A 115,343-nucleotide genomic window follows, 5' to 3' on the forward strand; every position below is an offset into this window, starting at 1 on the left:
CGACCCCCGATGTGGAGGCCCTGGCCGCCAAGGTGCTGCACCTCGGCGATTCCCCCGGCCCGTACGACGACGTGCGCCACGCGGAACTGGTGTGGCTGATCGCGGCCGCGTCGGCAGCGGGACGAAACGTCCACAACCCGATCGCCCTCGCAGCGTTCCACATGGAACTCAACGGCATGCTCTCCCCGGACACGCTGATCAAGACGCCCGGCAGCGCGGCTCGGGGACGTGACTGGACCCGCAAGCGATCCACGATGCCCCTGGAAACGGCGTATTACCTGCGTTCCCCCGACGGCACTCTTGAGGCGGCATCCGGCGCGGACGCCTCGCAGTACACGCCATGGAACCCCGAGAAAGCCGACCAGGTGCCGGGAGGGGCCGTCCCGTACTTCGTGCTGGCGGACGGCGGCCCCGACCACATCGACATGCCCTGGCCGGACGGCTCGACCCGCCGGATACCCCCCGAGGAGATCGCCGAACTGCTCACCCGGGATTCGTGGTTGAACGTCCGTGACGCCGACAACCCGATCGCGATGGTCGTGTCGAACGCGGCCACCGGCAGCCGGGGCATGTCGAAGGCCCCCGCACGCCGCGAGGCGACCGCGCGAATCGTCTTCTCGCCGACCGTTCCTGCGGGCCTGCACGACGACCCCGTGAACGGTAAGCGCGTCATCGTGGTGACCGCCGGCCCGGGCCAGCATCTCGACTGGCTTCGCAATCGGCCCCCGCGCCTGAGGCCCAGTGCCACCACTCCTCAGACGTCCGACGCCGCATCGGCCGGGCTGATCACCAACGAACCGGCCGTCACCGACGCCGCGGTCAACGGACCGGCCGTCACCGACGCTCCGGCCGCGGTCAACGGACCGGCCGTCACCGACGCTCCGACCGCCCACGTACGGTCGGATAGTTCGTCCGACAGCATCGACGCCGTTTCCACGACTGACGACTCGGGCCCCGCCGATCTCGTGACGAACGGCACGCCCGGTCGGCTTCCCGATCCAAGCGCCGATCTCGTCATGAACGCGGGTCCGGGCCAGCACGCGCCGTCGGGTTCCACGTCGCAGGCCGGCACCGGGCCGTGGGCCGGCCCCTCGGGAACAGCGAGTCTCACGCCTGGCACAACGCCGCTGGAGATCCTGCCGAGTCGGTCGGCTGTCATCTTCGCGGAGGGCTCCTCGGGACTCGACCCGGCGGAGAGCGCCCACGTCGTCGATCTGGGACGCCGGATGGCGAACGCCGGGCTGCGGGACGTGTTGGCCGGTCTCTCGCTGTTCAGAGCGAAGGTCATCGTGCGTGGCGGCGGGGCCGAGGCGCGTGCGAACGCCGTCATCGGCGCGCTCCAGGGCACCATGCGTACGTTCCTGACGCGGGCCCAACGAGACGTGCGCCTCGGAGGCAGAACCGTCGACGCGCGTGACTTCGCGATCACCGCGGACGTACGGGACGGGCGGAGCGATGGCGCGGACCAGCGGAATCAGGTGACGGTCGAGGTCACCCGGCCGGGCTTCTCGGAAGCGGTGGAGCGGCTGGACGTCCTGCGCCGGGCGGACTCCGACCCGGCGGTGCGCGAGGGTCTGTTCGACCCGGATCTCCTCGTCCGCCGCATCCTGCACCTGTCGGCGAATGATCCGGTAGGGAGTGGGCAGCGCCGAGAGCTGTACGCGATCGTGAATGAGGCGATGGCGGCCGGCCGGGCGAACAGCCTGACGGAGCTGGGGCTCTACTACCTGGTCAAGCGCGGCGCGTTCACGTCCGCGACCAGGATTCTCTCGAAGGACGGAAAGCCCACGGGCGTCAACTGGACGGGCAGCCCGGTGAAGGACGTGGAGACACGGGCGTACCACGTCAGGGAGGAGCCGGATCCGGCGCAGCCGCAGCGGAAGCTCCAGCAGCAGCCCAACGCGGCGCCCTGGCGGCCGAAGCCCAGCCTCCCCAGCCCTTACGTGGTGGTGGCCGAAGGAGGACACGACCACGTCATGATGGCCCTGCCGGGCTTCTCCTCACCACGGCGGGTCCCGATGGACGAGTTCATCGCGCTCATGGCCATGGACCGGTCCCTGACGGGCCTTCCGGCCAACGTCCCCCTGCTGCTGGTGATACCGGGCGCGGGTGCCCAGGGCCTGGAACTGCCCCGCAAGGCCGCCATGAAGTTGGGCAGGACGGTGTGGGCGCACACCCGTGTCGTGAAGGCGCTCCCCACCTCGGGCCTTCACAGCGAGATCGTGGTGGCCGACCGAAGGAGGGCCAAACAGCCGGTCGGCCACTGGATCGGCGCCCGGCCCGGTGATCTGCGGGAGGAAGACCTGGAAGCCGCCAAGGGCGGCTCCGTCCGCACCATCACCGGCGAGGTCATCCCGGACAGCGAGATCGAAACCACCACTCTCGCGCTCGACGGAAACACCCACGGCCGTGTCGCCTTCGACGACGCCGACCTGACGATGCGGGAAAGCTACAGACACCTTCCCCAGATCACGAAGTTCGTTACCGCGGATCCCCTCACGATGACGCCGGTGAGCGCGCCGGAGGATGTGCCATGGCTCGGCCGGAAGGCGTACTTCGACTCGACGCACGGCATAGCCAACGCGATCAGCGCACGAGTCCGCGGTGGCCGGAAGGTGCTCCTGGACGGAACGCAGCACGGAGCCTTCCTGAAACGACGCCCGAGCATACGGCGGCTGACCCCCGAAGACGTGATCGTGACCATGGTGTGCTGGGCAGACGCCCAGGCGGACGGCTTCCCGTATGTGGACTCCGGCAAGCCCGATCCCTTCGTTTACGATCCGCTGGGGACCGTCTCCCCTGCCCAGCTGACCGCGAACGAGACGGCGCATACCGTCTTCGCCGTTGACCGGCCTTCCGGCCTCAACTCGCATAAGATGTTCCACGTCATCGAAACCGATCCGACGCTCCGGCCGCGTAAGTGGCGTGAACTGCGCCCGGAGCCGTACGGCGCGGAGCTGGACAAGCTGGCCGAAATCGCCGGTCTGCACACTTCGGGGGGTGCCGCCTCGCCCGAGGTCAGGGCGACGACTCTGCGGCTGGTCCGGGCCCTGCGCCTGACGTTCGAGGTGTCCGTCGAGAACGACAAGGACGACCCCGCCGGTCAGTACCAGTCGCTCTTGCGCGGTATCGGCGCCCTGGAGAAGCTGCGCCGGGCCGAACCCGGGCACTTCGGCCGCTTGGGCATGTTCCGGCTGGACCTGCTGAACCGTGCCGCTCTGAGCCACGCGAGCCTGCCACCGGTTGTCAACGGCAAGCCCAACAAGCCGACGCCGGACGCGGTCAAGGCTCTGCTCCTCGCGGCGGCCGTCGCGCCCTCCGGCACCAAAATAACCACGTCCCTCCCCTCGCTGGTAGGGGCCGTGCAGTTGCTGCGACAGCAGCAGCAGCAAGACCCTCTCGGTGCGGACCAGCGGGTGGCGAAGCTCCTGAGCCTGCCCGCCAATTCCGTGGTGACCAACGCGCACCGGGAACGGGTGCTGTGGGCGTTGGTCGAGGCGTACGAGGCCCTGTCCGTCAACCCCGACCTGAACTCCCTGAACGCCCTGGCCAACAAGGTGCTGCACGTGAGCGCATCCGCCGGTCCGTTCAACGCGGCACGGCGCGCGGAACTGGTGTGGCTGATGGTGTCGGCGGCGGTCGCGGGACGGGACGTCCACAACCCTGCCGCCCTCGGCGCGTACCACCTCGCGTTCAAGGGCGCGCTCTCCGCGGGCACCCTGCTCCTTGGATCCCGCGGAGAGGTCATCGGCCGCGACTGGACCGGGGAGGGCCCTCAGCCCGCCATGGAAACCGGCTCTTTCGTGGTGTCCTTGGACGGTGGCCTCGACGCGTCGGTCAGCGGCCGCTCACAGCACAGCTTCCCCGGGAAGGCGGCGGGAGCCGGTACGGACCCCGCGAAGCCCGACCCGTTCCTCATCCTGGGCAACGGAGAGCACGACTACCTCGACATGCCCTGGCCGGACGGCTCGACCACCCGCGTACCCGCTGACGAGCTCGCCGAACTGCTCATCCTCGACCCGTACCTGTCGAGGCGCCCGCCGAACTCACAGGTCACCCTGCTCACATCGAGCGACGGAGGCAGCAGCCTCGACCTGGCGACGGCCATGAGCAGCCGTACGGCGCTCGCGCGGCCCGTGGCATCGCCCAAGGGCTCCGTGGACCGGTACGCCGATCCCGCTACCGGTAAGAGTGTCATCGTCATGACAGCCGACCCCGCCCCGGGCACGCAGTACTGGGACTTCGCACGTCCCGCACCGCCGCCGTCCACCGTCGCGGCTTCCGCGGCCGCGCCGGTCACCAACGAACTCTTCGACGACCCCGCCGGCGAAGACGTCGCCGATTCCGTCACCAACAGCGATCTCGACACCGACACCCTTGTCGATGTCGCGTCCGACACCGCAGCTGTCACTGACACCGCATCTGTCACCGACACCGATTCCGTCACCGACAGTGTTTTCGACACCGACACCGACACCGACACCGACAGTGTTTTCGACACCGACACCGACACCGACGTCACGTTCGACAGCGACACAGAGTCCCTGAGCTCTGAGCAGGATCTCTCCGGAAGCCGCTACGCAGAGGAAGCCACCCTTTTCGAGGAGCGACCGGGGGCGTACCCGAGCAAGGACGCGGGCACTGACGCCGCCCCGGTCGTGGACCAGGCCGCCGTCAAGCACCCGGCCTCTGCCACGAACCCGGTCACGAACCCTGCCACCGTCACGGACCCGCTCACGGACGTGGACCCGCTCACGGGTCCGGACACGCGACTGGGTGAAGGCAAGAGCCCGGACGAGGCGGGTTCGAGCGCGCTACGGACGCCCGCTCACGACGCTCTGGCGGCTGCCCGCGGGCCTCTTCGGGTGCTCGGCCGTGCGGAGTTGACGGGGTTGGTGGGCCGGGTGGCGGGCCGGGGGCAGGCGGTAGGCCTGTCCGTCGAGCGTTGTCTGGTGCTGTTGGGGGCGTTGCGGGACGAGTTGTATACGCGAGGAGTGCGTCCGGCGATCGCACTGGACGATTCGGTGGTGGGCCGGGACTCGGCGGCGGCGTCGCTGGTGGTGGGTCCAGGGTGGCGTGGGGTGCGGTCGTGGGGTGCGGTGTCGGACGCGGTCGCGGCGGCGGGGCCGGGTGCCGCGGCGTTCGTTCTGGCGCGGCGTCAGGGCGACGCGCTGGGGCATGCGTGGGCGGCGTACAACCTCGGCGGGCCGGACGGCGTGGTGTGGGTGGACGTGTCGGCGGGTGCCGACGGCCAGGTGTCGGCTCTCCCGCCGGCGGTCGCGGCGTCCGATGCGCGGGCGGTGGTGATCGATCCCGCCGGGCAGGCCATCGACCCCGCCGGGCCTGTGGCGGCGGGCGCGTTGCCGGTGTTCGCTCAGTCGGATTCCGCGGTGCACACGGTGCTCGACGCGGCGACCGGGCGCCGTTACGGCGCCCTCGGCCTCGAAGTCGAGAAGCGTCAGAGGTTCGTCATCAGCGGGGTCGGCGACGTTCCCCCCAAGCAGGTGCTGGCCACCGCCCCCGGTTTCAAGATCGTTACTGATCATGCCAGGTTCTGGCTGACCGCCGACGGACGGCTGCACCTCGCGGCCCCCCAGCTGGCACCGGGAGAGCCCATGCCCCAATGGCGCGGCTACCTCATCGGAGAGATCGTCATCGAGCCGATGCGGGTGCTTCCGGGAGAGCGGAGGCAGGACCCGGAGGAGACGATGGCGCGGTTTGCGAGGGTGGAGCGGGCGTTTGACAGCAGGGACGATCCCCGTACCGCCGTACCGATGGCTCTCGCCGATCTTCTCCCCGCTCAGGACGGCTGGAAGACCACCGACTTGGGTGACAAGGCCGTGGTCGGCCCGACTCCGGTCCGAACGAACCTCGCCTATGTCCAGCCCACCCCGGGTATGCCCGCTCTGGGCCTGAGTGTTCTCCAGGACGCGGCGGTGGACCGGCTGTGGCCGGGCCCCCTCGAGAAGCTGGAGGCGGCGAGCAGGCTATTCGGGATGCGGGCCACCGCGGAGTTCCTGCGCCGCTTCACCGGCCGGAGCGACATACCCGAGATTGTCGTTCCTTTCTTCTCGTCCATCCCGGACGTCGATGACATCTGGGGCTACCTGCGGTTCGCGTACGCGCACACCGTTGCCAGGCCGGTCGGCGCCATGCTCGTCCAGCTCCCGTCGTCGGCGTTCATGGCCAAGAACGCCCTGGCGGTGGCGTCCCGCCATCCGATGGACCGCATCTGGCGGGCTCTGCGGCCCCGCTCCCGGGACTTCTTCAACACCCGCCACGACAGCATCAGCGGGCATCTCGCCATGACCCTCGCGAAACTGCTGGAGCACTATCGCCAGGACATCACGCCGGACAAGCCGTTCTTCCCGGGGTTCTTCGACGCCACCATCGGTGATGTGCCGTCAGCCCGCGAGCACACGACCTCCGTACTGACGGGACGCACCTCCCAGGGCAAGGTCGTCACGCAGAAGCAGATGGTCGACATGGACGACTATCCGACCCTGGACACCGATGACGGTCGGCTGGAGATTCCGCTGGTCCTCACGGAACTGCGGCACTTCGCGTACGACAGTCAGTTGATGACCCCCGAGGACATCCGGCGTGCCGTCGCCGAGTTGTCGAAGCTCAGCCGGGAGGTGTACCAGCGGGCACTTACGTACCGTGCCCCTCTGGCCGATGACGTCCTGAACGAATCCATCGTGCGGATTCTGGACAACCCGGTGGTGCGGGGACTCGCCCACTTCGTGCACCTGGCCTTGATGGCGGGTCTGCCGCAGGCCGAAGGCGAGCCCTGGAAGCTGATGTCCACGGGGGACAGTCAGCGGATCGCCCGTGCACTGGGCGCCTACGCCCTGGGTACCCCGCTGCCCGATCCCGTGCACCAGGCACTTCGGACAGCCGTCGACGAGGCCGCCGGCCTTCTCGATACCGTTCCCCCGCAGCTCCAGCCGCAGTACCGCACACTTGTCGAGCGGGCATGGGCCGCTCTGGACGTTCTGGCCGATCCCGCGCTGACGCCGCCGGTGTTGCCGTGGGTGTCGGAGCTGGTGGCGCTGGACGGGTCGCGTGTCCTGGTGGACCGGGTGATGGTGGTCAAGCACCGGGATGCGGACAGGAAGCCGGTGGGGGTGTCCTCGCGTCCGGTCCAGGACTGGCAGGACGCTCGTCGGCATGCCTACGGGTTGTTGCCCGAGGCGGAGGGGTTCACCTGGGTGCGGCAGGGACCGGTGCCGTTGGAGAGTCCGGTGCAGCCGTTGCCGTTCGACAAGGCGTATCTGGTCGGGCTTCGTGGTGATGCTGGGGGTGCCGCGCTGGCGTTGTCGGATGGCACCGACGCGGTATTCGACTATGCGCGGATCGTGGATTTCCTCTTCGCGGTGGACGGTGATCTGACGGCGTTGCCGCCGGAGTCCCCGGTGCTGGTGACGGGGGTGGATCTGGCGGGTCCGCCGGTGGATGATCCGCTGGAGGTTCCGTCGGCGGGTCAGGTGCTGGTCAACGGTCTGGCCCGGTGGGGGTGGGCGACGGAGAGTGGGCTGGAGCCGGTTCTCGTCCCGGGGGACGGTGATCTGGGGCCGCGGTTGCAACTGGTGGAGGGTGACCGGTGGGTGGGTTTCCGTCCTGAGCCGTCAACCGCTGAGCTGGGCCGGCTGGCGGAGCGGGTGACGGGCGAGCGGGGCCGCGCTCCGGATGTGCTGCGGTGGGTGCGGGCGATCCGGCTGGTCTACGGACCGATGCTGGAGAACGACACGGCGGCGTTCGAGGCGCTGTTGCAGGGTTTCTGGGCGCTGGAGCGGACCCGGGCGGCCCATGGCATCCAGTCCCCGCTGACGTGGCGCGATCTGCGGATCGCGATCGGCTCGCACTTCGCCTCCAACGGGCAGCTCGTCCCCCCGCTGCCGGTGGCTCTGCAGTTCCTGTTCCTTTCGGCGGCGGGCACGATGGGCGTCGATCTGGAGCTGTCCCGGTTCTCGCTGGTCCCGCGGTATCAGAGTGCCCGGGCCTGGGGCCGGTCCGCCGCGGGGGAGGCCTTCGGCGGCGGTACCGCGCAGGGCGAGGAATCCGCCCAGGACCCGGCCGACACCATCGACCCGTTCACGGTCGACACCGCGATCGCCGACGCGCGCGGTGAGCACGATGACGCGCTCGCCGCCTTCAACGAGGCCGCCCGTACCCTCGCGCTCCTTGATCAGCGCATGGCATCGGGCGAGGGAAACAGCGACGACGACACGAGGCTCCACAACGCCTGGGAAGAGGCGACCGCCGCGCGGCGGCGGCGGCTCGATGACGCCGTGGAGCGACTGCTGAGCCTCGGCGCCGATACGGCCCACGACGCGGCGGTGGCGCCGATCGTCCCGCCCGTCAGCCGTACGGACGACGAACGCCGGCTCATCGCCGCCCTGGTCACCGCCGAGGACCTGCCCGAAGACCCCCCGCACCTCGCACCCGACGACGTCGTCACGATGGCGGAACTGAACGCTCTGGGCATCACGTTGGAGGGGGGAGCCGCTCTCCAGATGGTCCTCAACGGGTCCGTGCCGGTCCAGGGCAGCGGGCTGAAGCCCGTCGACCACGTACGGCTGCTGATGAACCGGCCGGGGCCGTGGAGTGAGGCGCTGGACGATGTGGCGGCGAGCGCCTCACGCCGTACCTGATTCCCCTGCGGTACTCCGGGGTGATCTCCTGTCCGTAGGAGACGCCGGGCTGAAACGCATGCAGCAGTTCCGCTTGCTGCTCGCGCGAGGGAACGCGGAAGTGGCGCACAGCGTCTTCCTCGAAGCACTGGCGTCTCTCGTGGCGTACGAACTGGAGCTCAGGATCGCGCTGCTGGACCCGGCCGGGAACAATGTCGTCCTCGGACCGGGCCATGGACCTGTCGTGCCATGCGACGTTCATGCTCTCCACCCCGTCAAGTCGTCTTAGCGGGCCCCCGGTTAGTGCTCTGCGCCATCAGACTGTTAACTGATGAGGGTGAGTTTGAAAAGGATGAACCGTGTCTTCTGGTTCTGGAGTGGCTGCCGGTGACTGAATACGACGACGGGCCCGTCCCGGAGATGCCCCCTCCGCCCGAGCCGTTCCCCGCCGCTGACGACGCCGGGGCGATACCGGTGTACGAACCGTTCGCCACCACGCGCGCCGTCGCGGGGGAAGCCGACGATGATACGGAGGGCGGGGCAGAACCGATGCCCGAACCGCCCCCGGAAGTGGTCGAGGCCGCCCGGCGGCTGCCCGACCAGTGGGTGAGCGTGCCCGACCCGGCCTGGTCCGGCGACGGCGTGCCGCCGGATTGGGCGATTCCCGGCCGATGGCGCGCGGACTCCACGGGCGAGATCGTGGCGTGGGAGGACAGCGAGGAGTACCGCCCCTCCCCGGAGGCTCTCGGCTGGCCGACACCCACCGACCCCGTCGAATCCGCCATCCAGCTCGCTGTCACGGGATACGGCCCCGCCGAGGACGTCCTCCGTACGCTGGCCGCCGCCAAGGTCGCGGTGCTCACCAGCCCCGACGGCGAGCCGCTGCCCGTGCGGTCGTCGGAGGGCGGGCCGGTGATCCCCGTCTTCACCTCGGCCGCGTATCACCGCGTCGTCGGGGCGTTCGCGGCCCGGCTCATCCCGGTCCCCGACCTGGTCGAACAGCTTCCTGACGGACATGCCCTCTACGTCAACCCGACCGGCCCCGCCGGCATGATCATGGAGACCGAGGCGCTGATCGAGGAGATCGCGGCCCAGAAGCGCGGTGAGCCGCGGCCGACGAGCGTGAGCGAGTCGGGCGAGGAGAGGGCGCCGTACATCCAGGCCGTACGGGTGGGGGACACGACGGAGGATGGGTCGCCGGCGGGCCTGTCCGACCTTCCGGAACCGTCCGACCTTCCGGAACCGTCTGATCTACCGGAGACCGTTGATCTACCGGAGCCGATCGAATTTCAGGAGCCGTCCGATTCTCCGGAACCGGCTGAAACCGCGGAGGCTCCGGCCGACAGGGGGAGTCAGGGGTGAGCCGCTGGGGGGTGCCTTCGTCAGGCGTCGTGGCGACCGGTCCTCGGCAGCAGGGGCGCCCGCCGGCCCTGCGGAGCCCGCCACGCCCGCGCCCGGTCGACCGGCCGCTCCCGTCAGCGTCCCCGGCCCGGAATCCGCTTCTGCTCCCGCCGCGCGTCCGGCGCCGCAGCGCCGTTCGGTCACCGGCAGGCGCGTCCGGCAGCTGTCCGGGGACGGTGGCGCCCCGAGGAAGTGGTGTTCGTGCCCGGGACCCTCTTCCGGGTCCTGGACGTACGCCGGGGTGACTCGGCCCCACAGATCTTCTTGTGTGAACTGACCGCTCCTCACACGGCGAACAGGCCCGATCCCGAAGCGGACCGTGTCGCGCTCGCCAGATGGGACGACGTCGTGCGCGGGCGTTCTGCCCCGGAGGGCACCGGCCGGTGGCCGGACCGCTGCGCCGGGGGCACCGGCGCCGGGCCGTGACACGACACCGCACCGCAGACATGAGTAAGGGAGTCGCATGACACGTCAGCATGATCCTTCCAACCGCGCACGCCCGACGCCGCCCAGTACGTCCGACTCGTCCCCGGTGGCGATCCGCCGGGCGGTGTCGATGCCGGGAGCGGCCGAGGATCCGGGTGACGCCCTGGCCCCGGGCGGCGGGGAACCCAGGGTGCCCGCACCGGGTGCTCTGAAGGGGGACGCCGAGTCCAAGAGAGGCCGGGCCGGGAGCCCGGAGAACGAGAGCATGGCGGCCGCGGACCATCAGCTTCAGGGCAAGGTCGCCGCGGACACGGCGGCCGCGAGCGACGAGTCCCAGGGCAAGGAGGCCGAGAACGAGGGTACCGTCGGCCGGAGCACCGACAGCGACGGCGCCCGGGAGGAGACCTCGGAGAGAGACAGCGCGAGCCGGCAGAGCGCCCAAGGCGCGGACGCCGGTTCGGGCGCCCGGACCGCCACCGGGCAGCCGGTCGCGGCGGCGGCCGGGGAGGAGACCTCGGGTGCCGGGACCGCCGCCGTGGCGACCGTGTCCACCGTCGGCGCGTCGGCCGGGGCCGGCACCGCGGAGGCGGCGCAGGGCAGCGGCGGCGCGGGCGCGGGCACCCGGGAGGGTACGCACCACAACGGTCCCAAGAAGCCGATGCTGGCCGCGGCGGCGATAGTCGGCGCGCTACTGATCGCGGTTCCGTTCCTCGTGTCGGCGCAGGACGACGACAGAAAACGCCCGACCCGGTCCGAGAACGCGGCCGGCACGGTCCTGGACTCCGAGCGGTCCGCCGTGCCCGGCTCCTACAAGTCCAAGTCGCCGTCCCCTTCCACCAAGCCGGGCAAGGACAAGCCTGCCGCGCCGGTGGTCCGGCCGCCGCTCACGCCGTCGCCGAGCGCGTCAAATAAGCGTGCCGTGGACAAGCCCAAGCCCAAGCCCGAGGTCAAGCCCGAGGTCAAGCCCGAGGTCAAGCAGTTGACCCCGGCCGAGAAGCTCCGACAGTGGGCCAACGGCCGCTCCAGCGCGCAGACCATCGTGCTCAAGAACGCGGGAACCGGCCTCTGCGGGGACGTCCCCGGCTTCGGCAAGGGCGAGATCGGCAAGGCGGTCAACCAGTACCCGTGCGACAACTCGGCCAATGACAACCAGCTGTGGACCCTGGACGTCGTGGCCAAGGAAGGCGGACCCCAGAACGCGCCCCTCTTCCTGATCCGCAACGTCAAGGACGGGCTGTGCATGGACCTGCCCAACTCCGGTCCGGGGGTGCTGGGCTCGCAGATCGCCGAGTCCCCCTGCGCGGCGACCGGTGACAACCAGCGATGGTGGCTCGACCCGCGAGGGGACGGGACGAACTGGATCCGTAACGTCGTCAGCAACGACATGTGTCTGCACCCGCTCGGCGGGCCCGGAGCGGGCAACGACGCACGGCTCGAGATCGCCCTGTGCGGTGACGGCACGTCCGATCACTGGATCGTCTGAGCCCGCCCGGCCGGCCCGCCGCCGGCCGCGTGACGCGAGTCCGCCCGGGCGAGCCCTGCCGTCGACGGCGACCGCGCGGTGGTGTTCGCTCCCTTGCACGTTCGTTATCCAGTGACTGTTGTTGCTGGGTGTCGCTGAAGCTCGTGTGCACCGCCTTCCGGCAGACCCTGGACACGCTCGCCGCGCGGCTGGAGCGCGAGGGCGTCCAGGCGGCGGTCGGTCTACCACGGCAGCCTCTCGCGCCGGGGCAAGGAAGCGGCGGTGGCGTCCTTCCGGGATCAGGCGCCGGTGCTGCTGTCCACCGAGTCCGCCGGAGAGGGCCGCAACCTGCAGTTCTGCCATGGAACCCCACGGGACTGGCTGTATCGGAAGGACTCCACAGTTCGGGGGAATTGACAGCGACAAGCTCACCTGGCACCTGCGCTGGACGACAGAGCCTGGGTTCCTGATGTATCTCCGGGGGTGACTGACCGTCCGCCGGGCGGTCAGGAGGGTGTCCGGTTCATCGGTTGTCGCACGCCGATGCCGGACACCCTCCTCTCATCCACCGCCGGACGTCACCACCTCTCGGCCGGCGCGCCGTGCGGTCAGCGCGTCAGGAGATACGCGTCGATGATCGTCACCGTGTGCGTGTTCCCGCCCTTGTCCGTCAGACGGGCTCGGAAGGAGACGGACCCGGCGTCCGAGGGGTGGGCCAGAGTCACCTGCCGCGTGCTCCCGGAGGAACGGACGTCCGTCTTCCGCCAGGTGGTCCCCGCGTCGTACGAGACCTCGACCGCGAGCGCCTTCACTCCCCGCGTGGCCGCCGCGCCCTCGACGACGAGCGGCACCGTCAGGCGGGTGCCTGCCTTCGCGGTGCCGGTGGACGTCAGTTCGGGAGCGAAGCGGACCGAGGACAGCGGCAGCATGGCTTCCCGCGTACCGGACACCCGGCCGGAGACGAACGTCCAGGAGGCGCTGACCCGGCTGCTGAGCCCGGAGACCTCCGCCGGCCGGGAGAAGTCCGTGGTGAGGCGGTAGGACTGCCGTGCCGCGGGGAGCGTGGTGACGGACCGGCAGCGCAGGTACTTCCGCGCCAGGGCGGTCGCTGTGCTGTACACGTAGGGGACACCGCCCGAGGTGAGGGTGACCTTGCCTGTCCCGGTCACGGAGTCGCCGAGGTGGCCGGAGCCGTCCGCGAACTGCGGCAGGCATATCGCGATGTCGTCACCGAGACGCGACACACCTCCGCCGCCCGGCCCCTCGCCGAGGCTGGGCCCGAAGACACCGGTGTTGAAGGTCTCCGAGTAGCTCCGTCCGGCCCGGTACGTCCGGTCCGCACTGCTCTGGAACGTCTCGTGGCCGCCGTCCGCGCCCTTCTGTACGAAGTCGAAGCCCCAGGTGTAGCCCTTGGGCACGGTGACGTAGTGCCGCTGGCTGCCCGGGAGGGCGAAGTCGGCGGCGGGGACGCTGTAGCTCTCGCCGACCGGCGAGTACCAGACGGCCCCGACGCTGCCCGTCTTGCCCGCCGCGGGAGCGCCCACGGCGATGTCCGCGCGCGCGAGTTCGCTCGTACTCGTCGTGTGCGAGAAGCCGTCGAAGAACGAGCCGGACCTCGTGTACAACAGGTCGTACGCGGTGCCGGTGCCCTTGCTGAAGGTGGCGCCGACCTGGGCCTCGAAACCGGCGGCGGGTGAGGCCGCGCCGCCGGACTGGGCGATCCTGAGCCGCGAGACGTCACTGCCGTTCAGGACGCCCACGGCGAGACTCGACCCGGCCGCGCGCATCACGTACGAGGCGTAGGCGCCGTTGGACGTAGCGTCAGGATCCGGTGGGGTGAGCGACACCGGCTTGGCCTCACGGGCGTCCAGGACCGTGCGGGTGTCCTTGGTCACCGACAGCCGCGGCTGCACCAGTTCCACCGACCCCGCGCCCGCACCGCTCCAGGTGCTGACATTGGCGAAGACGTTGTACGCCCCCTTCGGCGCGCGGAACCGCGCGACGCCGTCGGTGATCCCCTGGCTCCACAGCAAGACCGGGCCGTCCAGGCCGTAGAGGATGATGAACGGGAAGAACGCCGGGTCGCCGTTGCCGTCGAGGACGTTCATCGTCAGGTCGTACGACTCCACCTCGGCGTCGGCCGCCACGGCGGTGCGTACGCTCTGGCCGCCGCCGGTGGCGAGCAGCGCGCCCGAGTAGGCGCCCCCCGCCGGCACGGTGCGGGTGTCGGCGGTCACGTCCACGGAGGCGGTGCCGCCCGCGGGCACGGTGACGCGCTTCGACGATACGGTGAACAGCCCCCGGGGAGCGGACTTTCCGTCGGCGTCGGTCGCCCGGACGGACAGGCCGAGGGTGACCGCCGAGGTGCCGGTGTTGCGGTAGGTGATCCGCTTGGTCAGCGGAGTGTCGTCGGTGTGCGGCCACTGCTGGGTGCCGAAGCCGACAGACGACACCTCACTGCTCACCGTCTGTGCGACGGCCCTCGCGACGTCCACCCGCCCGGTGCCCTGCTGCTGCGCGGTCAGCCCGGCCGTGGGTTTCGCGGAGGAGACGAGGGCCTGCTTGAGCTGCTGCCCGGTCCAGTCGGGGTGCCGCTGGGCCAGGATGGCCGCGGCGCCCGCGACATGCGGGGTGGCCATCGAGGTGCCGTTGAGGGAGACGTAGCCGTCGCCGGCGGGGGTGCCTATCACACCCTCGGCCGCCTTGGCGGCGACGATGAACCGGCCAGGCGCGGTGAGGTCGGGCTTCAGGGAGCCGTCCTGGGTGGGGCCCACGCTGGAGAAGGTGGCGATCCGGTTCTGCTTGTCCACCGCGCCGACGGTGAGCGCGGCGGCCGCGCTGCCGGGGGAGCCGATGGTGCCGGCGAGGGGTCCCGAGTTGCCGGCGGCGATCACGAACAGTGTTCCGGACTTGGCGGACAGTGTGTTGACGGCCTCTTCCAGCGGGTCGATGCCCGCGGTGTCGGTGCCGCCCAGGGAGAGATTGACAACGTTGGCATGCTGGTCCACCGCCCACTGCATGCCGGCGATGATGCCCGACTCGGAGCCCGATCCGCTGTCGTCGAGGACCTTGCCGTCGAGGATCTTCGCCCCGGGGGCGACACCCTTGTAGCGGCCGCCGGACTTGGCGCCCGAACCGGCCGCGATGGAGGCGACATGGGTGCCGTGGCCCACCCGGTCCACGTTGTCCGGCGAGGAGCCGAAGTTCTTCTCGGCGATCTCCCGGTCGGCCAGATCCGGGTGGGTCTGGTCCACACCCGTGTCCAGTACGGCGATGGTGACGCCCTTGCCGTCGTAGCCGGAGGCCCACGCCGTGGGAGCGCCGATCTGCGGCACGCTCTGGTCCAGGCTCGCCGTCCGGGCGGCGTCCAGCCATACCTTCTCGATGCCGGAGGCGACGCGGGTGGCGCCCGCCCTGGCACCCGTACCGGCGTCCGTCAGCGCGTTCCACACCCGCGCGGTGCCGGACCTGGGCGCCTCGACCGCCTGACCGTTGATCACCGACAGGTCCCGCCCGGCGTCCGCGTCGGCGGCGGCGAGTTCCCGTTTCGCCGAGGCCTCACCGCTCGTGCGGTAGGTCACGATCAGCGGCGTCGAATCCCGCCGCGCGTCGTCGTAGCCCGAGGCGAGCAGCTCCGTCACGTCGAACAGCCGTCGGTCCACGGTGCCCTCGGTCAGCGGCCGCATCGCGTCCTCGGGGATCACGTAACTGCGGCCCTGGTAGCGGTGGACGGAGATCGTGACGTCCTCGCGTCCCGCACCCGCCCGGACCCCGGTGACCCGCCCGGCGCCGTCGGTCGTCACCGTGTCCCCGGTGATCAGGGTGACGGTACGGCCGCCACTCTGCGCCGTACCTCCCGCCGGTGCGGTCTCCGCCGCGGCCGACGGGCCGGGTCTGATCCCGGGCGCCATGCCCAGGGCCAGCGCGGCGGTAATCGCCACAGCCCCCGAGCGCGTCCATGAGCTCATGCAAACTCCCTTGTTGTCAGGTGAGTTGAGTGGTATTCAGGTGCTGCCATCGTGGCGGCGGCCTCATGATCCCCATTGCGGTACCTCCGCACAAGGCCGTCCCTGTCCGGCCCCCCGAACTCCCGTTCGCCCGAGCCGACCGCGTACTCCGCCTCGGTGGCCGTGGAGCGGATCAGGCTCGCGCCCTTACGGGGACGAGCGGCGCTGGTTCCGTACCCAGGTCGTCGTGAACAACCTCCGTCCAGAGGCCCGGCAGCGCCTGAAGAAGGACCCCGCCTACCGGGTGGCGCACGGCCGTTGGGTCCGCTGCGCCGAACCCGCCGCGGGGGCGGGACCCGACCGGCCCGACCCCGGGGTGGCCGCACGGTGCGCCCACGAGAGCGGCGTCGACGAGGTACGCGCCCGGCTCGACCCGGTCCTGCTGGCCCGGGGCCGTACCGAGCGACTACGTCTTCCTGGACGCCACGCGGCCGATCCAGCGTTCCCGAGGTCCTCGACCAGCGTGGTGATCAGCGCGTCGGCCCGGTGCCGGACCTCGTGCTGGTTGCGCAGGGATCGTCGGCAGCCCCGAAGCCGGGCCAGGGCGGGCAGTTAGCCGTCCACGGCGGCCCTGAGGCGCGTGCGCATGCGGTTCGCTCGTCGAGGTCTGCGTGCTGTGCCCGTCTCCGTCAGCTCGTGCCGCCCCACACTGCTTCCAGGTCCTGGCAGCGGACCGTGATGCTCGCGTCGGTCAGCGCGATTTCGTGCGTGCAATCGCCGTCCTCGTCGGGGAGGATTTCGTCGAGGAGGACGGTGTCGACGAGCATACGGCCCTCGGGCAGCGGATCGCCCCCGGCTTCGAGCTCGAATACGCCCTTGCGGACGGTCGTCTCGCTGACCCCGGCCGCCCGCGCGACCAGGCGCACGCCCCCGTGGCCAAGCAGTCGAGCCTCGGTCGCCAGCGCCAGCCGCTGCTGACGCTCATTCAAATGCGGGAGCAGGACCTCGAACCGTCGTGCCAGCTGGCCGCGCACAGCGTCGGATATTCGCACACCACATCAACGAGATCGTTCCTGCGAAGCAACGTGTTGTTCTTTGACGGCTTCATCTGCTGCGAACAGTTTCCGGCACGCGGACAGGACTGGGACAAGATCGCCAAGGGTTTGAAGCCCGTCTGCACGGCGCCGAACCAGTGCGCCGCGACCGAGCGGTTCAGCGAGTTCCAGGAAGCCTGGGGGAAGAAGTACCCGGCGGTGATCAGGCTCCGGGAGAACGCCTGGGCCGAGTTCGTGCCCTTCCTCTCCTTCGACGTCGAGATCCGCAAGGTCGTCTGCTCGACGAACGCCATCGAGTCCGTCAACGCCCGCATCCGCAAAGCTGTTCGCGCTCGCGGACACTTTCCCTACGAGGCCGCGGCCATGAAGTGCGTCTACATGGCCCTCATGTCGCTGGACCCGACCGGCAAGGGCCGCAAGCGGTGGACCATGCGCTGGAAAGCACCCCTGAACGCCTTCCAGATCGCTTTCGAAGGCCGGCTCCGGCCGTCAACTGACCCCTACAAAAACTGGATCAGCCGTTTACTGGACACACCGTCAACGGTTCTTTGTTGTGGGTGGGAGATCGCCGTCTTTCCGTCCAATCGTTGGTTTAACGGACTGCCGGAGTAATCGCCATACTCTACCGGCGGGAACGGTTGCGTTCCATGCTGGCGGCGTGGAACGCAGGGGGCGGGTAGTTCGCCGGCGACCGTGGTCCCGGGGTCCGCACGTGGCCGGTGTTTGTCGGTCGTCGGGTGCGGCCGGGGTGCCTTGACGGTGTCGAGGCGGGCGGCCGTTTCCGAGTCGTGCTCGTCCCGTGCTCGGTGGCGAGGCTCGGCATGTACGTCGTTTTCGTGATCTTTCGTGGTGCCGGCGTCCGCCGTGCCTGTCGTGTGCGGCCGTGGGGGCACGGCAGGGCACGACCTGTGCATGGCCTGTAGCAGACCTATCCATACCCCGCCGAACCGGAGGAACCCATGGACGGCGACACCCAGTCCTACGTGGTCGTACTCAACGACGAGGAGCAGTACTCGATCTGGCCCGCAGACCGTGACCTCCCACTGGGCTGGCGCAGCGGCGATGTCAGCGGTTCCAAGACGGAATGCCTGACCCATATCGGTGAGGTCTGGACGGACATGCGCCCGTTGAGCCTGCGCCGGGCCTCGGAGTAAGCCAATTCAGCCACCCGCTCCCAGCAGTGAAGGATGACGTGCGAGATGGTGCTCAACGAATTCCATGCCCGGGTGGCCGAGGCACCGGATGCGGTCGCGGTGCAGGACGGTGACCTGAGGCTGACCTACCACGGCCTTGCCGCGCACGCGTCCGCTTTGGCGGTCGAGCTCACCGAGCGAGGGGTGGGCCCAGACAGTGTCGTGGCCGTGTACGCCGACCGGTCGGCGGAACTGGTGGTCGCGGAGGTGGCTGTTCTGCTGGCGGGCGCGGCCTACCTGCCGCTGGACCCGGCCCACCCGGCCGCGCGGATCCGCCAACTGTTGGAGGTCTCCGGTGCCGCCGCGGTCCTCAGCACCGGGCCGCTGGTGTCCGGCGGGGCGCCGCTGGGCGATGACGTCCTGCTGGTCGATCTGGCCGAGGAACCATCGGACGCGACGGTCCTGGCGCCGCCCCGGCTGCACGGTGCCGCGCTGGCGTACGTGATCTACACGTCGGGTTCCACCGGCCGGCCCAAGGGTGTCGCGGTGAGCCACGCGAGCCTGGCCAACCTGATGCGCTGGCATCACAAGACGTACGGGACGCGGCGGGAGGACCGTTCGACCCTGCTGGCCAGTCCCGGGTTCGACGTGTCCGTCCAGGACATCTGGTTCACCCTGACCGCCGGCGCCACGCTGGTGGTGCCGCCCGCCGAGGTGCGTACCTCGCCGCCGGCGCTCGCCGGGTGGCTGGCCGATGAGCAGATCACCGTGACCTTCCTGCCCACGCCGTTGGCCGAGGCCGTCCTCGACGAGACCTGGCCGCCGCACACGGCGCTGCGGACCCTGCACACCGGTGGCTCGGCGATGCAGCGCGGTGCACCGGACGGGCTGCCGTTCACCGTGGTCAACCTCTACGGGCCGACCGAGGCCACGGTGAAGGTGACAGCGGGCGAGGTGCTGCCGGCAGGGCCCGTGCCGCCGCCGATCGGGGTGCCCGTCGACGGTGTGCGCTGCTATGTCCTGGACGGGCTCGATCAGGTACCCGATGGCGAGGCCGGTGAGCTGTGCCTGGCGGGCGCATGTGTGGCGCGCGGGTACCTGCACGACCCGGCGGGTACAGCGGCGGCGTTCGTACCGGACATCGCCGTTCCCGGGCAGCGGATGTACCGCACCGGCGACAAGGTCCGCCGCCGCCCGGACGGGGCCTTCGAGTACATCGGCCGCTACGACGACCAGGCCAAGATCCGCGGGTTTCGGATCGAGCCCGGCGAGGTGGCCACGGTCCTCAAGCAGCACCCCGGTGTCCGGGACGCCTTCGTGGCGGTCGAGCACTCGGGCCGGCCGGACGCGCGCCTGGTGGGCTACGTGGTCACCGGTGTCCCCACAGCCGAGTTGGTCGAGTTCGTCGCGGCCCGGCTGCCCGGCTACATGGTGCCGGCGGCCGTAGTCGTCCTGCCTGTGCTGCCGCTGACGCCCAACGGCAAGGTCGACCGTGCCGCGCTGCCCGCTCCCGACCGGGCGGCGGCAGGCCTGGCCGATGTGGCGGTGGCGCCGAGCACCCCGACCCAGACGGCGCTGACACGGATCGTGTCCGCGCTGCTGGGCGGCGTGCAGGTCGGCGTGCACGACGACTTCTTCGCGCTCGGCGGGAACTCGCTGCTCGTCGCGGGGCTGGCGGGCCGTATCGCGGCGGAGCTGCACACCGCAGTGAGCATGCCCGAACTGTTCGGTGCACCCACCATCGCCACTCTCGCGGCGATCATCGACCAGCGCTCTGCCCTGACGGAAACGCAGGACGCCGGGCGTGAAGCCACCACCCGCGCGATCGCGCCCGTCGCGCCGCCGGTGCGCCGAGCCGCCCGGAGCCGCCCGATCCCGCTGTCCCTGCCGCAGGAACGAGTCTGGTTCTTCGAGCAGCTTTCGCCCGGCAACCTGGCCTACAACTTCCAGGCCACGGTGTCCCTGCAGGGCGAGGTGGACGTCGATGCGCTGCACGCGGCGCTGAATGAGATCGTGCGCCGGCACGAGATCCTGCGGACCGCTTTCGTCTCCGTCGACGGGGTGGGCCACCAGCGTCCGCTGGCCCAGGCCCAGGCGTCGCTGACCGTGCTCGACATCCTTGCCGAGCAGGCCGACGAGGTGGTCGCCGCGCAACTGCGCGAGCCCTTCGACCTGACCGAGCCGCCGCTGGCCCGCTGGGTGCTGCTGCGGCACGGCAACGGGCAGAACACCTTCCTCCACGTGGAGCACCACTTCGTCCACGACGGCTGGTCGCTGTCGGTGTTCCTGTCCGAGCTGCGCGCCCTCTACCCGGCCTTCGCCGCCGGCCGGCCCTCGCCGCTGCCCCAACTGGCCATCCAGTACGCGGACTACGCGATCTGGCAGCGGGACTGGATGCGCGGGGAGGTGCTGCGCGCGCACGTCGACCACTGGACCGCCCGGCTGGCCGGCGCCCCGGACACCCTGGAGCTGCCCGCTGACCGGCCCAGGCCGCCGGTGATGACCTTCCGCGGCAGGGCTCCGCGGATCCTGATCCCCGCCGAGCTGGCCCGAAAGCTGCGGGCTTTCAGCCGCGAGAACCGGGTGTCACTGTTCTCCACGATGTACGCGGGCTTCACGGCGCTGCTGCACCGCTACACCGGGCAGCAGGACATGCTGGTCGGGACCGGCGCGGCGAACCGGAACGTGCCCGAGCTGGAGCCGCTGCTCGGCATGCTCGTCAACACGCTGGTCATGCGCACGAAGGTGTCGGCCGACCAGCCGTTCAGCGACCTGCTGGCGCAGGTGAGGCAGGGCGTCGCCGAGACGCTGGCCTGGTCGGACACCCCGGTGGACGCGGTGATCGACGCGATCGACCCGGCCCGCGAACCCTCGCGCACCCCGCTGTTCCAGGTCATGTTCAGCTTCCACGACTCCGCAGTGCCCGACATCGACTTCGGCGGGCTCACCGGCAGGGTCACCGAACGCTCGAACAACTCGGCCAAGGCCGACCTCAACGTGATCGTGATCCCGCGGGCCGAGCAGCGCCTGGGCCGGGAGCCCCGGCCCGAGGACGACGACCTCGCCATGATCTGGGAGCACTCGGCCGACCTGTTCGACGAGGCCACCATGGAGCGGATGGTCACGCACTACCTGACCCTGCTCACCGACGCGGTGGCCCGGCCGCAGACCCCGGTGGGGACGCTCCGCCTGCTCCCGGACGCGGAGGCCGAGCAGCTCGAGCGCTGGGCTCGCGGCCCCGGCGCGGCCGAGGCCGAGGCGGCCGGTGCCCAGCCGGTGACCGAACTGATCGGACAGCAGGTCCAGAGGCAGCCGGACGCCGTCGCGGTGCGCTGGCCCAAGGGGCAGCTCAGCTACCGACAGTTGTGGCAGCGCGCCGGCGCCCTGGCCCACCGGCTCCGCGAGTCCGGCATCACCGCCGAGGAACCGGTGGCGGTCTACGCCGACCGTTCCCCCGAGCTCGTGGTCGGCGAACTCGCGGTGCTCATGGCCGGCGGATGCTACCTGCCCGTGGACCCGAGCTACCCGGCCGAGCGCGTCGCCTTCATCCTGCAGGACGCCGACGCGCAAATGGTCCTTGCCACGTCCCACACGCGCCTGCAGCTGCCCGCGTCCACGCAGAGCATGCACGTGTTCGACCTGGACTCCCACACCACCGACGAGCCCGTCCACGCGGACCAGGTCACCCCGGACCGGCTCGCGTACCTCATCTACACCTCGGGTTCCACAGGCCGGCCCAAGGGCGTCGCCCTGGAGCACCGGGGCCTGGCGAACCTGGTCGCCTGGCACCAGGCCCAGTACGCGCTCGAACCGGCGGACCGCACCACGCTGTTCGCCAGCCCCGGCTTCGACGCCTCGACGTGGGAGATCTGGCCCACCCTCGCCGCAGGCGCCACCTTGAGCGTCGTCCCGCCCGAGCTGCGGGCCGCACCGGCGGAGCTGGTGCGCTGGATGGGCGAGGAGAAGATCACCACGGCATTCCTGCCCACCCCCGTCGCCGCGGCCGCACTGACCGAGCCGTGGCCGGCCGACACCGCGCTGCGCGCACTGCTGACCGGCGGCGACGTGCTGCCGGCCGCACCCGTCGACGACCTGCCGTTCCGGCTGTTCAACCACTACGGGCCCACCGAGAACACCGTGGTGGCCACGGCGGGCCTCGTCCCGCCGGATTCGGCAGGACCGCGCCCGCCCATCGGCAGGCCGATCAGCGGGATCGACGCCCGCGTGCTGGACGCTCAAGGACAGCCGGTGCCCACCGGTGTCCGCGGTGAGCTGTACCTCGGCGGCACGGCGGTGGCCCGCGGCTACGTCAAGCGTCCGGAGCTCACCGCGCTGAGCTTCCTCGCCGACCCGTTCGCCGACCGGCCCGGCGCCCGCCTGTACCGCACCGGCGACCTGGTCCGCTGGCGTCCCGACGGGCAGCTGGAATTCCTCGGCCGCGCCGACGAGCAGGTCAAGATCCGGGGCTTTCGGATCGAACCCGGAGAGATCGCGGCAACACTCAGGGACCACCCGGACCTGCGGGACGCCGTGGTCCTCGCCCGCCCCTTCGCACCGGGCGCGGAAGCCTCGCTCGTGGCGTACGCCTGCGCCGACGGCCGAAGCGACACCGTCCTCGAGGAGAAGCTGCTGGCGTTCCTGCGAGACCGCCTGCCCGTGTACATGGTCCCGGACAGGGTCGTGCTGCTCGACGCCCTGCCGCTCACCGAACACGGCAAGGTCGACCACGACGCGCTGGCCGCCCTCGCGCCGAGCACCCCGGCCGAACCCCAGGCGCACCAGGCACCGCGCACCCCCGCGGAAGAGCGCATCGCGCAGCTCGCCTCGGCGCTGCTCCACGACCAGCCGGTGGGGCGCGCGGACGACTTCTTCCGCGCCGGCGGCCACTCCCTGCTGGCGGCCCGCCTGGTGGCCCAGGTGAACGAGGCCTTCGGCGTCCAGGTGCCCATCTCCACGTTCCTCCAGCAGCCCACCGTGGCGGGTCTGGCGGACGCTGTGACCGCCGCGACGGCGGGGGCGGCATCAGGCCGCCCCGCCCCGATCATCGCGCGCGCCCGCCGCACGGCCGTGCGGCCGGGCGAGCCCGGCCGGCCCAGTGACGACAAAGCCGCGTCGCTCCCACGCGACACGCAGGAAACCGAGGTGCAGCAGTGAGCGGACCCATCGAAGCGGAGGCCGCCGAAGAGGACGGTCCGGCACCGCTGTCCTACGCGCAACAGCGACTGTGGTTCCTTGACCAGCTGCAGCCGGGCAGCGCGGTCTACAACGTTCCGCTCGGCTACGACATCACCGGCCCACTGCACCGCACCGCGCTCGAACAGGCGCTGACCGAAGTCGTGCGCCGGCACGAGATCCTGCGCACCGCCTTCCGCTCGACCGGCGGGACACCCCACCAGGTGGTCCTGCCGCCCGCCCCCGTGTCGATACCCGTCGTCGACCTGACCGCACCCGGCCGCAGCGCGGACGAGGCGGCGCGCCTCGCGGACGAGGAAGCCGGCACCCCGTTCGACCTCGTCGCCGGCCACGTCATCCGGGCCCGCCTGCTGCGCCTGGGTGAGCAGCAGCACCGGCTGCTGCTCACCGTGCACCACCTCGCCTGCGACGGCGCCTCGGTCACAACGCTGGGCCGGGAACTCGAAGTCCAGTACCTGGCCGCCCTGACCGGCCGGCAACGGCACGAGCCCGACCTGCCCATGCAGTACGCCGACTTCGCCCAGTGGCAGCAGAGCACGCTGGCCGGGCCCGAACTCGACCGGCTGCTGGCGTACTGGAGGAACCGGCTGACCGACATGCCCGCCCGGCACCTGCCCACCGACCACCCGCGCCCGCCCGTGCAGAGCTACCGCGGTTCCGCGCTCACCTTCGAGCTGCCGCCGCAACCGCTCCAGCGGCTCGAGGAACTGGGCAGGACGGAAGGCGTCACGCTCTACAGTGTCCTGCTCGCCGCCTTCGCAGTGCTGCTGCGGGCGCACGTCGGCGAGGACGAAGTCGTGGTCGGCACCCCGGTCTCCGGACGGGAACGCCCCGAACTGGCCGGCCTCATCGGGTTCTTCACCAACACCCTCGTCCTCCGCTGCGACCTCGCCCGCCACCCGACGTTCCGCGAGCTGATCCAACGGCTGTGGACGGAAGTCAAGGGAGCACTGGCCCACCAGGACCTGCCGTTCGAGAAACTCGTCGAAGAACTGCACCCCGACCGCGACCTCGCCCAGAACCCGCTGTTCCAGGTCCTGTTCAGCTACCGCTACGAAGAGGAAGGCGCCGGGCTGCGCCTGGACGGCTGCCAGGTGCAGCCGGTGCTGGGCGACACCGGCGCAGCCAGGTTCGACCTCACACTGAGCCTCACACGGACCCTGACCGGCGTGCGCGGCCGCCTGGAGTACAGCACCGATCTGTTCGAGGCCACGACCGCAGAGCGCATCGCCCAGCGGTACGTCAACGTCATCACCGCCGCCGCGAACGCCCCCGACCGACCCGTCGACGAACTGGCAGTACTGCCGACGGGCGAACTCGCCACCCTGGCCGACTGGCAGACCGGCACCCCGGCCGAGATCGCCGACGCCCCGGTGCACCGGCTGCTGGCGGAGCGGGTGGCCGCAACCCCCGACGCCGTCGCCGTGATCGCCGCCGACGCCACCTTGACCTTCCGCGAACTCGACCGCCTCGTCGACCGCTTCGCCGCCCAGCTGCGCCGACTCGGCGTGGCACCCGACGAGCCGGTCGGCGTCCACCTCGGCCGCACGTCCCTGCTGATGGTCACCCTGCTGGGAATCCTCAGAGCGGGCGCGGCCTACCTCCCACTGGATCCCGACTACCCACGCGACCGACTCGCGTTCATGGTCGCCGACGCCGGCGTGCGCCTGGTCGTCGCAGACCCCCACTCCGCCGCGGCCGCCGGGCGCCTGGGCGCCGCCCACGTCGTGATACCCGACCTGACCGCAGCACCCGACACCACCCCCGACAGTCCGCCGCCCCCGGTCATCACCCCCGACAACCTGGCGTACGTGATCTACACCTCCGGGTCCACCGGACAGCCCAAGGGCGTCATGGTCACCCACCGCAACGTGGCCAACCTCTTCGCCGGAATGAACGACGTCTTCGGCGCCGACGAACCCAGCACCTGGCTCGCGGTCACCAGCGTCTCCTTCGACATCTCCGTCGTCGAACTGCTGTGGGCGCTGACGCACGGACACCGCATCGTGCTGCGCCGTGAACCGCCCCTGGCGTCCGCCCCCGCCGCCGAGTCGGCTGCGATCACCCAGGCCCGCACCCGCCCCATCGACTTCAGCCTGCTCTACTTCGGCAGCGACTCCGAAGCCAGTTCCGAGGACCGCTACCGTCTGCTGCTCGAAGGCGCGAAGTTCGCCGACCGCAACGGCTTCACGGCCGTGTGGACGCCGGAGCGCCACTTCCACCAGTTCGGCGGGCTGTACCCCAACCCCTCGGTGACGGCGGCGGCCGTCGCCGCGATCACCGAGCGGGTCCAGATCCGCGCGGGCAGCGTGGTGCTGCCCCTGCACGACCCGTTGCGAGTGGCCGAGGAATGGTCCGTCGTGGACAACATCTCGGCCGGCCGGGCCGGCATCTCCTTTGCCTCCGGCTGGCACGCCAACGACTTCACACTCGCACCGGACCGGTACGGCAAGCGCAAGCAGCTGATGATGGACGGCCTCGCGGAGGTCCGCAGGCTGTGGCGCGGCCAGAAGGTGACGCGGAGCAACGGCGTCGGCGCCGAGGTCGAAGTCGGCGTGTTCCCCAAGCCCGTCCAGCCGGAGCTGCCGGTGTGGCTGACCAGCGCCAAACACCCGGAAACCTTCCGGATGGCAGGCGAGGCCGGCGCCGGGGTCCTCACCCACCTCCTCGGGCACAGCCTGGAGGAACTGGCCGAAAAGATCGCACTGTACCGCAAGGCCTGGCACGAGCACGGCCACGGACCCGGGGACGGCCACGTGGCGGTCATGGTCCACACCTTCGTCGGCCCCGACCTCGACGAGGTCCGCGAGCTGGTCCGGGAGCCGATGAACCGCTACCTGGAGACCTCCTTCGACCTGATCGCCTCCCTCGGCGCCACCACCGGAAGCGCCGAGGACTTCAAGGCACTGCCCCCCCGGGAACTACGGGAACTCGTCAACCGGGCGTTCGACCGGTTCTTCGCCACCGCCAGCCTGCTCGGTACACCCCAGGTCTGCGCCGACATGGTCGACCGGATGAAGGCCGCCGGCGTCGACGAGGTCGCCTGCCTGATCGACTTCGGCGTCGAGGAGAAAGCCGCACTCGACGCCCTGACCCACCTGACGACCGTCCGGGACATCAGCGAGGAGCGCAAGAACGCCGCGCTGGCCAAGGCCGAGGAACCGATCGCCGAACAACTGCGCGAACACGCGGTGACGCACCTGCAGTGCACGCCCTCCCTGGCCCGCGCCCTGCTGGCCGACCAGGACACGCGCACCGAACTGCCCCGGCTCAGCCGGCTGCTGGTGGGCGGCGAAGCCCTCCCCGCAGACCTGGCCCGCGCCCTCGCCGACGCCGTCGCCGGCACGGTCCACAACATGTACGGGCCGACCGAAGCCGCGGTCTGGGCCACCACGTCCCAGGTCCCGCCCGACGGCGGCCCCGTGCCCATCGGACGCCCGCTGGCGAACGTACGGGCCTACGTGGTCGACCGCGACACGCGGCCGTGCCCCACGGGCGTACCCGGAGAACTGCTCCTCGGCGGGTACGGCGTGGTCCGCGGCTACCTCAACCGCACCGAGGCGACCGCCGAACGCTTCCAACCCGACCCGTTCACCGACCGGCCCGGCGCACGGGTCTACCGAACGGGTGACCTGGCCCGCTGGACACCCGACGGCACACTCGAATTCCTCGGCCGAATCGACGACCAGGTCAAGCTGCACGGCCACCGGATCGAACTCGGTGAGATCGAGACGACACTGGCCGAACACGCAGGAGTCCGCTCGGCGGTCGCCGTCATCCGGGGCACCGGCGCGGAACAACGCATCATCGGCTACTACGTCCCGGCAACCGACCGGCCCGCGACCGGCACCGAACTGCGCGCCTTCCTCGCCACGCGGCTGCCCGGCTACATGGTGCCCAGCGCCCTCCACCCCATCGACGCGATGCCGCTGACCCCGAACAAGAAGGTCGACCGCAGGGCACTGCCCGACCTGTCGGACACCCGGCCCCAGGGCACCAGGGCGTACACGCCGCCGACGAACGCGACGGAACAGCTGGTCACCGACGTATGGCGGGAGGTACTCGGCGTGGACCGGGTGGGCCTGGACGACAGCTTCTTCGACCTCGGCGGGAACTCACTGCTCGTGGTGGTGGCCCGGGCCCGACTGCTCGAACACAGGGACAGCGGGCTCTCCCTGGTGGACATGTTCCGCTACCCCTCCGCACGGGCACTCGCCGAGGCCATCGACCGCAAACCGGACGAAGGACCCGACGAGGCGGTCAGCGCGGGCGCCGCACGGGCAGCCGCCCGCCGCAGCGCCAAACAGGCCGCCGCGCGGCGCGCGGGCAGGGCAGGGGCATGACGGTGCCAGCGAACTTTCCGACACGGCAGCGAGCCGATGGGGGCCTTGGGTGAGTACCGCAACGGAAGACGGAACGGAGCCGATCGCGGTCGTCGGCCTTGCCGGACGACTCCCGGGATCCCCCACCATGGAGGCGTTCTGGCGCAACCAGCGCGACGGCGTCGAATCGGTCTCCAGGTTCAGCACCCAGCAGTTGGCCGACGCCGGATGGCCCACCGCCATGGTGAACCATCCCGACTACGTGCCCGCCGCCGCGGTCATCGAGAACGCCGACCACTTCGACGCCGAGTTCTTCGGATACACCCGGGAACAGGCGGAGATCAGCGACCCGCAACAGCGGATCTTCGCCGAGTGCGCCTGGCACGCACTGGAAGACACCGGCCACGACCCCTCGCGGTTCGACGGCGCCGTCGGCGTCTACGCCGGCTGCTTCGCCAACAAGTACCTGCCACTGAACCTCCTCGCCAACGCGCGCTTCCGGGGATCGATGGCGGCCTTCTCCGCGCGCCCCTACAACGACAAGGACTTCCTCGCGACCAGGGCGGCCTACCTGTGCGACCTGCGCGGCCCCGCGATGACCGTGCAGGCGGCATGCTCCACCTCACTCGTCGCCATCCACCTCGCCTGCCAATCCCTGCTGGGCCACGAATGCGACATGGCCCTGGCCGGGGGAGTCGCACTGCCCATCCCGCTGATCGGCGGCTACCCGGTGGTCGCGGGCGGCATCTTCGCCCGCGACGGCCACTGCCGCCCCTTCGACGCCGCCGCCAACGGAACCGTCCCCGGATACGGCGTCACCGTCGTGGCACTGCGCAGACTGAGCGACGCACTCGCGGACAACGACAACATCCGCGCAGTCATCCTCGGCAGCGCCCTCAACAACGACGGCTCGGCGAAATTCGGCTTCAGCGCCCCGAGCATGCAGGCACAGGCCGAAGTGATCGCCACCGCCCAGGCAGTCGCCGACGTGCCTTCGGAGAGCATCGGCTACATCGAAGCCCACGGCACAGGCACCCCCCTCGGCGACCCGATCGAACTGGCCGGACTCACCAAGGCCTTCAACACCAGCGAACGCGGCTTCTGCGCGATCGGCTCGACGAAGGCCAACATCGGCCACCTGGACGCCGCCGCAGGAGCGGCCGGCTTCGCCAGGGCGGTACTGGCACTCGAACACGGCGAGATCCCGCCGAGCATCAACTTCGACACACCCAACCCCGCACTGCTGCTGGACCGCACACCGTTCTACGTACCGACCACGGCCCGCCCCTGGCCACGAGGCGCCACACCGCGACGAGCCGGCGTCAGCGCCTTCGCGGTCGGCGGCACCAACGCCCACATAGTGCTCCAGGAAGCGCCGACACCCCCACCCAGCCCGCCGAACCCACGCGACCAGCACGTGCTCGTTCTGTCCGCACGCAGCGAAAAAGCCCTGGCGGACGCGGCAACCAACCTCGCCGACCGCCTGGACGGGCCGGACGACCTCGACCTCGCCGACGTCGCTTACACCCTGCAGGTCGGCCGACGCGCATTCCCGCTCCGCCGACACCTGGTGTGCCACGACCGTGCCGAGGCGACAGCCGCCCTCCGGGCACTGGCACAACCCGGAGCCGTGAACACCGCCGACGACCTGAACGCCCGCCAGGTGGCCTTCATGTTCCCGGGCAGCACCTCCCACCGGCCCGACGCCGCCGCAGCGATCTGTCGCAGCGAACCGGCCTTCGCCCGGGAAGTGGACCGCTGCGCCGAACTGGCACAGCCACTACTCGGCTACGACCTGCGCGGACTGCTCTTCCCCTCCACCTGGGACGGCCCGCAGACGGGGCACGACGACCCGCGCGGCCTGCCCGCCGCAGCCTTCACCCTGCAATGGGCCCTCGCACGGCTCTGGCAAGCCTGGGGGGTACAACCCACCGCGATGATCGGCGAAGGTGACGGCGAGTACGTGGCAGCCTGCCTGGCCGGCGTGATCGACCTGGCCGACGCCATCGCCGCCACGGCCACCGACGCCGAGATCCGCTCCCACGCCGGGGCCACCGGGCCGCTCGACGCCCACGCCACCGAGTTCGCAGCCCAGGTGGCACGCTACGAACTCAAACCGCCTCAAATCCCCTACATCTCCCAAACAACGGGAACCTGGACCACCCCGCAGGACGCCGCCGACCCGGCCCACTGGGCCCGCCACCTGAACGAGCCGACCCGCTTCGCCAAAGGCCTGCGCACACTGGCCGACGAACCCGGCCGGATCCTGCTGGAGGTAGGGCCGGACAGCACACTGACCGACACCCTCGCCCAGCAGCAGACAGCCGAACAACCGGTGGCACTGCCCTCACTGACACCCACGCACGGCAGCCGATCCGACCTCGCCACCCTGCTCGACACCGTCGGCAAACTGTGGCAGGCCACCGCGGACATCGACTGGGACGCCTTCCGCGGCCCGTCACGACCGCGCCGCCTGTCCCTGCCGGGCTACCCGTTCCAGCGCACCCGCTACTGGATCGGACCCGACTCCGGCAGTTACCAACCACTGGGCCTGGAGGAGACATCATGGACGAGCCGCTCATTGCCATCGTAGGCGCCGGCGTCATGGGCACCGGAATCTCGACGCTCGTCGTCGGACACGGACTGCCCGTCGTACTGGTGGACATCGACGAGGACGTGCTCGAGCGCGCCACCGCCGCATCCGCCAACGGCCTTCGACACGCACAACTCACCGGCGCACTCCCGCCCGGACGCACCCCGGCGAAACTGCGCACCACACTCTCGCTGAACGACATCGCGGACGCCGCCGTGGTCATCGAGGCGGTCACCGAACTGCCCGAGAAGAAAGCGGAAGTCCTCGCCGCCGTATCGGCACTGGTCCGCCCCGGAACCCCCCTGATCTCCAACACCTCCGGCATACCCATCGACGAAATGGCCGCATGGGTGAAAAACCCGGGCGACCTCATCGGAACCCACTTCATGAACCCCGCCTACCTGATCTCGCTGGTCGAGGTGATCCGCGGCCCCCAGACCGCCGACACCACCGTCGAATCGGTGCTCTCGCTGCTGACCCGAATCGGCCGGCACGCGGTGGTGGTCCGTGACGCACCCGGCTTCGTGACCAGCCGGCTCCTGCATCCGATGATCAACGACGCCGCACAGGTGGTCCGCGCCGGCACCGCCACCGTCGAGGATGTGGACACCCTCATGCAGGGCTGCCTCGGCCACCCGACAGGCCCGCTGCGCACCGCGGACCTGATCGGCATCGACAACCTCGTCGACGCTCTGGAGGCGCTCTACGCCCGGACCGGAGACGAGCGGTGCCGCCCCAGCGAGCTTCTCCTCGAAAAGGTCCGGCGCGGCGAACTCGGCCGAAAGAGCGGCCGCGGCTTCTACAACTACAGTGAGGCACAGTCATGACTTCGGAACAGCAGACCGAAAATGCGCCCTTCTTCGACGCGGACGCCGTCATCGACGAGATCACCAGGTTCGTGGCCGAGCAGACCCGCACCAGCCCCGACGCGGACCAGGACCTCTTCACCACCGGGCTCGCCAACTCCATGTTCGCCATGCAGCTGGTCGTGTTCCTGGAACAGGCCTACGCCGTGACGGTCGCCGGACCGGACCTGCAGTTGTCCAACTTCCGCACCGTCAAGAGCATGGCCGCACTCGTCGGCCGACTCCAGGCAGAGTCTGCCGCAGACAGCGATGTCTGACGGACCCTCCTCAGGACACCAGGACATCTGGCATCTCGTCGAGGACAACGCCGGCGCATGGGACATCGCCGGCGAAATCCCGCGAACCGTCCTGAGTGAACTCGGCGCCGCCGGCCTGCTCTGCGCCGAAGTGCGCAAACAGTACGGCGGACTCGGCCTGGGCAGCCAGGAGAACGGGCAGCTCACCGCCCACGCCGGCAGCCTGTGCAGTTCCCTGCGCAGCGTGATGACCTCCCAGGGCATGGCCGCGTGGACGATACAACGCCTCGGCACCCGCGACCAGCGCGCCGTGTTCCTGCCGCAGCTGACCGGCGGCCGGCTGGCCGCCGTCGCCTTCAGCGAGCCGGACGCCGGCAGCGACCTAGGCGCGATGACCACCCGAGTGCGCTTCGACGGCGACACGGTGATCGTGGACGGCAGCAAGACGTGGATCACCGCGGCGGCCTACGCCGACCTGATCGTCGTCATCGCGAAAGCGGGCGACAACGCCGCGGCGGTCGTCGTGCCCACAAACGCCGAGGGCGTCCGGATCGAGAAGATCCCGCACCCGATGGGCTGCCGCGCGGCAGGCCACGCACAGGTGCACCTGGACGGCGTACGCCTGCCGGCCGCGAACGTGCTCGGCGGCACCGGCCTGTCGCTGCCCTTCCTGGTGACCACCGCCCTGGCCTACGGCCGGATGTCGGTGGCCTGGGGCTGCGTCGGCATCCTGCGCGGCTGCCTCGACGCGGTGACCGAACACGCCAGAACACGGCAGCAGTTCGGCAAACCCATCGCGGAGCACCAACTCATCTCCCGCAGGATCGCCGAACTCTACACCGCCGAACAGGTCGCCACCGCGGTGTGCCGGCACGCCGGCGAGTGCTGGGAGTCAAGCTCACCGGACCTCGTGATCGCCACCGTCCTCGCCAAACACGTCAGCGCGACCGAAGCCGTGCGCGCAACCGCGTCGGCCATGCAGATCATGGCCTCGGCGGGCGCCTCGGACGGCCACGTGGTCGCCCGGGCCTACCGGGACGCGAAACTGATGGAGATCATCGAGGGCAGCAGCGAGATATGCCAGCTCGAACTCGCCAGACACGCCCTGGCGACCGGGAACCGCCCACTCCGGAAAAAGGAGGCGCAGTGAGTGGACCGCTGTCACCCGACGAACCGATCACCACCGTCAAATGCGTCGTCTGGGACCTGGACAACACGCTGTGGAAAGGCACCCTCCTCGAAGGCGACGCCGTGGCCATCGACGCCCGGGTCTACGAGACCATCGTGGGCCTCGACTCCCGCGGCATCCTCCAGGCAGTGGCCAGCAAGAACGACCACGGCCCCGCCTGGCAGCGCCTTGAGGACCTCGGCGTCGCCGAGTACTTCGTGAACGCCAGGATCGGATGGGGCCCCAAGTCGTCGTCGGTACGGGAGATCGCCGACGAACTGAACTTCGCCCACCACACGATCGCCTTCATCGACGACCAGCCGACAGAACGCGCGGAAGTCGTGTTCCACCTCCCGCAGGTGCGCTGCTACCCCGCCGAGTCGGCGACCGAGCTGCTGGCACTGCCTGAGTTCACCCCGGCAACGGTGACGGTCGACTCACGCCACCGCCGCCAGATGTACCAGGCCAACGTGCGCCGCCAAGCCGAGCAGGAATCGTTCAGCGGGCCCTCCGAGGAGTTCCTGCGCTCGCTGGACCTCGCGATGGAGATCAGCCGAGCCACCGCCGACGACCTGTCCCGGCTGGAAGAGCTGACACTGCGCACGAGCCAGATGAACGCCACCGGCGTCCACTACGGCGACGCCGACCTGCGCGCACTCCTGGACGACACACACCACGAGGTCCTCACGGTGGTGATGAGCGACCGCTTCGGCTCGCACGGCGCCGTCGGCGTCGCACTCGTGGAGACCGGCCCAGCGGTGTGGCACCTGAAGCTCCTGGCCACCTCCTGCCGGGTCGTCTCGTTCGGCGCCGGCGCCACCGTGCTGAACTGGCTGGTCAACGAGGCGGCCACAGCCGGCGCCCACCTGGTCGCGGACTTCCGGCCCACCGCACGCAACCGGGTCATGGAAGTCGCCTACCGGTTCGCCGGATTCACCGACGAGCTCTGCGCATGCTTTGCCGAACTACCGCCTTCGCACGACGGACAGACACAACGACTGCACATCACACCGACACCCAGGCCGGCACCCGACACGCTGCGCCTCACCACCGTCCCACTGGCAACGACCTGACACGCCGTCCCTTCAGGCGCTTCGGTGCCGACGTACACGAGGCTCACACCACGCTCGCCGCCCCGTTCACCAGCGAGGGCGGCGAGCGTTTCCACGCGTTCGGAGCGCCGCCAGCCGTACCCGGCCCTGCTTCCCGACCTCCACGCCACCGCCCGGACGCACCGGACGAACGTGCGGGTCCAGAGCGGGCAAGGAGTCCTCCGACAGCCAGTCGGAGGACTCCTTGCCCGCCAGTGCAGCGACGGAGGCCGGCCGAGCCGCCGGCCACGACCCGCTACGTCATCGCTTCCGGGCGAGTGTGATCCCGTCGGCCATCGTGAGCATCGAGACGTCCACGCGCGGATCGTCGCGCAGCGCCGCGTTGAGCGCCCGGATCGCGGTGGTGTCCGGGTCATGGCTGTCCGGGTCGACCACCCGGCCGAAGAAGAGCGTGTTGTCTATGACGATCAGCCCTTGCGGCCGCGTGAGGCTGAGCGCGGCCTCGTAGTACGCCCCGTAGTTGGCCTTGTCCGCGTCGATGAACACGAGGTCGAAACTCTCCCCGCCCCGCTCCTCGGCGAGGGCGGCGAGCGTCTGCGTCGCGTCACCGAGGCGAACGTCTATGCGGTCGGCGACTCCGGCGCGCCGCCAGTAGTCGACGCCGATCGCCGGCCACCGCCCGTTGAGGTCAAGGGTGATGACCGTGCCGTCCGGCGGTAGCGCACGCGCCATGCACAACGTGCTGTAGCCGGTGAAGGTGCCGATCTCCAGCACCGATCCGCCACCGGACAGGCCGACGAGAAGCGCCAGCAGCTGGCCCTCCTCGGCCATGACCTGCATGGCCGAGCCGCCCGGCAACCCTGCGGTCTGCGCCCTCAGTTCGGCCAGGATCGGGTCCTCCCGCAGGGACACGGCGCGGACGTACTCGCGGATTTCCGGCGTTGCCACGATCTGATCTGCCATGCCGCAGCTCACCGCCGCCTGGCGGTGCACGAGAACGACAGCGGGATCGGGTCGCCCGGGATCCGCCAGTTGTGGTCTCCGTCGGGCACCATCAACGGGAGCCGCTGCCGTGCGTCGTAGGGAACCTCGCGGATCCGCTCGATGGTCAGGCCGACGCCGATGAGCGCGTTCACCACCTCATCCACGCTCCACCGCCAGCCGTACAGGCTGTGCGTCTCCACCTCCACCTCGTCGGCGATCCGGTCGGCGTAGCTCTTGGACATCTCGTGGTGCACGTCCCGGGACTGGAACAGCGAGCGGGTCACCCGCAGTTCCCCACCGACGTCGCTGAAGAGGGTGAGCATCGGGTGGATCTCCACGACCGTGAGGGTGCCGCCCGGCTTGACGTACCGCGCCGCCACCTCGGCCCAGCCGTTGATGTCGGGCAGGAACGAGAGGGTGCCGTAGCCGGTGAACACCATGTCGAACTGGCCGTCGAGCACCTTCGGCAGGTCGTAGAGGTTCGCCTGGACGAAACTCGCGTCGAGGTCGAGCTCTTCGGCGAGCTCACGGGCGATGTCGATCGCCTCGTCCGAGATGTCGGTGCCGGTCACCTGCGCGCCCATGCGGGCCAGCGAGAGCGAGTTGACGCCGATGTGGCACTGCAGTTCCAGCAGGGACCGGCCGCGGACGTCGCCCAGCTCCTCCTGCTCCAGCTTGCGCAGCATGTTGTGGCCCTGCTTGAACCTTTCGACGTCGTAGTACGAGGACTGCATGTGCGCGCGCGCTCGCAGGTTGAAGCCTTCTCGGTTGGCCGATATCTTCTCGAGGTCGCTGATGGAAGTCATCGCTGTTTCCCTTCGGCGTGGATGGGTGGCTGCGGGCGGTCGCCGACGACCAGCGGGGCCAGATTGCGGCGGCTGGTCACCCCGAGTTTCTGGTAGGCGCGGCCCAGGGAGTTGTCGACGGTGCGGGCGGACAGCCCGAGCCGGTGCCCGATGGCGGGGCTGGTGAATCCGTTGGCGGCCAGCAGTGCGACGTCCCGCTCGCGGCTGGTGAGTTCGACCAGCGGGGCGGTGAGCTGCAACAGCGGGGTCGTCGTGGTCGGACACGCGATGGCGCTTGGGGGCGTGGAGGTGTGCCGTAGTGCGGCCGCGGCGGTGGCGGTCTCCGCAGCGAGCAGGTCCATCCCCAGTTCGGTGAACTTCGCCGTGGCGACGTCCAGGGCTGCGGGATCGGAGCGGGCCAGCGCGGCCGCGGCGCCGGCCATGGTCGGCACGACCGGCCCCGGCACCAGGTCGGTGAGCGCGGCGAGGCGGTGTCGTACGGCGTTGGGATTGCCGAGACGGGCCACGTCGTAGCTTGCCGTGGCTTCGACGGCGTGCTGGCCCAGGGCCATGGCGATGTCGGCCGCGGAGAGTGCCTGCCTGGCGGCGAGAGTGGTGTTTCCGCCCGCCGCTGTGGTCCACGCCTGGCTCAGGGTCGACCACTGGAGGAACAGGCGGCTCTCGGGTGCCCGGTCGGGGTGCTGCCGGGTGTGTCGGATGCCGGCCCGGTCGCCGAACACGGCGAGCTCGGCCAGACGCGGCGCCGGCATGAGGTGCGAGGTGCCGCCGTCGAACAGGCGCGAAGCGGCCTTCGCGTCGGCGATGGCGATGGCCGCGTCGGCGACCTGGCCGCGCAGCGCCAACCAGCCGTGGGCCACCGCGATGTTTCCGGCGGCCACCTCGTGGCGGTACCCGTTCTCGGCTGTCCGGCACGCGTACCGCACCTGGCCGGCCATCAGCAACGCGAAGCAGTGCGCGTAGCCGATCTCGGCGAACCAGGGCTGGCCCGGGTCGGGTGGGTCGATGCCCGCCGACGCCCGGTCGAACCGGCCGGCCGGGCCGGCCGCGACGACCAGGGTGGTCACCGCCGGCCGGATCGCCCCGTCGGGCACGTGCCGGTCGTGCAGCACGTTCTCGCGTGCGGCCGGTGCCGAGCAGGTACAGTCGTCCAGCAGCAGGCTGGCCCAGTGCGCCTCGGCCGCCGGGCTGCCGGCGTCGCCCGGGCTCCGGTGCGCGGCCCCGGCCTCGCCCGCTCCCCAGGAGGGGATGGCCGCCGCGGTCACCGCCCAGTGGGCGCAGCGCGCGGTCGGGGCGCTGCCCGGCGGCTGGTGGGGCGGCGGGTCGGCCACCGCGACGGCTAATCGGGGTTCGGCCGGTTCGTTCGCCGGAGCCGTGCCGGCGGTGCTGTTGCTGACGATCACGACGCCGGCTGGAGCCGCCGGCCTTGTCTTGGCAATTGACTGCACAACAATTACCCCCCTGTGTCGTGAAAGAAGACCCTTCGTACTGAGTCCACTGTCCGGAATCGGACCGTGCCTGAGCAAAACAACATTCCGCCCGTCCGGTTTTCCGAGCGGAGCGAAGTGGCGCCACTATGAGTGGCGGTGTCCCGAACCGGTCTCCCCAGATCCGCATCCGGCTCGGGACGCCCGAACTGCCATCAGTATTCGCGAAGTTCCTGCGGTGCCGCCGGGAATCCCCGCCGTTCCCGGGGCACGCGACCGCGATCCACGGGACGTGTTCTAGACGTCGATCGCCTTTTCGACGGGGGTCCTGCCGCCGACCACCACGTAGATGCGGCCGGCGGTGTCGGGCCGGTCGATGAGCGCCGCGAGCACGGCGGCGACGTCTTCCCGGGCGACTTGGTCGAACCTGGCGTGCTTGGGCGCGACCCTGTTCCCGGCGGTGAGTTCGACAGTGCCGTCGCCGCCTGCGTCGGTGAGCACACCGGGTCGCAGGACCGTCCAGTCGAGCTTGGTCCGGGCGAAGATGTGCTGTTCGGCGGCGTGCTTGGCCCGCAGGTAGGCGGAGTACCCCTCACCGATGCCGCGCTCGTCGGCGCAGCCCACGTTGATGGAGCTGACGTGCAGGAATCGTCGCACACCGGCCTGTTCCGCTGCGTCCATGACAAGCGCGACGGCGGCCCGGTCCATCGTGTCCCGGCGTGCGGCGGTGGCGCTGTTGCCCGAGCCGGCCGAGAAGACGACGGCGTCCGCGCCGGCCAGGGCCGCGGCCACCTCGTCCACCGTCGCGTACTCGAGATCGAGCACGACGGCCTCCCCGCCCACCCTCCTGATGTCGTCGACGTGGCGGGGGTTGCGCACGATGCCCACGACGGAGTCGCCGCGTTCGGCGAGGCGCCGGGTTAATCGCAGGGCGATTTTTCCGTGACCACCGGCGATGACGATCTTCATTCGATACCCTTTTCCGGATTCGATGCCTCGGGTTTCCCCGGATTGGTGCTGCGGGCGGGTAGAGCCACCCCGTCAAGCCTGCGCTGTGCCGAATAATCCGTGCCGACGACCTGCCCGGCCGGAAATTGACGTACAGGTTCGGACAAGCAAGTTATGCAATCGCCCTGTCGGCCGCCATGGCGGCCCCGGGTGCGTCATCCGAATGATGAATGAGTGAAGCATCGGTGACCCTATTGGTCAATCGGGTCTGCCCCGATTTCTCCGGGGTGGGGATCGAGTGGGGGTCGGGCGGCCAGTGACCACAGGTAGCTCAGCGGCTCGCCGTCGGGTTCGTCGCGGTACTCGGCGATCAGGTCCTGGATCCGGCGGTGGAGCGACTCCACGGACTCGGGCCGCAACCGCAGGACGCCGCGCTTGGCGCCGCGGCCGGAGTCCTTGCCCGCAGCTATCAGTTCGGTGCGGTGGGCGCCGAGCACGGCCAGGTCCACCTGCTGGGCCAGGCCGGAGTCGTCGGGCGGGATGATCAGGCCCCGGGTGCGTGTGGTGGCGAGATAGGGCCGTTGCAGTGCGCCGTTCTCGCCGGTGCAGACCGGTTCGGCGACCAGGAAGTTTGTCTTCAGCAGGGCGCGGACGTGGCGCAGGGTGGTCGCGGGAGCGAGGTCGAGTTCGACCGACAGCTCCTTGTTGGTGAAGGCGCGGTCCAGGCACAGCCGAAGGATGCGCCAGCGGACCGGGTGCCCGAGTGCTTTGAGGTCTTCGATCGTCGCTTCCACGTCCAGGACTGTACCTTGCCAAGCCGTCACCGGTTTGCTTGACTGCTATCGATTTCATTCTATGCAATCGGTTGGAGGTTTTGTGATCACGCAGCTCCGCGACTGGGTAGACGCCCGGGACCTGGACGGTGAGCTGGCGGACTGGATCTCCCGGCCGAGCGTGAGCCGGACCGGCGAAGGCATGGCCGAGGCCGCGGCCCACGGTCTTCGGCTGTTACGCGCCTCGGGCCTGCAGGCCCGCGAAATCGACACCGGTGGCTGGCCCGCGCTGGTGGGGACGGCGGACGGGCCCGGGCCGCACGTGCTGATCTACGGCCACTACGACGTGCAGCCGGCCGGGCCGCTCGAACTGTGGACGACGCCGCCGTTCGTGCCGTCGATCCGCGATGGCCGGATGTACGGGCGCGGCGCGGGCGACAACAAGGGACAGCATCTCGCGCAGCTGCTGGGGCTGCGTGCCCTGCGGGATCTGACCGGCGGATTCCCCTGCCGTGTCACGGTGTTGCTCGACGGCGAGGAGGAGATCGGCAGCCCCAACCTGGCGGTGGCCGTACGCCAGGTCGGGCAGCCTGATCTGGTGATCTGGAGCGACGGGCCCGTGCACGACTCGGGCCGGGCGTGCGTGGTTCTCGGCGTGCGCGGGATCCTGATGTTCGAACTGCGTGCGCGAGGTGCCGACCGGCCGCTGCACTCGGGGAACTGGGGTGGGGTCGCGCCGAATCCGGCGTGGACGCTGGTGCAGCTGCTGGCCACCATGCGGTCGGCGGACGGGACCGTGACGGTGCCCGGCTTCGCCGACGACGTCGCGCCGTTGACCGGTGGTCAGCGTGCCGCGCTGGCGGATCTCCCGGTGGACGTGGTCGGGACGCTCGAAGCGATCGGGGCGGCCGGCATGGAGCCGCCGACGGGGCTGGGATTCCATGAACGCCTGGCCAGGCCTACGCTGACCGTGAACTCGCTGAGCTGCGAGGATTCCGGCGACCACCGCGCGGTGATCCCCGACGTCGCCGTCGCCCGGTGCGAGACGCGGTTGGTCGGCGGCCAGACACCGGACCGGGTCGCCGACGCCATCCGGCGGCACGTCGCGAAGTACGCCCCCGATGTCGAGTTCGTGCCCGGCGCAGCCATGGCACCCTCCACCACACTGCCCGAGACCCCTTATACGGCAACGATCCTCCAAGCGGTCGAGGACGTCCTCGGGCAGCGGCCGCTGCTGATCCCTTCGCTCGGCGGAAGTCTGCCGATGGCCGTGCTCAGCGACGGGCTCTCCTGCCCCTGCTACGGCGTGCCGTTGGCCAACGCCGACGAGGCCAACCACGCACCCGACGAGAATCTCGACCTCGACCGGTTCCGCCACGGGATCGTCGCCGCGGCGACGATCCAGCTCGCATTGGCGGCGCGCTCATGACCGTCTGGGGCGCCTGGCCGGCGAAGGAGGGCTTCGCGTACGTCGGCGACGAGTCCGGCCGGCCGCAGCCGTGGTTCCAGACCTGGGCGGGGGAGCGGCGGATGTTCCCGATCGACGGCGCGGTCACCCGGCTGGCATGGCGGCCCGACGAGACACGCCTGCTTGCCGTGGTGGACGTGACCGGCGGCCAGGACTACCGGCTGGCCGAACTCGATCCGGCCACTGGCGAGGTGGAGTGGATAGCGGAAGAGCCCGGTGTCAGGCGCGAGATAGGCGTGCCATATTCGAGCGGGAGCCAGCCGTACAGCCCGGACGGCCGCCTGCTCGCGTACGCGACCAGCGCGCGCGACGTCACCTGCCTCGACGTCTACGTGCGGGACCTGACCACCGGCGTGTCCAGGATGGTCCTGGAGGGCGACGACCGGTACGTGCCGATATGTTTCTCCCCCGACTCCAGGTACCTGCTCGTTCTGAAATTCCATCAGAACACCGACCAGGACCTGTTCGCCTGTGACCTCGCGACCGGCCTGACCCAGCACCTCACCCCGCACGAGGGCCCGGCGAAGTACCAGCCAGGCGGGTGGAACGAGGACGGGATCTACGTCTGCACCACCGAGGGCCGTGACTTCCTCGGTGTCGCTCTGCTCGTACCCGGCCGGCCGCTGAAGTGGATCGCCACGTCGGACGCCGACGTGGAGAACGTGATCGTGGGCCCGCAGGTCGTCTGGGCCCTGCCCCGGGGCCGGCACACGGTGCTGTGCACGCCGCAGAACGCGGTCGAACTGCCCGGATTCGCCTCCCAGCCCTTCGGCTACGACGGCTTCGTGCCGCGGTTCGCCGGAGACCGCCTGCTCGCACAGGTCGGCGCCGCCGACCGGGCCACCGAGTTCTTCTCGGTGGACCTGGAATCCGGCGAGTCGCACCGGCTCACCGACTTCAGCGACGGGCTGCCGAACGACCTCGTCGTGCCGGAAACGGTCTGGTTCACCGCAGCGGACGGGCTGGAGATATCCGGGCTGCTGTACCGCCCGCGTTCGACGGCCGGTCCCGTCCCCGCGGTGCTGACCGTCCACGGCGGTCCGGAGTGGGCCGCGCTGCCGGTCCACGACCCGTTGATCCAGCGGTTGGTGCGAGCCGGAATCGCCGTGCTGGCGCCGAACGTGCGCGGGTCGACCGGACGGGGGCTGGCCTACCAGCGGCTGATCTACCGGGACTGGGGCGGCGGCGACCTGGCCGACTTCGAAGCCGCCGCACGGTTCCTGCGAAGCCTGGACTGGGTGGACGGCGATCGCCTCGGCGTCCACGGGATGTCCTACGGCGGGTTCGCGGCGCTCAGTTGCCTGACAAGGCTGCCGCACCACTGGCGGGCCGGTGCCGCGATCTGCGGGCCGGCGGACCTCGAAATGGACGTCCGGGCCCTGCCGCCGACGTGGAGCCGGCGGGTCGTGGAGTGGATCGGGGACGTCGATGACCCGCAGGACCTGGCGAGACTGAAGGCGGCGAGCCCGCTGACCCACGCGGCCGACATCCAGGCGCCGCTGCTGCTGGCACACGCGGAAGGCGACACAACCGTCGCCATCAACAGCACCGAGCAACTGCACAGGACGCTCACCGAACTGGGCAAGACCGTGCGGTTCATCCGCCTCTCCCGTGGTCATCTCCCGGACGACCGAGATGAAAGGGAAGAACTCGACGCCGCTTTCGTGCAGTGGTTCCACGATCATCTCAAGCCGTGATGAAACAAACCGCGCATTACCGCCGGACGGACCGGAATATCGGACCCAGCGGTTTTCGAATCCGTCATGAGCGCGGGCACGGCACCCGGCACCGACAACTGATCAGGTTCCCCGACCCCCACTACTGAAGGCATACCCATGACACACGGAACAAGCACCGAACCAGTCACCTCCGACGTCTGATCGGCCGACAGGAGCATGACCGCCGCGGCGCTTTCGACCGCCACCGGCCCGTCTTATGCCCTGCGTTACTGACCAGCACCCGAAAAACCCGGAAGGGACAGGCACAGAAAATGCCTTCTGCAGTAGCCGGCGCCGTGGCGCCACCCCGCCGACGTCTCGGCTTGATCTTGGCGCTTCTCGCTTTCGCCCAGTGCATCTACGCTGTTGACTACAGCATCGTATTCGTGGCATTACCCGAGATCAGTACGGGTATCGGCTTCTCCGCACAGACCCTCCAGTGGGTCGTCAGCGCCTACGCCGTCGCCTTCGGCGGCTTCCTCCTGCTCGGCGGCCGTGCGGCAGACCTGTTCGGACGCCGCCGGATGTTCACCTTCGGCCTGTTCCTGTACGCGGTCTCCTCGCTTGCCGGAGGGCTCGCGGGCGACCCGACGACCTTGATCATTGCCCGTGCGGTGCAGGGCATCGGCGGCGCTTTCCTCGCCCCCGCAACGCTCTCCCTGGTCACCACCACCTTCGCCGAAGGCCCTGAGCGCAACCGCGCACTGGCCATCTGGGGCGGCGCCGGCGGTAGCGGCATGATCCTCGGCTCGCTGCTCGGCGGCGTGCTGACGGGCGCGTTCGGCTGGGCATCGATCTTCTTCGCCAACGTCCCGCTCGCCGGCGGAGCCATGCTGCTCGCGTTCGCCATCATCCCGAAGGACACCGACCAGGGAGCCTCCGGGCGCAAGTTCGACCTGCCCGGCGCGCTGACCGCGACCGTCGGTCTGACGCTGCTGGTGTTCACCCTCGTCCAGGGACCGGAGTCGGGCTGGGCTTCGCCGACGATCCTGATCACCGCGGCCATCGCGGTGGCCGTGCTCGCCGTGTTCTTCACCATCGAGAGCCGCGGCCGCGACCCGCTGCTGCCGCTCGGCCTGTTCCGCAACCGCAATCTGAGCACCGGCACCGTCGTCACCTTCATCTTCATGGGGACTTTCGGTGCACTGCCCTACTTCTTCACCCTCTACTTCCAGACCGTGCACGGCTACTCCGCGACGAAGAGCGGCATCGCCTTCCTCCTGCCGTGCGTAGGGGTGCTCATCGGTAACCTGTCCGGCGGGAAGCTGGCCACCCGCTTCGGAGTGCGCGCCACGCTGATCGGCGCGCTCTTCCTGGGGCTCGTCGGCACCGTGGCCTTCGCCTTCTCCGTTTCGCCAAGCGGCTCCTACCTGCAACTGGTGCCGGGCGTGTTCATCCTCAGCCTCGGCCAGGGCACCGTGTTCACCGCGATGTACGCGGCGGCGACCACCGGCGTCGAGGCAGAGGACCAGGGCATCGCCTCGGGCGTCGCGGCGACCGGCCAGCAGGTCGGTGCCGCGGTCGGCCTCGCCGTCCTGGTGGCGGTCGCCAACTCCGGTCACGAAGGACTGACCGGCGAGGCGCTGCGCGTCGCCACCTCCGACGGTGTGCGCTCAGCCATGTGGGCGACCGTGGCCGGCATCATCCTGATCATGCTCACCGCCCTGAACTTCAGGCGAACCCCGGTGGTTCCGGCCGCCGAGGAGCCCGGGAGGCAGGAGGACGTGGTTCCGCCGTCCGACCTTCTGGCCTGAACGAGTAAAAGATGATTCCACTCGTGTTCACCACGCACGAGTGGAATCACCATTTGTTCATGCGGATCCGCCAGTCCCCGTGAACGCTCGGCGAAAAGGCCGACGGATACACGTCACCACCGAGGTCTTCGCACAACCCCGACGCCTACGGCACCGTCCACCACCCCCGTCCCGCAGCGTCCACCGACAGCCCGTCCGGCACCCGAACCCGACCACCGCGCGGGCCACCGGCCGGGCCGCACACCCCTGACCGAGTACAGGCCGCACCACCCCGAAGCCCGCACCGCAAACACCCTCAGGTACCCGTATGAGAAGGAGGCGCAACCCAGTGCACCGGATCGTGAACGTGGTCGGTGTCGGCGGTTCGAGCCGGCCCGGATCAACCGCCGAGCAGGCCCTGCGGATCGTATTGGACGCGGCACAACGACGCGGCGCATCAGTCCAACTGATCGCCGGCCCCGCACTGGCCATGCCGCTGTACGACCCCCACGGCACCACCGCACCACAGGCCCGACGGCTCCTGTCCGCCATAGCCGGCGCCGACGCCCTCGTCCTGGCCAGCCCCGCCTACCACGGCGGAATCTCCGGCCTGGTCAAGAACGCCCTGGACCACGTCGAGGAACTACGCGAGGACACACGGCCCTACTTCAGCGAACGGGCCGTCGGATGCGTAGCGGTCGCCCACGGCTGGCAGGGCGCCGTCTCCACACTGGCCGCCCTGCGCGACGTCACCCACGCGCTGCGCGGCTGGCCCACACCGCTGGGCGCCGCGATCAACACGTCAACGGCATGCTTCTCACCCGCCGGAGACTGCAAGGACACCCACGTCCAAGAGCAACTGGAGGAAATAGCGTCCCAAGTCGTCGAGTTCGCCACCATCCGCGCCCTCGCGACCTCCACCACCTGATCTGCCCGGTGGCCCAGGCCGGAACGACCGGCTGCGGCCACCGCGCACCGTTCGCACCGACTCCGGACTGCCCAGGAACGGCGAGCCGCTGCCCGAGGGCTGCTTCGTCCTGCAGCCGCTGCGGACCGCCGCCCAGCCGCTGGTCGCCGCGCTGCGTGCCTTCCGTCCGCATGTCGTCACGTACGACGAGAACGGCGCGGGTGTGGAACCGGTGCGGCAGCAGTACCTGCCGGCCGTCGTGCCGTCAGCTCCCGTGCAAGCGATACAAATACTCGTGCGCGGTGGGCAGGGTCTCCAGGAGGGTGCGTTGCTGGCGTTGGACCGTGTCGAAGAGGGGCTGGGCGGCCGCGACCGATTCCGGGCTGTGGGCCAGGAGCGGAAGGGGGGCGTTCGGGAGGACGCCCAGGCCAGTGAGGATGCTGTAGTAGCCGGCGTCGGTGCACAGGCCGTCGCTGTCCGTGCCCGGTGGTCCGTAGTACGCCGGCTCCTCCGTGAGCGGTGAACCGGTGCCGAGTCCGGCACGGTAGGACGCGAGTTGCTCTTGCAGGCGGGGGGAGAGCGGCAGTTGGCCGGTGGACTGCCAGAACGGGGTGTCCGATCGCGGTGCGCAGACCACGTGCGCCTGTACGAAGTCGCGGACCCCGTGGTACACGTCTTCGGTCTCCCGGTTGAAGCGGTCGCTGTGCGCCGGGTTGAACGTACGGTCCGGGAAGTACGCGGCCAGCCGGTGCAGCGCCGTGATGACCAAGTGGACGCCTGCGGGTTCCAGGGGCGGCAGAAAGCACGCCGACGCCCCGATGGCGACCACGTTCTTCACCCATGAACGGCGTGTGTGGCCGGCCCGGAACCGGGCGGTGGTCACCTGTGTGTTCGCCGGGTCGAGGCCCCACAGGGCGCACAGGTCGTCCATGGCCTGCTGCCGGGTCGTGAATTCGCCGCTGTACACATGGCCGGTCACGAAACGGCCGCGCAGCGGGATCTTCCAGGCCCAGCCGGCGGGCATGGCGAGGACCGAGGTGTACGGTTCGACGCCGTTCGCGCTGTCGTCATGGGGGACGACGGTGGTGATGGAGCTGTCGCACGGCAGTTGGTCGCCGACGCCGATGAACGGCTCTCCCATGACCTCGTTGATCAGTGCCCCGCGGAATCCCGAGCAGTCCACGAAGAGGTCGCCCTCCAGCATGTGCCCGGCCGGGGTGCGCAGCGCCGTCACATGGCCGCGTTCGTCCCGGACGGCCTCGACACCGGCCAGGTCGCTCTCGACCAGGGCGGCCCCCTGTTTCTCGATGGCGTGGCGCCGCAGAAAGGCGCTGGCCAGCCCGGTGTCGAACTGCCAGGCGTACCGGGTCGCCGGGCGCCCGTCGAGCCACCTCGGGGATTTCTTGGCGTCCATCAGGGGAGGCTCGCGGAAGCACGCGTAGTCGAAGGGTTCGGTGCTCGTTCCTTCGTGGCGGCGCTTGAACCAGTAGTGCGACAGGGGGACCCGGTCGTAGTGGGGCAGCAAGCCGAACGGATGGCTGAAGTGGTCCCGCCCGCCGTCCGGCAGTGTCCTGGCCGTCGCTTCCGCGCCGCCGCCCGTACGCCAGTTGACGAACCGTACGGCCATGCCGAAGGTGGCGTGGCACTCGCGCATCCACTCGTCCTCGTTGATGCCGAGGTAGTCGAAGAACAGCTCCCGGAAGGGGGGCAGACTGGTCTGGCCCGCCGCGTTCGTGATGTCCCGCGACGGGTCCGCCGCCGGATCCTCCAGGACGGTGATGCTCACCGTCCTCTGCAGGGCCTTCCCGAGGAAGGCGGCAGTCATCCAGCCCGCCAGGCCTCCGCCGAGGACGACGACCTTGCGAACGAGTAACTCCTTGTCAGCCATGGGCAGGGCTCTCTTCCAGGACGGGTGAGCGGAGCGGGGAGCCTGTCCAGGGTTCCGGACGCGGCTATACGGAATCTTTAACCGTGTTCCGCGCGAGGCGGCTATGGGGCCCGTATAGATGATTCGGGCAGCCTGCCGTAGCTGAGAGCGACCGGTGACCGGTGACCGGTCACTGGTCACTGGTCACTGGTCACTGGCGACTGGTGACCGGGGACGGCGATCGCAGAACCGATCACAACGCTGCACCGACAAGGAGACCGTACTGTGCTGATCATCGGCCATGGCGAGGTGCGTGGCGTCCTCGACGGCAAGGAGCAGGAGATCCTGGCCCTCGTGGCGGACGCCTACCGGCTTCACGACGAGGGGCGCACCGCCCTGCCCCACTCCGTTTTCCTCCGTTTCCCCGGAGATGACCGCAACCGCGTCATCGGCCTGCCGGCCTATCTGGGCGGCGACCACCAGGTCGCTGGCATGAAGTGGATCGCGAGCTTTCCCGGCAATCTGGAGCAGGGCAAGGAGCGAGCCAGCGCCGGCATCGTCCTCAACTCGATGACGGACGGCCGCCCTGAGGCCTTCATCGAGGCCTCGCTGATCTCCGCCCGGCGCACCGGTGCCTCCGCCGCGCTCGCCGCCGGACTGCTCGGAACCGAGAGGGAGCCGCGTGGGATGTCCTTCATCGGGCTGGGCCCGATCAACCTGGAGGTGCTCCGCTTCAGCAAGGCGCGGTTGCCCTCACTGACCGACCTCTGCCTGTACGACCTCGACCCGGCGCGGGTCGCCTCGTTCGCCGAAGAGGCCCGCAGCATCGTGCCCGGCGTGACGGTCACCACGGCGGCGGCCCCCGAGGAGGCGCTGTCCGCCCACCGGCTGGTGTCCCTTGCCACCACCGCGTCCAGCCCGCACCTCGGCCTTGCCGCCACCCGTCCGGGCACCACGGTGCTGCATGTGTCGCTGCGCGACCTGACCGTCGAGGCGGTACTCGGCGCGCAGAACGTCGTGGACGACGCCGACCACGTGTGCCGTGAGCGCACCTCGCTCCATCTCGCCGAACAGGCCACCGGTGGGCGGGAGTTCGTCGACGCGCCGATCGGGGCGCTGCTGCGCGGCTCCACCGATTTCGTACGCGATCCCGAACGGGTCCTGGTCTACTCGCCGTTCGGGCTGGGGGTGCTCGATCTGGCGCTGGCGCACTGGGTGCGGCGGCGGGCCGAGGAAACGGGAACGGGCACCCGGATCGAGGGATTCCTGCCCGGATCCGCCCGGCTGTCCTCCTCCGCCCCGGCCACGTCGGCCGCGGCCGTGGCCGACGCGAGCGTCTGACTTCCGCATCCATCTGAAGTCCGCGAGTGTCCGGTTTCCGGAGGCCCCTGGTTTCCGCGGGCCCGTGACGTCCAGTGAGCGTCTGCCGTCCGCAAGCCTCTGACGTCCGCGAGCCTCGGACCTCCGTAGGCCTCTGAGGTCCGCGAGCCTCGGACCTCCGCAGGCCCCTGACGTCCGCGGATCGCTGACATCCGCCCACCGCTTTGATCACGCGGCGACCCTGGTTCCCGGCCAGGGCCGCCGCTTTGTCGTGGCGGCTGGGGGCGGCTCTGCCGGATGAAATCAATTCAAAACCGCACCCCCGTACTTTCGTGGAGGGTGAGAGGGAGCCCGCGTGGTTCCACCTGTCCCCACCTCCCCCTACGAAAGACAGAGGCGTATGAGCAACGACGCAGTCCAGCTCAGGTCGGTGACAAAGACCTATGGGACGGGCGACCGGGCCGTCACCGCCCTCCAGGAGGTCTCGCTCACCCTGCCCCGAGGGTCGTTCACCGCCGTGATGGGCCCCTCCGGATCCGGCAAGTCCACCCTCCTGCAGTGCGCGGCGGGCCTCGACCGGGCCGACTCCGGCAGTGTGCTGCTGGGTGACACCGAGCTGACGGGACTCTCCGAAAAGGCGCTGACCCTGCTCCGCCGGAACCGGATCGGCTTTGTGTTCCAGGCATTCAATCTGTTACCGATGCTCACGGCCGAGCAGAACGTGATGCTGCCGCTCCGGCTCGCGCGGCGCCGGCCCGGCCGGAACGAGGTGCGCGAGGCGCTGGACCGGGTCGGGCTCGGTGACCGCGCCGGGCACCGGCCCTCGGAGCTGTCCGGCGGGCAGCAGCAGCGGGTCGCGCTGGCCCGGGCCCTGATCACCCGCCCCGAGGTGCTCTTCGGCGACGAACCCACCGGTGCCCTGGACTCCACGACGGGCCGTCAGGTGCTGACTCTGTTGAGAGAGCTGACCGACCGTGAGCAGCAGACCGTGGTCATGGTCACCCACGATCCGGTCGCCGCCTCGTACGCGGACCGTGCGGTCTTCCTCGCCGACGGCCGTATCTGCGGCGAACTGCTCCGCCCGACCGCCCAGGACATCGCCGAGCGGATGACGAAGCTGGAGGAGGCTCCGTGCTGAGCATCGGTCTGAGCGGGTTGCGCAACCGCTGGACGCACTTCGTCGGCGCGTTCCTGGCCGTGGCGCTCGGTGCGGGGCTCACAGTCTCCATGGGGCTCGCGCTCGCCGCGACCTCCGGCGCGCCGCAGAGCCTGAAGGACCAGGACCCGGACGCCGTGTTCCGGGTGAACGCCATGCTCGCCACGGCGGCCACCGTCACCACCTTCACCTCCGTCTTCGTCGTCGCCTCCACGTTCGCCTTCTCGGTGGCGCAGCGGCGGCGTGAGTTCGGGCTGCTGCGCACCGCCGGGGCGACGCCCGGTCAGGTCCGGGCCGCCGTGGTGACCGAGGCAGGGCTGGTCGGTGCGTCGGCCGCGCTGGTCGGTTGTCTGCTGGGGCGGCTGGGCGGTTCCGAGCTGGTGGGCTGGATGGTCGACGAGCGTCTCGCGCCCGCCTGGCTGACCGTGGGCGACCAGTGGTGGCCGTATCAACTGGGCTTCTGGTCAGGGCTGTTGGTCGCGGTCGTCGGGGCGCTCGCCGCCTCCCGCCGGGCCTCGCACACCAGTGCCGTCGAGGTGTTGCGCGAGTCCGATGTGGACCGGCGCGTCATGACCGGCGGGCGGTGGGCGTTCGGTGGGCTGCTGCTCGCGATCGGTTTGGCGCTGCTGGCCGGCAAGGTCGCCGCGGACCCCGCCGACCTGCTCAAACGCAAGACCTACACCACCCAGCCGCTGCTTCTGATCGGTGCGTTCGCGCTGCTAGCGCCTGTCGCGGTACGGCCGCTGGTGCGGCTGGCCGGCTGGCTGCCCTCCCGGCTCCCGGGCGCCTCCGGGATGCTCGTACGGGAGAGCGCGACGGGCAGCGTACGGCGTACCGCTGCCGTGGCCGCGCCCGTACTGGTCTCCGTGGCGCTCGTCGGCTCGCTGCTCGGCGCGACCGCCACGGTCGGAGCCGGACGCGCGGACGAGATCCGCGACCGTACGAACGCCGATTTCGTCGTCACCGCGGACAGCGGCGGGCGGGGGCTTTCGGGTGCGGCACTGGACGCGGTCCGTGCGGTGCCCGGCACCCGGTCGGCGGTCTCCGCCCCGACCGTGGTCGAGTACCTGGTGGAAGGTGTCGCGCGGGTCCCCGACCCCGGACGCGCGGTCGACCCGGCCACTTTCGCGGGCCTCGCGAGGCTGCCGTTGGTCGAGGGTTCCCTGGACAAGCTGGACGACCGGTCCATCGTGGTCAACGAGGAGTGGGGCGCGTCGGTCGGCGGACCGGTCGACATCTGGCGGGAGGACGGTTCGAAGGTCCGGCTGACCGTCGCCGCCGTGCTGCGTACCGGAACCGGCTCCAACGGCGTGTATGTCACGGCCGCCAACGCGCCCGGGGCCACGCCGGACCGTGTCGAGGTGAGGCTCAAGGGCGGTGCCGACCGGGCCGCCGTCGCCGCGGGGTTGCGCGAGGCGGTACGGGGGGCCGGCGCCACCGTCGCCACGACCGAGCAGTGGATCGCGGCCTCGCAGCCCGACACCAAGCGGGAGAACCGGCTCGCCGTGATCATGGTGATCGGCCTGGTGGTCCTCTACGCGCTGATCGCTCTGGCCGGGACGATGGTGATGGCCACGTCCGACCGGATGCGTGACCTGGCCGTACTGCGTCTCACCGGCGCCACCCGGGGCCAGGTCCTCAGGGTGGTGGCGCTGGAGGCCGTGACCGTGGTCGCCGTGGGCTCCGTGCTCGGCGTCCTGGTCAGCGGCGTCAACGTACTCGGCGTCTGGTCCGCCGTCTCCGTCCTGGTGGGCGGAGCCGCACCCCTGTCGGTGCCCTGGGCGGCCATCGCGATCGCCGCGGCGGCGTGCCTGGTGGTCGCGGTGCCGGCGGCGGTGGGGGCGGCCGCGGTGCTGGTTCGGCGGGGGACGGGTGCACGGCCTTCGGTGTGACGGGTCGGTTCGTACGGCGCCGCGGCCGGGTCGGGTTCTCCCGGTCGCGGCGCTGTACAGGGTCTCGTGCCGGCGCGTATCTGGGCCTCCGTGGTGCCTGCCCCGAGGTGGGGCGCCACCACGAGGTCGGGGCAGTTCGAAGAGAGGGGAGAGGGGAGAGGGGAGAGGGGAGTCGACGCAGGGCTCGGCCGGGAACACATCGAGCCCTGCGCCGGCCACCCGACCCGGCCCTCTTTCCGTGCCGCGTACAGCTCGTTCTCGTCGATGACGCCGCCGCGGGCGGCGTCGACGATCCGCACTCCGGGCTTTGCGCGGGGTCAGGAGGCGCAGGCCGCGTCCAGCCGCTCGCCGGCCTGCTCCAGCTTGCTCATCGTTTTCAGCAGGCCGCCGTCCTGCCCCGTGCTCGGCCGGGAGTGGCGTGCCCCGGCGGCGTACTCGTCGTAGACGTCGGCGAACTCAGCCAGTGCTGTGCGGACTTGGTTGTCGGTGGCGCGTTTTCCCGCCTCGCGCAGTTCCGCGGCGAGATCCTCGGCGTCGCGGGCGACCGACTCCGGATCCTTCTCCAGATCGTCCTGGCTGTCGGCGAACCTGTCCGCGGAGGCGATGGTGCGCCCGCAGGGGTACGGCTGCCCCGTGGTCCCCGCCGACTCGGTGGTGCTCTTGCAGCCGACGGCGGCGAGTGCCGCCAGTGGAACGAGCAGGACGGCGGCCATGGCACGGAGCGACCGGTGCGACCGGTGCGACCGGTGCGGCGGGTGGGACGGCGATGACGACGGCGACGACGGCGATGACGGCGATGACGGCGATGACGGCGATGACGGCGATGACGGCGATGACGAGGTACGCATGCGGAAGCCTTTCCTCGGGAGGGGCGGGTGGAGCACGAGAGGAATCACGGGTGCCAGGTGGTTCCCGGCCCGGGCCGGCCCGGGCCGGAGACCACCTGACAAGGGATCAGTAGCCGCCCCACTGGACGAGCATCCGGTCGCGCTCCGCCTGAGACACCAGTTCCACGGAGCCGACGGGCCGCTCGGGGTCCTCGGCCATCGTGCGCAGCGCCCGGACCAGCCGCACCAGGAAGGACTGCGCTTCCGCCTCCCCGTACACGTCCGGCCGGTAGCCCAGCCGCAGCTCCAGCCTGGTTCCGGCCGGGACCGCGATAAGCCGCAGCGGGTAGTGGGTGGCGTCGTCGACGGAGAGATGTACGAGGCGGGGCCCGTGCAGCGCGTCGGCCATGGCTTGGGTGTCCAGTGGGTAGTTGACCAGCATCGTGGTGGTGTCGAAGAGCTGGCGGGCGCCCGCCAGCCGCTGTACCCGCGACAGCCCGAGGTGGTGGTGCGGCATCAGGGCGACCTGTTCCCCCTGGAGGCGGGTGAGCAGTGAGTGCAGCGGTTCGGCACCGTCCAGACGTACCCGTACCGGCAGGGTGTTGCAGAGCATGCCGATCATCCGCTCGACGCCCGGCACCTCCGGCGGACGGCCGGAGACCGTCTGCCCGAAGATGACGTCCTCCCGGCCGGCCGCCTGGGCCAGGACCAGCCCCCAGGCCGCCTGGTACTGGGTGTTGAGTGTGACGCCGTAGCGGCGGCCCTGTTCGCTCAGGCCGGCGACGACGTCGGCCGGTACGTCGAGCGTTGTCTGCCGCTGTGGCACCGGGGGCCGGTCGGCTGCCGCCGGGGCGATCAGCGTGGGGCCCTGGCAGTCGGCCAGCAGAGTCGCCCAGGCCTCCTCCGCGGCCTGCTGGTCCTGAGCCCGCAGCCACGCCAGGAACGCGGTGTAGGGAGCGACCGGCGGCAGCGCGGCCGGGTCCCCGGTCCACAGCGTGAACAGTTCATGCGCCGCGACCGGCAACGACCAGCCGTCCCACGCGATGTGATGGGTGTTCAACAGCAGCCGGTGCCGGTCCGGAGCCAGCCGGATCAGCGTGAAGCGCAGCAGCGGCGGCCGCTCCAGAGCGAAGCCGCGGGCACGCTCCCGCCGGGCCAGTTCCAGGGCGGCGTCCTCCCGCTCCGCCTCGGGCAGCCCGCTGAGATCGGCCTCCTGCCAGGGGAGCACCACCTTCTCGTGCAGCACCTGTACCGGGGCGGTGAGACCCTCGTGGCGGAAGCCGGCCCGCAGGTTGGGGTGGCGGTCCAGGAAGGCCTGTCCGGCGGTCCGCAGCGCGGCAGCATCCACCGGGCCCTCGAAGTCGAAGGCGACCTGGGTGTTGTACGTGTCGCCGTCGGCCGAAGCCTCCTGGAGCGAGTGGAAGAGGAAACCCTCCTGGAGCGAGGTCAGCGGCAGTACGTCGGCCAGGCCGGGATCGGTGGCCTCCAGCAGCTCGATCTCCTCCTGGGTGAGGTCGGCCAGCGGCAGGTCGGACGGGGTGCGTCCGGCGTTCTGGGGACTGGTGGCGGACCGGGCGAGGCCCCGCAGCGCCTCCACCCACAGCCCGGACAGCCCGGTCAGCTCCGCCTCGCTCAGCACTCCTGTGGGGGCAGCCCACTCCGCGTGGAGCTCATGGCCCTCGGCGGTGTCCCGCGCGACCACGTTGATCTCCAGGGCGTAGACCGCGGGCATGTCGGGATCGGCGCCGCCGGGGAGCGTGTCCAGCGGCAGCGGCTGCCACGGGCCCGCGTCGGTGCCGCCCAGCCGTCCCAGGTAGTTGAAGAGGATGCCGGGACTCGGCAGTGCGGCCAGGCGTTCCCTGGCCTCGGGGTCGAAGTGGCGCAGCGGGCCATGCCCGAGACCGTCGCCGGGGACGGCGCGCAACTGCTCCTTGACGGCCTTGACCGCCGTGGCGGCGCCGCGTCCCCCGCCGGTGATCTGCGGCCACTGGGCGGTGCCGGGCGCGAGACGCACCGGGTGGACGGCGGTGAACCAGCCGACCGTACGGGTCAGATCGGTACCGTCGTCGGTGTCGCCGCTGCCGCGCCCGTGCCGCTCCAGGTCGATCAGGACCGGGGTGTCGGGGGCCGCTTCCGAGCGACGCCGCCGCCACTCGGTCACGGCAAGCGCCAGCCCGGTCAGCAGGAGGTCGTCCACCTGGCCGTGGAAGGCCGCGGGGGCCGGGCCCAGCAGCGCCGCTGTGACCGCCGCCGGTACGGTCGCCCGGATCCGGTGCGTGGTCGCCGCGGTGTCGGTCGCCGGGTCGGGCGGGCGGCTGCCGAGGACGGGCTGCGGCAGATCGGACAGCGCTTGCCAGGCGGGCAGTTCGGCCCGCCAGTGTCCCTGCTCCGCCCGGCGCACCAGCCGGTTCGCCCAGCTGCGGTACGAGGTCCCCACCGGAGGCAGCTGCGGGGTGCGGCCCGCGGCCAGGGCCTCGTACGCCGCCTGGAGATCGGGCAGCAGGATCCGCCAGGACACGCCGTCGACCACCAGGTGGTGGATGGCCAGCAGCAGGCGGCTCGCGCGGTCCGGACCGGCGTCGAACCAGACCGCACGCACCATGGTCCCGGCCTCCGGGTCGAGCCCGTCCCGGGCGCGCTCGGCGGCGTCGTGCACCAGGGCGTCCAGCGCGTCCCCGTGGAGTCCGGCGGCATCCACCCGTACGAGCAGCTCCGGGTCCCGGGCCGTGGCAGCGGCCGGGGGGACCAGCAGGCGGCCGGTGTCCGTCTCCAGCCGTGCCCGCAGGGCGTCGTGGTGGTCCATGAGGGCGTGCAGAGCCGACCGCAGCAGTGCGCCGTCCACACCCTCCGGCAGCGCGACGGGCACCGCCTGGTGGAAGCGCCGCCAGGCGCCGCGGCCGAGGAAGTCCCTGGCCACGGGAGGCAGTGCCACCGGCCCGAGCGCGGCACGGTCGGGTTCCGTCGGGCCCTCGCCGGGACGGCTCTCCGTCCGCGCGGCGGCGGCCAGTGCCGCGACCGTACGCAGCCGGAACACATCCGCCGGGGTGAAGCGCAGCCCACGCTCGCGGGCCCGGGCCACCAGCTGGATCGCCATGATGCTGTCGCCGCCGTGGTCGAAGAACGACCCTTCGGCGGGCATCCGTCCGACGCCCAGGATCTCCTGGAACAGGCCGGCCAGGATCTCCTCCCGCTCTCCGGCCGGGATACGGCCGCCGGTGTCCTCCGCCGCGAAGTCGGGTGCGGGCAGCGCGGCCCGGTCGACCTTCCCGTTCGGGGTGAGGGGCAGCGCCTCCATGATCATGACGATGGCGGGGACCATGTACGCGGGCAGCGTCCGCGCCACATGGGCGCGCAGGTCCGCCGCGTTCAGCCGGCCGGCCGGCACGTCCGCCGCGGGGGCGGCGTACGCGACGAGGCGGCGGCTGCCCGGCCGGTCCTCGCGGGCGACCACCACGGCCTGCGCCACGTCCAGGTGGCCGGCGAGGACGCTTTCGATCTCACCGGGTTCGACGCGGTGACCGCGGATCTTCACCTGGTGGTCGGTGCGGCCGTGATAGGCGAGCGTTCCGTCCGGCAGCCACCGCACCAGGTCGCCGGTGCGGTACATCCGCTCCCCGGGCGGGCCGAAGGGACACGGCAGGAAGCGGTCGGCGGTCAGAGCGGGCCGGTCCTTGTAGCCGCGTGCCAGGCCGGCGCCCGCCGCGTACAGCTCCCCGGGGACGCCGGGCGGCACCGGCCGCAGCTCCTCGTCGAGCACGTACACCCGGGTGTTGACGATGGGCCGGCCGATAGGAGGGGTGATCGTCCCGCTCAGGGGTTCGCTCATCGTTGTGCACACGGTGGTTTCGGTGGGCCCGTAGCCGTTGAGCATCCGGTGGGTGCCCGACCAGCGGCCGACCAGTGAGGGCGGGCAGGCCTCACCCGCCACCAGCAGTGTCTCGACGCCGGGCAGGCAGCCTTCGGGGAGTACGGAGAGCGCGGCGGGCGGCAGGGTGAGATGGGTGACGCCGTGCCGTGCGACGACATCGATCAGTCCGTCGCCGGGAAGCAGTTGTCCGGCGTCGGCGAAGACCAGACGGCAGCCGTTGAGCACCGACGCGCACACCTCGAAGGTCGCGGCGTCGAAGCTCGGTGAGGCGAACTGGAGCACCCGGCTGTCCGGCCGCAGCGCCATGTTCTCCCGCTCGGTCGTGACCAGGCTGGCCAGGCCCTGGTGGGTGACGAGGACTCCCTTGGGCCGCCCGGTGCTGCCGGAGGTGTAGATGAGGTACGCGGAATGCTCCAGGCGAAGCGGGGCGAGCCGGTCCGCGTCCGTCAGGTCGGCGTCTCCGTGACTCGCGAGCGCGGCACGGGTCCGCGGGTCGTCCAGGACGAGCCGGCTGACATCTCCGGGCACGACGGCCGTGGTGGCCGTGGTGGTCACCGCGCACACGGGACGCGCGTCCTCGAACATGTAGGCGATGCGCTCGGCCGGATAGCCGGCGTCCACGGAGAGATAGGCGCCCCCTGCCTTGGTGACACCCAGCAGCGCGATCAGCCAGTCCACCGAGCGGGGCAGCACCAGCGCGACGGTCTTCTCCGGACCGACCCCGGCCGCGATCAGCCGGCGGGCGAGCCGGTTGGCCTCCGCGTTCAGGTCGGCGAACGTCAGGGTGCGGCCGTCCTCCGCGGCGGCGATCCGGTCGGGGCTCTCGGCGGCCCGCGCCTCGAAGAGCGCGGCCATGGTGGCCGGTCCGACCTCGCGGGCCGTGTCGTTCCACACGGTGAGCAGCGTCCGCCGTTCCTCGGCCGACACCAGCGGAAGGGCCCCGACCGGTTGCCCGGGGTCGTCCTGCAGCGCCTGGAGGAAGGCGAGGAAGCGGTCCTGGTACGACGCCACATCGGCGTCCGAGTACTGCTCGGGGTCCGCGTCCACGTCGATGCGCAGCCCCTGGCCGTCTCCACGCTCGTACACGCCGAAGGCGAGTCCGTCGACCGGGCCGAGCGACAGGTTGTGCGCGGACGCCCGGTGCCCGGCGAACGACAACCGGTAGTCGAAGGACATGATGTTGAGGACCGGTCCGATCAGTCCCATGTCGGTACCGGTCACGCCGAGTTCGCGGCGCAGTTCCTCGTACCGGCACATCTGGTGCCGCACCAGGGTCCGCACCTGCCGGGAGGTGTGCCGCACCAGCGCTCTGAGGTCATGTTCCGGGTCGACCTCGATGTGCAGCGGGAGCACCGTGGAGGCGAAGCACGGGGTGCGGCGGGCCGCGGCTCCGGTGCGGCCGGTGACCGGCAGGCCGAGGACGACATCGCGCTGCCCGGTCATCCGGGACAGGAAGGCGGCGGTGGCGGCGATCAGCAGGACCGGCCAGGGGCTGCGGGCCGTGCGCGCCGTCTCGGCGAGCCGGTCGGTCTGCTCCTGTGTCAGCCGCCGGGTCGTGCGGATGAAGGCGGGTGCGCCGGCGGCCAGTTCCGCCGGGCCGGGGGTGCCCTGCGGTGTGCCGGGCAGCGGTACCGGCGACGGCATGGACGCGAGTTGCTCCGCCCAGTGCGCGCGGTCCTGCTCGCCCTGGGCGGAGGTCCGGTACTCCGCGTCCTCCGCCAGCACCTCGGCCAGCGGCCGGAAGTCGCAGGGCTCCGGTTCGCGGCCCTCCGCCAGGCTCGTGTAGAGCTCGGCCACCCGCCGGGAGATGAGCCAGGACGACACCCCGTCGATGACCAGGTGGTGGAAGCGCTGGGAGTAGAGGAACCGGTCCTCGGCGAGCTTCATCAGGGCGAAGGTGGTCAGCCCGCCCTCGTCCAGCCGTACGGGGCGGTTCAGATCGGCCCGCATCCAGGCGAGCGCGGCGGCCTCCGGATCGGCCTCGCCGGTGAGATCGACGTAGGGAAGCGGCGGCAGCTCGTCGTCGAGGTACTGCCAGAGCCCGTCGGCCTCCTCGGCGATGGTCCGCACCCGCAGTGTCTCGGTCTCCCGCAGCAGAAGGTGCCAGGCCTGCTCCATGAGGGCCCGGTCCACCGGTCCGTCTATGACGAGGTACTCGCCCACGTTGTAACGGCGGCCGGTCTCGTCGAGCTGGTGGGCGAACCACAGCGCGGTCTGGGCCGCGGACAGCGGCAGCCGCGACGGACGTACGGAGGGCGGCGTGTCAGGCATGAGTGTCTCCAACGGGGTCGATGCCGAGCCGCCTCGCCAGGAACTCCATCAGCCGGCGGGGCTGCGATTCGAGGTAGAAGTGGCCGCCGGGGAAGGTGTGCGTCTCCGTCCCGGCGGCGGTGTGACGGGCCCAGAGCAGGGCGTCGCGCTCGGTGAACGCGGCGTCGTCGGCTCCGTTGATCACAGTGAGCGGGCAGGTCAGCGGCGCCCCCGGCACAAAGCGGTAGCCCGCGAGGAGCGCGAAGTCGCCGCGCAGGGTGGGCAGGGTCAGCTCCCGCAGGTCGGCGTCCTCCAGGAGGGCCGCGCCGATGCCTCCGAGTCCTCGTACGTACTCCATCACCGTCGTGTCGTCGGGGAACACCATCCGGTCCCGGAGGTCCACCTGGGGAGCCTTGCGGGCGGAGGCGAACAGCCGGGTCACGGCGGCCGGGTACCGGCGGCGCAGCAGCCGGGCCGTCTCGAAGGCCACGGTGGCGCCCATGCTGTGTCCGAAGAACGCGACCGGCCGGTCCAGCCAGGTCTCCATCGCGCCGGCGATGTCCCCGACCATGGCGGACATCTCGGTGAGCGGCGGTTCGCCGAAGCGGTCCTGCCGCCCCGGGTACTGGACGGCGGTGACCTCGATCTCCGGGGGCGCCAGGGCGGCGAGCTCCCGGAAGGCGCTCGCGCCGCCGCCCGCGTGCGGGAAACAGAACAGCCGCAGCCGGGCTGTGCTGTGGGGTACGAACGTGCGGAACCAGACGGATGCCGCGGGGCTCTTGAGTACCTGCACGGGTCAGCCCTCCGAGGCCGGGGCGCGGGTCCCGGCGGGCGAGTACGGCTCGGCCATCGCCACGGCGATCCGGCGTGGCCCGGTGAACGGCTCACGACCGTGCCCGGCCAGCATGTTGTCCACCACCAGCACGTCGTGGTGCCGCCAGTCGAAGCGGACCGTCGCCCGCCGGTAGCACGACCGCAGATGGTCCGTCACGTCGTCGGGGATACGGCCGCCGTCGCCGTAGTACGTGTTGCTCGGCAGGTCCTCCTCGCCGAACAGCTCCAGCAGGCCCTCCCGCACCTCGGCCGGGAGCGTGGTGTGGTGGAAGAAGGTGATGTGGTTGAACCACACCGGCTCGCCCGTTTCGGGGTGGCGGTGCACCGCGTCCCGTATCGCGCGCGTCCGCATTCCGCCGTCGGGCTTCCACTCCAGCCGCAGGTCCTTCGCCGCGGCGTGCCGCTCCACCTGGGAGCGGTCCGCGGTGTTGAAGACGCTCTCCCACTGGATGCCGAAGCCGGGGTGGAAGGTGCGGACCGCCATCCAGCGGCGGCGGACGAACTCCTCGCGGACCGCCGGGTCGATCAGCTCGTACACCCGGCGGACGTCGGCGAGCGGGGTGGCGCCGAGGGTGTCCGGTTCGCGGTCGCAGAAGAAGTACAGCAGCCGGGGCCAGGCCGACTGGTAGGAGTTCTCGTTGTGGATGAAGATCTCCTCGTCCGGTGGATAGTCGGTCGAGGTGTAGACGTTGCCCTTGATCGTCGAGCGCGGCGAGGACCGTTCGGAGTAGGTCAGCGGGGTCCCGGACAGCGCCCGTACGGTGGCGTCGAAGCCGTCCACGCCGTCCACCGGGAAACCTCTCAGCAGGACCGCGCCGTGGTCGCGCAGGGCCTGGCGGATCCGGGGCTGCTCGGCGGCGGCGAACTCGGCGGCGCCGGCGTGCGTACCGTCGTACTCGATCACGAGCGGGAGGGCAGCCGTCTCGGTGAGCGTGGCGGGGGCGGTGAGCGTGGCCGTCTCGGTGGACGTGGACGTGGACGTGGACGTGGACGTGGACGTGGGCGTGGCCGGGGCGGTGAGCGGAGGGGTCGTCATGAGGTCGCGTCCTCTTCCTTGTTGTTCTCGTGAGTGGTCTTTGCCTGGCCGGCGCTGAGGTCGTCCCGTCCGGCCGACCGGATCGCCGGGCTCACCGCGGCGCCGACCGCCAGCAGGGCCATCGCCCCGGACGCGGCCAGGACGGTCGCGGAGGTGGACAGGACGGTCAGCAGCAGTCCGCCCAGCAGTGCCCCGGCGGAGTTCATCCCGGAGGCCATGAGCATGAACACGCTGCTCACCCGGCCCTGCATCTCGTCCGGTGTGATCCGCATCTGGTGCACTCCCGCGCCGACGTTCATCAGCGCTCCGGCGAAGGCCATGGCCCCGCACAGCCCGCCCAGCGCGAGCGGTTCGCCGACGAAGGCCACGGGCGCCATGAGCACCGCCCACAGGGCGAACGCCCCGATCACCACGGTGGAGGGGGCGAGTCGGCTCAGCCACCAGGAGGCGCTGAGCGCTCCGAGCGCGCCGCCGATGCCCTCCGCCACACCGAGCACGCCCAGCATGGCGGGGGAGTGCCCCTCCTGTTTGAAGATCAGCACCAGTGACAGGTTGAGGATCTGGAACAGCACGTTGCTGCCCGCCACCAGGGCGACGGCGGCCCGCATGAACCGCTGCCGCCACACCCAGGCGATGCCCTCCGCGACCTCCGCACGCAGGCCGCGCGGCGGTGCCACGCGTTCTTCCTGGAGCCGTCCGCGGACCAGCAGCAGGCTCACCAGCGCGAGGAGGTGGGCGCACGCGGTGACGCCGAAGGGCAGCCAGCGGGTCAGGGAGAACAGCACCGTGCCCGCCGGCTGGCCCAGCAGGCTCGCCGCCTGGCCGCGGGCCTCGTTCCGGGAGAGCGCGGCGGCCAGATGCTCCGGGTGCACCACGTTGCGTACTGCGGCCCGTTCGGACAGCCGGTAGAAGAGGAACGCCGTTCCCTCCACGAAGGCGGCGGCCATCACGTGCGGCACCGACAGATGCCCGAGTGCCAGGGCGGCGGCGACGCTGCCCATCGCGAGGATGCCCGCCACATCGCAGGCGATCATCACCAGGCGCCGGTCCCAGCGGTCCACCAGCGCCCCCGCCGGCAGTTGCAGCAGCAACTGCGGCAGCAGCGCGGCGAATCCGACCAGCCCGGCGCCGCTCACCGAGCCCTGCCAGATCATCAGCAGCGGATACGCGGCCTGTGCCGCCTGCACACCGAGCAGTGAGAGACCCGCGCCGGTCCACAGCAGCAGATAGTTCCGGTTGCGGCGCAGCGGCGGCGGGGCGGCGGACGCCTCAGGGGCCGTGTCGACGACGGTCATGCGGCCGGCACCCCGTTACGTGCGGCGCGCTCCCCGGCGGGAGCCCTCGCGGCCCCGGCCGTGGCGACGGGCGTGAAGACGGAGTTCGCCCCGGCCCGCGACCGGGGGCCGACGGAGGCGGATTCGGGCGCCGGCGCGGCCGCGGGCGCGCGGGTCACGCTCGCCGCGCAGTGCTCCAGTACTGCCATGGCACTGTGCATCTTGTTCTCGGCCTGCTGGAAGGCGATGCTGTGCGGCCCGTCGAGCACCTCCGCCGTGACCTCCTCGCCCCGGTGCGCGGGCAGGTCGTGCAGGAAGACCGCCCGGGGACTGCTCTTCCAGAGCGAGGCCGTCACCTGGAACGGCGCGAACACCGTGCGCCAGCCGGGGTCGGCCTTGCTGCTGCCGGTGGTCTGCCAGCGTGAGGTGTAGACGGCGTCGATGCCGGAGGGGAGGTCGTTCATGTCGTGCCGCTCGACGAGCGTGGCGCCGGACGCCGCCGCGTGGGCGAGGGCCCGGCGGCGGATGTCCTCCGTCAGCCCGTAGCCGGGCGGGGTGCGCAGTTCCAGCAGTGTTCCCGGGTAGCGGGTCAGGCCCAGCGCCAGCGCGGCGGCCGTGTTGTTGCCCTCCCCGACGTACAGCAGCCGCAGGCCCGCCACCCGTCCGAAGTGGCCGAGCAGGGTGGTGAGGTCGGTGAGTCCCTGGGTGGGGTGCTCCGCGGCGCTCATCGCGTTGACGACCGGCATCCGTGACTGGGCGGCCCAGCCGCGGAACTCGGCCTCGTCGCCCGCGGTTCTGGCGACGAGCAGGTCCAGCATCCCGGCGAAGACCCGGCCTGTGTCCTCGGTCGTCTCCCCGGTGTTCAGCTGGAGGTCGTCGGGTCCGTAGGTGACGATCTGCCCCCCGAGGCGGAGGGTGCCCGCGGAGAACGCGGTACGGGTACGGGTCGATGTCCTGCGGAAGTACACGCCGGCGATCAGACCGCTCAGGGGGCGGGCGTGGGCGGCGGTTCCGGCCGCGAAGGCCGCGCCGCGCTCCACGACCGCGTACAGCTCCGGGCCGGTGAGGTCGTCGAGTGAGATCAGGTGCCTGACTGACACAGTGCGCTCCAAGTCGGGTGGTTGAGTGGAGAGTCCGGCGGGGCCCGGCCCGGCCGGCGTGTGATCGCACGTCGGCCGGGCCGGGCTCAGGCGCGTCGCCCGGTGAGGTCCGGATGTGCCGTGACGACGTGCTGTCCGGCGTCGGAGTTGGTCAGCACAACCAGCCCGGAGCCTTCCTGGAGGCGGGCTGTGGCCATGGCGCGGTAGCCGGTGACGGAGCCGCCGTGCCCGTACTCGCGCTCCGGGCCGGTGGAGTCGACCAGGGTGCCGAGCCCGTAGAGGGTGTCCCGGTGCGCGGTGAGCATGGCCCCGGCGGTGTCCTTGCCGAGCAGGGCGCCGGACAGCCCGTGGTACGAGCGCCGCAGCGCCAGCAGGGCGGTGCCGAGGTCGGCGGCGGTGGTCCACAGCCCGGCCGCGGCCACGTCCGTACGGGGCAGCCAGCCGTCGGCCAGGGGGGTGCCGTCGTCGTGGTGGCCCAGGGCGACGGGGAGGCCCGCGGTCCGCGGGAACCGGAGCTCGTATCCGCTGCTGTCCATTCCCAGCGGCTCCAGCACGGTCCGGCGCATGGCCGCGCCGAACGCCTCGCCCGTCACGTCAGCGACCAGTTGCTGGAGCACCGCGTAGTGGACGTTGGCGTTGCGGAAGACCTGCCCGGGCACGAACTCCCGGCGCACGTGGTGCCGCAGTACCCGCAGCAGCGGCCGGCGGGGCTCCCCGGCGTACGGGGTGAGACCCGACAGATGGCCCAGCAGCGCGCGTGCGGTGACCGGGACGTCGGTGTCCTCCCCGGGGACCCGCCAGGTGGTGAGCAGGGTGTTGACGTCCTCGTCCAGCGAGAACGCGCCGGCGTCGGCGAGCCGCAGCACCCCGAGCGCGGTCACGAACTTCGAGGCGGAACCGACCCGGAACAGGGTGTCGGAGGTGACGGCCTGCGTTCCTCCGGCCCGCAGGGTGCCGTAGGTCTCGACGTCGGCGACCTCGCCGTCCCGAAGGACGGCCACCGCGGCGCCGGGGACGGCGTGCGCCGCCATGGCCTCGGACACGGCTTCGCGTCGCGGTGCGCGAGCGGCGCCCCCGCGGGCGGAACCCGGTGTCACCGCCCGTTGCTCCGGCGCCTGCTCCCTCCCGGCGGACTGCTCGGCCTGCTCTGCCCCGGCGGACTGCTCGGCCTGTTCCGCCGCGGCCGCCGCCAGGGCGGCGAGCGTGGGGTGCTGGTACAGCATCAGAGCGGTGACCGGCACTCCGGTCTCCCGCGCGGCCAGGATGACCTGGGGCACCAGGATCGAGTGACCGCCGAGCGCGAAGAACCCGTCGTCCCGCCCGACCCGTTCGATGTCCAGCACCTGCTCCCAGACGGCCGCCAGCCTCCGCTCCTCGTCCGTGACCGGGGCCGCGTACGCGGCGGAGGCCGCCACTGCCGTGCGGTCCGGGGCGGGCAGGGCCCGCTGGTCGAGTTTGCCGTTGGGGGTGAGCGGAATGGCGTCCAGCCGGGTGAAGGCGGCCGGCACCATGTACTCGGGCAGCCGTCCCGCGCAGTGCGCCGCCAGGGCGGTCGCGTCCGCGTCGCCGCTCGCCTGGGGCACCCAGTACGCCGCAAGCCGGACATCACCGGCCCGGTCCTCGCGGGCGATGACGACGGCCTGACGCACCGCCGGGTGTTCCAGCACCACCGACTGGACCTCGCCGAGTTCGATGCGGTAGCCGCGGATTTTGACCTGGTGGTCGATGCGGCCGAGGAATTCGAGGCTGCCGTCGGGTCGGCGGCGGGCGAGGTCTCCGCTGCGGTACATGCGTGAGCCGGCTGGGCCGTGGGGGTCGGGTGTGAAGCGGTCGGCGGTCAGGGCGGGGCGGTTGAGGTAGCCGCGGGCGATGCCGGGGCCCGCGACGTGGATTTCGCCGGGGACTCCGGTCGGTACCAGGTGTCCGGCGGTGTCCAGCAGCCGGATCCGCAGGTCGCTCAGTGGTCGGCCGATCCGGTTGGGTGTCTGCGGGTTGAGGTCTTCCGCGGTGAGTTGGTGGATGGTGCTGTGGACGGTGGTTTCGGTGATGCCGTACATGTTGACCAGGGCGGGTTGTTCCGGTCCCATGCGGTCGGTCCATGGCGTCAGTGCGGTGGTCTCGAGTTTTTCGCCGGCGAACACGACGGCACGCAGGGCGAGTTGGTGGATGCGGGGGTCGTTGTCGGCGGCTGCGGAGACCAGGCCGCGGAAGGCGGTGGGGGTCTGGCTGAGGACGGTGACGTGTTCGCGGATGAGCAGGTCGAGGAAGTCGTCCGGGGAGCGGGTGGTGTCCTGCGGGACGACGATCAGTGATCCGCCGTGGAGCAGGGCGCCCCACATCTCGAACACCGATACGTCGAAGGCGTAGGAGTGGGCCATGGACCATACGTCGGAGGTGTCGAAGGCGTAGTGCTCCTGGGCGGTGGTCATCAGCCGTACGACGTTGGTGTGGGTGAGTGCGACACCCTTGGGTCGGCCGGTGGAGCCCGAGGTGTAGATGGTGTAGATCAGGTTCTCGGGTGTGGCGACGGGTGCGGGGTTGTGGGTGGGGGCGGAGGCCAGGGCTGCGGCGTCGGGGCCGTCGAGGATGAGCAGGGGGCCGTTGTAGATGGTGTTGAGCTTGTTCGCGAGTGTGGTGGTGGTGATGACGAGGTGGGCCTGTGCGTCGGTGACGATGTGGCCGAGGCGTTCGGTGGGGTTGGCGGGGTCGAGGGGGAGGTAGGCGGCGCCTGCTTTGAGGATGCCGAGGAGGGTGGGGATGAGGTCGGGTCCGCGGTCGAGGCAGACGCCGATGAGGTGTTCGGGGGTGGTGGCGAGGGTGCGTAGGTGGTGTGCGATGCGGTTGGCGTGTTCGTTCAGTTCGCGGTAGGTGAGGTGGGACGTGCCCGCTCGTACCGCGACGGTGTCCGGGCTCGCCGCCACCCGCGCCTCGAACAACTCGTGCACACAGGCCGTGACCGGCTCGCCGGCCGCCGCCCCGCTCGCCGCGCTGCCGAGCAACTGCTCCAGCTCGCCCCCGGGCAGGTGCACCGCGCGGGCGTCCCCGTCGAGTCCGTGTGCGATGGCTTCCAGCACCGAGCGGTACATGGCGGCCATCCGGTCCGCGTCGGCCCGGCTCAGCAGATGGGTGTCCGAGTGCAGCCCGATCCAGCGGTCGCCGTGCACCTGCACGGACAGCCCGAACTCGGTCGGCGCCTCACTGACCCCTGCTCCGGCGTCCACCCGGCCCCTGTCGACCTGGTGGAAGTCCACATAGTTGAAGTGGATGTCGAGCAGACGGCGGCCGCCACCCCACTCCCGCTGGATGGCCGGCAGCGGATAGGCGCGGTGCCCCCAGATCTCCGTCTCCCGCTCGAACACCTGGCGCAGCAGTTCGTCCCAGGTGCGGGCGGTGCGGTCATACGGGAACGGCAGCGTGTTGAGCAGCATTCCGACCAGCCGTTCGGCACCGGGCGCCTCCGGCCGGGTGTGGAAGACGACTCCGGTGTGGAAGGCCTCGGATTCGGTGAGCTGGCTCATCACCTTCAAGTGCGCGGCCAGCATCACCGTCTTGAACGGCACCCCGGCTTCCTTCGCCCGGGCCCGCAGCGTCGGGGCCAGGCCGTCCAGTTCGACGCGCACGCCATAGCTCTCGCGCGGGAGGGCCGGGTCGCCCGCCCACGGTGCGGGCGGTGTCAGGGGCGTATGGCCGGTGACGATCCGCTCCCAGAAGGCGCGGTCCTCCGCCGATGTCAGGGCCGCAAGTTCACCGGCGAGCACATCCGCGAACCGTACGGACGGTGCCTGGTACGCGGAGATCCGGCCGGTGTCGCGGGCCTCCCGGTAGGCGTCCAGCAGCTCCATCTGGAGGGTGTGCTGGCTCCATCCCTCGAGAATCACGTGGGACTGGGTGAAGGTCAGCCACCAGGTGCGCTCGCTCTCGCGGTGGGCGAAGACCCGCAGCAGCGGGGCCGCGCCCAGCTCGAACAGATCCGAGCGCTGGGCGGCGACGAAGGCACGGAACTCCCGCTCCAGTCCGGCGCGGTCCGCCGAGCGCAGATCGTGGACGGCGACCGGGACCTCGGCGGTGGCGTGCACCACCTGCATCGGCACCCGGTGCCCGGTGACCCGGGCGGAGGTGCGCAGCACCTCGTGCCGTGCGGTGATCTCCTGTACCGCCCGACGCAGGGCTGTCTCCGAGAACGGACCGTCGTCGTGGATCCGCAGCGAGACCACGGTGTGGTAGGCGCCCCGGCCGTCGTCGGCGAGTTGCTCCCCGATCATGGCCAGTTGCACCTGTGAGAGGGGGTAGGCGTCGGTCGCGTCCTCGGGGAGGGTGGCGCGGTCCGCGGCGTCGATCAACGCGAACGGCGCCACCGGGACCGCTGTCGCGGCCGGCTCGGGGGCTTCTCCGGCGCCGGTCCCGGCCGTTCGCCCGTCCAGCGCCGCGGTGAGCGCGGCCACGGTGCGGTGCCGGAACAGGTCCCGTACCGACGCCCGCAGGCCCTTGCCGCGCAGCGCGCCGACCACGGCCACGGCGCGGAGGGAGTCGCCGCCCGACTCGAAGAAGTCGTCCTCGACGCCGAGTTCCGCCACCTCCAGCACCCGCGACCAGACCTCGGCGACGGCCGCCTCGGCCGCGGTCCGCGGAGCGGTCCGCGCACGGTTGTCCAGCGCGGACGCCGGGGCGGGGAGCGCCTTGCGGTCGATCTTCCCGTTGGGGGTCAGCGGCAGTTCGCCGAGGATCACCAGCGCGGACGGCACCATGGCGGCGGGCAGCAACCGGCCCAGTTCTTCGCGGATCGCCGCGGGGTCGGCCGCGGGTGCCTGTTCACCCGTGGCCGACGCGGCGGGCACCAGATAGGCCACCAGACGCTGGACGCCGGGGACGTCCTCCCGTACCAGCACGGCCGCCGCGGAGACGTCCGGCCGGTCGGTCAGCGCGTTCTCGATCTCGCCGAGTTCCATCCGCACCCCGCGGAGCTTGACCTGGTGGTCGACCCGGCCCAGGAACTCCAGGCCGCCGTCGGCGTTCCAGGCCGCCACGTCACCGGTGCGGTACAGCCGGGACCCGGGCGGGCCGATCGGGTCGGGCAGGAAACGTTCCGCGGTCAGCGCCGGCCGGCCGCCGTAGCCGCGGGCGACTCCGTCCCCGGCCACGTACAACTCGCCGGGCGCGCCCACGGGTACGCGCCGCAGCCGCTCGTCCAGCACGTGCAGCCGGGTGTTGCGCACCGGGCGGCCGATGGTGACTCGGGTCCGCCCGGCCGGGCCGGCCCGGTCGAGAAGCGCGTGGGTGACGTCGTCGGAGCACTCGGTGGGACCGTAGGCGTTGACCATCGGCACCAGCGGGAACCGTTCGAACCAGCGGCGGCACAGGTCGGGCGGCAACGCCTCCCCGGTCACCACCATCCAGCGCAGCTCCGGCAGCGTGCGGGTGAGGGCGCCGGTGGCCCAGGCGTCAAGCGCCGCCCGGAGCAGCGAGGGCACCACTTCCAGCACCGTTGCGCGTTCCGCGCAGGCGCGCGGGAACAGTTCCAGCGGGTCGCCCGCGCTGTCCCGGTCGACGACGCGTACCTGAGCGCCGACGGTGAGCGGGGCGAGCATCTGCCACACGGAGATGTCGAAGGAGAGCGGCGCGTTGTGCACCACACGGTCCGACTCCGTCAGCGCCAGGTCCTCGATCTTGGCCAGCAGGTGGTTGCCCATCCCGCGCCGGTGTACGAGGACACCCTTGGGGCGGCCCGTGGAACCCGAGGTGTAGAGGACGTAGGCGAGGTTCTCGGGACCGGCGGCCGGGAGCGGGCCGGTGACGGGCGGCTCCGCCTGTTCCCCGGCGTCCAGGGATGTGCCGGGTTCGTCGAGCAGGACGGTCCGCGGCGGCCCCCCGGGCAGTCCGGCCAGCGCCGCGTCGAGCAGTCCGGTCAGCCGCCGTTCGGTGAGCAGCACCCGGACACCGGCGTCCTCGGCCAGGAACGCCAGCCGCTCCGGCGGGTATTCGGGGTCGAGCGGCAGATAGGCGCCGCCCGCCTTGAGCACCGCCAGGACGGCCAGCACCGTGCGCGGTGAGCGGTCGGCGCAGAGCCCCACCACCGTGTCGGGGCCGACGCCGGCCGCCCGCAGCCGACGGGCGAGCCGGTCGGCCCGGGTGTCGGCCTCGCCGTAGGTGAGGAACTCACCGTTGTCCGCGACCAGGGCGGGACGGCCGGGGTGGAGTGCCGCCCAGCGGGCGAACTCCTCCTCCGGCGCCACCCACACCGGCTCCCGTTCCGTCCGGGTCCAGGCGGCGAGGCGCTCGCGGTCCGCGTCGGGCAGGAAGGCCTCGCGGGCATCCCCGTCGGGGTCGTCCGCCATGGCCTCGAGGACCGCGCGGTACATCGCCCCCAGGGCGGCACCCCGCTCCCGGGAGACGACCCGGGTGTGGGTCTTCAGCTTCAGACCCGCGCCGGAGGTGTTGACTTCCAGGTCGAACTCGGTGGCGCCGGAGCCCAGCGCAGTCGCCACGTCCACCGTGTCCTCGTCGACCACGTGGAAGTGCTGGTAGTTGAAGATCACGTCGATCAGGCGCTCGCCACCCGCCTCCCGCTGGATCTCGGGCAGCGGGAACCGGCGGTGCGGCCACATCTCCGCCTCGCGGGCGAAGACCCGGGCCACCAGGTCCCGCCAGGTGCGGGCGGTCCGTTCGTGCGGGAACGGCAGGGTGTTGACGTACATGCCGTAGACCCGGTCGGCGCCGACCACCTCGGGCCGGGTGTCACAGATCAGCCCGGTGTGGAAGGACGCCTCGTCGGTGAGCCTGCCCAGCACCGTCAGATGGGCCGCCAGCAGCACGCTCTTGAACGAGGCACCGGAGGCGGAGGCGAGCAGGCGCAGCCGCGACTCCAGATCCCGCAGGGGCACCGGCACGTCGTACGCCGTGTCCGGCCCGTCGCCGGAGTCCGCCCATGCGGCGGGCAGCACCAGCGGCGGACGGTCGGCGACGGTGGCGTGCCAGAAGGCGCGGTCCTCCGGCGAGGCCAGCGAGGCCAGTTCGGCGTGGACGGTGTCGGCGAACCGCACACCGGGGGTTTCGGGAGCCGTCGGCCGCCGGCCGTCGCGGAGCGCCTGGTAGGTCTCCACCAGTTCCATCAGCAACGCGTGCTGGCTCCATCCCTCGGTGACCGCGTGCGACTGGGTGAGTCCCAGCCACCAGCCGCCGGACCCGGCGGCCGCCGGAGGTTCTGTGTGGACGCTCACCCGCCACAGCGGACGCCCCGGCTCCACGGCGAAGACGGCGGCCCGCTCGGCGGTCAGGAAGGTCTCCAGTTCGGCCGCGCGCGCGTCTTCGTCCGTGCCGTCCAGCGCGTGCACCGCCACGGCGACGGTCAGTTCGTCCGGGGAGTGCACGAGCTGCACCGGCACCGAGCAGCCGGCCAGGTCGAACGAGGTGCGCAGGATGTCGTGCCGGCCGGCCACCGTGGTCACCGCGGCGCGCAGCGCGTCCTCGTCGAACGGCACGGCGTCGCGGACCCGGTAGGTCGCGGCGTGGTGGTAGGCGGCCCGGCCGTCCTCGGCCAGCATCTCGACGAGCATGCCGGTCTGGACCTGCGTGAGCGGATACGCGTCGTCGAGTCCGGCCGGCAACCGCCCCCGGTCCTCGTCGGTGAGCAGCGTGAACGGCTTCACCGGCTCGTCCGTCGCGGCGGGGGCCGGCCGGCCGGTGATCAGCTCGGCGAGCGCCGCGACCGTGCGCCGTTCGAACAGGTCCCTGACCGAGATGTCGAAGCCGGCCGCGCGGATCGCGCCGACCAGCGCGACCGCCCGGATCGAGTCGCCGCCCAGGTCGAAGAAGGACTCCTCCACTCCGGCGCGGTCCACGTCCAGGTCCAGCACCGTCGCCCAGATCTCCGTGAGCCGTGTTTCCACCGGGGTGCGTGCCGTGACGGCCCCGGCGGCGCCTGCGGCGCGGTCGGAGTCGGTGGGGGCGGGCAGCGCCCGGTGGTCCAGTTTTCCGTTGGCCGTCAGCGGGATCCGCACCAGTTCCACGAAGGCGGCGGGCAGCATGTAGGGGGGCAGCTCTTCCGCGAGGTGCTCCAGCAGCGCGGCGGGCGCGGGCAGTGGCCGGGCTCCGACGGGCACGGCGTACGCCACGAGCAGTCGTTCGCCCCGGTCGTCCTCGCGGACCACCACCCGGGCCTGCGCCACGTCGTCGTGCGCGGTGAGCCGGGCCTCGATCTCGCCGGGTTCGATGCGATAGCCGCGCAGCTTGACCTGCTGGTCGGCGCGTCCCAGGTACTCCAGGCCGCCGTCCGGCAGCCAGCGCACCAGGTCGCCGGTCCGGTAGAGCCGGGAGCCCGCCGGGCCCCAGGGGTCGGGCACGAAACGGTCGGCGGTCAGAGCGGGGCGGCCCCGGTATCCGTGGGCCAGCCCCGGACCGCCCACCAGCAGTTCGCCCGGAACCCCGACGGCCACCGGCCGCAGCGCCGCGTCCACCACATGGGCCCGGCTGCGCGGGACGGGGGTGCCGATGGGCACCGACACCGCGTCCTGGGCCAGCTGGTCGACGAGGTGCCAGGTGGAGAAGGTGGTGTTCTCGGTCGGGCCGTAGCCGTTGAGGAGTCGGCCGGGCGCGCCCTGGGCCAGCACTCTGCGTATCGTCACCGGGTCCAGGGCCTCACCGCCGACGAGTACGGTGCCGACGCTCGCGACGGCATCCGGGACCGTGGCCACGGTGTGGTTGAACAGCGAGGCCGTCTGCCAGAGATGGGTCACGGCGTTCTCGCGCAGTGCGGCGGCCAGCGCCTCCGGCTGGAGTACGGACTCGCGTTCGAGGACGACGATCCGGCCGCCGCTGAGCAGCGGACCCCACAGTTCCAGGGTGGCGGCGTCGAAGGAGACGGAACTCGCGTGCGCGAACCGGGTCTCCGGGCCCAGCCGCAGATAGCCGGCCTCCCTGACCAGGCGTACCACGGCCCGGTGCGGCACGGCGACACCCTTGGGCGCACCCGTCGAACCGGACGTATACATGACGTACGCCAGGTCCTCGGCGGTCACCGGCACACCGGGACGCGCCGCCCGTGGCAGGGCGTCGGCACGGTCGGCGTGGACCACGGGGCCGCTCCAGCCGGACAGCCGGTCGGTCAGGGCATCCGTCGTGACGAGCGCTGCCGCGGCCGCGTCGTCGGCCATGAAGGTGAGCCGGCCCGCCGGGTACTCCGGGTCGAGCGGCAGATACGCCGCACCCGCCTTCAGTACTCCGAGCAGCGCCGCGACCAGCGTCGCCGAGCGGTCCAGGCAGACTCCGACCACCGCGCCGGGGGTGACCCCCGCGGCCAAGAGCGCGTCCGCCACCGACGTGGCCCGGGCGTCCAGTTCGGCGTACGACCACACCGTGCCGTCCGCGGCGGTCAGCGCCACCGCTTCGGGGGCGGCGGCGGCCCGCGCCTCGAACTCACCGTGCACGGTGGTGACCGGCGCGCTCTCGCTCTCGGCACGCGCGACGCCGCTCCACCCGCGGACCACCGTCTCGTACTCGGCTTCCGGCAGCCGGTGCCCGCGCGCGTCTCCGTCGGGACCGTCCGCGGCCATCGCCTCCAGCGCCGACCGGTACATCGCGGCCATCCGCTCCGCGCCCGTCCGCGTCAGAGCGCGCGAGTCGGAGCGCAGACTCAGCACGCCGCCGAGGGTGGTGATCCACAGCGCGAACTCGGTCGAGCTGCTGTTGATGCCGTTGCCCTCGTCCTCCGCCGAGTCGTGTCCGGCCGCGCCGAAGTCCAGATGGCTGAACAGCACTTCCACCAGCCGCCGTCCCGAGCCGAACGCGCTCTGGATCGCCGGCATCGGGTAGTGGCGGTGCGGCCACGCCTCGGTCTCCCCGGCGAACACCTCCCGCGCCAGCTCGCCCCAGGTGCGGGCGGAGCGGGCGGCCTCCCCGTAGCCGAAGGGCAGCGTGTTCAGGTACATCCCGAGCAGCCGGTCGGCACCGGGGAGCTCCGGGCGGGTGTGCCCCACCAGTCCGGTGAGGAACTCCGGCTCGTCGGTGAGCCTGGCCAGGACCGTCAGGTGCGCCGCGAACAGCACACTCTTCAACGGCACCCCTGCCTCGGCCGCCAGTGACCGCAGCCGGGGCTCCAGATCGGCGTACGAGAATCCGGCGCCGATCCGCTCCACGGGCGCGCCCGCGTCCCCGCGCCAGGCCTCCGGCAGGCGGAAACCGGTGCGGTCCCGCACCACGGAGGCCCAGTACGCCTGGTCCGCGGGCGAGTTCAGCGCGGCCAGTTCGGCCGCGACGGCGTCGGCGTAGCGCAGCGCGGGGGCCTCGTACGGCCCCGCCGGGGCGCCGTCGCGCAGCGTCCGGTACGTCTCCACGAGCTCGGCGAGCAGTGTGTGGTAGCTCCAGCCCTCCAGCACCGCGTGGCTCTTGGTGAAGGAGCACCGCCAGGAGTCGTCGCGCTGCACATGGACGTGGATCCGCAGCAGCGGGGCGTCGGACTCCAGGTCGAAGGGGCGTCCCCGCTCCCGCGCGGTGAAGGTCTCCAGGATCCGGCGCTGTCCGTCGTCGTCCAGGCCGCGCAGATCTGTCCACCCGCAGGGCACGGCCGGTTCGGCGTGCACCAGTTGGAGGGGTACGCCGTAGCCGGTGAGGTCGACCGACGTGCGCAGGATGTCGTGGCGTGCCGTGACCGTCCGCAGGGACTCCTCGAACACGCCGAAGTCGAACGGGCGCTCGTCACGCAGCAGGAAGGAGGTGAGGTCGTGGTAGGCCTCCCGGCTGTCGTCGGTCAGGTTCTCCACCAGCATGCCGAGCTGGTTCTGCGACAGGGGGTAGGCGTCCAACAGCCCGGCCGGCAGCGCCTGCCGGTCGGCGTCGGACAGCAGCGAGAACGGGAGGACCGGGGCCGGCGCGGACGCGGGCGCGGGACGGCCGGTGAGCCGCTCGCAGAGCCGGGCCACCGTACGGCACTCGAAGACGTCCCGCACCGTGACGTCGTATCCGGCGGCGCGCAGCACTCCGACCAGGCCCACGGCCCGGATCGAGTCGCCGCCCAGTTCGAAGAAGCCGTCCTCGACGCCGACCCGCTCCACACCCAGCGCGGTCCGCCACACCGCGGCGACCCGCTCCTCCGTCTCCGTGCGCGGCGCGACGAACGCTGTGCGGTGTCCGTCGTCGGCGGGCACCGGCAGCGCGCGCCGGTCCAGCTTGCCGTTGGCGGTCAGCGGCAGCGCCGCGAGAGCGACGAAGGCGGACGGCACCATGTATTCGGGCAGCCGCGCGGCGCAGTGGGCGGCCACGGCGGCGGCGTCGACACGGGGGCCCTCGACACCGAGGCCCTTGACACCGGGGCCCTCGACACCGGGGCCCTCGACGTCCGCGGGCACCACGTACGCGACGAGACGCCGCTCGCCCGGCGCGTCCTCGCGGACCACGGTCCGGGCTTCGACGACTGCCGGGTACTCGCCCAGCACCGCGTCGATCTCGCCGGGTTCCACCCGGTAGCCGCGCACCTTCACCTGGTCGTCGGCACGCCCGAGGAAGTCCACGATCCCGCCCGGCAGCACCCGGGCGACATCGCCGGTCCGGTACAGCCGGCTCCCGGCCGCTCCGTAGGGGTCGGGGACGAAACGTTCGGCGGTGGCGTCCGGCCGGCCCGCGTAGCCGCGGGCCACGCCCGCGCCGCCGATGTACAGCTCACCGGTCACACCCGCCGGCACCGGCTGCATCCGGGCGTCCAGGACATACATCGACGTACCGGGGACCGGTCCGCCGATCGGCACCACCTCGGCAGCCTCCAGGGCGCCGTCGTCCCGCACGTCGAACACACTGTTGCCGACGGTGATCTCGGTGGGCCCGTATTCGTTGACGACACGCGCGCCGCCCAGGGCCGCCGCCCAGTGCCCGGCGGTCCGGGCGAGGAGCGCCTCGCCGCCCACCACGAGCACCGGAGCCAGCCCCGTCGCCCGCTCGGCGGGCACCTGGTGGGTCAGCATCTCCAGGTGACCCGGTGTCAGCTTCACAAAACCGTAGGGCCCGTTGTCGGCGAGCCAGCCGCCCAGCTCCGACAGGTCGCGGCCCGAGCCGAAGAGCCGCACCGCGCCACCCGCCAGCAGCGGGGCGTACAGCGTCGGCACCACCAGGTCGAAGGCCACCGAGGAGAACAGCGGCGCGTCGCAGGAGGCGGCCGTACCGCCCGCGAGGTAGTCGTCGACGGCCCAGCTCAGATAGCCGGCCAGGTTGCGGTGCGATATCTGCACGCCCTTCGGGCGGCCGGTCGAACCGGAGGTGTAGATGACGTACGCGAGGGTGTCCGGATCGATGTCCACCGCCGGCGGTTCGGCACGACCCTCGGTCAGCAGATCGGCGTACAGCACCGGACCGGCGAACACCTCCGCCGCCGTCCCCGCGTGGTCCGACACCGTCACCAGTACGGGCGCCGAGGCGTCCGCGGTCACGGCCCGCAACCGCGCCGCGGGCCAGGAGGTGTCCATGGGCACATAGGCGGCGCCCGCCTTCCAGACTCCGAGCAGCGTGGGCAGCAGCTCGGGAGTGCGGTCGAGCAGCACCGCCACGACCGTCTCGGGGCCGACGCCGAGCGCACGCAGTTCATGCGCGATCCGGTTGGCCCGCTCGTCCAGCTCGCGGTGACTGAGCGTCACATCGGCGGCCACCACCGCGGGGGCTCCGGGGACCTTGGCGGCGGTGCGCTCGATCAGCCGCGGCACGGGGGTGCTCCTCGGCTCCCCGGCCCGTACGGCCCAGTCGCCGAGCAGCAGCGCACGCTCCTCCTCGGGCAGGAGGGCGGCACGGGCGTCGCCGCCCGGGTCGGCGGCCATGGCCTCCAGAACCGACCGGTACAGGGCCGAGACGCGGTCCAGCGCGGCGTCGGACAGAGCGTGCGGGGCGGCGGTCAGGATGATGTGGCCGGACCGGGAGGAGACCGTCAGCGGGAACTCGGTGGGGCTGTCGTCGAACCCCTCCGTGTGGTCGACGAACTCCCCGTCGACCTGCCGGAAGTCCTGATAGTTGAAGTAGACGTCCAGCAGCCGCCCACCGCCACTGAACTCGCTCTGGATCGCGGGCAGCGGGTAACGCCGGTGGGCCCACAGCCCGGCCTCACGGTCGAACACCTGCCGCACCAGCTCCTGCCAGGTGGCGGCGGTCCTGTCCATGACGAAGGGCACCGTGTTCAGATACATGCCGTACACCCGGTCGGCGCCGGCCACCTCGGGGCGGGCGTCGCAGACGAGCCCCGAGTGGAAGGACTCCTCGTCGGTGAGCCGGCTCAGCACCGCGAGATGCGCGGCGGTCAGCACACTCTTCAGCGATGCGCCGGCGCGAACGGCGAGCGCGCGCAGCGCGGGCTCCAGGTCCGCCCAGCGGGTGGCCCGCTGCACCGTGCCCCCGGACGCGCTCCTCGTACCGCGCCAGGCGTCCGGAAGCGTGAACGACGGGTGCTCGGTGACGACCGACTTCCAGTAGGCGCGGTCCTCCGCCGACTCGATCGCGGTCAGTTCCCCCGCCACGAAGTCGGCGAAACGGAGCCCGGGCGCCTCATAGGGCTCCACGGCACGGCCGTCGCGCACCGCGCGGTAGACGCGGAGCAGTTCCATCAGCAGCGAGTGATGGCTCCACCCCTCCAACAGCGGATGGCATTCGGTGACCGACAGCCACCAGCCGCCGTCACCCGTCTCATGGACGAAGAACCGCATCAGCGGCGGACGGGTCAGATCGAACAGCCGGGCGCGCTCCCGGTCGCTGTGCGCCCGCAGTTCCGCCCGTACCTCAGCCTCGTCCCGGCCGGTGAGATCCTCGGCACCGACCGGGAGCTCGGCCGACTGGTGCACCAGCTGGAGCGGGCGGGAGAACTCCGACAGATGCATGGAGGTGCGCAGCACCTCGTGGCGGCCGGTGACCGTCCGCGCCGCCTCGGCCATCGCCTCGGGGGCGTAGGGCTCGGCGTCCCGGATCCGGAAGGCGGTGACGTTGTGGTAGACGTTGCGGCCGTCCTCGCCGGTCAGCATCTCGATGAGCATGCCGAGCTGGTTCTGCGACAACGGGTAGGCGTCCGTGACGCCGGCGGGCAGCAGCGCCCGGTCTTGATCGGTGACCAGCTCGAAGGGCCGTACCCGGTGCTCGGCCGCCACCGCGGGCCGGCCCGTGATCAGTTCCGCCATGCGGGCGACCGTGCGGTGCCCGAAGACGTCCCGTACGGCGATGTCGAATCCGGCCGCGCGCAGGGAGCCCACCAGGGCCACGGCCCGGATCGAGTCGCCGCCCAGTTCGAAGAAGTCGGCGTGCACCCCGAGCCGTTCCGAGCCGAGCACGGCGGCCCATACGGCGGCGACCTGCTCCTCCACCGGAGTGCGGGGGGCGGTCGAGTCGGTGGTCCCGGCGGCCTGCGTTCCGGGGGCGGGCAGCGCCGCCTGGTCCAGCTTGCCGTTGGGGGTCAGCGGAACGGCGTCGAGCACCACGAGGGCGGCGGGCACCATGTACTCGGGCAGGGCACGGGACACCGCGGCACGCAGCTCCCGCACATCCGGCTCGACGTCTTCCTCGGGCACGACATAGCCGGTCAGCCGGCGGTCGCCGGGGGTGTCCTCCCGTACCACGACCACGGCCTGCCGCACACCGGGCAGGGCGGCCAGCGCTGTGGACACCTCGCCGAGTTCGATGCGGTAGCCGCGGATTTTGACCTGGTGGTCGATGCGGCCGAGGAATTCGAGGCTGCCGTCGGGTCGGCGGCGGGCCAGGTCCCCGCTGCGGTACATCCGTGAGCCGGCGGGCCCGAAGGGGTCGGGCACGAAACGGTCAGCGGTCAGATCAGGCCGGTTGAGATAGCCGCGCGCGACCCCGGGACCGGCGACATGGATCTCCCCCGGCACCCCGACCGGCACCAGCCGCCCCCGCGCGTCCAGCAGCCGGATCCGCAGGTCGCTCAGCGGCCGGCCGATCCGGTTCGGCGCCAGCCGGTCCAGGTCCTCGGAGGCCACACGGTAGAAGGTGCTGTGCACGGTGGTCTCGGTGATCCCGTACATGTTGACCAGCGCGGGCCGCTCAAGACCCATCTGCTCGGTCCACGGCTCCAGCGCGGCCACTTCGATCTTCTCCCCGGCGAACACGACCGCACGCAGGGCGAGTTGGTGGATGCGGGGGTCGTTGTCGGCGGCTGCGGAGACCAGGCCGCGGAAGGCGGTGGGGGTCTGGCTGAGGACGGTGACGTGTTCCCGTACGAGCAGGTCGAGGAAGTCGTCCGGGGAGCGGGTGGTGTCCTGCGGGACGACGATCAGTGATCCGCCGTGGAGCAGCGCGCCCCACATCTCGAACACCGATACGTCGAAGGCGTAGGAGTGGGCCATGGACCATACGTCGGAGGTGTCGAAGGCGTAGTGCTCCTGGGCGGTGGTCATCAGCCGTACGACGTTGGTGTGGGTGAGTGCGACACCCTTGGGTCGGCCGGTGGAGCCCGAGGTGTAGATGGTGTAGATCAGGTTCTCGGGTGTGGCGACGGGGGCGGGGTTGCTGACTGGTTCGGCGGCCACCGCGGCGGCGTCGGCGCCGTCCAGGACGAGTAGGCGGCCGTCGTGGATCCCTTCCAGCCGGGGGGCGAGAGCGGTGCTGGTGATGACGAGGTGGGCCTGTGCGTCGGAGACGATGTGGCCGAGGCGTTCGGTGGGGTTGGCCGGGTCCAGGGGAAGATAGCCGGCACCCGACTTGAGGATGCCGAGGATCGTGGGGATGAGGTCGGGGCCGCGGTCCAGGCAGATCCCGATGAGACGTTCCGGAGCCGCGCCCAACGCCCGCAGCCGATGGGCAATGCGGTTGGCCCTCTCGTTCAGCTCCCGGTAGGTGAGGACGGACGTGCCCGCCCGTACCGCGATCGCGTCCGGGCTCGCCGCCACCCGCGCCTCGAACAACTCGTGGACACAGGCCGTGACCGGAACCTGACGGTCCTCGGTGAACGACTCCGCGGCCGCGGACCGTTCGGCCTCGTCCAGGAACTCCAGCGCGGAGACCGGCACGCCGGGGCGGTGCACCGCGTCGTCGAGCAGCAGCGCGAAGTGGCGGGCCATCCGGCGGGCGGTCGCTTCGTCGAACAAGGCGGTGGCGTACTGGAGTTGAGCGTCGAAGCCGCCGTCCGGCCGTTCCTGGACCTGGAGAGTCAGCTCGCACTTGGCGACGCCGTCGCTCAACAGGAACGGTTCCGTGCGCAGTCCGGGCAGCTCGAAGGCGTCGTAGCGCCACTCGTGCAGGGTGAATCCCACCTGGTACAGCGGGGTGCGGGAGAGGTCGCGCTGCGGCTGCAGTTCGTCCACCAGCCGCGCGAACGGGACCTCCTGGTGGTCGAAGGCGTCCAGCACCGTGGCGCGGCCCTCGGCCAGCAGGTCGCCGAAGCTCGCGCCGTCCGCCCAACGCGCCCGCATCACCAGGCTGTTGATGCCGTAGCCCATCATCCCCTGGAGCTCCGGACGGACCCGGCCGGAGACCACGGTGCCGACGGGCACGTCGGTGCGGCCCGTGTACCGGGACACCAGCACCTGGAAGGCGGTCAGCAGCACCGTGAACGGCGTGGTGTCGGACGTGAGCGCGAGTTCCCTGACCAGGTCCGCGACGCCGTCGGTCAGCGGGCACGACACGTCCGCGCCCCTGGAGTCGCGGACAGTGGGGCGTGGCCGGTCGGTGGGCACCTCGACCGGCTCGACCCCGGCGAGCCGGGTGCGCCAGTGGGCGAGCTGCTTCTCCAGCCGGCCGCCGGTCAGCCGCTCGCGCTGCCAGGCGGCGTAGTCGGCGTACTGGAGTGAGGGGGCGGGCAGCGCGGCGCTGACGCCCTGCGTGTGCGCCGTGTACAGGGTGGACAGCTCACCGCCGAACACCCGGGTGGACCAGGCGTCGCACGCGATGTGGTGAAAGACCACGACGAGTACGTGGTCGTCCTCGGCGAGCCGCAGCAATGTGCCGCGGACCGGCCACTCCTCCGCCAGGTCGAACGGCACGTCCAGGGCCCGGCGAACGGCGTCCCGGGCCCAGCTCTCCCGCCCGTCCGGTGAGAGCGAGCCCGGCGCGCCGAGGAGTCCGAGCCCCAGGGGGCCGGGCTCGTCGATGATCTGCACCGGCTCGTCACCGTCCATCGCGTACCGGGTGCGCAGGATCTCGTGGCGCGCGCACACCTCGTCGAAGGCCCGCTCCAGCGCCGCCGGGTCCAGTCGGCCGCGCAGCCGCAGCACCAGCGGCACGAGGTACTCGGTGCTCTCCGGCTCCAGCCGGTTGAGGAACCACATCTGCTGCTGGCCGTGCGAGAGCCGCAGCGGAAGGGAGCGGTCCGCGCGAGCGATGGCGGGGCGTCCCCGGCGGGAACCCCTGCGCCCCGCCAGGCGGCGGCGCAGCAGCGCCTCGATGTCTGTGCCGGCCTCGGTCGCCGGCTCGCCCGTCTGGTCGATGCTCATGCCTGGTGCTCCTCGTCTCGCGCAGTGGCGAACTCCGTACCGAAGCGGGAGTCCTCGCTGAGCTGGTGGATCTCGGCGCGGATGGCGTCCTCCACCGCTTTGGCCTGTCCGGCGACGGTCGGGTGCTCGAAGACCACGCGGACCGGAAGGCTGATCTCGTACTCGTCCTGGAGTGCGGCTATCAGGCGGATGGCGAGGATCGAATTGCCGCCGGAGCGGAAGAAGTTGTCGTCGGGGCCGGCCGTCCGGCCGAGTACCTCGTGCCAGATCTCGCCGATGGCCTCCTCGACGATGCTCAGCGGCGCGTCGCCCGTGGCCGGTCGCGGTGACGCGGCCGGGTCGGGCAGGGCGGCACGGTCGAGCTTGCCGTTGGCGTTGAGCGGGATCAGCGGTACGGGAACGAAGACGGCGGGGACCATGTAGTGCGGCAGCCGTTGCCCGCAGTGGGCGGCCAGCTGTTCGTCGTCCGGGCACGGGGCGCCGTCGGCCGGGACCACATAGGCGACCAGGGAGAGGTCGCCCGAGGGGCCCGGGAGAGCGATCACCACCGTGTCGCGCAGCCCGTCATGGGTGGCCAGCACGGACCGCACCTCGCCGAGTTCGATCCGGTGCCCGAGGATCTTCACCTGGTCGTCGTTGCGGCCCAGGAAGTCGACCGCCCCGCCGGGCCGCCAGCGCCCGAGGTCCCCGGTGCGGTAGAGCCGGGAGCCGGGCGGACCGTACGGATCGGGCAGGAACCGGTCGGCCGTAAGACCCGGGCGGCCCAGATAGCCGCGGGCCACACCCGTTCCGCCGACGTGGACCTCGCCCACGCCGCCGATCGGAACCTGCCGCAGCTGCTCGTCGAGGATCCGCATCACCATGCCCGGCAGCGGCGACCCGATGGGCACCACCCCGTCGGCGACGGGCGCCGTCAGCGGGTGTACGCAGGTGCCGACGGACGCCTCGGTCGGCCCGTACTCGTTGATGAGCCGGTCCGGGCCCAGCAGCCGCGCCCACCGGTCGGCGAGCCGTCCCTGCAGAGCCTCGCCCGCCACCACCACGACCCGGGCCAGCCCCTCGGCCTGCTCGTCGTCCAACTGGTGGCCCAGGATCTCCAGATGGCCGGGGGTCAGCTTCAGGAAGCTGTACGGCCCACCGTCCACAAGACGTTTGCCGAGGTCGGACAGGTCCATGTCCTGCGGCAGCAGATGTACCGGCTGACCGGTCGTCAGCGGGGCCCACAAGTTCGGGACCACCAGGTCGAAGGCCACGGAGGAGAAGACGGCGCTCCCGCCGCCCGCGAACCGGGCGTCCGCGGGGGTGCCGTCGCCGGTTCCTGTTCCGGCCAGTTCCCCGGCCGCCCAGGCCAGGTGGTTGGCCAGGCCGCGGTGCGGCACTCCCACGCCCTTGGGTGTGCCGGTGGAACCGGAGGTGAAGATCGTGTACGCCAGGCGGTCGGGATCGGCGGCCACGTCCGGCGCCGTCACGGGCAGCGTCTCGGGCACCGACGCGGGGTCGGCCAGATCGATCACGGTGAACCGGCCGCCGTGGACGCGGCTCGCGCCGCCGCCGTCGGTGAGGACGATCCGGGCCCCCGCCGCGTCGAGCATCGCGGAGATCCGCTCGGCGGGGAACGACGGATCCAGGGGCAGATGGGCACCGCCCGCCCGCCACACACCGAGCTGCGCCGCGTGCAGCCAGGGACCTCGGTCCACCAGCACACCCGCCACCGACTCGGGGCCGAAGCCCAGCTCCGCCAGCCGGTGCGCGATGCGGTGGGCCCGGGTCTGCAGTTCGCGGTACGAGAGCGCGAAGCCGTCGCCGTGCACGGCCACCGCCTCGGGGGTACGAGCCGTCCGGGCGGCGATCAGCTCGGGGACCGTGGCTCCCGCGGGCAGCTCCGCCGCCACCGACCAGCCCTCCAGTGTGCGGAGTTCCGCGTCGTCGAGGAGCTCCAACCGGTCCAGGCGCTGCCCCGGGTCGGTGCTCGCCGCGGCCAGCACGCGCAGCAGATGGCCCGCCAGCCGTTCGGCGGTGGCTTCGTCGAAGAGGCTGGTGGCGTACTCCAGGGCACCGAAGAGGGTGCCCGCCGGCCCCGGTCGCATCATCAGCGTCAGGTCGGTGTGCGCGATGTTCCAGCCCTCGCGCAGCTCCGCGAGCTCGGCTTCGGTGTCGCCGATCCGTCCGCTGAACTCGCCGTCGTGCAGGTCGAACGCGGCCTGGTACAGCGGGGTGCGGGACAGGTCACGGTCCGGGACGAGGTCCTCCACCAGCCGCTCGAAGGGCAGCTCCTGGTGGGCGAAGGCCTGCTTCGCCGTCGAGGACACCCGCTCCAGGGCTTCGGCGAAGGTGAGCGAACCGTCCAGACGGCAGCGCAGCACGACGTTGTTGAGGAAGAAGCCGACGACACCGTCGAGTTCGGGCAGTCCGCGTCCCGCGACGGGGGTGCCCACCGGGATGTCCCACTGACCGCTGTGCCGGCCGAGCACGGTGGCGTACGCCGTCAGCAGCACCATGAACGGGGTGGCGCCCTGCCGCCGGCCGAACTCGGTCAGTTGGTCGACGACCTCGGCGGGCACGGTGAACACGGCCGCCGCCCCACGGCCGTCCCGCACCGGGGGACGCGGCCGGTCGGTGGGCAGGGCGAGCTCCGGAAGATCCCGTAACGCGTCCCGCCAGTAAGCCAGTTCGGGGGCCACGGCCTCGTCGGTGAGCCGTCCGCGCTGCCACACCGCGTAGTCGGCGTACTGCACCGGGAGCGCCGGCAGACCGGGAGCGGCGCCGTCCGGCGCAGACCCGGCCAGCTGCCCGAACTCACGCTCCAGCACGGCGCTCGACCAGCCGTCGGTGGCTATGTGGTGCAGGGCCAGACTCAGCAGCCGGCTGCCGTCGTCCAGACGGATCAGCAGCGCCCGCAGGATCGGGCCGTGCTCCAGATCGAAGCCCTGTGCACGCTCGGCCCGGAGCAGTGCGGCCAGCCCGGCGCGCGAGATGTCGGTGACACGCAGCTCCACCGGCCCGGCCGGGTCGATCACCTGCGCCGGCTCGCCGTCCACCTCCACGTAGCGGGTGCGCAGCGCCTCGTGGCGGGCGACGAGCTTCTCCACCGCCCACCGGACGGTGTCCACGCCGGCCTCGCCGGGTATGTCGAGCACCATCCAGGACACCCAGTCGGGTCCCTGGGGTGCCACGCGGTCCAGGAACCACAGCCCGCGCTGCCCGTAGGACAGAGGCAGCGGGCGGTCACGGGGGACCGGGCGCGGCCCGGGCTCCGCGTCCAGGTCGAGCAGTGCGGCCTGCGCCGCGACGGTGGTGGCGGCGAACAGGGTCCGCAGGTGCAGCTCCTGGCCGCTGGCGCTGCGCAGCCGCGCCGCCAGCCGGGTCAGTTGCAGCGAGGTTCCGCCGAGCTTGAAGAAGTCGTCGTCCAGAGCGACCGAGTCCAGCTTCAGGATGTCCTGCCAGGTCTCGGCGACCATGCGCTCGGCACGGCCGGCCGGGACCCGCCGGAGACCCACGCCGTCACCGGCCGCCGCGGCCGCCGCCGGGTCCGGCAGCGCCCGCCGGTCCACCTTGCCGCTGGCATTCAGCGGGAACGCGTCCAACGTGACGTAGACGCCGGGCACATGACTCGCCGGCAGCCGCTCCCTGAGGAAACCGCGCAGATCCGGAACGGCCTCGCCGTCGTTCAGCAGCACATAGCCGGCGAGGCGCTTCGCAGCGTCCGGCAGGGTGTACGCGGTGACCACCGCGCCCCGTACCGCGGGGTGCGTGGCGAGCTGAGCCTCCACCTCGGCGGGCTCCACGCGCACACCGTTGATCTTCACCTGGTCGTCGAGCCGCCCCAGGTACTCCAGCACACCGTCGGCCTGCCAGCGCACCCGGTCGCCCGTGCGGTACAGCCGCGAACCGTCCTTGGCGTACGGGTCGGGCACGAACCGGTCCGCTGTCAGGTCCGGCCGGCCCAGGTAGCCGCGGGCCACACCGATGCCGCCGATGTGCAGCTCACCCGGGGTGCCCACACCCACCGGGGCGCCGGACGGGTCGGTCACCAGCACCCGGATGCCGTCGATCGGCCGGCCGATGGGCACCGGACCGGAGGTCTGCGCCGGGTCGAAGCGGTGGGCGGTGACGTCGATGGAGCACTCCGTCGGGCCGTACGTGTTCCACAGCCCGGCGTCCGTACGCTGCCGCAGCCGCTGCGCCAGCTCCGCGTGGAGTGGCTCGCCCGCACAGCAGACCGCGCGCAGTGCCCCGCAGCGCTCCCAGCCCTCCTCCTCGACGAGAAGCCGCAGCACGGACGGCACCACCTGGAGCACCGTCGACGCCGTGTCGCCCAGCGACCGCACCAGCGCGGCCGGGTCGCGCTCGGCGCCCGGCGGGGCGATCACCACGGTGCCGCCGGACACCAGCGGCGCGAAGATCTCCCAGCAGTGCGCGTCGAAGGTGGGCGAGGTCTTCTGCAGCACCCGGTCGGCGGGCGTGAGGCCGAGTTCGCGCACCGCCCAGTTGATCCGGTTCGCCAGGCCGGCGTGCGAGACCACGACGCCCTTCGGCTGTCCGGTCGAGCCGGAGGTGTAGATCACGTACGCGGCGTTCGCGGGCAGCGGTGCGCTGCCCGGAGCCTCCTGGGGGACCGATGCGGGCTCCCCGGCGGCCGTCCCGGGCACGACGGGCCGCGCACCGGCCTCCCGCACCGTCGCGGCCCCCGCCTCCCCGGTGATCACCACCGCGGCTCGGGAGTCCCGGATCAGCCGGACCAGCCGCTCGGGGGGCTGCTCGGGGTCGAGCGGCACATACGCCGAACCGGCTCTCCAGACCGCGAGCAGCGCGGTGACCAGCTCATGGCCGCGCGGCAGGCAGACGGCCACGGGTATCTCCGGCCCGGCGCCCAGCGCCCGCAGCCGGTGCGCCAGCCGGTTCGCGCCGTGTTCCAGTTCGGCGTAGCTGAGGGAGTGTTCGCCGTCGAGCACGGCCATGGCTTCCGGTGTCGCGGACGCTTGCCGGGCGACGAGCGCGGGGGTGAGCGGGACATCGTCGGGTGAGAAACCCGTCCGCGGTTCTGACATGGTGGTGGCTCTCCTTGTGAGATCGTCGGTCGGCCCCCAGGAAGCGGTTCGTTCCCGGCGCCGGTGGCGGGCGCCGCTGGGGCATGAGCTGTGGGACGGAGCAGGATGCGCGGAGCGGGGCCCCGGTGCGGTGGCGGCGGCTCTTCCCCGGCCGACGAAGGGCGGGGTCCTCTCGGGTGGTGGCGGGCTCGTCGTCCGGTACGGCACCTCGGGCACCGCACCGGACGATGTTTCGCCGACCAGACACGATCGGCGGGGCGCCGTCCTAGACGGCCGGGGCGTTCTCCGCCATGCGCCTGCGGAGGCCGGCCGGGCGCATGTCGGTCCAGATCTCGCCGATGTGGGCCAGGCACTCCTCGCGGGTGCCCTCGGTTCCCTCCGCACGCCAGCCGGCGGGCAGTTCACGGTCGGTCCACCAGACCGAGTACTGCTCCTCGTCGTTGAGTACGACGCGGAAGGCGGCCTTGGCGGTGTCGGACTGCTGTTCGGGCATGTCTGTCTCCTCAAGTGATGTGCGCTGAGCAGGGAGGTGCTGTGGATGGATCTGTCCGGGGCCGGGCGGGCCGGGGGGCGTCAGACGGTCGTGGTGAGCGGCGCCTTCCACAGGTGGGCCACGTCCCCGAACCGTTGCGTGACCCATTCGTCGCAGTACACGGTGTCGAGGTAGCGGTCCCCGCCGTCGGGGAAGACGAGCACGCAGTTCGAGCCCTCGGGGATACCCGGAGCCAGCTGTTCGAGCGCGGAGACGACCGCTCCCGAGGACGCCCCCGCGAGCACCGCCTCGCGCATCACCAGCCGCCGGCAGGCGGCCACGCTGTCCAGGTCGGGCACGTGCACGACCTCGTCGGCGAGGGAGGGGTCGGCCAGCGGCGGCCGGATCCCGGCTCCGTGTCCCGGCAGCAGCCGGGGCCCGGGCGGGTTGCCGAAGATCGCGCTGCCCTGGGCGTCCACTCCGACCACCGTGGTCCGCAGGCCGTGGGAGCGGATGTACTCGGCGCAGCCGCGCAGCGTGCCGAAGGTGCTGACGGCGGTGAACAGGTAGTCGACCCGCCCGCCGAGAGCCCGGTCGATCTCCGCCATCGTCAGATGGTGGGCCCGCGGGTTGTCCGGGTTGGCGTACTGGTTGGGCCAGTACGCGTCCGGAGTGGACGCCACCAGTTCCCGTACCCGGCGCAGTCTGGCCGGCAGATACTCCCCGGTCTCCGGATCGGGCCGGCGTACGACCTCCACCTCGGCCCGGTAGGCACGGAGCATGGCGATGTTCCTGGTGGTGGTGCGGGCATCGACGACGCAGACGAAGCGCAGACCGAAGTAGCGGCAGAGCTGCGCGAGTCCCACGCCCAGGTTTCCGGAACTGCTCTCGACGACGACGGAACGGCGCGGGTCGATCTCGCCGCTGTGCACCTTGGCGGCGAGCAGCCGCACCGCTGTGCGGTCCTTGATGCTGCCACCCGGGTTGAAGTGCTCCATCTTCGCGTAGACCCGCGACGGGAAACCCGGCAGCAGCCGGTCCAGGGCCACCAGTGGTGTACCGCCGATGGCGTCGGGGAGTCCTTTGGCGACGGTGAGTCCTCGGTGTTTCATGACCGGACGGTCTCCTTGCCCTCGATGGTGTCCACCAGGCGTCCGCCACCGACCGGGGCGATCAGGACGCAGTTCGATCCCGGAGCGATACGAGGGGCGATCCGGCGCAGCGCCGCCGCGGCGGCCGCGGTCGAACGGTCGGGCAGGATGCCCTGGGTGAGCAGCAGCCGGTCCGCCATGACGGCGGTCTCCGCCGCGCCGACCCGTACCACTTCGTCCACGCCGAACGGCACCGCCAGCGGGTCGTCCGGAGAGGACCCCTTGCCGGTGTAGACCGCGATGACCGAGGTCGCCCTCCCCTGGAGCCGCATGTACTCGGCGCAGCCGCCCAGGGCACGTGGATACGCGAGGTCGCACAGGATGTGGTCGACCTGGCCGTCGAGTGCCTCGGCGATCTCCCGCGGAATGTCGGTGTCGTCCTGGGGCTGCAGCGGCCCGGCGGTGGCGCTGAGCCACAGCACCCCCGGTTCGGACGCCGCGAGTTCCCGGACCCGTGCCCGGCCGGCCCCGGCGGGCACCGTCTCGGCGCGGGCGCCGTACGCGGTCAGCAGCGCCGGGTACGGCTGCGGGAGCGCGCCCTCGACGACGGCGAGGAAGTCGATTCCGTAGTAGCGGCACACCTGAGCCAGCGACACGGCGAGGTCCGGCGAGCAGACCTCGACGGCCAGTGAGCTCCCGGGCAGTAGTTCCCCTCCCCGTATGGCGTCCCGCATGAGGGAAAGAGCGGTGCGGTCCTCGATGCTGCCCCCCGGGTTGTGCCGCTCCATTTTCACGAGGACACGGGACCGGAATCCCTCCAAAAAATTCTCCAACTCCACCAGTGGGGTCGCTCCGATGGTGGAAAGGATTCCTCGGTGTACGTCCCGGTTCACTTCTTCCCCTCTCCCTGATTCCTGAATGAATATGCGACAGCCGTCTACAGGGCTTCTATGGGAATTCCCGCTTCCCTATACGGGTCGGTCAGTCGGACATCGCCACGAGGACACGCCGGGCCCCGGTGAAGGGGCGGCGGCCGTGCGCCAGCAGGACGTTGTCGATCAGCAGCAGGTCCCCGGCCCGCCAGCCCACGTCCACGGCGTGGTCGAGTCCGCGGTCGCGGATCTGTTCCACGTACGCGGCCGGGATGGGGCTGCCGTCGGCGAAGGTCACCCACTGGGGCAGTTCCTCAGGCGGCAGGATCGCGGCGAGCTGCGCCGCGGTGTCGTCGCCGAGACCGGCCGGATGCCACTGGTCCGCCTGGTTGAACCACACCTCCGCCCCGGTGACCGGGTGGCGGGTGGTGGCCGGACGGTGCTGGGCGACCCACAGCCCGCCGTCCGCCTTCCACCGCCACTCGGCCCCCGTGCCGGCGAGGAACGCCTCGACCCGGCCGCGGTCCTCGGTCTCGAAGGTGTCCTGCCAGCTCTTGCCGAGCCCGTACCCGTCGTGCAGGTTCTGTACATAGCGGACGCCGTCGCGGAACGCCTCGCGCACCTCGTCGTCGAGCGCCCGGAGCCACAGCGCGGCGTCCACGACGGGTGTCGCACCGCCGGACCCGGGGGTGGTCTCGCAGTAGAAGGCGAGCCTGGCCGGCCAACTGTGCGCGTAGCTCATCTCGTTGTGCATCGAGATGGTGAATTCCTGCGGGTACTCGGTCGATGTGTACACGTTCCCGCCGACCTTGGTGCGCGGGGAGTTCCCGTGCACATAGGCGAGCCGGTTGGGCAGGAGCAGATCAAGTGTCGGTCCGAGCGTGTCCGGGGTGATCCCGAAACCGCGCAGGACCAGTCCCTTCTCGCGGGCCAGCACCTCAGTGAGACTCGCGCCGTCCGTGAATTGTCTCAAGGACTCGGCGAGTTGCTCCGTTCCCGTACCCCGTGCGGCCGTGTTCGCGACGATCTCTCCGGGGGTCCAGGAGTCGGCCTTCTGTTCCTCGGCGGTGTGCATGGACGGTTCCCTCATCTCTGCGCCGGGTTGGTCACTTCGTTGCAGAGTCCGCCGGGCTCCATGCCGGAATCTATGAAGGTCCTACACGGCCGCCCCAGGGACCCGGACCCGGTCCCGGTCACCCACGCCGAACGGCGCCGGACCACGGTCCGGCCCGTCGGCGACCTCGACGCGGGCGAGGGCACGCGGCCGCGTGCCCCGGCGGCCCGCCTCACGGTCGCTGGGGCGGCAGTCGGTCGTAGGCGGCCGTGTCCCGCCTCACGGTCGCCGGGGCCGCAGGCGGCCGTACGGTATCCGCCGACCCGACCCGACCCGGCCCGATTCGTCCGCACCGCCCCAACACGTGAGGAAGCGGGCCGTGTCCCTCCGGTCCGGAGGCGACGCGGGCTGCTGCTCCCTCCAATCCGGACGGGAGACGGGTCGCTGTTCCCTCCGGTCCGGACGGGACACGGGTCGCAGTTCGCGCCCGGCGGGTCACCCGGAAGCGGCCGCCGCCAGGCCGGCCCGCGGTACCAGGCGGAGGCGTGCACGGGCCGCCGCGGGCTTCGGCGACCTACCGCGCGCCGACCCCTCGGGTGCCGGTGCAGTGTCCCCGGCCAAGGCCAGCAGACGGACCAGCTCGTGGCACCTGTACAGCGGCTGACCCGTGACATCGACTCCGCAGATGTCCAGCAGGGCCGCGTCCACCAGCGACTCCAGGCCGCGTTCCGCCTCGTTCGCGCAGACGCCGAGGAGTTCCCCGGCCTGCTGTGCCGTGAACGGCCGCGGCCCCGTCCCGGCGAGCGCGTTCAGGACGACCCGACCGCCCGCGTCCAGCAGCAGGACCGAGCGCCACAGGGCGTCCCGGACGCTGAGGTCTCCATAGCTCAACTCGTCCAGCCGGAACCGGGGTTCGGCCAGCCGGGCGGCGAGACGCGCCGCCGGCCAGAACGGGCGGGCCGCCAGCCGGGTGCCGGTCACGCGCAGGGCGAGCGGCAGTCCGGCGCAGCAGGCGACCAGGTCGTCGAAGGTGTCCGCGGCCCCGTCGGCCGGCGACCGGCCGGCGGCCGAGGCGAGCAGCGTCAGCGCGTCGTCGTCGTTCAGCGGACCCAGTCCCAGCGAGAAGGAACCGGCCACGTGTGTGAGCTGGGTACGGCAGGTGACCAGGACCGTGGCCTCGGCACTGCCCGGCAGCAGCGGCCCCAGCTGGACGTCACTGACGGCGTTGTCCAGCACGATCAGCAGCCGTCGCTCCGCCGTACGGCTGCGATAGCGCCGTATCAGTTCCTCCAGGTCGTCCGGTGCGGCCGAAGCCCCGCCGCGCTCCGGGCCGGGCTCCCCCAGTGCCCGCAGCAGCCGCCTGAGCACGTCGCCGGGATCACGGGGCGTACCGTCGGGCCGGCACAGGTCCACGTACAGCTGCCCGTCCGGATACCGCCAGGCGTGCGCGTGTGCGGCGTGCACGGCGAGCGCGGTCTTGCCGATGCCCGCCATCCCGGTGAGCAGGAAACGCCGGGGGCGCGAGGAGCCGCCCTCGCCGCGCGAGCTGTCCGCGGCGGCCGAGATCATCGAGCCCAGCGCGGCCAGTTCGCTCCCTCGCCCGGTGAAGTCGTCGATGTCGGGCGGGAGCATCGCCGGACCGACCGGCCCCGTACCCGTACCCGTACCCGTACCCGTACCCGTACCCGCGTCCCGCCCCGCCCAGGGCCGGGCGCCGCTGCCGGCCGGTGCCATCCCGATCGGCGGCGGAGACTCAAGCCCCAGTTCCCCGCCCAGCACCGCCTGGTACGTGGCGCCGAGCGCGGTCCCCGGGTCGACTCCGAGCTGCTCCACGAGTACCTTCCGGCCCTCGTGGTACGTACCCAGCGCGTCGGCCTGCCGCCCGCACCGGTACAACGCGGTCATCAGCTGTGCCCGCAGCCGCTCCCGGGTCGGATGCTGCGCCACCGCCGCCGTCAGCTCGCCGGTCACCCGTTCGTGCCGGCCGAGCGCGAGATCCGCCTCGATCCGGTTCTCCAGCGCGAGGATCCGGGCCTCCTCCAGCGGGGCCAGCTCCATGTCCCGCATGAACTCGGTGACGTTGGCCAGAGCCGGCCCGTGCCACAGCTCCAGCGCCTCGTGCAGCAGACTCGCCGCGGTCGCGTACTCCTGCCGCCGCAGCGCCTCCTGGCCCTGCCGCTCCAGCCGTTCGAACTCCAGCAGGTCGACCCTGCTGTCCCGGGCGACGAGGAGATATCCGGGCTGGCGCCTGACGACCGCGACCTCCGAGCCCAGCAGACCCCGTAGCCGCGACATGTACGTGTAGATCTGTGCGCTCGCGGTCGCCGGAGGGTCCCAGCCCCAGAGCAGGCTGCTCAGCCGGGAGTCCGAGACCACCTGCCCGGGTGCGAGGAGCATGGCCGCGAGGACCGTGTGCATTTTGGACCCGGAAAGCGCGACCCGGCCACCGTCGTCTCTCGCCTCGACCGGTCCCAGAACCCGAAACTCCATAAGTCGTCACCCCGTTTGTCGCCCTGATCTGAGCCATGGCTAGAAGTCGAACGTACGTGCCCGGCCTATTGGCCGGATATCGATTCGATTTCGCCACCGGACCCGGAGACGCGAAATCGAACTGATAACCCCGCAATAGGCCCGCTACCTAGCGTTCTTCTCACCGCCGGAGCACAGGGCCGGCACGCAGGACAACATGACTGGGAGAAATGATGCAGAGCACCCGCACCGCCATGACGTCCGTACTTGCCACGGTGATCACGGGTACCGCCCTGATGCTGGGTGGTGCGGGACAGTCGGCAGCCGCGGAGCGGACGACGCCCGCGCAGCGGGCGACGCAGGGCGACATGTCCTGGACGGCCGTGACGTCCGACGCCCCCGTCGACAGTCCCAGTGACGACTTTCCCTGGACCTGACCGACCGGGTGGCGTGCCGCCGGAACGGCGACCACGCCTCACAACTCCGGCAGCGCCCACAGGTCCCTGGACGACACCGTCCGGGGACCTGCCTCACATCTCCAGCAGCGCCACCAGGTCCCCGGACGACACTGTCCGGGGACCTGTTCCGCCCGTGTCCCGACCGGGGTCCACCGCCTCCAGGACCCGCGCGATCCGCTGCCGCCACGCCTGCGCGCCCAGTTCCTCGAACACGCCGAGCGCACGCCGCAGTTGGGGTATCGCGTCCTGCGGTGACCCGCCCACGAGCCGGGCGCAACCGAGATCGGCCTCGATCCGGGCTCGCAGAAAGCGGTCCGCGACATCGTCGGCCACCTCCAGGGCCTCCTTCAGGACCACCACGGCCGCCTCCGGGTCGTCCTGGCGCCACCGCGCCTCCCCGATACCGCGCAACGCGTGCCCCAGCCCCAGCCGGTCGCCCTTTGCCCGGGTGAGCTCCAGCACCTCCCGGCAGGCCCGCTCGGCCGCCGCCGGATCGCCCTGGCGCATCAGCGCCTCCGCGAGCCGGTAGGTGTTCTGCATCGCGACTCGCACCGAACCTGCCTCGTGGCTCTTGGCGATGGCCTCCGTGCACAGATCGATCCCGCTGGACACATTGCCGAGTTCCAGTTCGATCTGGGACAGCAGGCCCAGTACATGGGACTCGCTAGCGAGGTCCTCCGTCTTCCGGAAGTCGTCCAGCGACTGCCCGGCCTGGTGCCGCGCGTCCTGGAGATTTCCCGCGAACCGGGAGCACACCGCGAGGTTGCGCAGCACCAGCGCGCGACCGTGCACCTCGCCGCACTCCTCGAAGAGTTCGAGCGCGGGCAGCAACGAGGACTCCGCCTCCTGGTACCTCCGCTGGTATATCGCGAGCGTGCCGAGCGAGCGCAGCATGGTCGCCTCGCCGAGCCGGTCCCCGGTGCGCCGGGCCGCCGCGAGGGCGCTCATCGCGCAGGAGTGCCAGTCCTCCAGGTAGTTGTGCGGCTCGAAAAGGGTGGTGATGTTGGCCGTCAGCCCCCAGGCGTAGGTCGACAGATCACTCCGAGCCGCTTGCTCGATGACATCGGCCAGCGCGGTCCGCTCCGACTCGAACCACCCCATCGGATCTTCCAGCAGTTCGTCGACGAGATCGTCCGGCAGCGGGAACGGCCGCACCGGCCCGTACGCCAGAGAGGGATTCCCGCCGTTGGTCCGCTGCCGGGCCGCGTCCGCCAGCATCAGCCAGCCGCTGAACGCGCGCTCCACCGCGGCCCGGCGTTCCTCCTCGCTCTCCTCGGCCTGCGCGCATTCCCAGGCGTACAGGCGCAGCAGGTCCTGGAAGCGGTAACGCGTAGCGGGGCCCGGGCTCGCGGCCACCTCCAGCAGCTGCGCGTCGACCAGCTTCTCGATCAGGATCTCCGCGTCCACGGGATCGGGGGTGTCCAGCAGCGCCGCTCCCACCCACGCGGCGAAATCGGGGGCCGTCAGCAGACCGAGCCGCCGGTACAGCCGCTGCGCTTCGGGCGGCAGATCGCGGTAGCTGAGCCGGAACCCCGCACGTACCCCGCCCTCGCCGGGGCTGAGCTCGTCCAGCCTGCGGCGCTGGTTCTCCAGCCGGGACACCAGATTCCGTACCGACCAGTGCGGTCTGGCCGCCAGCCGGGCACCGGCGATACGCAGCGCCAGGGGTAATCGGTCGCACAGCGAGCCCAGCCGGGCGGTGGCTCCCGGGTCGGCGCCGATCCGGCTCTCGCCCGCGACCTCCGCGAGCAGGGCGGTCGCCTCCTCCGGGGCCATCACGTTGAGGCCGATCTGCAGCACCGCGTAGTCACCGAGGAGGTCGTCGATCATGTCCCGGCTGGTGATCAGCACACAGCAGCGGCCGGAACCCGGCAGCAACGGTGAGATCTGCTGGAACGAGCGGGCGTTGTCGAGCACGATCAGAGTCCGCTTGCCGTCGAGCACGCTGCGGTAGAGGGCGGCACGCTCGCCCGGGTCGGCGGGGATCTGCGGCCCCGGCACACCGAGCGAGCGCAGCAACCGGTCCAGGACGGTCGACGGCGGGACCGGGGCGTCCTTCTCGTCGTAGCCGCGCAGATCCGTGAACAGCTGTCCGTCCGGAAAGCGGGCGGCGACCTGGTTGGCCCAGTGGATCGCCAGAGCCGTCTTGCCGACCCCGCCCACTCCACTGATCGCGGCGACCGTCAGGGGTGACTGCCCGAGCCGCTCGTCCAGCATCCGGTCCAACGACCGGAGTTCGGAGGCACGGCCGGTGAACGACGCCGACTGGACGGGCAGTTGTCTGGGTACGTTGGAGGCGGGCGCCGGCGCCGGGTTGACGGACGGCTGCGTCAGCTCCGGCGAGTCCAGCAGCACCAGTTCGTGCAGTGCCTGAAGAGCCGGACCCGGCTCGATGCCCAGCTCCTCGACGAGTACCTCGCGCCCCTCCTGGAACACCGCGAGGGCCTCGGCCCGCCGTCCCGAGCGGTAGTGCGCCAGCATCAGGTGCGCCCTGGCCTGTTCGCGCAGCGGATGCTCCTTCACCAGCGCCGAGAATTCCGCCGTGAGCGCCTGATGCCGCCCCAACTGGAGCTGCAGGCTCGCCTGTTCCTCATACACGTCCAACCGGACCTCGTTCAGCCGGACGGCTTCCTCCTCCACCCGGCTGCCCGTCACTCCGTCCAGTGCGCTGCCCCGCCACAGAGCCAGTGCCTCCGCGAACAGGTCACACGCCTCGGCGATCCGGCCGCCGCGGGCCACGTCCCGTGCCTGGGCGACCCGTTCCTCGAAGTCGACGACGTCGATCCGGTGTTCCAGCGAGTTCAGGATGTACCCCGGGTGCGAGGTGACGATGAGATCGTCCACTCCGGCGGTATCCTTGAAGACCTTGCGCAGGTTGGCCACGCAGATGGCCACCTGGTTCCGCGCGGTGTTGGGAGCGCCCTGCGGCCAGACGGCGTCGATGAGGTTGTCGACGGACACGACCCGATTCGGCGCCAGCAGCAGCATCGTCAGAATGGTCCGCTGTCGCGGCCCGCCCAACCTGGGGTTGCTCCCTCCCGTATGTACTTCGAGTGGACCTAACAGTCTGAACACAACTTGACGCATTCCCAGTCCCCCTACCGGCAGTTGGGCCCCCTGCCCCGCGTCATTGTGTCCTCTCCTTGGGCAAGCCGCTGCTTTCAGGACGACAGGCGTCCGATTGTCACGGTACGCGCCCCTCCTGTGACCGCCGACGCGGTACGCGGCCGCGCGGGCCCGCTGGCCGAACGGGCCTGCTCAGAAGTCGAGTTGGCCTCCCGTCCCGTTGGCCCCTGGCCACGTTGACCCCCCTGCCACGTCGAGCCGACGACGGCCGTCCGGACTGACGCTTTCCGGCCGCGCGGCAAGGCCGCACAGGGGGCCGGCTTGCCGAGCAGCGCAAGCAGCGGGCTGCCGTCGCCGCCGCCAAGAAGGCCGCGGCAGCCAAAGGCGCGGCTCGCTGCACGCCGTCGGCTGCCCCGGCCGCCCGCCCGGTCGGGTGACACGACATCACGGCGCTGCACCTGCTGGTGCAGCGCCGTTCGCATGCTCGGTGTTGAGGTTGAGAGCGTGCGTTTGAACCTCAGCGGATGAGGTGGACGGTGAGCTGAGTTTCGGTGGCACTGGTGTTGACGGCGTGGATGAAGCCCTGGGCTGTCTGGTAACAGCCCGTGCCTCCTGTGATCGCCAGGGTGATGTCACCGGGGCCGGAACCGGTGATGCTGAACACTCCCTGCACGGTGATCTGCCCTTCGGACAGCGAAAGGGTGATGTTGCACTGCAGGTCGCTCGTGTCGTTGGGGCCGGTGCGGGTCACCGTGCAGACCTCGTCGAATGAGGCGCCCACTTCCAGGTCAGCCTGCGGTAGGTGGCGTGCCACAGCTACTTCACGCGGGCATCCAGGTGAGCGCCGTGCAGCGGACGCCGGGACAGCGGAAGGCGATGAAAGTGGCCCACGAGATCACCCGTGCCGACACCCCCGGTGTCCCTCTTTGCCACACGTGCAGCGCCCGGGCAGGAGCAGCGGTTACAGGCGGCTGACCGGAGTGTGGCCCGACGGGTAGAAATACTCATGACGCCCACCGAGCCGCGGGGGAGGATCGGGGGATGGCGACGTTAAGGACGACGAGAGCCCGGCTCGGGATGCTGCCGTTGGCGACGATGGTTCTGCTGGCGGCGGGGTGCGGAACGCAGCGGGCAGGGGACACCGCCGACGGGTACCGGAGTTCGCATCCGACGCCGACCGGCATATCGACGCCGAGTACACCAGCGGGTCTCCCCTGCCCCGGCGAGAGCCCCGAGCCGACGGCGCCCGCGGCCGCCACCACCCCCAACTCGACCGTGCCGCCGACCGACCACTACGCCGAAAACCACGGCTTCAGAGTTCCCATCCCGCTTCACGGCCAGAGCCGCTGCGACGGACTCACCACCGTCGGACGCGTCAAGCGTGCACTCGAACCGCTGCGCCGGCGCGGCGACTTTGCCCCGGACAGCGTCCGCAACGCGCTCACCAGCCTCGGTTACTCCGCCGGGAAGGTGCAGGCGTACCAGAACGGGTCCGCCGGGGTCGGCTTCCTCATCGACATCGGTGCCTCTCCCTGGTGTGTGGAGGGCACGATGAGCGGTGGCTCCACCCAGGCGGATGCCTTCGGCGGCTACCCCGACGGCACCGGCTGCGAGCCCCCGAGCGGCGGCCACTGACCACAGTTAGGAGGAGGCGGCGGAGATCGCGGAACGACTCGGTCGGTTGCCGCTTGCCCTCACCCTGGCAGACGGTTTCCTCTCCCAACAAGTGCTCGATTTCCGGACGATGGAGACCTACGGGCGTCATCTGACGAAGGGCACACTGGCGAGGACTGGAGGCGGCGCCATCGAGTCGGGCATACCGTGGCGGCCGGTCTCACGGCTTGCCGATGTCCACCGCCCATACCCCCGTGCCGTCGTACGCCTCTGGGGTCGCGGTCAGTACCTGACCTTCGCCCTGGCCGGCCGCCGAAGCGTAGACCGCGTGCGCGTGCCGCCAGTCGACGCCGGCGACGGTCGTCTGCTCCACGGCGGCCGCACCCGCGAAGTCGAGAGGCACGAACTCCAGGCCGGGAAGCGCCCCCGTGTGCGCCGCCGCACCAGGGAGCTCCATGCTCGCCGCGAACAGACACAACGCGGGGACGTGCGCGCGTTGCAGCGGATCGTCGACCTCGACCACGGCCAGTCCGGACAGCAGTCGGTGCCCCCTGCACAGGGCGACCACCGCCGTGTGATCCAGGATGATCACCGGAGCTCCCCCAAGCGACCCGCGGCGATTTCCGCTCGCCAGGCCTGAGCCTCGCGTACGTCCTCGTCGGTCAGCTCCGGCCGCAGGTTCGCGCGGACGTACGCGATCGCTCGTGCCGTCCGCTCGGCCCGTTCGCCTTCGGTGGGAGTCGCCGCGACGACGCGTTCCACGTACGCGCGAGTGCTGAGTCCGCGCTCTTCGGCCAGCGTGCGAAGGCGATCTCTTGTACCTTCGTCGATCTTGATCGTGGTGTCAGCCATAGCGCGAGAATACCAATGAATACCCCGGTCGGGGTCCACGCTCGAAGAGTGGCCTCGCCCCGTGATCCCACCGGAAGACCGTGCCTGTCGACGCGGCGCCGGGGCTCCCGCCGACTCTGCCGCGGGCCCGTGCAGGGCTGGTTGACCAGGTCGCGCGTACCGGCCGGAGAGTCCCGGCCCTGCGGTTGGTTCCCACCTCGCGGCACGCCGCCGAGTTGCTCATCCCTTGCGCCACGAGGCGAGGGTAATGATCACGCTTGTCCGCCACCGGAGCAGGTCCACGCTTCTTCGATGTCCGTCGCGGCTTGGCCATCGCACCCCCGCAGGGTCAGATGTGCAACCACCTCTTAGTGGGCATACCTCCAGTGATTGGAGGGTTTTGATCACCCGCGAACCTCGCGACCCGGGAAAGTCCCCTACCTGCACCTACCGGGGGTGACATAAAGCCACCAAACACTCCATGCCACCCTTCCCCACACGGAAGTTGAACGCCAGGAGCATGAGAGGCGCAGCCCCAAGAGAGCTGAGAGGGTCTGTGAACCCAAGTCGTTCCGCTGGGGCCGGAGAAGCCGAGCTGTGGGCAGACCCTTACCGGTGGTGATCTTCGGCATCGGCTTCTCCCTCCGTCTCCCTCAGCGCGTGTCAGAAGTCGGCGGCGTGGTCCGCCGCCCAGATGTCGAACCCGGTCGCCGGGCGGCCTGTGACCTGAGTGACGGTGTCGGTGGCGGGCGAGTTGCCTGCATCGGCGTCGTCGAGGAACTGCAGCACCGCCTCGGCCTCGTCGGCGGGCATGAACCGCGAGAACTGGGCCGAAGCCTCGTGCCGGGAAAGCTCGGTGACGGTGATGTCCTTGCCCGTGGCGGCCGCGATCGCCGCAACCTGATCGCGCTGGCTCAGGCGCACCGGGCCGGTCAGCAGGCCGCTCACCTGCGGCGAGGTGTTCTCCGTCAGTGCCGCGACGGCGACCGCAGCAACGTCGCTTTCGTGGATCGGAGCGGTCAGGGCGTCGGGCTTGTACAGCGCCACGGTGTTGCCCGCCTTGATCGGCCAGGCCCAGTTGAGTGCGTTGGTCGCCAGCACGAGCGGCCGTACCGGCACCACCGTCAGACCGGATGCCGCGGCGAACGCGTTCTCGATCGCCCGGTGCTCCTCGGTGATGGTGTTGCCCGCCGAGGTCGGGTGAATCACACTGCCCGAGGACATCAGCACGATCTTGTCCACTCCGGCGGCCCGGGCGGCAGCGATCACGCCGTGCGGGCTGCCGTGGTGGGCGTAGAGAAATACCTGCCGCATGCTGGCGAACGCGCTGTGAAGGCTGGCCGGGTCGCCCAGGTCCGCGGCGAACACCTCGATGTCCGTCGGGAACTGTCCTGGCTGCGGCTTGCGGGCCGAAGCGCGCACCGACAGACCCTGCTCACGCAGCGCATTCAGGACGAACGTACCGATACTGCCGCGGGCACCCATGACCAGGGTGGGCCCACTGTCGAAGTGCGACATAGGAGAAGCCCCATTTCACGTAGAAACTACGCGCCATGGAGCCGAACCCGGCATCGAGGCGTTCCGACGCTTCACCTCGACACAAATCAGCCTACGGCATGCCAGCGACGCGTTGGGCCCCGATCACCCGATCGCGCTCTCGGTCCAGCAGCCTCTCCCGAACCCAGGACGCGCTCGGTCATGTGGACGCGGCAACGGAGCTGATGGCGGATGTCGTGGCCAGACGGGCACGCAGCCTGGGTTCCGACCACCCGTTCACGGTTGCCGGCCGGAGCTGTTGACCGCTTTCGCTTCGGGGCGGTGGAGCCCACCCGCGGCGGAGGCGTGACGGGCGTGCGTCCGCGGCGGGGTGGGCGCGGCATCAGTGGGGGTGGCGCGCCCACGGGCGGGTCCACCTTCGCCTTCATCGCACGAGGCTCTGCTCAGCGCAGGTGACCGACAAATGTGGTCCATGCGCTGGGGGAGAAGGCGAGGGTGGGGCCGGTGGGGCGCTTGCTGTCGCGGACGGGGATGAGGGCGGGGAGGTTGGCGGCGACTTCGACATGCCGGGAGTCGGAACTTCCCTTGGCTCGCGGCAACTCGATCAGCGGCTATCGACCCTCTGGGGGCGTCATGGCAGAGACCTTCAGCTCGAAGCGCGTGTGCGTACCGAGCGGCCGGCAGGTGGGTGTCCGGATCGCGCGGTCGCCGGCGGACGGGCTGCTGCGGCTGGAGGTGAGCGACGCGGGCTCGGGCAGGCCCGTGTTTCAGGCGCCCGGAGACGAGGAGACCGGTGGGCGTGGGCTGCTGCTGGTGGAGGCGTTGGCTCACCGCTGGGGTGCCGAGGAGCGCGCGGGCGGGGTCGGGAAGACGGTGTGGGCCGAGCTGAAGGCGCCGGACATCGTGGCCGGGCCCGTCGAGAGGGAGGTCGCGGCGGTCGTCGTGCGGCCTGGGCAGCACGTGAGGGTGTGGGGCGAGTGGCGCGGCGTCCGTGCGGTGCGCACTGAGCCGTACGCGGCTGGTGGTCTCGCCGTCGTGCTCGGACTGGACGAGGGCCCGGCGCTACGGGTGCCCGCGGCGGAGTCGCTGGTGGTACGGGACGGTGGGCTGCTGTGAGTGCCGGGTGCAGCCATCCTGAGCGGCGGGGTTCAAGGCCGGCGACGGCCGGCTCCTGGACGCTCACGCGGTCGAACTGATCGTGGAGGTCATCTCTCCGGCCGAGTGGCTCGCTCGCTGCCTCAAGTGACCGATCGGCGGTCGGTCCAAGCCCTCGGAGACACAGGCGTGCGGACGCGCGATCGGGGCTTTTGGGGGATATACACTCATTTGGGTGTCCAACCTTGCCGTCAGGCCTGATTCTCTGGAGTCCTCCCGATGACGTCGATGAGCCGCCTGCCATGAGGCCCCACCCGACGCGGGGGCGGATCGCGGCGCTGGACGCCCACGACATCCGGTTTCCCACGTCTCGTCGGCTTGACGGGTCGGACGCGATGAACCCCGATCCGGATTATTCGGCGGCCTATGTGATCGTCCGCACCGATGCCGGGGACGGGCTGGAGGGGCATGGGTTCTGCTTCACCATCGGCCGGGGCAACGAGGTCGAGGTGGCGGCGATCAACGCGTTGCGCCCGCATGTGGTGGGGCTGCGGCTGGGAGAGGTCCTGTCCGACCTCGGGGGGTTCTGCCGCTCGCTCGTCGGCGACAGCCAGCTGCGATGGCTGGGGCCGGAGAAGGGCGTGGTGCACATGGCCATCGGGGCCGTGGTGAACGCCGTGTGGGATCTGTACGCGAAGCGGGAGGGGAAGCCGCTGTGGAAGCTGCTGGCCGACCTCGCGCCCGAGCAGGTGGTCGCGTTGATCGACTTCCGTTATGTGGAGGACGCGCTGACCCCCGATGAGGCGCTGGGGATCTTGCGGCGGGCCCGGGGAGGGGTGCGGGAGCGGGAGACGCGGCTGCTCGCTGAGGGGTATCCGGCGTATGCCACGTCTCCTGGCTGGCTCGGTTACCCGGACAGCAAGGTCGCCGGATTGGCGCGAGAGGCCGTGGACAGCGGGTTCAGGCAGATCAAACTCAAGGTCGGCGCCGATCTGGAGGACGATGTGCGGCGGTGCCGTACCGCGCGGGGGACGATCGGCCCCGGGGTGCGGATGGCGCTGGACGCCAATCAGCGCTGGGGGGTCGGCGACGCGGTCGGGTGGATCCGGCGGCTGGCGGAGTTCGACCCGTACTGGATCGAGGAGCCGACCAGCCCGGATGACATTCTCGGCCTCGCGGCGATCCGCCGGGAGGTGGCGCCGGTGCGGGTGGCGACGGGCGAACATGTGCACAACCGGGTGATGTTCAAGCAACTGCTCCAGGCGGACGCGATCGACTTTCTGCAGTTGGACGCCTGCCGGGTCGGGGGAGTCAACGAGAACCTGGCGATCCTCCTGCTCGCGGCCAAGTTCGGGATCCCGGTGTGCCCGCACGCGGGCGGGGTGGGCCTGTGCGAGATCGTGCAGCATCTGGCGATGTTCGACTATCTGGCGGTCTCCGGCACCGTCCAGGACCGGGTCATCGAGTATGTGGATCATCTGCACGAGCACTTCCTCGACCCGGTGGTGATCGTCCGGGGACGGTACGCAGCCCCGACGGCGCCCGGCTTCAGCTCGGCGATGCGGCCCGAGTCGCTCGCCGCGTACGCGTTCCCCGGCGGCGCCGCCTGGCAGGCCCCGTACGACGTGGCCCCGGCTGAGGGCCCCCCGGCATGAACCCCGGGGAGGAATTCCAGGGGCTGGCCGCGGTCATCACCGGCGGGGCGTCCGGGATCGGCCTGGCCACCGCCGAGACCCTGGCCGCGAGGGGGTGCCGGGTGGCGGTGCTCGACCGGATTCCTGGGCACGTGCCCGCACGGCTGCACCCGGTGCAGGCCGATGTCGGGGACGCCGCGTCGGTGACCGACGCCGTGAGCCGGGTGGCGGACCTGTTCGGAGGCCTGGATGTGCTGGTCAACAACGCCGGCATCGGCGCGCTGGGCACCGTGGAGGACAACGCCGACGACGAATGGCATCACGTGCTGGACATCAACGTGCTCGGCATCGTCCGCACCAGCCGGGCGGCTCTGCCGTATCTGCGCCGGTCTCCCGGCGCGGCCATCGTCAACACCTGCTCGGTCGCGGCGCTGGCCGGGCTGCCGCAGCGGGCGCTGTACGCGGCCAGCAAGGGCGCGGTGCTCGCGCTGACCCTGGCGATGGCCGCCGACCACATCGGCGAGGGCATCCGGGTCAACTGCGTCAACCCAGGCACCGTGGACACCCCCTGGGTGCACCGGCTGCTCGGACATTCCGACGACCCGGAGGCCGAACGCGCTGCTCTCATCGCCCGCCAGCCCAGCGGCCGTCTGGTCACCGCCCAGCAGGTCGCGGACGCCATCGCGTATCTCGCCGGGCCGCTCGCCGGGGCCACCACCGGGGTGGCACTCGCCGTTGACGGAGGGATACAGGGCATCCGCAGACGTCCGGACTCCTTCCACTGACATGACCGACCACTGGCCGACCACTGGCCGACTACTGACCAGCTACTGATTGACCACTGACCACCTACTCGGAGCCGAGCACCATGAAGCGACGCATCGCCGCTGTCGGAACAGCCCTCGCACTCGGCTGCGGGCCGGCCGTCACCGCCTGCGGTGGGGGCAGCGGCAACAGCACCGACACCGCTTCGGGCGAGGTCGGGGTGGTGCTGCCGCTGCTCACCTCACCGTTCTGGGAGTCGTACAACTCCGACATCCCCCAGCAGGCCGCCGCCCAGGACGTCCGCGTGCTGGAGACGGTGAACTCCGACTCCGATCCGAGCAAACAGATCACCGACATCCAGAATCTGCTCGCCCAGAACGTGAAGGGCCTGGTCGTCTCGCCGCTGGACTCCGCGTCGATCGTCGCCGGGCTGAACGCCGCGCAACGCAAGGGCGTGCCGGTGGTCGCCGTCGATGTGGCGCCGGACAAGGGCAAGGTCGCGATGGTGGTCAGGGCCGACAACCGTGCCTTCGGGGAGAAGGCCTGCCGGCGGATCGGGAACGCGGTGAAGACGGGCAAGGTCGTACAGATCCAGGGCGATCTGGCGTCGGTGAACGGGCGGGACCGGTCGGAGGCGTTCAGCGCGTGCATCAAGAAGAACTACCGAGGCATCAAGGTGCTGGACATTCCCGCCGACTGGAACGCGGAGAAGGCGGCGGCCGGCCTGGAGGCGCTGTACACCGCCAACCCCGATATCAAGGGCATCTACCTGCAGGCCGGCGGGGTGTATCTGGCCCCCGCGCTGAGCACGCTGCGGCGGCACAACGCGCTGGCGCCGGCCGGTCACCCCAAGCACATCGTGATCGTCTCCAATGACGGCATCCCGCAGGAGCTGGACGCGATCCGCAAGGGCCTGATCGACGCGACCGTCTCCCAGCCGGCCGACCAGTACGCAAAATACGGCATCTTCTACATCAAGCGGGCGATGGAGGGCCAGACCTTCCACCCGGGTCCGACCGACCACGACAGCACCATCGTCCGGCTGCCCAGCGGAATCCTGGAGGACCAGCTTCCGGCGCCGCTGGTGACCAAGGGCAATGCGGACGACGCGTCGCTGTGGGGCAACCGGATCGGCAAGAGCTCCTGACAACCCGGGAGACCGTCTCCCCGGGTCCCAGGAAGCGAGACCGCGATGAACCAGACGCCACTGACCGAACCCCGCGCCGATGGCGCCGGCCGCCGCGCGGTGGCCGAGGCCCACGGGATCCGTAAGCGCTATGGGCCCACCGTGGCCCTGGACGACGCGCGGATCACCGTCCGGGCCGGTGAGTCGCACGCCCTGGTCGGCCGCAACGGGGCCGGCAAGTCGACCCTGGTGGCCATCCTGACCGGACTGCAGCGGCCGGACGGCGGCGTTGTCCTGTTCGACGGCGAACCCGCGCCCGGCGTCGCGGACCGTGAGGCGTGGCAGCGGCGGGTCGCCTGTGTCTACCAGCAGTCGACGATCATCCCTGATCTCACCGTCGCCGAGAACCTGTACGTGAACCGGCAACCCACGGTTCGCTGCCAGGTGATCAGCTGGCGGCGGTTGCGCTCGGCGGCCCGCGAGCTGCTGGACGAATGGGGTGTGGAGGTCGACGAGAACCTGCCGGCCGGCCGGCTCACCGTCGAGGACGCCAAGATGGTGGAGATCGCCAGGTCGATCTCGCGCGGAACCCGGTTCATCATTCTGGACGAGCCGACCGCCCAGCTGGACAGCCGGGCGATCGACCGCCTGTTCACCCGTATCCGGCGGTTGCAGAGGGCCGGGATCACCTTTCTCTACATCTCCCACCACCTGGAGGAGGTCTACGCCGTCTGCCAGGCCGTCACGGTCTTCCGGGACGCCCGCTGGATCACCACGGCGCCCGTGGGCGAGCTGGGCAGGACCGAACTCATCGAGGCGATGACCGGAGAGCGGGGCGCGGGTGCGGTCCCCGGCGTCGGCGCGGTCCGGCCGCAGCCGGCGGACGCGCCCGTGGCCGTACGGGCGCACCGGCTGAGCGGCCCGCATTTCACGGACGTCAGTTTCGCCGTCCGGTCCGGCGAGACGGTGGGGCTGACCGGGCTCGCGGGCTCCGGGAGCCATCAGGTCGCCGAAGCGCTGGCCGGGCTGTACCGGCCCGACAGCGGGCGGATCGAGGTTCACGGCCGTCCGACGCGGCCGGGCAGCGTCGCCTCCGCACTCGCGGCGGGCGTGGGCTGTGTGCCGCGCGACCGGCACCACGAAGGGCTGGTGCCGGAGCTGTCGGTGGCCGAGAACGCCTCCCTGACCATCATGGACCGGCTGGGGCGGCTGGGCGTGATCTCGCGCCGGGCCCGGGACGCCTTCGCCCGGCGGACGATCACCGGTCTCGACATCACGACGGACGGCCCGGACCAGCCGGTCAAGGAATTGTCGGGCGGTAATCAGCAGAAGGTCGTCATGGGCCGGGCGCTGGCCACCGACCCGGGGGTACTGGTGCTCATCAATCCGACGGCGGGTGTCGACGTGAAGTCCAAGCGGGCGCTGCTGTCGGTCGTCGACCGGGCCAGGGCCGCAGGACGCGCGGCGCTCGTCGTCTCGGACGAGCTGGCGGACCTGCGGACCTGCGACCGCGTCCTGGTGATGTTCAACGGCTCTCTCGCCGCCGAGTACACCGTCGGCTGGACCGACGAAGAACTGGTGGCCTCGATCGAAGGGGTCAGCACCGGCCATGAATGACACCGCGCCGAACGGTCCGACGCCCGGCGGCGGGCCGGACAGAGCGGTCCGCAGCCCCGTCCGCGCGATCGCCCTGGGCCGGATCCGCGACCTGGCGCTGCTGCCCGCGGTGTTCCTGCTGCTGGTCATCGGCGCGGTCAGCAACGCGAGCTTCCTCGAGCGGGACAACCTGCTGAATGTGCTCAGCGCCTCCTCGGCGCTCGGACTGCTGGTGCTCGCCGAGGCGATGATCCTGATCAGCGGCAAGATGGACCTCTCGCTGGAGTCGATCGCCGGGCTCGCCCCGGCCCTCGGCTTCATGGCCGTGATCCCGGCCGCCTCGTCGGGTTTCGGCAGCGAGTTGCCCACCTGGTTCGGCCTGCTGATCATCCCGCTCACCGGGGCGCTGATCGGGGCCGTGAACGGTCTGCTGATCGTCAAGCTCCAGCTCAACGGCTTTATCGTGACCCTGGCGATGAACATCGTGCTGCGCGGAGTCCTGGTCGGCATGGTGTCCGGCAAGACCCTGTTCGACGCCCCCGCCGCGTTCTTCGCCCTCGGGTCCGACAACTGGCTCGGCGTCCCCGTCTCCGTGTGGGTGACCGGCGCCTGTTTCGCTGTCGCCGGGTGGGCGCTGCGCTACCACCGGCTGGGACGCGCGGTGTACGCGGTGGGCGGCAACGCCCCCGCGGCGCGGGCGGCGGGCATCCGGGTCGACCGGGTGGCCTGGGGGGTTCTGGTCATCGGCGGGACGCTGGCCGCGCTGGCCGGTCTGGTGATCGCCGGACGGGTCGGGGCGGTCAACGCCAACCAGGGACAGGGCCTGATCTTCACTGTGTTCGCGGCTGCTGTCATCGGCGGAATCAGCCTGAACGGCGGCAAGGGATCCCTGGCCGGGGCGTTGCTCGGGGTCCTGCTGCTGGGCATGCTGGAGAACCTGCTCACCCTGGCGCAGGTGTCGTCCTTCTGGATCCAGGCCATCTACGGCGCGATCATCCTGGTGGCGCTGATGATCGCCCGGCTCACCACCGGCGAAGGCCAGGAGTAGGGCCAGGAGCAGGGCAAGGAGTAGGGCCAGGAACAGGGCCAGGAACAGGGCGAGGCCCAGGCGCGGTCCGAGGGGGAGCAGCGTCGGGCGATAAACCATAGAATGACCCATATGCCATCCGCCAGATGGGACGGCTCTCATGATGCTCCCCAAGGAGGTCACACCGGACGGATCGCATGGACCGTTCGAGATGGCGAACGTGGCTGCTGCGGTGATCGACGCGAAGGGCACGGTCATCGGCTGGACGGGGGCCGCTGAGCGACTCCTGGGATACGGCGCGGCGGAGGTCCTCGAGCGCTCCGCCGCCGCGCTGCTGGCGCAGGGCGAAGACGCGTCACGGGCGGCCGAGGTCGCCGAGGAGTGCGGGGCCCGGGAGAGCTGGGGCGGTTTGGTGGGCGTCCGGCACCGTGACGGCCACCGTATCGAGGTCGGGCTGCGGGTGACCGAGATGTCCGACACCGACGACCGCAAGGCCTGGCTCGTATCGGCCATCGACGTGTCGAAGGCTCCGACCTGGGCGGTCAGCGGGGAGGTGCTGGAAGGTTTCCTCACCCGCTCACCGCTCGGCATGGCCGTGCTCGGTCCGGACCTGCGGTACGTGTGGATGAACGACACCCTGGAGCGCTACGGCGGTGTGCCGCGCGACGAGCGGCTCGGGCGCCGGATGTCGGACTCGTTGCCGGGCCTGAACACCGAGGCGCTCGAAGCGCAGATGCGGCGGGTGCTGGAGACCGGCGTGCCGGTCATCGACTTCGAGTACCGGGGCTGGACCTGGGCGGATCCGCACCAGGAACACGCCTACTCCACCTCCTTCTTTCGGCTCGACGACCCGGACGGCAACCCGCTGGGCGTGTGCTACATGGGCATGGACGTCACCGACAGATGGCGCGCCCGGGAGCGCCTGGCCCTGCTCAGCGAGGCCAGCGCCCGTATCGGGGGCACGCTGGACGTGATGCGGACCGCCCAGGAGCTGGCCGACTTCTCGGTGCCGAGGCTCGCCGACTTCGTGACCGTCGATCTGCTGGAAGCGGTGCTGCACGGCGACGAACCCGGTTCGGGGCCGGCCGACAACGCGCATCGGGTGCGGCGTGCCGGGCAGCAGTCGATCCACGAGGGCTGCCCGGAGGCGGTGATCGCCACCGGAGGCTCGATCGACGCGCCCAGGTCCTCGCCGTACTTCGAGAGCATGTCCAACGGCACCGCGGTGCTGGAACCGTTCCTGGACCCGGCCACCGCCCAATGGGTCGCTCAGGACCCGGCGCGGGCCCAGAGCATCGTGGACTTCGGGATGCACTCGGTGATGTGGGTGCCGCTGTCCGCGCGCGGCACCGTGCTGGGGGTGGCGACCTTCGTCCGTATGGAGCATCCACAGCCGTTCGAGCCGGACGATCTGCTGCTCGCCGAGGAACTGGTCAGCCGGGCCGCGGTGTGGGTGGAGAACGCCCGCCGCTACACCCGTGAGCACGCTGCGGCGCTGGCCCTGCAGCGCAGTCTGCTCCCGCAGGGGCTGAACGGCGGGACCGCCATGGAGGTGGCCTCGCGCTATCTGCCGGCCGATGTACGGGAAGGGGTGGGCGGCGACTGGTTCGACGTGATCCAGCTGTCCGGCGCCCGGGTCGCCCTGGTCGTCGGTGACGTCGTCGGGCACGGCCTCAACGCCGCGGCGACCATGGGCAGGCTGCGTACCGCCGTACAGACCCTCGCTGACATGGACCTGCCGCCCGATGAGCTGCTGGCCCACCTGGACGACCTGGTGATCCGCCTGACGGAGGAGAAGGGCGGCGACGACGAACCCATCGCCACCGCGGTACTGGGCGCCACCTGCCTCTACGCCGTCTACGACCCGGTCACCCAGCTGTGCACCATGGCCCGGGCCGGACATCCGCCGCCCGCCGTGGTCAGCCCCGGCGGCAAGGTCACCTTCCCGGACCTTCCGGCAGGCCCTCCGCTGGGCCTCGGCTCGTTGCCCTTCGAGTCCGCCGAGATATCCCTCCCCGAGGGAAGTCTGATCGCCCTCTACACCGATGGCCTCATCGAGACCAGCGACCAGGACATCGACGTCGGGCTGTCCCGCCTCAGCGATGTGCTCGCGCAGTCCGGCCTGCCGCCGGAGGAACTGTGCTCGGCGGTCGTGAACAATCTGCTGACCGGCCCGCAGACCGACGACGTGGCTCTGCTCCTGGCCCGGCCGCATGCGCTGGGGGCCGACCGGGTCGCCTCGTGGGACCTGCCGACGGATCCGGCGATCGTCACGAGCGCCAGGGAGCTGGCCGTCCGCCAGCTCCTCGGATGGGGGCTGGACGACCTGGTGATGACCACGGAACTGATCGTCAGCGAGCTGGTCACCAACGCCATCCGGCACGGCACCGGACCCGTCAGGCTGCGCATGATCCGGCATGACAAGTTGATCTGCGAGGTGTTCGACGCCAGCAACACCTCACCCCGGATGGGCCATGCGCGGACCACCGACGAGGGCGGCCGGGGGTTGTTCCTGGTCGCCCAGCTGACCCGCCGTTGGGGTACGCGCTACACCCGGGCCGGAAAGATCATCTGGGCCGAACAGGACCTCCCGGGGCGGGTGGACAACGGGCGCGGGCGCTGACGGCCCGGGTGCTGTCGCCTGTCGCGGCACTCGCCCGACGTGAGACGACCGGGTCGTGCGCCGGTGGCGATCCCTCCTTGCCCGCGGCGCGTTCTGCTCATCGGGTGACACCCCTCGTGACATCCGTGTGGTGGCGATCAGGCCTGCGGTAGACGTAGGGCGAGGCGTCGGTGGCCGGGGGCTCCGTGCGCTGTGCCTCCGACAGCGCGCGTACGAGGGCGTGGTCGGGGGAGAGCGCGCAGGCGGGGTCGGTGCGGGCGGCGTCGCCGGTGAGCGCGTGGGCCTGACAGCGGCAGCCGCCGAAGTCCGTCTCCCGACGCGGACAGCCGGCGCACGGTCCGCTCATCCACTCGGTGCCGCGATAGCGGGCGAAGGCCGGGGAACTGTTCCAGATCCACTCCAAAGACCGGTCGCGTACGTTCGGGGCGTCCGGGCCCAGCAGTGTCCCGGACGCCGGGCACGGCAGGACGGTGCCGTCCGGGGCGACCGTCAGGGACACCGCACCCCAGCCGCCCATGCACGGCTTGGGGACACCGTCGAAGTAGTCCGGCACCACCCACACCAGCTCGGTGGTGCCCGAGAGTTGTTCCCGCCGGCGCTCCACCCTCTCCTGAGCGCGGGAGAGCTGGTCCCGGGTCGGTAGCAGCGCGGCGCGGTTGCGCAGCGCCCACCCGTAGAACTGGACGTTGGCGAGTTCGATCCGCTCCGCGCCCCAGGCGACACCGAGGTCCACGATGTCGTCGAGCGCGTCGAGGTTGTCACGGTGCAGAACGACGTTGAGGCCCAACGGCAGCCCGGCGGCCCGTACGACGGCGGCGGCCCGCTCCTTGGCCGCGAAGGACCGGCTGCCGGCGATCCGGTCGGACGCCGCCGAGTCCGCGTGCTGCACCGACAGCTGGACGCTGCGCAGCCCGGCGGAGACGAGTGAGGACATCCTCGCCGCACTCAACCCGACCCCGCTGGTGACCAGTTGGGTGTAGATCCCGGCTGACTCGGCCGCGGCGACGACGGACGCCAGATCACCACGCAGCAGTGGTTCACCACCGGAGAGATGGGTCTGGACGACGCCGAGTTCCGCGGCCTGCCGCAGTACGTCCGCCCATTGCTCGGTGGTGAGCTCACTCGAACGGCGCACGAGTTCAAGGGGGTTGGAGCAGTAGGGGCAGTGCAGCGGGCAGCCATGGGTGAGTTCCGCCAGCAGGGCCCAGGGAGGCGGTGGGCTTGTCATCGCAGCCAGCCCTCCTCGCGTACCCGGTCGAGGAACCGGGGCACATCGTCCGCCACGGGGGCACCGGGGAAGCGTGCCGTCAGTTCGTCGACGATCTCGCCGACCTGCCGGTGCCCGTCGCACAGCCTCAGGACGTCCGCCGCCCGGCCGTTGAGGACCACCACCCGTTCCGGCAGGACCAGCAGGTCCGTCCGGCGGACACGGTCGTGGCGGAGCACGACCGAGCGCGCCAGAGCCGGCTGCCACCCGGTCACGGCCGCTCCTTGCCGTCCGCGTGGTCGATCGCGTCGAGCAGCGACCACAGCACGTCGCACTTGAAGGCGAGGGCCGCGACGGCACGCTCCTGGTCGGCCTCGGTGCGCGCCCAGTCCAGTACGAGCCCCAGCGCCTCCTTGCTGTCCTGCCGGCCCTGGGTCTCGCGGGTACGGAAGTACGCGAGCCCGTCCCCGTCGATCCACGGGTAGTGGCGCTCGAACGCGGCGGTGCGCGTCCGCATGATGCCCGGGGCGGACAGCTCGGTGAGGGACGCCGCGACGGCCTCCAGCGGAGAGCGGAGCCGGCAGAAGTTGACGTATCCGTCCACCGCCAGCCGCACACCGGGCAGTACCCCCTCGCCGGAGAGCAGTTCGGCCCGGTCGAGCCCCGCGGCCTCGCCCAGCCTCAGCCACCGCTCGATCCCGCCCTCTCCCTCGGTCCGGCCGTCGTGGTCCTCGATCCGCCGGAGCCACATGCGGCGGAGCCGCTGCGTGTCCAGTTGGGCCAGGATGAGGGCGTCCTTGACGGGGATGTGCCGCTGGTAGTGGAAACGGTTGAGGATCCAGCGGCGCACTTCATCCGGACTCAACTCGCCTTGATGCATACGTACGTTGAAGGGATGGCGGTCGTGGTAGCGGTCCCGGGCCACGGCCCTGAGCCGATCCTCGAACGCCGTCGCGGTACTCGTGCCGACCTCTGTGCTCACAGTTGGATCACCATTCCGTCGCCGGCCACCTCGATGCCCCGGTCGGCCAGCCGCTTGTACTGCGGTACGCCCGGATCGACAAGGGGGTTGGTGTTGTTGAGGTGCGTGTAGAGACAGCGGGCACCGAGCGGCGCCAGACGCTCCGCCGTGCCGCCGGGTCCGTCGATCGGGAGATGCCCCATGGCGGTCGCGGTGCGGGTGGAGATGCCGGTGCGCCGGGGTTCCTCGTCGTCCCAGAAGGTGCCGTCGACGATCACACAGTCGGCTTGGTCGACAGCGGACTGCAGGGCGTCGGGCCAGGCGGCCAGCGCGGGGGCGTAGACAGCCGTCGCCCCGGTCGCGCGATCGGTGAGAAGCAGGGCCACGACCCAGGAATCCCCCTCGGGCACCGGCAGGTCCGCCGCGTAACGGGGGCGTTTGGCGGAGATGGGGATCGCGGTGATCGTGACCGCGGAGTCCGGGGCGGCCGTGGAGTTCGGGGCGGCTGTGGAGTTCGGGGTGTCCGAAGATGTCGAGGTGAGCGGTTCGGGGCGGGCGAGGGGTAGGTCCCGCCAGGTCAGCGGGGTGTAGGGGCCGACGACCGCCTCCAGGCGCAGCCCGGTGAGCAGTGCCTCGCGCACGGGCCCGGTGGTGAGCAGTTCCAGACCTCCGGCACCGGCTTCGCGGAGCCGGGCGATGCCGAGAGTGTGGTCGAGTTCCGCGTCGGTCAGGACCAGCCCGGCGATCGGGGTCCGCCGCGAACCGGGACCGGGATGCAGGGCCGGACAGTCCTCGATCTGGTCGCCGATGTCGGGGGTGGCGTTGACGAGATACCAGCGGTCTTCCGACGCCTGTACGGCGAGAGACGCGTGGCGGCGGCGCCAGTGCGGGTGTGCACGTGCCCCGGAGCAACCGGGGCACGCACAGTTCCACTGGGGTACGCCACCGCCCGCCGCGGTGCCGAGCACCTGCAGCAGCACGGCGGCGGGCTAACGGTTGTTCAGCGAGTAGGCGGTGACCTCCAGCGCGGTCTCGACGACCGCGTAGCCGGGGGTCTGCCAGGCCGATGCCTCTTCCTCGCTGCGCTGTGCCTGCGGTTCCACGGCTTGCTGTGCGGATTCGGTCATGAACCGTGCCTGCCTTCCGATGTGAGGCACCGGTGTGCCTGACGGCCGGGTGATGTGCACCGTTGCAGAATCGCCAGCTGAGCCATCAGGGTCAATGGGGCATCAGGAAATTGATCCGATCTCTCTTGGCTGGAAATGGGTGCCGTAAGTTCATGCATTGGTCGGATCCTTTGACATATCTCCTGGTACGAGGTAAATGCCACCGAGGAGGCTATGAAGGTATGGCTCTATGGCCTCAGTTGACCTTGTCGCTCCCCTTGCATACCTCCTACCTCCCTCGGCTACCGGGGCTGCCATGAACGTGGGGGCCGGACCGGTACGCGGCTTCGGGACCGAGGCTGCCCCAGCGTCGGTGCGCGCGGGTGATGTTGGATTTCCGGGGGCCGTCTCCGGAGCGACCCGCGGGAGAGCAACAGGGCCGTGCTGAGCGGCGGCGAGTCGTAGGTCGCCGCCGGCGTCAGATCTTGGTGATGTGGATGCCGGGGCCGCACAGCATGTGGAGGTCCTCGGGATCCGAGGTCAGGACGGTCGCGGGGGAGGGCGAGGCCAGTGCGGTGGCAGCCACGAGGGCGTCGAGGGCGTACTTGTGGCCGTGCAGACCGGCTGCGACGAGTAGCTTGCTCGCGTGGCGGGCGATCGCTTCGGTGGGCGGGATGATGTTGACCCGTGAGACGGCGTAGTCGAAGCGGGCCTGGTTGGTCTTGGGGTCGCGGGCTTCGACGAGGGTGACGGAGCTGGTGATGACGCGGATGTCCTCGGCCGCGGCGGCAACGAGCCACTCGGTGAGTTCGGGTGTGCGTCGTACGAGCTGGGACAGACCTTCGCAGTCCAGGACCAGCGTGCCGCTCACGCGGCGTCCGCCGATCCGGCCGTGTCGCCGCGTAGGAGTGCTCGCTTGGCATCGACCGCAGCCTGGTCGACCGGGCCGTGCTCGGCTTCGGCGTCCTCGATGAGTTCGCGCAGCCGGTCGCGCTCCAGTTGGCGCTGGATGAGGGCTTCGACGTAGGCGGACATGCCGCGCTTGCCGGTGCGTGCCTTGAGGGCGGCGATGGTGCCCTCGTGGAGAGAGACGGAGACCGGACGGACGGCGCCTTCGCCGGGGGCGGGGTCGGGAGTGGTGTCCATGAAGCCACATTAACAAAACTCTTGTTATTGAGTTCTTTGCCTCCAGTGGCCTCCAGTGGCCTCCGGTGGACGGACTCGGACCGCCGTGTGCCTGGCGCACGACCGTGGGGAGAGCATCAGGGGAACCGAGCGGCGGGAAGTCGGCGGATCCCGGCGTCGTACGTCCTCCGTGGCGCGCTACCGTCGGGGCCGTGGCCGAGGAATGGGACGAAGAGGGGCTGCGGGTCGTGTGCGCCGCGCTCCACGCGCAGGACGGGGCGGTGCTGCTTGCCGCGTTGCACCGTGGCCCCGTCTGTGAGGTGCTGCAGCTGGCCGGAGACGGGGTGGCCGAGGCCGCGGTACGAGGAATGCCGGGGGCCGCGGAGATGGCGGCCTTGTTTCTCGGCGCACTCCAGGAGCGCGGCTTCCGGGGCGATGAGGAGCTGGCGGATCGGCTGCGCACGGTCATGGGAGACGCGGCGACCCCTCTCCTGCGCCCGATTCCGGTCGACATGGAGATGCTCGCCATGCTGCTGGAGGGTGACCCGGCCGAGTCCGGAGGCCGGCTCGATCTGCACACCGGCGAGTGCTGGCCGGCGTTCACCGAGGAGCTGGACCCCGGGCCCTCGGCGGAGGAGGCGGACCATCCCGAGCGGTGGCTGTACGTTCCCGCTCTGGGCTCCCGGGCCGGGTACCGGGACATGGAGCTGTTCATCGACGGGCTCGGCGACTTCGCCCTGGCCGACCGGTTGCGGATCGCCATGGGCGGGCGGGGCGCCTTCCGGCGCTTCAAGGACGCCCTCGCCGGTGACGAGGGTTCCTGGCGCCGGTACCACCGGTTCCGCGATGAGCGACAGCGTGGTCGGGCCCGTGCCTGGCTGGCCGAGGAGGGCTATTGCCGGAGGCTCGCCGTCCAGCGACTCTGACCCGCGTCCCGGGCGTGGTCGTATCGTCCCGGGCCTGGCCCACTCCAGGAGGGCGGCAGTTTCGAGGTTGTGTGCTCCGCCGCTCCCGTACTCCTACTGGCGCGAGGGCTCCTGCGAAGCCGACCGCGTCGGAGAATCGGGCGGCGGGGTGACGGTTCCGCCCCGATTCCGCCGGGCGCCGGTCAGCGGACCGACCCGCCCACCAACAGTCGTACGTGAAAAGTCCTTACCGTGAACGGCTAGCATCACGGGCGCCGTTGTCGGCTGGGATGGGGTGAGGACGTGGAGCTGCCAAGGGTCGCCGTGGCCGTGGTGACCATGGGGAACCGGCCCGAGGAGGTCGACGCGCTGCTGGAGTCCGTGGCCAAGCAGGACCTCACCCCCGTACGGATCGTGATCGTCGGCAACGGCTGCCGGCTGCCCGAGTTCGCCGGGCGGATAGCGTTGTCCTGCGAGGTCACCGCCATCGACGTCGAGGAGAACCTCGGGTGTCCCGGCGGGCGGAACGTGGCGCTGGCCCGGCTCCGGGAGTTCGGGGACGTCGATGTGGTCGTGGAGCTCGACGACGACGGGCTGCTGGTCGAACCGGATGTGCTGCGCCGGGCAGCGGAGCTGTTCGCCGCCGACCCGCGCCTCGGCATCGTCGGCTTCCGCATCGCCGACGAGCACGGACAGACGCAGCAGCGGCACGTGCCACGGGTCGGCTCGTCCGACCCCCTTCGGGGTGGGTACGTCACCGGTTTCCTCGGCGGCGGCCACGCCCTCCGCATGGCGATGCTGGACGAGACGGGGGACTGGCCCGCCGAGTTCTTCTTCGCCCACGAGGAGATCGACCTTGCGTGGCGGGCCGTCGATCGCGGCTGGCGCATCCTGTACGCGCCCGAACTGCTGCTCCGGCACCCGAGGACCTCGCCGGCCCGGCACGCCATCTACTACCGGGTGAACGCCCGCAACCGGGTCTGGCTGGTCCGCCGTCGGCTTCCGCTTGCGCTCGTCCCCGTGCATCTGGGCGTGTGGGTGGTGCTCACTCTGCTGCGGGTGCGGTCGACGGCGGGGCTGCGGGCCTGGTTCGGCGGCTTCGCGGAGGGACTGCGGGAATCCGCCGGCGAGCGGCGGCCGATGCGCTGGCGGACGGTGTGGCGGCTGACCCGGCTGGGGCGACCGCCGGTGATCTGACGCCGATGGAGGTGGGGGCGGGAGCGTGGGCGATGCCACGGCCGACCCGCGTCGACACCTCACTTCGCGTCGACACCTCACTTCGCGTCGACACCTCACTTCGCGTCAGCACTTCACTTCGCGTCGGCACTTCACTTCGCGTCGGCACTTCACTTCGCGTCGGCATAACACTCCACCACCGCCGTACTGAACGGAAACCGCACCGGCGTCTCCCCGAACGTCAGCCGTCCCGCCAGGTCCGCCGCCTCCCGGATCGCCGCCGACACCGTCTCCGCCTCCTCCTCGGGGCAGTGCACGATCACCTCGTCGTGCTGGAAGAAGACCAGCTCGGCCGCCATGTCCGCGCAGGTGCGACGCAACGCGGCGAGCAACAGCAGGGTCCAGTCGGCGGCGCTGCCCTGGACGACGAAGTTGCGGGCGAAGCGGCCACGGGCGCGGGCGTCGGACGAGGCGTAGCCGGGCGCCCACTGCTGAGCGACGGTCTCGTCCTCCCCGGCGGGGATGCCGGCCTCCTCCGCCCCGTCGTCCGCCCCGACCGCCGGCGGGCAGGTCCGCCCCAGCCAGGTCCGCACCAGCCGCCCCTCCTGGCCGGCCCGTGCCGCATCGTCGACGTAGGCCACCGCGCGCGGGAATCGGCGTCTGAGCGCGGCGAGGTTCTTCAGACCGTCGCCGGACGTCTGGCCGTACACCGCGCCCAGCACCGCGAGCTTCGCCTGGGCGCGGTCGCCGGAGAAGGCGCGGTCGGAGACGGACTGGTACAGGTCGGTCTCGCGACCGGCCACCTCCATCAGCCCGGGGTCGCGGGAGATGGCGGCCAGCACCCTCGGTTCCATCTGGTCGGCGTCGGCGACGACGAGTCGCCAGCCGGGGTCGGCGACCACGGCCCGCCGGATCACCTTGGGGATCTGCAGCGCGCCTCCGCCGTTGGTGACCCATCGGCCCGTGACCGTCCCGCCCGCGAGGAACTCGGGCCGAAACCGCCCGTCCCGCACCCAGTCCTGCAACCAGGACCAGCCGTGGGCGACCCAGATGCGATACAGCTTCTTGTACTCGACCAGCGGTTTCACGGCCGGATGGTCGATCGACTCGATCTCCCACCGCCGGGTCGACCTGATCTTGATCCCGGCCTGCGCGAACGCCTTGACGACGTCGGCGGGGAGATCGGGGCGGACCCGGCGGCCGAACGCGGCGGACACCTCGTCGGCGAGTTCGGCCAGGCGCCGGGGCTCGCCGCCGCCCGCGTACCGCTCGCCGAGCAGGTCGTGCAGTACCCGGCGGTGCACCTCAACGCTCCACGGCAGTCCGGACCGGTTCATCTCGGCCGCCACCAGCATGCCCGCCGACTCGGCCGCGGTCAGCAGCCGCATACGGTCGGGATGCGCGGTCGCGTCATGTCGGCGCTGCTGGTCGGCGTACACCTCCACGAGGTCGGC

65 protein-coding genes and 4 pseudogenes (1 of these 69 running past the window's edge) are annotated in these 115,343 nt (G+C 71.2%); 33 read left to right on the forward strand and 36 right to left on the reverse strand.

What is annotated here, in order from left to right:
- Nucleotides 1–11: 11 nt before the first annotated feature.
- The 4 genes from M2271_RS21050 (at nucleotide 12) to M2271_RS21065 (ending at nucleotide 11,946) form a co-directional block, all read left to right on the forward strand.
- Complete coding sequence (locus tag M2271_RS21050; RefSeq protein WP_280888830.1) at nucleotides 12–8,657, forward strand: lonely Cys domain-containing protein; 8,646 nt, start codon at nucleotides 12–14, stop codon at nucleotides 8,655–8,657.
- 58 nt (nucleotides 8,658–8,715) lie between these two features.
- Nucleotides 8,716–8,925, forward strand: coding sequence for a hypothetical protein (locus M2271_RS21055; protein WP_280888831.1), 210 nt, complete (start codon nucleotides 8,716–8,718; stop codon nucleotides 8,923–8,925).
- A 98-nt stretch (nucleotides 8,926–9,023) separates the two neighbouring features.
- On the forward strand, nucleotides 9,024–9,998 hold the full coding sequence (locus tag M2271_RS21060) for a type VII secretion system-associated protein (RefSeq protein WP_280888832.1): 975 nt from the start codon (nucleotides 9,024–9,026) through the stop codon (nucleotides 9,996–9,998).
- A 502-nt stretch (nucleotides 9,999–10,500) separates the two neighbouring features.
- On the forward strand, nucleotides 10,501–11,946 hold the full coding sequence (locus tag M2271_RS21065; RefSeq protein WP_280888833.1) for an RICIN domain-containing protein: 1,446 nt from the start codon (nucleotides 10,501–10,503) through the stop codon (nucleotides 11,944–11,946).
- 587 nt (nucleotides 11,947–12,533) lie between these two features.
- Here M2271_RS21065 and M2271_RS21070 read toward each other — a convergent pair.
- Nucleotides 12,534–15,893: a S8 family serine peptidase gene (locus M2271_RS21070; protein WP_280888834.1), complete on the reverse strand. Its 3,360-nt coding sequence runs from the start codon at nucleotides 15,891–15,893 to the stop codon at nucleotides 12,534–12,536.
- Between the two features lie 226 nt (nucleotides 15,894–16,119).
- On the opposite strand from M2271_RS21070, the gene M2271_RS21075 reads away from it, so the two are divergent.
- Entirely contained in the window at nucleotides 16,120–16,488 is a 369-nt protein-coding gene (locus M2271_RS21075) for a hypothetical protein (protein ID WP_280888835.1), read from the forward strand.
- 223 nt (nucleotides 16,489–16,711) lie between these two features.
- Here M2271_RS21075 and M2271_RS21080 read toward each other — a convergent pair.
- Nucleotides 16,712–16,924, reverse strand: a pseudogene (locus tag M2271_RS21080) (ISAzo13 family transposase); the annotation flags it as partial.
- A gap of 84 nt (nucleotides 16,925–17,008) precedes the next feature.
- On the opposite strand from M2271_RS21080, the pseudogene M2271_RS21085 reads away from it, so the two are divergent.
- From M2271_RS21085 to M2271_RS21125, 9 genes and pseudogenes are all read left to right on the forward strand, one after another.
- Nucleotides 17,009–17,398 (forward strand): annotated as a pseudogene (locus tag M2271_RS21085) (transposase); the annotation flags it as partial.
- Nucleotides 17,399–17,886: 488 nt separating this feature from the next.
- A complete protein-coding gene (locus M2271_RS21090) occupies nucleotides 17,887–18,081 on the forward strand; it encodes an MbtH family NRPS accessory protein (RefSeq protein WP_280888836.1) in 195 nt (64 codons plus the stop codon).
- A gap of 45 nt (nucleotides 18,082–18,126) precedes the next feature.
- Nucleotides 18,127–23,214: a non-ribosomal peptide synthetase gene (locus tag M2271_RS21095; protein ID WP_280888837.1), complete on the forward strand. Its 5,088-nt coding sequence runs from the start codon at nucleotides 18,127–18,129 to the stop codon at nucleotides 23,212–23,214.
- Nucleotides 23,211–27,596, forward strand: coding sequence for a MupA/Atu3671 family FMN-dependent luciferase-like monooxygenase (locus M2271_RS21100; RefSeq protein ID WP_280888838.1), 4,386 nt, complete (start codon nucleotides 23,211–23,213; stop codon nucleotides 27,594–27,596). Before M2271_RS21095 ends, M2271_RS21100 begins: the two co-directional genes overlap by 4 nt.
- A gap of 49 nt (nucleotides 27,597–27,645) precedes the next feature.
- On the forward strand, nucleotides 27,646–30,168 hold the full coding sequence (locus M2271_RS21105; protein WP_280888839.1) for a type I polyketide synthase: 2,523 nt from the start codon (nucleotides 27,646–27,648) through the stop codon (nucleotides 30,166–30,168).
- A complete protein-coding gene (locus M2271_RS21110) occupies nucleotides 30,141–30,995 on the forward strand; it encodes a 3-hydroxyacyl-CoA dehydrogenase family protein (protein WP_280888840.1) in 855 nt (284 codons plus the stop codon). The genes M2271_RS21105 and M2271_RS21110 overlap by 28 nt, the downstream gene beginning before the upstream one ends.
- Nucleotides 30,992–31,291, forward strand: a complete 300-nt coding sequence (locus M2271_RS21115) for an acyl carrier protein (RefSeq protein ID WP_280888841.1) — start codon at nucleotides 30,992–30,994, stop codon at nucleotides 31,289–31,291. Before M2271_RS21110 ends, M2271_RS21115 begins: the two co-directional genes overlap by 4 nt.
- Complete coding sequence (locus M2271_RS21120; protein ID WP_280888842.1) at nucleotides 31,284–32,420, forward strand: acyl-CoA dehydrogenase family protein; 1,137 nt, start codon at nucleotides 31,284–31,286, stop codon at nucleotides 32,418–32,420. The genes M2271_RS21115 and M2271_RS21120 overlap by 8 nt, the downstream gene beginning before the upstream one ends.
- Nucleotides 32,417–33,511: an HAD-IIIC family phosphatase gene (locus tag M2271_RS21125; protein WP_280888843.1), complete on the forward strand. Its 1,095-nt coding sequence runs from the start codon at nucleotides 32,417–32,419 to the stop codon at nucleotides 33,509–33,511. The genes M2271_RS21120 and M2271_RS21125 overlap by 4 nt, the downstream gene beginning before the upstream one ends.
- Nucleotides 33,512–33,790: 279 nt before the next feature.
- On the opposite strand, the gene M2271_RS21130 is transcribed toward M2271_RS21125, so the two are convergent.
- From M2271_RS21130 to M2271_RS21150, 5 genes are all read right to left on the reverse strand, one after another.
- On the reverse strand, nucleotides 33,791–34,453 hold the full coding sequence (locus M2271_RS21130; RefSeq protein WP_280888844.1) for a class I SAM-dependent methyltransferase: 663 nt from the start codon (nucleotides 34,451–34,453) through the stop codon (nucleotides 33,791–33,793).
- An 8-nt stretch (nucleotides 34,454–34,461) separates the two neighbouring features.
- The gene (locus M2271_RS21135) at nucleotides 34,462–35,280 is read right to left on the reverse strand and encodes a class I SAM-dependent methyltransferase (protein ID WP_280888845.1); all 819 of its coding nucleotides are present in this window, start codon (nucleotides 35,278–35,280) and stop codon (nucleotides 34,462–34,464) included.
- The gene (locus tag M2271_RS21140; protein WP_280888846.1) at nucleotides 35,277–36,680 is read right to left on the reverse strand and encodes a LuxR C-terminal-related transcriptional regulator; all 1,404 of its coding nucleotides are present in this window, start codon (nucleotides 36,678–36,680) and stop codon (nucleotides 35,277–35,279) included. Before M2271_RS21140 ends, M2271_RS21135 begins: the two co-directional genes overlap by 4 nt.
- A gap of 321 nt (nucleotides 36,681–37,001) precedes the next feature.
- Nucleotides 37,002–37,673 carry an NAD(P)H-binding protein gene (locus M2271_RS21145; protein ID WP_280888847.1) on the reverse strand — a complete coding sequence of 224 codons (672 nt, stop codon included), beginning with the start codon at nucleotides 37,671–37,673 and terminating at the stop codon, nucleotides 37,002–37,004.
- A 230-nt stretch (nucleotides 37,674–37,903) separates the two neighbouring features.
- Nucleotides 37,904–38,446 (reverse strand): winged helix-turn-helix domain-containing protein, encoded by a 543-nt coding sequence (locus tag M2271_RS21150; protein ID WP_280888848.1) that lies wholly within the window; start codon nucleotides 38,444–38,446, stop codon nucleotides 37,904–37,906.
- A gap of 82 nt (nucleotides 38,447–38,528) precedes the next feature.
- Here M2271_RS21150 and M2271_RS21155 point away from each other — a divergent pair, with 82 nt between their 5' ends.
- The 5 genes and pseudogenes from M2271_RS21155 to M2271_RS21175 all read left to right on the forward strand — a co-directional run.
- Nucleotides 38,529–39,854 (forward strand): M20/M25/M40 family metallo-hydrolase, encoded by a 1,326-nt coding sequence (locus tag M2271_RS21155; RefSeq protein ID WP_280888849.1) that lies wholly within the window; start codon nucleotides 38,529–38,531, stop codon nucleotides 39,852–39,854.
- Nucleotides 39,851–41,590, forward strand: a complete 1,740-nt coding sequence (locus M2271_RS21160) for an alpha/beta fold hydrolase (protein ID WP_280888850.1) — start codon at nucleotides 39,851–39,853, stop codon at nucleotides 41,588–41,590. Before M2271_RS21155 ends, M2271_RS21160 begins: the two co-directional genes overlap by 4 nt.
- Before the next feature lie 293 nt (nucleotides 41,591–41,883).
- Complete coding sequence (locus tag M2271_RS21165) at nucleotides 41,884–43,365, forward strand: MFS transporter (RefSeq protein WP_280888851.1); 1,482 nt, start codon at nucleotides 41,884–41,886, stop codon at nucleotides 43,363–43,365.
- A gap of 328 nt (nucleotides 43,366–43,693) precedes the next feature.
- Nucleotides 43,694–44,272, forward strand: a complete 579-nt coding sequence (locus tag M2271_RS21170; RefSeq protein ID WP_280888852.1) for an NAD(P)H-dependent oxidoreductase — start codon at nucleotides 43,694–43,696, stop codon at nucleotides 44,270–44,272.
- A gap of 85 nt (nucleotides 44,273–44,357) precedes the next feature.
- Nucleotides 44,358–44,468: pseudogene (locus tag M2271_RS21175) on the forward strand (mycothiol conjugate amidase Mca); the annotation flags it as partial.
- Between the two features lie 48 nt (nucleotides 44,469–44,516).
- Here M2271_RS21175 and M2271_RS21180 read toward each other — a convergent pair.
- A complete protein-coding gene (locus tag M2271_RS21180; protein ID WP_280888853.1) occupies nucleotides 44,517–46,139 on the reverse strand; it encodes a tryptophan 7-halogenase in 1,623 nt (540 codons plus the stop codon).
- Between the two features lie 264 nt (nucleotides 46,140–46,403).
- Between M2271_RS21180 and sbnB the strand changes: the two genes are divergently transcribed.
- From sbnB to M2271_RS21195, 3 genes are all read left to right on the forward strand, one after another.
- Nucleotides 46,404–47,459 carry a 2,3-diaminopropionate biosynthesis protein SbnB gene (sbnB, locus tag M2271_RS21185; protein WP_280888854.1) on the forward strand — a complete coding sequence of 352 codons (1,056 nt, stop codon included), beginning with the start codon at nucleotides 46,404–46,406 and terminating at the stop codon, nucleotides 47,457–47,459.
- Between the two features lie 379 nt (nucleotides 47,460–47,838).
- Entirely contained in the window at nucleotides 47,839–48,576 is a 738-nt protein-coding gene (locus M2271_RS21190; RefSeq protein ID WP_280888855.1) for an ABC transporter ATP-binding protein, read from the forward strand.
- Nucleotides 48,570–50,486, forward strand: coding sequence for an ABC transporter permease (locus M2271_RS21195; protein WP_280888856.1), 1,917 nt, complete (start codon nucleotides 48,570–48,572; stop codon nucleotides 50,484–50,486). The genes M2271_RS21190 and M2271_RS21195 overlap by 7 nt, the downstream gene beginning before the upstream one ends.
- A 68-nt stretch (nucleotides 50,487–50,554) precedes the next feature.
- Here the strand turns inward: M2271_RS21195 and M2271_RS21200 are convergent.
- The 14 genes and pseudogenes from M2271_RS21200 to M2271_RS21265 form a co-directional block, all read right to left on the reverse strand.
- Nucleotides 50,555–50,800: pseudogene (locus M2271_RS21200) on the reverse strand (NAD(P)-dependent oxidoreductase); the annotation flags it as partial.
- A 3-nt stretch (nucleotides 50,801–50,803) separates the two neighbouring features.
- Nucleotides 50,804–51,199 (reverse strand): hypothetical protein, encoded by a 396-nt coding sequence (locus M2271_RS21205; RefSeq protein ID WP_280888857.1) that lies wholly within the window; start codon nucleotides 51,197–51,199, stop codon nucleotides 50,804–50,806.
- Between the two features lie 241 nt (nucleotides 51,200–51,440).
- Nucleotides 51,441–57,452: a non-ribosomal peptide synthetase gene (locus tag M2271_RS21210; RefSeq protein WP_280888858.1), complete on the reverse strand. Its 6,012-nt coding sequence runs from the start codon at nucleotides 57,450–57,452 to the stop codon at nucleotides 51,441–51,443.
- Nucleotides 57,445–58,224 carry an alpha/beta fold hydrolase gene (locus tag M2271_RS21215; protein ID WP_280888859.1) on the reverse strand — a complete coding sequence of 260 codons (780 nt, stop codon included), beginning with the start codon at nucleotides 58,222–58,224 and terminating at the stop codon, nucleotides 57,445–57,447. The genes M2271_RS21210 and M2271_RS21215 overlap by 8 nt, the downstream gene beginning before the upstream one ends.
- A gap of 3 nt (nucleotides 58,225–58,227) precedes the next feature.
- Nucleotides 58,228–59,301, reverse strand: a complete 1,074-nt coding sequence (locus tag M2271_RS21220) for a TauD/TfdA family dioxygenase (protein ID WP_280888860.1) — start codon at nucleotides 59,299–59,301, stop codon at nucleotides 58,228–58,230.
- Nucleotides 59,298–60,596, reverse strand: coding sequence for an MFS transporter (locus tag M2271_RS21225; protein ID WP_280888861.1), 1,299 nt, complete (start codon nucleotides 60,594–60,596; stop codon nucleotides 59,298–59,300). Before M2271_RS21225 ends, M2271_RS21220 begins: the two co-directional genes overlap by 4 nt.
- Complete coding sequence (locus M2271_RS21230) at nucleotides 60,593–61,675, reverse strand: ornithine carbamoyltransferase (protein ID WP_280888862.1); 1,083 nt, start codon at nucleotides 61,673–61,675, stop codon at nucleotides 60,593–60,595. The genes M2271_RS21225 and M2271_RS21230 overlap by 4 nt, the downstream gene beginning before the upstream one ends.
- An 86-nt stretch (nucleotides 61,676–61,761) precedes the next feature.
- Nucleotides 61,762–79,071, reverse strand: a complete 17,310-nt coding sequence (locus M2271_RS21235; RefSeq protein ID WP_280888863.1) for a non-ribosomal peptide synthetase — start codon at nucleotides 79,069–79,071, stop codon at nucleotides 61,762–61,764.
- A complete protein-coding gene (locus M2271_RS21240; RefSeq protein WP_280888864.1) occupies nucleotides 79,068–84,119 on the reverse strand; it encodes a non-ribosomal peptide synthetase in 5,052 nt (1,683 codons plus the stop codon). The genes M2271_RS21235 and M2271_RS21240 overlap by 4 nt, the downstream gene beginning before the upstream one ends.
- Before the next feature lie 265 nt (nucleotides 84,120–84,384).
- Nucleotides 84,385–84,612 carry an MbtH family NRPS accessory protein gene (locus M2271_RS21245; protein WP_280888865.1) on the reverse strand — a complete coding sequence of 76 codons (228 nt, stop codon included), beginning with the start codon at nucleotides 84,610–84,612 and terminating at the stop codon, nucleotides 84,385–84,387.
- Between the two features lie 80 nt (nucleotides 84,613–84,692).
- A complete protein-coding gene (gene sbnA, locus M2271_RS21250) occupies nucleotides 84,693–85,703 on the reverse strand; it encodes a 2,3-diaminopropionate biosynthesis protein SbnA (protein ID WP_280888866.1) in 1,011 nt (336 codons plus the stop codon).
- A complete protein-coding gene (locus tag M2271_RS21255) occupies nucleotides 85,700–86,575 on the reverse strand; it encodes a pyridoxal-phosphate dependent enzyme (RefSeq protein WP_280888867.1) in 876 nt (291 codons plus the stop codon). Before M2271_RS21255 ends, sbnA begins: the two co-directional genes overlap by 4 nt.
- A gap of 88 nt (nucleotides 86,576–86,663) precedes the next feature.
- Complete coding sequence (locus M2271_RS21260; RefSeq protein WP_280888868.1) at nucleotides 86,664–87,629, reverse strand: TauD/TfdA family dioxygenase; 966 nt, start codon at nucleotides 87,627–87,629, stop codon at nucleotides 86,664–86,666.
- A gap of 474 nt (nucleotides 87,630–88,103) precedes the next feature.
- Nucleotides 88,104–90,098, reverse strand: a complete 1,995-nt coding sequence (locus M2271_RS21265) for a transcriptional regulator (RefSeq protein WP_280888869.1) — start codon at nucleotides 90,096–90,098, stop codon at nucleotides 88,104–88,106.
- Between the two features lie 233 nt (nucleotides 90,099–90,331).
- Here M2271_RS21265 and M2271_RS21270 point away from each other — a divergent pair, with 233 nt between their 5' ends.
- Complete coding sequence (locus M2271_RS21270; RefSeq protein ID WP_280888870.1) at nucleotides 90,332–90,514, forward strand: hypothetical protein; 183 nt, start codon at nucleotides 90,332–90,334, stop codon at nucleotides 90,512–90,514.
- A 93-nt stretch (nucleotides 90,515–90,607) separates the two neighbouring features.
- Here M2271_RS21270 and M2271_RS21275 read toward each other — a convergent pair whose 3' ends face one another.
- Both M2271_RS21275 and M2271_RS21280 read right to left on the reverse strand, forming a co-directional pair.
- Nucleotides 90,608–93,622 carry an AfsR/SARP family transcriptional regulator gene (locus M2271_RS21275; RefSeq protein WP_280888871.1) on the reverse strand — a complete coding sequence of 1,005 codons (3,015 nt, stop codon included), beginning with the start codon at nucleotides 93,620–93,622 and terminating at the stop codon, nucleotides 90,608–90,610.
- Between the two features lie 496 nt (nucleotides 93,623–94,118).
- The gene (locus M2271_RS21280) at nucleotides 94,119–94,415 is read right to left on the reverse strand and encodes a hypothetical protein (protein WP_280888872.1); all 297 of its coding nucleotides are present in this window, start codon (nucleotides 94,413–94,415) and stop codon (nucleotides 94,119–94,121) included.
- A 227-nt stretch (nucleotides 94,416–94,642) separates the two neighbouring features.
- Between M2271_RS21280 and M2271_RS21285 the strand changes: the two genes are divergently transcribed.
- Complete coding sequence (locus tag M2271_RS21285) at nucleotides 94,643–95,236, forward strand: hypothetical protein (protein ID WP_280888873.1); 594 nt, start codon at nucleotides 94,643–94,645, stop codon at nucleotides 95,234–95,236.
- A 199-nt stretch (nucleotides 95,237–95,435) separates the two neighbouring features.
- On the opposite strand, the gene M2271_RS21290 is transcribed toward M2271_RS21285, so the two are convergent.
- The 4 genes from M2271_RS21290 to M2271_RS21305 all read right to left on the reverse strand — a co-directional run bounded on the left by M2271_RS21290 (nucleotide 95,436) and on the right by M2271_RS21305 (nucleotide 98,142).
- Nucleotides 95,436–95,807: a hypothetical protein gene (locus M2271_RS21290; RefSeq protein WP_280888874.1), complete on the reverse strand. Its 372-nt coding sequence runs from the start codon at nucleotides 95,805–95,807 to the stop codon at nucleotides 95,436–95,438.
- Nucleotides 95,804–96,067, reverse strand: coding sequence for a hypothetical protein (locus M2271_RS21295; protein ID WP_280888875.1), 264 nt, complete (start codon nucleotides 96,065–96,067; stop codon nucleotides 95,804–95,806). The genes M2271_RS21290 and M2271_RS21295 overlap by 4 nt, the downstream gene beginning before the upstream one ends.
- Before the next feature lie 642 nt (nucleotides 96,068–96,709).
- The gene (locus tag M2271_RS21300) at nucleotides 96,710–97,564 is read right to left on the reverse strand and encodes an NAD(P)H-binding protein (RefSeq protein WP_348539181.1); all 855 of its coding nucleotides are present in this window, start codon (nucleotides 97,562–97,564) and stop codon (nucleotides 96,710–96,712) included.
- A gap of 422 nt (nucleotides 97,565–97,986) precedes the next feature.
- Nucleotides 97,987–98,142, reverse strand: coding sequence for a DUF397 domain-containing protein (locus M2271_RS21305; RefSeq protein WP_280888876.1), 156 nt, complete (start codon nucleotides 98,140–98,142; stop codon nucleotides 97,987–97,989).
- A 34-nt stretch (nucleotides 98,143–98,176) separates the two neighbouring features.
- On the opposite strand from M2271_RS21305, the gene M2271_RS21310 reads away from it, so the two are divergent.
- The 7 genes from M2271_RS21310 to M2271_RS21340 all read left to right on the forward strand — a co-directional run bounded on the left by M2271_RS21310 (nucleotide 98,177) and on the right by M2271_RS21340 (nucleotide 107,409).
- Nucleotides 98,177–98,659, forward strand: coding sequence for an ATP-binding protein (locus M2271_RS21310; RefSeq protein ID WP_280888877.1), 483 nt, complete (start codon nucleotides 98,177–98,179; stop codon nucleotides 98,657–98,659).
- 281 nt (nucleotides 98,660–98,940) lie between these two features.
- Nucleotides 98,941–100,293 (forward strand): L-fuconate dehydratase, encoded by a 1,353-nt coding sequence (locus M2271_RS21315; RefSeq protein ID WP_280888878.1) that lies wholly within the window; start codon nucleotides 98,941–98,943, stop codon nucleotides 100,291–100,293.
- Nucleotides 100,290–101,057 (forward strand): SDR family oxidoreductase, encoded by a 768-nt coding sequence (locus M2271_RS21320; RefSeq protein WP_280888879.1) that lies wholly within the window; start codon nucleotides 100,290–100,292, stop codon nucleotides 101,055–101,057. The genes M2271_RS21315 and M2271_RS21320 overlap by 4 nt, the downstream gene beginning before the upstream one ends.
- Before the next feature lie 83 nt (nucleotides 101,058–101,140).
- Nucleotides 101,141–102,184, forward strand: coding sequence for a sugar ABC transporter substrate-binding protein (locus M2271_RS21325; RefSeq protein ID WP_280888880.1), 1,044 nt, complete (start codon nucleotides 101,141–101,143; stop codon nucleotides 102,182–102,184).
- A gap of 45 nt (nucleotides 102,185–102,229) precedes the next feature.
- Nucleotides 102,230–103,780 (forward strand): sugar ABC transporter ATP-binding protein, encoded by a 1,551-nt coding sequence (locus M2271_RS21330; RefSeq protein WP_280888881.1) that lies wholly within the window; start codon nucleotides 102,230–102,232, stop codon nucleotides 103,778–103,780.
- Nucleotides 103,773–104,807 (forward strand): ABC transporter permease, encoded by a 1,035-nt coding sequence (locus tag M2271_RS21335; RefSeq protein WP_280888882.1) that lies wholly within the window; start codon nucleotides 103,773–103,775, stop codon nucleotides 104,805–104,807. Before M2271_RS21330 ends, M2271_RS21335 begins: the two co-directional genes overlap by 8 nt.
- Nucleotides 104,808–104,946: 139 nt before the next feature.
- Nucleotides 104,947–107,409 (forward strand): SpoIIE family protein phosphatase, encoded by a 2,463-nt coding sequence (locus M2271_RS21340; RefSeq protein ID WP_280888883.1) that lies wholly within the window; start codon nucleotides 104,947–104,949, stop codon nucleotides 107,407–107,409.
- Between the two features lie 97 nt (nucleotides 107,410–107,506).
- On the opposite strand, the gene pqqE is transcribed toward M2271_RS21340, so the two are convergent.
- From pqqE to M2271_RS21375, 7 genes are all read right to left on the reverse strand, one after another.
- Nucleotides 107,507–108,637, reverse strand: a complete 1,131-nt coding sequence (gene pqqE / locus M2271_RS21345) for a pyrroloquinoline quinone biosynthesis protein PqqE (RefSeq protein WP_280888884.1) — start codon at nucleotides 108,635–108,637, stop codon at nucleotides 107,507–107,509.
- Nucleotides 108,634–108,891: a pyrroloquinoline quinone biosynthesis peptide chaperone PqqD gene (gene pqqD, locus M2271_RS21350; RefSeq protein WP_280888885.1), complete on the reverse strand. Its 258-nt coding sequence runs from the start codon at nucleotides 108,889–108,891 to the stop codon at nucleotides 108,634–108,636. Before pqqD ends, pqqE begins: the two co-directional genes overlap by 4 nt.
- Entirely contained in the window at nucleotides 108,888–109,598 is a 711-nt protein-coding gene (pqqC, locus tag M2271_RS21355; protein WP_280888886.1) for a pyrroloquinoline-quinone synthase PqqC, read from the reverse strand. The genes pqqD and pqqC overlap by 4 nt, the downstream gene beginning before the upstream one ends.
- Nucleotides 109,595–110,557: an MBL fold metallo-hydrolase gene (locus tag M2271_RS21360; RefSeq protein ID WP_280888887.1), complete on the reverse strand. Its 963-nt coding sequence runs from the start codon at nucleotides 110,555–110,557 to the stop codon at nucleotides 109,595–109,597. Before M2271_RS21360 ends, pqqC begins: the two co-directional genes overlap by 4 nt.
- Nucleotides 110,558–110,566: 9 nt before the next feature.
- Complete coding sequence (gene pqqA, locus M2271_RS21365; RefSeq protein WP_280888888.1) at nucleotides 110,567–110,704, reverse strand: pyrroloquinoline quinone precursor peptide PqqA; 138 nt, start codon at nucleotides 110,702–110,704, stop codon at nucleotides 110,567–110,569.
- 457 nt (nucleotides 110,705–111,161) lie between these two features.
- Nucleotides 111,162–111,554 carry a PIN domain-containing protein gene (locus tag M2271_RS21370; RefSeq protein ID WP_280888889.1) on the reverse strand — a complete coding sequence of 131 codons (393 nt, stop codon included), beginning with the start codon at nucleotides 111,552–111,554 and terminating at the stop codon, nucleotides 111,162–111,164.
- The gene (locus M2271_RS21375; RefSeq protein ID WP_280888890.1) at nucleotides 111,551–111,829 is read right to left on the reverse strand and encodes a hypothetical protein; all 279 of its coding nucleotides are present in this window, start codon (nucleotides 111,827–111,829) and stop codon (nucleotides 111,551–111,553) included. Before M2271_RS21375 ends, M2271_RS21370 begins: the two co-directional genes overlap by 4 nt.
- A gap of 191 nt (nucleotides 111,830–112,020) precedes the next feature.
- On the opposite strand from M2271_RS21375, the gene M2271_RS21380 reads away from it, so the two are divergent.
- Both M2271_RS21380 and M2271_RS21385 read left to right on the forward strand, forming a co-directional pair.
- On the forward strand, nucleotides 112,021–112,734 hold the full coding sequence (locus M2271_RS21380; protein WP_280888891.1) for a UPF0158 family protein: 714 nt from the start codon (nucleotides 112,021–112,023) through the stop codon (nucleotides 112,732–112,734).
- A 282-nt stretch (nucleotides 112,735–113,016) separates the two neighbouring features.
- Nucleotides 113,017–113,910: a glycosyltransferase gene (locus M2271_RS21385; RefSeq protein ID WP_280888892.1), complete on the forward strand. Its 894-nt coding sequence runs from the start codon at nucleotides 113,017–113,019 to the stop codon at nucleotides 113,908–113,910.
- A gap of 149 nt (nucleotides 113,911–114,059) precedes the next feature.
- Here the strand turns inward: M2271_RS21385 and M2271_RS21390 are convergent, their stop codons facing one another.
- Nucleotides 114,060–115,343, reverse strand: the 3' portion of a protein-coding gene (locus M2271_RS21390) for a bifunctional 3'-5' exonuclease/DNA polymerase (protein ID WP_280888893.1). The gene runs 399 nt beyond the window's last position; 1,284 of the gene's 1,683 nt are visible here — the last part of the coding sequence; its start codon lies off the right edge, out of view; it ends in the stop codon at nucleotides 114,060–114,062.

This window comes from Streptomyces sp. LBL, from assembly GCF_029893585.1.
Taxonomy (GTDB): domain Bacteria; phylum Actinomycetota; class Actinomycetes; order Streptomycetales; family Streptomycetaceae; genus Streptomyces.

Coding starts and splice junctions, on each gene's coding strand:
- M2271_RS21055 (WP_280888831.1), top strand. CDS start 8,716: ATGCAGCAGTTCCGCTTGCTGCTCGCGCGAGGGAACGCGGAAGTGGCG.
- M2271_RS21065 (WP_280888833.1), top strand. CDS start 10,501: ATGACACGTCAGCATGATCCTTCCAACCGCGCACGCCCGACGCCGCCC.
- M2271_RS21070 (WP_280888834.1), bottom strand. CDS start 15,893: ATGAGCTCATGGACGCGCTCGGGGGCTGTGGCGATTACCGCCGCGCTG.
- M2271_RS21090 (WP_280888836.1), top strand. CDS start 17,887: ATGGACGGCGACACCCAGTCCTACGTGGTCGTACTCAACGACGAGGAG.
- M2271_RS21095 (WP_280888837.1), top strand. CDS start 18,127: ATGGTGCTCAACGAATTCCATGCCCGGGTGGCCGAGGCACCGGATGCG.
- M2271_RS21110 (WP_280888840.1), top strand. CDS start 30,141: ATGGACGAGCCGCTCATTGCCATCGTAGGCGCCGGCGTCATGGGCACC.
- M2271_RS21115 (WP_280888841.1), top strand. CDS start 30,992: ATGACTTCGGAACAGCAGACCGAAAATGCGCCCTTCTTCGACGCGGAC.
- M2271_RS21120 (WP_280888842.1), top strand. CDS start 31,284: ATGTCTGACGGACCCTCCTCAGGACACCAGGACATCTGGCATCTCGTC.
- M2271_RS21130 (WP_280888844.1), bottom strand. CDS start 34,453: ATGGCAGATCAGATCGTGGCAACGCCGGAAATCCGCGAGTACGTCCGC.
- M2271_RS21135 (WP_280888845.1), bottom strand. CDS start 35,280: ATGACTTCCATCAGCGACCTCGAGAAGATATCGGCCAACCGAGAAGGC.
- M2271_RS21145 (WP_280888847.1), bottom strand. CDS start 37,673: ATGAAGATCGTCATCGCCGGTGGTCACGGAAAAATCGCCCTGCGATTA.
- M2271_RS21160 (WP_280888850.1), top strand. CDS start 39,851: ATGACCGTCTGGGGCGCCTGGCCGGCGAAGGAGGGCTTCGCGTACGTC.
- M2271_RS21165 (WP_280888851.1), top strand. CDS start 41,884: ATGCCTTCTGCAGTAGCCGGCGCCGTGGCGCCACCCCGCCGACGTCTC.
- M2271_RS21180 (WP_280888853.1), bottom strand. CDS start 46,139: ATGGCTGACAAGGAGTTACTCGTTCGCAAGGTCGTCGTCCTCGGCGGA.
- M2271_RS21190 (WP_280888855.1), top strand. CDS start 47,839: ATGAGCAACGACGCAGTCCAGCTCAGGTCGGTGACAAAGACCTATGGG.
- M2271_RS21205 (WP_280888857.1), bottom strand. CDS start 51,199: ATGGCCGCCGTCCTGCTCGTTCCACTGGCGGCACTCGCCGCCGTCGGC.
- M2271_RS21210 (WP_280888858.1), bottom strand. CDS start 57,452: ATGCCTGACACGCCGCCCTCCGTACGTCCGTCGCGGCTGCCGCTGTCC.
- M2271_RS21220 (WP_280888860.1), bottom strand. CDS start 59,301: ATGACGACCCCTCCGCTCACCGCCCCGGCCACGCCCACGTCCACGTCC.
- M2271_RS21225 (WP_280888861.1), bottom strand. CDS start 60,596: ATGACCGTCGTCGACACGGCCCCTGAGGCGTCCGCCGCCCCGCCGCCG.
- M2271_RS21235 (WP_280888863.1), bottom strand. CDS start 79,071: ATGAGCATCGACCAGACGGGCGAGCCGGCGACCGAGGCCGGCACAGAC.
- M2271_RS21240 (WP_280888864.1), bottom strand. CDS start 84,119: ATGTCAGAACCGCGGACGGGTTTCTCACCCGACGATGTCCCGCTCACC.
- M2271_RS21245 (WP_280888865.1), bottom strand. CDS start 84,612: ATGCCCGAACAGCAGTCCGACACCGCCAAGGCCGCCTTCCGCGTCGTA.
- sbnA (WP_280888866.1), bottom strand. CDS start 85,703: ATGAAACACCGAGGACTCACCGTCGCCAAAGGACTCCCCGACGCCATC.
- M2271_RS21260 (WP_280888868.1), bottom strand. CDS start 87,629: ATGCACACCGCCGAGGAACAGAAGGCCGACTCCTGGACCCCCGGAGAG.
- M2271_RS21265 (WP_280888869.1), bottom strand. CDS start 90,098: ATGGAGTTTCGGGTTCTGGGACCGGTCGAGGCGAGAGACGACGGTGGC.
- M2271_RS21270 (WP_280888870.1), top strand. CDS start 90,332: ATGACGTCCGTACTTGCCACGGTGATCACGGGTACCGCCCTGATGCTG.
- M2271_RS21275 (WP_280888871.1), bottom strand. CDS start 93,622: ATGCGTCAAGTTGTGTTCAGACTGTTAGGTCCACTCGAAGTACATACG.
- M2271_RS21285 (WP_280888873.1), top strand. CDS start 94,643: ATGGCGACGTTAAGGACGACGAGAGCCCGGCTCGGGATGCTGCCGTTG.
- M2271_RS21295 (WP_280888875.1), bottom strand. CDS start 96,067: ATGGCTGACACCACGATCAAGATCGACGAAGGTACAAGAGATCGCCTT.
- M2271_RS21300 (WP_348539181.1), bottom strand. CDS start 97,564: ATGTCGCACTTCGACAGTGGGCCCACCCTGGTCATGGGTGCCCGCGGC.
- M2271_RS21310 (WP_280888877.1), top strand. CDS start 98,177: ATGGCAGAGACCTTCAGCTCGAAGCGCGTGTGCGTACCGAGCGGCCGG.
- M2271_RS21315 (WP_280888878.1), top strand. CDS start 98,941: ATGAGGCCCCACCCGACGCGGGGGCGGATCGCGGCGCTGGACGCCCAC.
- M2271_RS21320 (WP_280888879.1), top strand. CDS start 100,290: ATGAACCCCGGGGAGGAATTCCAGGGGCTGGCCGCGGTCATCACCGGC.
- M2271_RS21325 (WP_280888880.1), top strand. CDS start 101,141: ATGAAGCGACGCATCGCCGCTGTCGGAACAGCCCTCGCACTCGGCTGC.
- M2271_RS21330 (WP_280888881.1), top strand. CDS start 102,230: ATGAACCAGACGCCACTGACCGAACCCCGCGCCGATGGCGCCGGCCGC.
- M2271_RS21335 (WP_280888882.1), top strand. CDS start 103,773: ATGAATGACACCGCGCCGAACGGTCCGACGCCCGGCGGCGGGCCGGAC.
- M2271_RS21340 (WP_280888883.1), top strand. CDS start 104,947: ATGATGCTCCCCAAGGAGGTCACACCGGACGGATCGCATGGACCGTTC.
- pqqE (WP_280888884.1), bottom strand. CDS start 108,637: ATGACAAGCCCACCGCCTCCCTGGGCCCTGCTGGCGGAACTCACCCAT.
- pqqA (WP_280888888.1), bottom strand. CDS start 110,704: ATGACCGAATCCGCACAGCAAGCCGTGGAACCGCAGGCACAGCGCAGC.
- M2271_RS21375 (WP_280888890.1), bottom strand. CDS start 111,829: ATGGACACCACTCCCGACCCCGCCCCCGGCGAAGGCGCCGTCCGTCCG.